Origin of the sequence: Bacillus capparidis, assembly GCF_017832095.1 — a bacterium.
Classification (GTDB): domain Bacteria; phylum Bacillota; class Bacilli; order Bacillales; family Bacillaceae; genus Bacillus; species Bacillus gobiensis.
Genome location: NZ_JAFDST010000007.1, coordinates 1 through 115,343 on the forward strand (window position 1 = coordinate 1; position 115,343 = coordinate 115,343).

The 115,343-nt window shown below is 40.8% G+C and carries 114 protein-coding genes and 3 pseudogenes (1 of these 117 running past the window's edge); 41 read left to right on the forward strand and 76 right to left on the reverse strand.

Annotated elements, in window-relative coordinates:
* Positions 1-292 precede the first annotated feature (292 nt).
* The gene (locus JOC74_RS20530; protein ID WP_053602146.1) at positions 293-1,174 is read right to left on the reverse strand and encodes a nucleotidyltransferase-like protein; all 882 of its coding nucleotides are present in this window, start codon (positions 1,172-1,174) and stop codon (positions 293-295) included.
* Positions 1,175-1,338: 164 nt separating this feature from the next.
* Between JOC74_RS20530 and JOC74_RS20535 the strand changes: the two genes are divergently transcribed.
* Positions 1,339-1,686 carry a YgzB family protein gene (locus JOC74_RS20535; protein WP_053602145.1) on the forward strand — a complete coding sequence of 116 codons (348 nt, stop codon included), beginning with the start codon at positions 1,339-1,341 and terminating at the stop codon, positions 1,684-1,686.
* Positions 1,687-1,759: 73 nt separating this feature from the next.
* On the opposite strand, the gene perR is transcribed toward JOC74_RS20535, so the two are convergent.
* Both perR and bcp read right to left on the reverse strand, forming a co-directional pair.
* Complete coding sequence (perR, locus tag JOC74_RS20540) at positions 1,760-2,197, reverse strand: peroxide-responsive transcriptional repressor PerR (RefSeq protein WP_053602144.1); 438 nt, start codon at positions 2,195-2,197, stop codon at positions 1,760-1,762.
* Positions 2,198-2,339: 142 nt separating this feature from the next.
* Positions 2,340-2,813: a thioredoxin-dependent thiol peroxidase gene (gene bcp, locus JOC74_RS20545; protein ID WP_053602143.1), complete on the reverse strand. Its 474-nt coding sequence runs from the start codon at positions 2,811-2,813 to the stop codon at positions 2,340-2,342.
* A gap of 120 nt (positions 2,814-2,933) precedes the next feature.
* Between bcp and JOC74_RS20550 the strand changes: the two genes are divergently transcribed.
* Positions 2,934-4,220 carry a glutamate-1-semialdehyde 2,1-aminomutase gene (locus tag JOC74_RS20550; RefSeq protein WP_053602142.1) on the forward strand — a complete coding sequence of 429 codons (1,287 nt, stop codon included), beginning with the start codon at positions 2,934-2,936 and terminating at the stop codon, positions 4,218-4,220.
* Between the two features lie 173 nt (positions 4,221-4,393).
* On the forward strand, positions 4,394-5,455 hold the full coding sequence (locus JOC74_RS20555; protein ID WP_053602141.1) for an FUSC family protein: 1,062 nt from the start codon (positions 4,394-4,396) through the stop codon (positions 5,453-5,455).
* Between the two features lie 38 nt (positions 5,456-5,493).
* Here the strand turns inward: JOC74_RS20555 and JOC74_RS20560 are convergent, their stop codons facing one another.
* From JOC74_RS20560 to fabL, 10 genes and pseudogenes are all read right to left on the reverse strand, one after another.
* Positions 5,494-6,390 (reverse strand): ABC transporter permease, encoded by an 897-nt coding sequence (locus JOC74_RS20560; RefSeq protein ID WP_053602140.1) that lies wholly within the window; start codon positions 6,388-6,390, stop codon positions 5,494-5,496.
* A 9-nt stretch (positions 6,391-6,399) separates the two neighbouring features.
* The gene (locus JOC74_RS20565; protein WP_053602139.1) at positions 6,400-7,401 is read right to left on the reverse strand and encodes an ABC transporter permease; all 1,002 of its coding nucleotides are present in this window, start codon (positions 7,399-7,401) and stop codon (positions 6,400-6,402) included.
* A 77-nt stretch (positions 7,402-7,478) separates the two neighbouring features.
* Complete coding sequence (locus JOC74_RS20570) at positions 7,479-9,077, reverse strand: ABC transporter substrate-binding protein (protein WP_053602138.1); 1,599 nt, start codon at positions 9,075-9,077, stop codon at positions 7,479-7,481.
* A gap of 53 nt (positions 9,078-9,130) precedes the next feature.
* Positions 9,131-9,913 (reverse strand): annotated as a pseudogene (locus JOC74_RS20575) (ABC transporter ATP-binding protein); the annotation flags it as partial.
* Entirely contained in the window at positions 9,879-10,889 is a 1,011-nt protein-coding gene (locus tag JOC74_RS20580) for an ABC transporter ATP-binding protein (protein ID WP_053602136.1), read from the reverse strand. The gene JOC74_RS20580 and the pseudogene JOC74_RS20575, both read right to left, overlap by 35 nt.
* Before the next feature lie 467 nt (positions 10,890-11,356).
* Positions 11,357-13,099 carry an ABC transporter ATP-binding protein gene (locus JOC74_RS20585; RefSeq protein WP_211086307.1) on the reverse strand — a complete coding sequence of 581 codons (1,743 nt, stop codon included), beginning with the start codon at positions 13,097-13,099 and terminating at the stop codon, positions 11,357-11,359.
* 91 nt (positions 13,100-13,190) lie between these two features.
* The gene (ntdP, locus tag JOC74_RS20590; RefSeq protein ID WP_053602134.1) at positions 13,191-13,721 is read right to left on the reverse strand and encodes a nucleoside tri-diphosphate phosphatase; all 531 of its coding nucleotides are present in this window, start codon (positions 13,719-13,721) and stop codon (positions 13,191-13,193) included.
* A 142-nt stretch (positions 13,722-13,863) separates the two neighbouring features.
* Positions 13,864-14,121 (reverse strand): YgaB family protein, encoded by a 258-nt coding sequence (locus JOC74_RS20595; RefSeq protein WP_053602133.1) that lies wholly within the window; start codon positions 14,119-14,121, stop codon positions 13,864-13,866.
* Positions 14,122-14,294: 173 nt separating this feature from the next.
* Positions 14,295-14,438, reverse strand: a pseudogene (locus tag JOC74_RS20600) (gamma-type small acid-soluble spore protein); the annotation flags it as partial.
* A gap of 90 nt (positions 14,439-14,528) precedes the next feature.
* Positions 14,529-15,281, reverse strand: a complete 753-nt coding sequence (gene fabL / locus JOC74_RS20605; RefSeq protein ID WP_053602131.1) for an enoyl-[acyl-carrier-protein] reductase FabL — start codon at positions 15,279-15,281, stop codon at positions 14,529-14,531.
* Between the two features lie 89 nt (positions 15,282-15,370).
* Here fabL and yfhS point away from each other — a divergent pair, with 89 nt between their 5' ends.
* Positions 15,371-15,595: a mother cell protein YfhS gene (yfhS, locus tag JOC74_RS20610; protein ID WP_053602130.1), complete on the forward strand. Its 225-nt coding sequence runs from the start codon at positions 15,371-15,373 to the stop codon at positions 15,593-15,595.
* A 10-nt stretch (positions 15,596-15,605) separates the two neighbouring features.
* On the opposite strand, the gene mutY is transcribed toward yfhS, so the two are convergent.
* Positions 15,606-16,700, reverse strand: coding sequence for an A/G-specific adenine glycosylase (gene mutY / locus JOC74_RS20615; protein WP_053602129.1), 1,095 nt, complete (start codon positions 16,698-16,700; stop codon positions 15,606-15,608).
* 171 nt (positions 16,701-16,871) lie between these two features.
* On the opposite strand from mutY, the gene JOC74_RS20620 reads away from it, so the two are divergent.
* Positions 16,872-17,852, forward strand: a complete 981-nt coding sequence (locus JOC74_RS20620; RefSeq protein WP_053602128.1) for a metal-dependent hydrolase — start codon at positions 16,872-16,874, stop codon at positions 17,850-17,852.
* Here the strand turns inward: JOC74_RS20620 and JOC74_RS20625 are convergent.
* From JOC74_RS20625 to JOC74_RS20640, 4 genes are all read right to left on the reverse strand, one after another.
* A complete protein-coding gene (locus JOC74_RS20625) occupies positions 17,849-20,443 on the reverse strand; it encodes a YfhO family protein (protein WP_053602127.1) in 2,595 nt (864 codons plus the stop codon). The two genes, JOC74_RS20620 and JOC74_RS20625, sit on opposite strands and share 4 nt — an antisense overlap.
* The gene (locus JOC74_RS20630) at positions 20,440-20,835 is read right to left on the reverse strand and encodes a GtrA family protein (protein ID WP_053602126.1); all 396 of its coding nucleotides are present in this window, start codon (positions 20,833-20,835) and stop codon (positions 20,440-20,442) included. The genes JOC74_RS20625 and JOC74_RS20630 overlap by 4 nt, the downstream gene beginning before the upstream one ends.
* Entirely contained in the window at positions 20,816-21,775 is a 960-nt protein-coding gene (locus tag JOC74_RS20635) for a glycosyltransferase family 2 protein (RefSeq protein WP_053605943.1), read from the reverse strand. The genes JOC74_RS20630 and JOC74_RS20635 overlap by 20 nt, the downstream gene beginning before the upstream one ends.
* A 228-nt stretch (positions 21,776-22,003) precedes the next feature.
* Positions 22,004-22,273, reverse strand: coding sequence for a YfhJ family protein (locus JOC74_RS20640; RefSeq protein WP_053602125.1), 270 nt, complete (start codon positions 22,271-22,273; stop codon positions 22,004-22,006).
* A gap of 119 nt (positions 22,274-22,392) precedes the next feature.
* Between JOC74_RS20640 and sspK the strand changes: the two genes are divergently transcribed.
* The gene (gene sspK / locus JOC74_RS20645; protein ID WP_053602124.1) at positions 22,393-22,542 is read left to right on the forward strand and encodes a small, acid-soluble spore protein K; all 150 of its coding nucleotides are present in this window, start codon (positions 22,393-22,395) and stop codon (positions 22,540-22,542) included.
* A gap of 45 nt (positions 22,543-22,587) precedes the next feature.
* Here the strand turns inward: sspK and JOC74_RS20650 are convergent, their stop codons facing one another.
* Together JOC74_RS20650 and recX are read right to left on the reverse strand one after the other, a co-directional pair.
* Entirely contained in the window at positions 22,588-22,896 is a 309-nt protein-coding gene (locus JOC74_RS20650) for a YfhH family protein (RefSeq protein WP_053602123.1), read from the reverse strand.
* The gene (gene recX, locus JOC74_RS20655; RefSeq protein WP_053602122.1) at positions 22,880-23,689 is read right to left on the reverse strand and encodes a recombination regulator RecX; all 810 of its coding nucleotides are present in this window, start codon (positions 23,687-23,689) and stop codon (positions 22,880-22,882) included. The genes JOC74_RS20650 and recX overlap by 17 nt, the downstream gene beginning before the upstream one ends.
* Before the next feature lie 89 nt (positions 23,690-23,778).
* Between recX and JOC74_RS20660 the strand changes: the two genes are divergently transcribed.
* The 3 genes from JOC74_RS20660 (at position 23,779) to JOC74_RS20670 (ending at position 26,696) form a co-directional block, all read left to right on the forward strand.
* On the forward strand, positions 23,779-24,678 hold the full coding sequence (locus JOC74_RS20660) for a TIGR01777 family oxidoreductase (protein ID WP_053602121.1): 900 nt from the start codon (positions 23,779-23,781) through the stop codon (positions 24,676-24,678).
* Between the two features lie 29 nt (positions 24,679-24,707).
* Positions 24,708-25,847: an amidohydrolase gene (locus JOC74_RS20665; RefSeq protein WP_053602120.1), complete on the forward strand. Its 1,140-nt coding sequence runs from the start codon at positions 24,708-24,710 to the stop codon at positions 25,845-25,847.
* A gap of 291 nt (positions 25,848-26,138) precedes the next feature.
* Positions 26,139-26,696, forward strand: a complete 558-nt coding sequence (locus JOC74_RS20670) for a GNAT family N-acetyltransferase (protein ID WP_053602118.1) — start codon at positions 26,139-26,141, stop codon at positions 26,694-26,696.
* A gap of 53 nt (positions 26,697-26,749) precedes the next feature.
* Here JOC74_RS20670 and JOC74_RS23730 read toward each other — a convergent pair whose 3' ends face one another.
* Together JOC74_RS23730 and JOC74_RS23735 are read right to left on the reverse strand one after the other, a co-directional pair.
* Entirely contained in the window at positions 26,750-27,007 is a 258-nt protein-coding gene (locus JOC74_RS23730) for a hypothetical protein (RefSeq protein WP_225970316.1), read from the reverse strand.
* A 380-nt stretch (positions 27,008-27,387) separates the two neighbouring features.
* Positions 27,388-27,660: a nuclease-related domain-containing protein gene (locus JOC74_RS23735; protein WP_225970315.1), complete on the reverse strand. Its 273-nt coding sequence runs from the start codon at positions 27,658-27,660 to the stop codon at positions 27,388-27,390.
* Between the two features lie 315 nt (positions 27,661-27,975).
* Here JOC74_RS23735 and JOC74_RS20680 point away from each other — a divergent pair, with 315 nt between their 5' ends.
* The gene (locus tag JOC74_RS20680) at positions 27,976-28,086 is read left to right on the forward strand and encodes a YfhE family protein (protein ID WP_225970314.1); all 111 of its coding nucleotides are present in this window, start codon (positions 27,976-27,978) and stop codon (positions 28,084-28,086) included.
* A 23-nt stretch (positions 28,087-28,109) separates the two neighbouring features.
* Positions 28,110-28,268 carry a YfhD family protein gene (locus JOC74_RS20685; protein WP_082363639.1) on the forward strand — a complete coding sequence of 53 codons (159 nt, stop codon included), beginning with the start codon at positions 28,110-28,112 and terminating at the stop codon, positions 28,266-28,268.
* 34 nt (positions 28,269-28,302) lie between these two features.
* Here JOC74_RS20685 and JOC74_RS20690 read toward each other — a convergent pair whose 3' ends face one another.
* Together JOC74_RS20690 and JOC74_RS20695 are read right to left on the reverse strand one after the other, a co-directional pair.
* Positions 28,303-28,872 carry a thioredoxin family protein gene (locus JOC74_RS20690; protein ID WP_053602117.1) on the reverse strand — a complete coding sequence of 190 codons (570 nt, stop codon included), beginning with the start codon at positions 28,870-28,872 and terminating at the stop codon, positions 28,303-28,305.
* 24 nt (positions 28,873-28,896) lie between these two features.
* The gene (locus tag JOC74_RS20695; RefSeq protein WP_376773424.1) at positions 28,897-29,430 is read right to left on the reverse strand and encodes a YfiT family bacillithiol transferase; all 534 of its coding nucleotides are present in this window, start codon (positions 29,428-29,430) and stop codon (positions 28,897-28,899) included.
* Between the two features lie 160 nt (positions 29,431-29,590).
* Here JOC74_RS20695 and JOC74_RS20700 point away from each other — a divergent pair, with 160 nt between their 5' ends.
* From JOC74_RS20700 to JOC74_RS20720, 5 genes are all read left to right on the forward strand, one after another.
* A complete protein-coding gene (locus tag JOC74_RS20700) occupies positions 29,591-30,310 on the forward strand; it encodes an ABC transporter ATP-binding protein (protein ID WP_053605942.1) in 720 nt (239 codons plus the stop codon).
* Positions 30,307-31,320 carry an ABC transporter permease gene (locus JOC74_RS20705; protein ID WP_053602115.1) on the forward strand — a complete coding sequence of 338 codons (1,014 nt, stop codon included), beginning with the start codon at positions 30,307-30,309 and terminating at the stop codon, positions 31,318-31,320. The genes JOC74_RS20700 and JOC74_RS20705 overlap by 4 nt, the downstream gene beginning before the upstream one ends.
* A 68-nt stretch (positions 31,321-31,388) precedes the next feature.
* Positions 31,389-32,033 (forward strand): TetR/AcrR family transcriptional regulator, encoded by a 645-nt coding sequence (locus JOC74_RS20710; protein WP_053602114.1) that lies wholly within the window; start codon positions 31,389-31,391, stop codon positions 32,031-32,033.
* Positions 32,034-32,376: 343 nt separating this feature from the next.
* The gene (locus JOC74_RS20715; RefSeq protein WP_053602113.1) at positions 32,377-32,799 is read left to right on the forward strand and encodes a helical membrane plugin domain-containing protein; all 423 of its coding nucleotides are present in this window, start codon (positions 32,377-32,379) and stop codon (positions 32,797-32,799) included.
* A gap of 39 nt (positions 32,800-32,838) precedes the next feature.
* Positions 32,839-34,017, forward strand: coding sequence for an NAD(P)/FAD-dependent oxidoreductase (locus JOC74_RS20720; RefSeq protein WP_053602112.1), 1,179 nt, complete (start codon positions 32,839-32,841; stop codon positions 34,015-34,017).
* Between the two features lie 261 nt (positions 34,018-34,278).
* On the opposite strand, the gene JOC74_RS20725 is transcribed toward JOC74_RS20720, so the two are convergent.
* From JOC74_RS20725 to dhaK, 5 genes are all read right to left on the reverse strand, one after another.
* A complete protein-coding gene (locus JOC74_RS20725) occupies positions 34,279-36,105 on the reverse strand; it encodes an ABC transporter ATP-binding protein (protein ID WP_053602111.1) in 1,827 nt (608 codons plus the stop codon).
* On the reverse strand, positions 36,086-37,819 hold the full coding sequence (locus JOC74_RS20730) for an ABC transporter ATP-binding protein (protein WP_053602110.1): 1,734 nt from the start codon (positions 37,817-37,819) through the stop codon (positions 36,086-36,088). Before JOC74_RS20730 ends, JOC74_RS20725 begins: the two co-directional genes overlap by 20 nt.
* Positions 37,820-37,953: 134 nt before the next feature.
* A complete protein-coding gene (gene dhaM / locus JOC74_RS20735) occupies positions 37,954-38,346 on the reverse strand; it encodes a dihydroxyacetone kinase phosphoryl donor subunit DhaM (RefSeq protein WP_053602109.1) in 393 nt (130 codons plus the stop codon).
* Positions 38,347-38,967 (reverse strand): dihydroxyacetone kinase subunit DhaL, encoded by a 621-nt coding sequence (gene dhaL, locus JOC74_RS20740; RefSeq protein WP_211086308.1) that lies wholly within the window; start codon positions 38,965-38,967, stop codon positions 38,347-38,349.
* Between the two features lie 5 nt (positions 38,968-38,972).
* Positions 38,973-39,983 (reverse strand): dihydroxyacetone kinase subunit DhaK, encoded by a 1,011-nt coding sequence (gene dhaK, locus JOC74_RS20745; protein WP_053602107.1) that lies wholly within the window; start codon positions 39,981-39,983, stop codon positions 38,973-38,975.
* Positions 39,984-40,145: 162 nt separating this feature from the next.
* Here dhaK and JOC74_RS20750 point away from each other — a divergent pair, with 162 nt between their 5' ends.
* Both JOC74_RS20750 and JOC74_RS20755 read left to right on the forward strand, forming a co-directional pair.
* Positions 40,146-40,742 carry a TetR/AcrR family transcriptional regulator gene (locus tag JOC74_RS20750; RefSeq protein ID WP_053602106.1) on the forward strand — a complete coding sequence of 199 codons (597 nt, stop codon included), beginning with the start codon at positions 40,146-40,148 and terminating at the stop codon, positions 40,740-40,742.
* 63 nt (positions 40,743-40,805) lie between these two features.
* Positions 40,806-41,570, forward strand: coding sequence for a GNAT family N-acetyltransferase (locus JOC74_RS20755; RefSeq protein WP_053605941.1), 765 nt, complete (start codon positions 40,806-40,808; stop codon positions 41,568-41,570).
* A 60-nt stretch (positions 41,571-41,630) separates the two neighbouring features.
* On the opposite strand, the gene JOC74_RS24040 is transcribed toward JOC74_RS20755, so the two are convergent.
* Positions 41,631-42,467 (reverse strand): thermonuclease family protein, encoded by an 837-nt coding sequence (locus tag JOC74_RS24040; RefSeq protein WP_053602105.1) that lies wholly within the window; start codon positions 42,465-42,467, stop codon positions 41,631-41,633.
* Between the two features lie 322 nt (positions 42,468-42,789).
* Between JOC74_RS24040 and JOC74_RS20765 the strand changes: the two genes are divergently transcribed.
* Together JOC74_RS20765 and JOC74_RS20770 are read left to right on the forward strand one after the other, a co-directional pair.
* Positions 42,790-43,395, forward strand: a complete 606-nt coding sequence (locus JOC74_RS20765; RefSeq protein WP_053602104.1) for an MFS transporter — start codon at positions 42,790-42,792, stop codon at positions 43,393-43,395.
* A gap of 206 nt (positions 43,396-43,601) precedes the next feature.
* Positions 43,602-43,964, forward strand: coding sequence for an MFS transporter (locus tag JOC74_RS20770; protein WP_148564296.1), 363 nt, complete (start codon positions 43,602-43,604; stop codon positions 43,962-43,964).
* Positions 43,965-44,026: 62 nt separating this feature from the next.
* Here the strand turns inward: JOC74_RS20770 and allB are convergent, their stop codons facing one another.
* The 8 genes from allB to JOC74_RS20810 all read right to left on the reverse strand — a co-directional run bounded on the left by allB (position 44,027) and on the right by JOC74_RS20810 (position 53,393).
* The gene (gene allB, locus JOC74_RS20775; protein WP_053602102.1) at positions 44,027-45,418 is read right to left on the reverse strand and encodes an allantoinase AllB; all 1,392 of its coding nucleotides are present in this window, start codon (positions 45,416-45,418) and stop codon (positions 44,027-44,029) included.
* Positions 45,419-45,432: 14 nt separating this feature from the next.
* Positions 45,433-46,338, reverse strand: a complete 906-nt coding sequence (locus JOC74_RS20780) for a dihydroorotate dehydrogenase (protein ID WP_192841129.1) — start codon at positions 46,336-46,338, stop codon at positions 45,433-45,435.
* Positions 46,338-47,126, reverse strand: a complete 789-nt coding sequence (locus JOC74_RS20785) for a dihydroorotate dehydrogenase electron transfer subunit (protein ID WP_053602100.1) — start codon at positions 47,124-47,126, stop codon at positions 46,338-46,340. Before JOC74_RS20785 ends, JOC74_RS20780 begins: the two co-directional genes overlap by 1 nt.
* Positions 47,113-48,375 carry a Zn-dependent hydrolase gene (locus tag JOC74_RS20790; protein ID WP_053602099.1) on the reverse strand — a complete coding sequence of 421 codons (1,263 nt, stop codon included), beginning with the start codon at positions 48,373-48,375 and terminating at the stop codon, positions 47,113-47,115. Before JOC74_RS20790 ends, JOC74_RS20785 begins: the two co-directional genes overlap by 14 nt.
* Positions 48,376-48,422: 47 nt before the next feature.
* A complete protein-coding gene (locus JOC74_RS20795) occupies positions 48,423-49,721 on the reverse strand; it encodes a CapA family protein (RefSeq protein ID WP_211086309.1) in 1,299 nt (432 codons plus the stop codon).
* Between the two features lie 14 nt (positions 49,722-49,735).
* A complete protein-coding gene (locus tag JOC74_RS20800; protein WP_053602097.1) occupies positions 49,736-50,509 on the reverse strand; it encodes an IclR family transcriptional regulator in 774 nt (257 codons plus the stop codon).
* Between the two features lie 81 nt (positions 50,510-50,590).
* The gene (locus JOC74_RS20805) at positions 50,591-51,832 is read right to left on the reverse strand and encodes an MFS transporter (protein ID WP_211086310.1); all 1,242 of its coding nucleotides are present in this window, start codon (positions 51,830-51,832) and stop codon (positions 50,591-50,593) included.
* A gap of 511 nt (positions 51,833-52,343) precedes the next feature.
* Positions 52,344-53,393 carry a lactonase family protein gene (locus JOC74_RS20810; protein ID WP_053602095.1) on the reverse strand — a complete coding sequence of 350 codons (1,050 nt, stop codon included), beginning with the start codon at positions 53,391-53,393 and terminating at the stop codon, positions 52,344-52,346.
* 127 nt (positions 53,394-53,520) lie between these two features.
* Between JOC74_RS20810 and JOC74_RS20815 the strand changes: the two genes are divergently transcribed.
* On the forward strand, positions 53,521-53,943 hold the full coding sequence (locus JOC74_RS20815) for a FixH family protein (RefSeq protein ID WP_053602094.1): 423 nt from the start codon (positions 53,521-53,523) through the stop codon (positions 53,941-53,943).
* Positions 53,944-54,004: 61 nt separating this feature from the next.
* On the opposite strand, the gene JOC74_RS20820 is transcribed toward JOC74_RS20815, so the two are convergent.
* The 7 genes from JOC74_RS20820 to JOC74_RS20850 all read right to left on the reverse strand — a co-directional run bounded on the left by JOC74_RS20820 (position 54,005) and on the right by JOC74_RS20850 (position 63,617).
* Positions 54,005-54,865, reverse strand: coding sequence for a MurR/RpiR family transcriptional regulator (locus JOC74_RS20820; protein WP_053602093.1), 861 nt, complete (start codon positions 54,863-54,865; stop codon positions 54,005-54,007).
* 71 nt (positions 54,866-54,936) lie between these two features.
* Positions 54,937-55,620 (reverse strand): hypothetical protein, encoded by a 684-nt coding sequence (locus tag JOC74_RS20825; RefSeq protein ID WP_053602092.1) that lies wholly within the window; start codon positions 55,618-55,620, stop codon positions 54,937-54,939.
* A 13-nt stretch (positions 55,621-55,633) separates the two neighbouring features.
* Positions 55,634-57,772: a hydantoinase/oxoprolinase family protein gene (locus JOC74_RS20830; protein ID WP_053602091.1), complete on the reverse strand. Its 2,139-nt coding sequence runs from the start codon at positions 57,770-57,772 to the stop codon at positions 55,634-55,636.
* Positions 57,773-57,992: 220 nt separating this feature from the next.
* Positions 57,993-59,294 (reverse strand): citrate transporter, encoded by a 1,302-nt coding sequence (locus JOC74_RS20835; RefSeq protein WP_192841128.1) that lies wholly within the window; start codon positions 59,292-59,294, stop codon positions 57,993-57,995.
* A 30-nt stretch (positions 59,295-59,324) separates the two neighbouring features.
* Positions 59,325-60,695, reverse strand: a complete 1,371-nt coding sequence (locus JOC74_RS20840; RefSeq protein ID WP_053602090.1) for an FAD-dependent oxidoreductase — start codon at positions 60,693-60,695, stop codon at positions 59,325-59,327.
* Between the two features lie 153 nt (positions 60,696-60,848).
* The gene (locus tag JOC74_RS20845; RefSeq protein ID WP_053602089.1) at positions 60,849-63,209 is read right to left on the reverse strand and encodes a polysaccharide lyase 8 family protein; all 2,361 of its coding nucleotides are present in this window, start codon (positions 63,207-63,209) and stop codon (positions 60,849-60,851) included.
* 189 nt (positions 63,210-63,398) lie between these two features.
* A complete protein-coding gene (locus JOC74_RS20850) occupies positions 63,399-63,617 on the reverse strand; it encodes a hypothetical protein (protein ID WP_053602088.1) in 219 nt (72 codons plus the stop codon).
* 288 nt (positions 63,618-63,905) lie between these two features.
* Between JOC74_RS20850 and JOC74_RS20855 the strand changes: the two genes are divergently transcribed.
* Both JOC74_RS20855 and JOC74_RS20860 read left to right on the forward strand, forming a co-directional pair.
* A complete protein-coding gene (locus tag JOC74_RS20855; RefSeq protein ID WP_053602087.1) occupies positions 63,906-64,169 on the forward strand; it encodes an AbrB/MazE/SpoVT family DNA-binding domain-containing protein in 264 nt (87 codons plus the stop codon).
* A gap of 1 nt (position 64,170) precedes the next feature.
* Positions 64,171-64,566: a type II toxin-antitoxin system death-on-curing family toxin gene (locus JOC74_RS20860; protein ID WP_053602086.1), complete on the forward strand. Its 396-nt coding sequence runs from the start codon at positions 64,171-64,173 to the stop codon at positions 64,564-64,566.
* Between the two features lie 251 nt (positions 64,567-64,817).
* Here JOC74_RS20860 and JOC74_RS20865 read toward each other — a convergent pair whose 3' ends face one another.
* The 4 genes from JOC74_RS20865 to JOC74_RS20880 form a co-directional block, all read right to left on the reverse strand.
* Positions 64,818-65,138 (reverse strand): GNAT family N-acetyltransferase, encoded by a 321-nt coding sequence (locus tag JOC74_RS20865; RefSeq protein ID WP_225970313.1) that lies wholly within the window; start codon positions 65,136-65,138, stop codon positions 64,818-64,820.
* A gap of 392 nt (positions 65,139-65,530) precedes the next feature.
* Positions 65,531-66,556 (reverse strand): ABC transporter substrate-binding protein, encoded by a 1,026-nt coding sequence (locus tag JOC74_RS20870; protein ID WP_098945174.1) that lies wholly within the window; start codon positions 66,554-66,556, stop codon positions 65,531-65,533.
* Between the two features lie 24 nt (positions 66,557-66,580).
* A complete protein-coding gene (locus tag JOC74_RS20875; RefSeq protein WP_053605939.1) occupies positions 66,581-67,408 on the reverse strand; it encodes an ABC transporter permease in 828 nt (275 codons plus the stop codon).
* A gap of 54 nt (positions 67,409-67,462) precedes the next feature.
* Complete coding sequence (locus tag JOC74_RS20880) at positions 67,463-68,239, reverse strand: ABC transporter ATP-binding protein (RefSeq protein WP_053602084.1); 777 nt, start codon at positions 68,237-68,239, stop codon at positions 67,463-67,465.
* Between the two features lie 796 nt (positions 68,240-69,035).
* On the opposite strand from JOC74_RS20880, the gene JOC74_RS20885 reads away from it, so the two are divergent.
* On the forward strand, positions 69,036-69,893 hold the full coding sequence (locus tag JOC74_RS20885) for a GRP family sugar transporter (protein WP_053602082.1): 858 nt from the start codon (positions 69,036-69,038) through the stop codon (positions 69,891-69,893).
* An 89-nt stretch (positions 69,894-69,982) separates the two neighbouring features.
* Here the strand turns inward: JOC74_RS20885 and opp4A are convergent, their stop codons facing one another.
* The 6 genes from opp4A to JOC74_RS20915 form a co-directional block, all read right to left on the reverse strand.
* Complete coding sequence (gene opp4A / locus JOC74_RS20890) at positions 69,983-71,776, reverse strand: oligopeptide ABC transporter substrate-binding protein (protein WP_053602081.1); 1,794 nt, start codon at positions 71,774-71,776, stop codon at positions 69,983-69,985.
* 14 nt (positions 71,777-71,790) lie between these two features.
* Entirely contained in the window at positions 71,791-72,657 is an 867-nt protein-coding gene (locus tag JOC74_RS20895; RefSeq protein WP_225970363.1) for an ABC transporter permease, read from the reverse strand.
* A gap of 86 nt (positions 72,658-72,743) precedes the next feature.
* Entirely contained in the window at positions 72,744-73,709 is a 966-nt protein-coding gene (opp4B, locus tag JOC74_RS20900) for an oligopeptide ABC transporter permease (protein WP_053602080.1), read from the reverse strand.
* 5 nt (positions 73,710-73,714) lie between these two features.
* The gene (locus tag JOC74_RS20905) at positions 73,715-74,647 is read right to left on the reverse strand and encodes an ABC transporter ATP-binding protein (RefSeq protein WP_053602079.1); all 933 of its coding nucleotides are present in this window, start codon (positions 74,645-74,647) and stop codon (positions 73,715-73,717) included.
* A complete protein-coding gene (locus JOC74_RS20910; protein WP_053602078.1) occupies positions 74,634-75,653 on the reverse strand; it encodes an ABC transporter ATP-binding protein in 1,020 nt (339 codons plus the stop codon). Before JOC74_RS20910 ends, JOC74_RS20905 begins: the two co-directional genes overlap by 14 nt.
* A gap of 390 nt (positions 75,654-76,043) precedes the next feature.
* Positions 76,044-77,018: a helix-turn-helix transcriptional regulator gene (locus tag JOC74_RS20915; protein ID WP_053602077.1), complete on the reverse strand. Its 975-nt coding sequence runs from the start codon at positions 77,016-77,018 to the stop codon at positions 76,044-76,046.
* Between the two features lie 108 nt (positions 77,019-77,126).
* Between JOC74_RS20915 and JOC74_RS20920 the strand changes: the two genes are divergently transcribed.
* The gene (locus JOC74_RS20920; protein ID WP_053602076.1) at positions 77,127-77,960 is read left to right on the forward strand and encodes an SDR family NAD(P)-dependent oxidoreductase; all 834 of its coding nucleotides are present in this window, start codon (positions 77,127-77,129) and stop codon (positions 77,958-77,960) included.
* Between the two features lie 48 nt (positions 77,961-78,008).
* The gene (locus JOC74_RS20925) at positions 78,009-78,314 is read left to right on the forward strand and encodes a type 2 periplasmic-binding domain-containing protein (protein WP_053602075.1); all 306 of its coding nucleotides are present in this window, start codon (positions 78,009-78,011) and stop codon (positions 78,312-78,314) included.
* A 152-nt stretch (positions 78,315-78,466) separates the two neighbouring features.
* On the opposite strand, the gene rpsN is transcribed toward JOC74_RS20925, so the two are convergent.
* The 3 genes from rpsN to rpmG are packed head-to-tail and all read right to left on the reverse strand — an operon-like array spanning position 78,467 to position 80,145.
* Entirely contained in the window at positions 78,467-78,736 is a 270-nt protein-coding gene (gene rpsN, locus JOC74_RS20930) for a 30S ribosomal protein S14 (protein ID WP_053602074.1), read from the reverse strand.
* A gap of 47 nt (positions 78,737-78,783) precedes the next feature.
* Positions 78,784-79,983, reverse strand: a complete 1,200-nt coding sequence (locus JOC74_RS20935; protein ID WP_053602073.1) for a GTP-binding protein — start codon at positions 79,981-79,983, stop codon at positions 78,784-78,786.
* A 12-nt stretch (positions 79,984-79,995) separates the two neighbouring features.
* Complete coding sequence (rpmG, locus tag JOC74_RS20940) at positions 79,996-80,145, reverse strand: 50S ribosomal protein L33 (RefSeq protein ID WP_082363634.1); 150 nt, start codon at positions 80,143-80,145, stop codon at positions 79,996-79,998.
* Between the two features lie 176 nt (positions 80,146-80,321).
* Here rpmG and JOC74_RS20945 point away from each other — a divergent pair, with 176 nt between their 5' ends.
* From JOC74_RS20945 to JOC74_RS20960, 4 genes are all read left to right on the forward strand, one after another.
* The gene (locus JOC74_RS20945) at positions 80,322-81,305 is read left to right on the forward strand and encodes a permease (RefSeq protein WP_053602072.1); all 984 of its coding nucleotides are present in this window, start codon (positions 80,322-80,324) and stop codon (positions 81,303-81,305) included.
* Between the two features lie 14 nt (positions 81,306-81,319).
* Complete coding sequence (locus JOC74_RS20950) at positions 81,320-82,120, forward strand: TIGR03943 family putative permease subunit (RefSeq protein ID WP_053602071.1); 801 nt, start codon at positions 81,320-81,322, stop codon at positions 82,118-82,120.
* Between the two features lie 129 nt (positions 82,121-82,249).
* Positions 82,250-83,359 (forward strand): NAD(P)/FAD-dependent oxidoreductase, encoded by a 1,110-nt coding sequence (locus JOC74_RS20955; RefSeq protein ID WP_053602070.1) that lies wholly within the window; start codon positions 82,250-82,252, stop codon positions 83,357-83,359.
* Positions 83,353-85,011: a nucleoside recognition domain-containing protein gene (locus JOC74_RS20960; RefSeq protein ID WP_082363632.1), complete on the forward strand. Its 1,659-nt coding sequence runs from the start codon at positions 83,353-83,355 to the stop codon at positions 85,009-85,011. Before JOC74_RS20955 ends, JOC74_RS20960 begins: the two co-directional genes overlap by 7 nt.
* Positions 85,012-85,052: 41 nt before the next feature.
* Here JOC74_RS20960 and JOC74_RS20965 read toward each other — a convergent pair whose 3' ends face one another.
* The 3 genes from JOC74_RS20965 to JOC74_RS20975 all read right to left on the reverse strand — a co-directional run bounded on the left by JOC74_RS20965 (position 85,053) and on the right by JOC74_RS20975 (position 89,053).
* The gene (locus JOC74_RS20965) at positions 85,053-86,630 is read right to left on the reverse strand and encodes a Vga family ABC-F type ribosomal protection protein (RefSeq protein WP_053602069.1); all 1,578 of its coding nucleotides are present in this window, start codon (positions 86,628-86,630) and stop codon (positions 85,053-85,055) included.
* Between the two features lie 897 nt (positions 86,631-87,527).
* A complete protein-coding gene (locus tag JOC74_RS20970; RefSeq protein ID WP_053602068.1) occupies positions 87,528-88,304 on the reverse strand; it encodes a nucleotidyltransferase domain-containing protein in 777 nt (258 codons plus the stop codon).
* 146 nt (positions 88,305-88,450) lie between these two features.
* Positions 88,451-89,053 carry a TetR/AcrR family transcriptional regulator gene (locus tag JOC74_RS20975; RefSeq protein ID WP_053602067.1) on the reverse strand — a complete coding sequence of 201 codons (603 nt, stop codon included), beginning with the start codon at positions 89,051-89,053 and terminating at the stop codon, positions 88,451-88,453.
* 257 nt (positions 89,054-89,310) lie between these two features.
* Here JOC74_RS20975 and JOC74_RS20980 point away from each other — a divergent pair, with 257 nt between their 5' ends.
* The 6 genes from JOC74_RS20980 to ptsG all read left to right on the forward strand — a co-directional run bounded on the left by JOC74_RS20980 (position 89,311) and on the right by ptsG (position 95,185).
* Complete coding sequence (locus JOC74_RS20980) at positions 89,311-89,745, forward strand: DUF6526 family protein (RefSeq protein WP_053602066.1); 435 nt, start codon at positions 89,311-89,313, stop codon at positions 89,743-89,745.
* A gap of 21 nt (positions 89,746-89,766) precedes the next feature.
* Positions 89,767-90,267, forward strand: coding sequence for a DUF6022 family protein (locus JOC74_RS20985; RefSeq protein ID WP_053602065.1), 501 nt, complete (start codon positions 89,767-89,769; stop codon positions 90,265-90,267).
* Between the two features lie 41 nt (positions 90,268-90,308).
* The gene (locus tag JOC74_RS24385; protein ID WP_225970361.1) at positions 90,309-90,488 is read left to right on the forward strand and encodes a DUF6220 domain-containing protein; all 180 of its coding nucleotides are present in this window, start codon (positions 90,309-90,311) and stop codon (positions 90,486-90,488) included.
* A 513-nt stretch (positions 90,489-91,001) separates the two neighbouring features.
* Entirely contained in the window at positions 91,002-91,973 is a 972-nt protein-coding gene (locus tag JOC74_RS20990; protein ID WP_053602064.1) for a LacI family DNA-binding transcriptional regulator, read from the forward strand.
* 63 nt (positions 91,974-92,036) lie between these two features.
* Positions 92,037-92,882 (forward strand): glucose PTS transporter transcription antiterminator GlcT, encoded by an 846-nt coding sequence (gene glcT, locus JOC74_RS20995; protein ID WP_512699299.1) that lies wholly within the window; start codon positions 92,037-92,039, stop codon positions 92,880-92,882.
* 209 nt (positions 92,883-93,091) lie between these two features.
* Positions 93,092-95,185, forward strand: a complete 2,094-nt coding sequence (gene ptsG, locus JOC74_RS21000) for a glucose-specific PTS transporter subunit IIBC (RefSeq protein WP_053602062.1) — start codon at positions 93,092-93,094, stop codon at positions 95,183-95,185.
* Between the two features lie 46 nt (positions 95,186-95,231).
* Here the strand turns inward: ptsG and hmpA are convergent, their stop codons facing one another.
* Positions 95,232-96,437 (reverse strand): NO-inducible flavohemoprotein, encoded by a 1,206-nt coding sequence (gene hmpA, locus JOC74_RS21005; protein ID WP_053602061.1) that lies wholly within the window; start codon positions 96,435-96,437, stop codon positions 95,232-95,234.
* Positions 96,438-96,613: 176 nt separating this feature from the next.
* On the opposite strand from hmpA, the gene JOC74_RS21010 reads away from it, so the two are divergent.
* Positions 96,614-97,048: an RrF2 family transcriptional regulator gene (locus JOC74_RS21010; protein ID WP_053602060.1), complete on the forward strand. Its 435-nt coding sequence runs from the start codon at positions 96,614-96,616 to the stop codon at positions 97,046-97,048.
* Between the two features lie 105 nt (positions 97,049-97,153).
* Here the strand turns inward: JOC74_RS21010 and JOC74_RS21015 are convergent, their stop codons facing one another.
* The 12 genes from JOC74_RS21015 to JOC74_RS21070 all read right to left on the reverse strand — a co-directional run bounded on the left by JOC74_RS21015 (position 97,154) and on the right by JOC74_RS21070 (position 109,376).
* Positions 97,154-98,314 (reverse strand): NAD(P)/FAD-dependent oxidoreductase, encoded by a 1,161-nt coding sequence (locus JOC74_RS21015; protein WP_053602059.1) that lies wholly within the window; start codon positions 98,312-98,314, stop codon positions 97,154-97,156.
* A gap of 30 nt (positions 98,315-98,344) precedes the next feature.
* Complete coding sequence (locus JOC74_RS21020) at positions 98,345-99,745, reverse strand: sodium/glutamate symporter (RefSeq protein ID WP_053602058.1); 1,401 nt, start codon at positions 99,743-99,745, stop codon at positions 98,345-98,347.
* Positions 99,746-99,767: 22 nt separating this feature from the next.
* On the reverse strand, positions 99,768-100,616 hold the full coding sequence (locus JOC74_RS21025; protein ID WP_158320280.1) for a MurR/RpiR family transcriptional regulator: 849 nt from the start codon (positions 100,614-100,616) through the stop codon (positions 99,768-99,770).
* A gap of 213 nt (positions 100,617-100,829) precedes the next feature.
* Entirely contained in the window at positions 100,830-101,240 is a 411-nt protein-coding gene (locus JOC74_RS21030; protein ID WP_053602056.1) for a DoxX family protein, read from the reverse strand.
* A 243-nt stretch (positions 101,241-101,483) separates the two neighbouring features.
* Positions 101,484-102,305 carry an ectoine/hydroxyectoine ABC transporter ATP-binding protein EhuA gene (ehuA, locus tag JOC74_RS21035; RefSeq protein ID WP_245213138.1) on the reverse strand — a complete coding sequence of 274 codons (822 nt, stop codon included), beginning with the start codon at positions 102,303-102,305 and terminating at the stop codon, positions 101,484-101,486.
* Between the two features lie 29 nt (positions 102,306-102,334).
* Entirely contained in the window at positions 102,335-103,000 is a 666-nt protein-coding gene (gene ehuD, locus JOC74_RS21040) for an ectoine/hydroxyectoine ABC transporter permease subunit EhuD (RefSeq protein WP_053602054.1), read from the reverse strand.
* Entirely contained in the window at positions 103,000-103,650 is a 651-nt protein-coding gene (ehuC, locus tag JOC74_RS21045; RefSeq protein ID WP_053602053.1) for an ectoine/hydroxyectoine ABC transporter permease subunit EhuC, read from the reverse strand. Before ehuC ends, ehuD begins: the two co-directional genes overlap by 1 nt.
* 32 nt (positions 103,651-103,682) lie before the next feature.
* A complete protein-coding gene (ehuB, locus tag JOC74_RS21050) occupies positions 103,683-104,573 on the reverse strand; it encodes an ectoine/hydroxyectoine ABC transporter substrate-binding protein EhuB (RefSeq protein WP_053602052.1) in 891 nt (296 codons plus the stop codon).
* Positions 104,574-104,699: 126 nt separating this feature from the next.
* Entirely contained in the window at positions 104,700-105,935 is a 1,236-nt protein-coding gene (locus JOC74_RS21055) for a M20 metallopeptidase family protein (protein WP_312883854.1), read from the reverse strand.
* A 14-nt stretch (positions 105,936-105,949) separates the two neighbouring features.
* Positions 105,950-107,161, reverse strand: coding sequence for a cystathionine gamma-synthase family protein (locus JOC74_RS21060; RefSeq protein WP_053602051.1), 1,212 nt, complete (start codon positions 107,159-107,161; stop codon positions 105,950-105,952).
* A 13-nt stretch (positions 107,162-107,174) separates the two neighbouring features.
* On the reverse strand, positions 107,175-108,179 hold the full coding sequence (locus JOC74_RS21065) for a cyclodeaminase (protein ID WP_053602050.1): 1,005 nt from the start codon (positions 108,177-108,179) through the stop codon (positions 107,175-107,177).
* Positions 108,180-108,185: 6 nt separating this feature from the next.
* Positions 108,186-109,376 carry a M24 family metallopeptidase gene (locus JOC74_RS21070; protein ID WP_053605935.1) on the reverse strand — a complete coding sequence of 397 codons (1,191 nt, stop codon included), beginning with the start codon at positions 109,374-109,376 and terminating at the stop codon, positions 108,186-108,188.
* Between the two features lie 251 nt (positions 109,377-109,627).
* On the opposite strand from JOC74_RS21070, the gene eutB reads away from it, so the two are divergent.
* From eutB to JOC74_RS21090, 4 genes are all read left to right on the forward strand, one after another.
* Complete coding sequence (eutB, locus tag JOC74_RS21075; RefSeq protein ID WP_211086312.1) at positions 109,628-110,620, forward strand: hydroxyectoine utilization dehydratase EutB; 993 nt, start codon at positions 109,628-109,630, stop codon at positions 110,618-110,620.
* A gap of 19 nt (positions 110,621-110,639) precedes the next feature.
* A complete protein-coding gene (locus tag JOC74_RS21080; RefSeq protein WP_053602048.1) occupies positions 110,640-112,226 on the forward strand; it encodes a PucR family transcriptional regulator in 1,587 nt (528 codons plus the stop codon).
* Between the two features lie 105 nt (positions 112,227-112,331).
* Complete coding sequence (locus JOC74_RS21085; RefSeq protein ID WP_053602047.1) at positions 112,332-113,174, forward strand: GRP family sugar transporter; 843 nt, start codon at positions 112,332-112,334, stop codon at positions 113,172-113,174.
* Between the two features lie 13 nt (positions 113,175-113,187).
* Entirely contained in the window at positions 113,188-113,973 is a 786-nt protein-coding gene (locus tag JOC74_RS21090) for a glucose 1-dehydrogenase (RefSeq protein ID WP_053602046.1), read from the forward strand.
* Between the two features lie 3 nt (positions 113,974-113,976).
* Here the strand turns inward: JOC74_RS21090 and JOC74_RS21095 are convergent, their stop codons facing one another.
* A complete protein-coding gene (locus JOC74_RS21095; protein WP_053602045.1) occupies positions 113,977-114,159 on the reverse strand; it encodes a YolD-like family protein in 183 nt (60 codons plus the stop codon).
* 228 nt (positions 114,160-114,387) lie between these two features.
* A pseudogene (locus tag JOC74_RS21100) lies at positions 114,388-115,343 on the reverse strand (ABC transporter ATP-binding protein); it runs 783 nt beyond the window's last position.

Genomic DNA, 115,343 nt, shown 5'->3' on the forward strand with positions numbered 1-115,343 from the left:
TGTATTAGGCACGCCGCCAGCGTTCGTCCTGAGCCAGGATCAAACTCTCCAATAAAAGTTTGACTGACTACGCATAGTCGCCTATGCGATTTTTTAAAACAAAATCTAGAATTAACAGGTACGTTTGTCTTGTTTAGTTTTCAAAGATCATTATTCGTTCGCTTCAGAAGCGACTTTATTAATGTAACATTTCAAAAGATCTTAGTCAATACTTTTTTCAATGTTTTTTTGCCGCCTCAACTTAAGCAATCAACTTTGTTTTTCAGCGACGCATATTAATATACCATCGCATTTAAAAAGAGTCAACACCTTTTTTTACAGAATATCCTCTATGATATATATGCTGTCCCTTTGTTTCTATTCTTTTTACTTCTACGAAGCCTTTAGAGACAAGAAATTCAATCAACACACCCAAATCTGTTATGAATAATTTTAATTCCGGATGCTCCAAAAGCTCTCCAAAAAGCCATACCGGCTTTTCTTCCATGATCGTTAGAATATAGGAAGAGCCGACCTCCGCTTTACTGTGAATCAGAAAATCACTTGCTAAAAATAATAATTCAAGTCTTTTTTCGAGGCTTTCATTGCTTTCAATTAATTCTAGATAGAGCTTATACACTTGCGGCTCCATGTGGCGAACTTGATTCCAAACTGTTACCTCAGGATGAAACCCCTTATCAATGACTTCAATTCTTGCCAAATGGTGCAGCGCATGGACAATCGAATTATAGGCGTCCAAAAATTGTTTCGATTCAAAGAAAGCTTTTCCTTCTATATATCTTCTTATCAGTTTTCCATACTCCAACCCAATTTTCATTTTGCGGTCAGAAAAAGGAAATGTATAGAGCCAATCCACTAAATTCGCAACGTATTCGTTTCGGTCAAAAAGAACTTTGCCATTCATGATCCAATCAATAGTCCTTCTATTTGTGCCTAACAAAATCCATTCCTGAATTTGAGATTCTGACACTACATGTAATGAAGCTGTTTTCCCTTCAAATTCATAATGCTTAACAAATATCGGCGCTTCGGACTTTTTTGAAATGACCAGCAATGCCACATCAAAGTTGTCTGTAGCAGGTGAAGTCTGATTTTTTCTTTCAATTAAAATAACTGCTAACGTGTCCGAATGACTAGCTCTTTCTTGATAAATAGGACGGAGTATATTTTCCATAATCAATTCCTCCAATATATGTATGGTGTTCAGGGGCTCTTTGTGTATTTCTACAACTAAAAACAAACTCCTTTATTTTCGCAAATACTTCAGCAATTCCGCAAGACTTTTTTTGTAATCTTTTGTATTTTGGATATGTTATATTTAAATCAGGGGGATGAGAGATGGCAAAGTATACGAGTAAAATTAATAAAATTCGTACGTTTGCTTTAAGCTTAATATTCGTGGGTTTTATCATTATGTACGTGGGACTCTTTTTCATGAATAACATTTGGCTCGTCACCATTCTTATGATGCTCGGGCTGTTATCCATTTGTTTGAGCACGGCCGTTTACTTTTGGATCGGCATGCTTTCAACAAGGGCTGTCAAAGTTATATGCCCGTCCTGCAATAAGGAAACGAAAATTCTCGGCCGGGTGGATATGTGCATGCATTGCAGAGAGCCGCTCACATTGGATAAGAACCTGGAAGGAAAAGAGTTTGATGAAAATTATAACCGAAAAATGAAATAAGCAGCCTTGTTTTGGCTGCGCTTTCTTTTCGACAGCAAAAAAGCTGGCTCGCAGATAGTTAGCGACCAGCTTTTTAATGGGTTTCTTTTTTCTCGCACTCTTGACATACTCCGTATATCTCAAGACGGTGATGGGTTACTTTAAAGCCTGTCACGTGGGATGCGAGCTGCTCTACCTCATCAAGGCCGGGGTAATGAAAATCAACGATTTTACCGCAATTTTCACAGATCGCATGGTAATGATTCGATGTGACAAAGTCAAACCGGCTAGAAGAATCGCCATAAGTTAACTCCTTAACTAAACCCGTTTCACGAAATACCCTTAAATTATTGTAAACGGTTGCCACGCTCATATTTGGAAATTTGCCTTCTAAGGCTTTATATATATCATCAGCAGTAGGGTGAGACATTGAATTTATGAGAAATTCCAAAATCGCATGACGTTGAGGAGTAATACGAACTCCAGTATCCTTCAACGTATCCAAGGCTTCTTTCAAATGATGTTCAGCCATTCCGTCATGCACCTCTTTTCTAAAAGAAATTCTTACATTATAACGTTTATAATTAGTGTAACTCCTAGGAATAATTATTGTCAATTATTTTTATTGCGAACCTTATGGTAAAAAAGAAACTAACTGGAAAAGTTAGCTTCCTTCACACTTGAACGGTTTCTCTTAATTCCTGGAGCGCTTCAGCTACATGATCTTTTACCTTTACTTTTCGCCATTCCTTAATTAGCTTTCCTTCCTTATCAAGCAGGAATGTAGATCGCTCGATGCCCATGTATTCTTTGCCGAAGTTTTTTTTCAGCTTCCAAACCCCAAAGGCCTCGGCCAGCTTATGCTCATCATCAACAAGCAGTGTAAAAGGCAAATCGTGCTTTTCTATAAATTTTTGATGCTTTCCCTGATCATCTGGACTTACCCCGACGATAACTGCATCAAGCTCTGAAAAGCTCTCAACCCTGTCACGAAAATCACAAGCTTGAGTCGTACACCCAGGGGTCATATCTTTCGGATAAAAGTAAAGCACAACATATTTCCCTTTTAAATCTGAAATCTTTACGTTTTCTCCTTTTTCATTTACCAGCTCGATGTCAGGCACATTTTCACCTATTTGAATACTCATGTCATCTTTGCCTCCCTTTTATATTAGCGTACCCAAAATCGTCTGATCTGACAACTGTAGACACTTTTACTGAACAGCATGTTAAAATAGAGGCTAGATTTAAACAGGAGGTCCTATTCAATGAATCATACGCAATCCGAATTGCTTCACGAAGAAGCGCTTAAACACATCGTAGGAGGAGTAAACAGCCCGTCGAGATCCTTTAAAGCGGTCGGAGGCGGAGCACCTGTCACAATGGAAAAAGCGAATGGAGCTTATTTTTGGGACGCGGACGGCAATAAGTACATAGATTACCTTGCAGCTTACGGACCGATTATTACAGGACATGCACATCCTCATGTTACAGAAGCAATTCAAAAAGCAGCGGCAAACGGGGTTCTTTACGGAGCACCGACAAAGCATGAGATTAAGTTTGCAAAGATGCTGAAAGAAGCCATTCCTTCAATGGATAAAGTACGTTTTGTAAATTCCGGTACGGAGGCTGTTATGACCACCATCCGAGTAGCAAGAGCTTATACAGGACGAGACAAAATAATCAAATTTGCCGGGTGCTATCACGGGCACTCTGACCTTGTGCTCGTCGCTGCAGGTTCAGGTCCGGCAACATTAGGTTCTCCAGATTCGGCGGGTGTGACAAAAAATATCGCTAAGGAAGTCATTACCGTCCCTTTCAATGATATAGAAAGCTACAAAGCGGCGCTTGATAAATGGGGCGATGAAGTTGCTGCAGTGCTTGTCGAGCCGATTGTCGGGAATTTTGGAATCGTCGAGCCTAAAGAAGGCTTTCTGGAAGCAGTCAATGAACTCACTCATAAAGCCGGTGCACTCGTTATTTACGATGAGGTCATTACAGCCTTCAGGTTTATGTACGGCGGTGCTCAGGATTTATTGGGAGTCAAACCGGATTTAACTGCGCTTGGAAAAATTATCGGCGGCGGACTGCCAATCGGAGCTTATGGCGGCAGCAAGGAAATTATGGAGAAGGTTGCTCCTCTTGGCCCTGCCTATCAAGCAGGAACAATGGCTGGAAATCCGGCTTCTATTCTTTCCGGAATCGCGTGCTTGGAAGTATTAAAGGAAGAAGGCGTTTATGAAAATCTTGATCGTCTCGGCGCTAAGCTTGAAAGCGGAATATTAGAACATGCGCGTAATACTGGAACAGAAATCACGATAAACCGGCTAAAAGGTGCTTTAACTGTTTACTTTACAAACGAGAAGGTTGAAAATTACGAGCATGCAGAAAACACTGATGGTGAGAAATTCGGAAGGTTTTTCAAACTCATGATTGAGCAAGGCATTAACCTTGCGCCTTCGAAATACGAGGCTTGGTTCCTTACGATCGCACATACAGAAGAAGACATTGATCATACACTCGCTGCTGTGAAAAATGCCTTTAAGGAGCTTTAAGGGAAAAAATTTGGTTTCGTTGATCAAGCGGGGAGCCGATCCCCGCTATTTTTTTAATATCTTGTATATTTTCTCCTTGCACACTATATATTACATTATTGTTTAGTACCGCTTTGCTAAGGGAAAATTAAGATTTCAAAGAAATATCTTAGAGAAAGGACGGTAACGAGTTAATGAAGCTTGGTGCCCGTATTTTTAAAACAGGAATTGCTATTACGCTCGCACTCTGGATAGCACAATTAATCGGAATACCCAATCCACTGTTGGCGGGAATAGTGGCCATTTTTGCAATTCAGCCTACAATTTATCGTTCTTTTTTAACGATCATTGACCAGCTGCAAGGAAATGTAATCGGGGCAGTTCTGGCCACAACTTTTGGGTTGCTATTTGGGCCAAGTCCACTCGTTATTGGTTTCACAGCTCTTATCGTCATTACTTTGAATTTAAAATTGAAGATTGAGCACACCATTCCAATTACTCTTGTGACAGTTATTGCGATTTTGGAAAGTCCCGGAGATAATTTTTTGTATTATGCCGCTCTTAGAACGAGTGCTGTAGCAATTGGAGTTTTATCATCATTTGTTGTAAATTTTTTATTCTTCCCTCCGAAATACGAAACGAAGCTTATTCGAACAACAGTTGAAACAACAGAGGAGATTATTAAGTGGACGAGACATATAACAAACCATTCAACGATGCATTCTGTACTAAAGGAAGACATTGAAAAGCTGAAAGAACAAATGGTGGATCTGGAGCAGCTCTTTATGCGATACAAAGAAGAAAGAAGCTATTCCAAACGGGCAGCTTTTGTTAAGTCAAGGAAGCTGGTTTTGTTCAGACACTCCATTTCTACCTCGAATCGGGCATTGGATCTGTTACAAAAAGTACACCGGCTCGAGAATGAAATCCATGATTTGCCAGAGGAAATGAATAGAACGTTTGTTAAAGAGATTGAGGATCTCCTTCTCATTCACGAGCGGATTCTCCTCTCACTCACAGGAAAAATAAAATCTACGAAACCGAGAGAAATTATTGAAAGAAGCATCCTGCTGAAAAAAGATAATATCGTTACCTTTTTAAATCATCGCAAAAACCACGGTGATGACACAATAAATGAAAGCCTAATGCTAGTGATTGCAAGTGTTGTCGACTATCGTGAGCATCTCGAACATATGGAAATACTGCTTTCGAGTTATCAAAATTACCATACAAAGAACAGCGAGCTTAAAGTATGAGAAAAAGGAGCGGAAGGTTAACCTATCGCTCCTTTTCTTTATCGTGTATCCTTCATCTTCGGATCAAGTGTGTCTCTTAATCCGTCTCCCATCAAATTAAAACCTAATACCGTAAGCATAATGGCTATCCCCGGGAAAATGAGCGTCCAAGGGGCTTGAACAAGGAAAGATCTAGCGTCTGCAAGCATCTTTCCCCATTCAGGGGCAGGGGCTTTTGCGCCAAGTCCGAGAAAGCCAAGTGCAGCTGCTTCGATGATAGCTGTTCCGATGGCTAGCGTCGCTTGAACGATAATTGGCGACAGGCTGTTCGGAAATATATGAAGCAATAAAATACGGGAATGCTTCATACCCACTGATCTTGCTGCAAGTACATACTCTTCTTCTTTCACACTAAGCACTTTTGATCGAACGAGCCGGCCAAACGTAGGAATATTTATGATCGCGATGGCGAGCAGAGCATTTTCCAAAGAAGGCCTCAAGATTGCAACAACTGCGATCGCAAGCAAAATGCTTGGAAATGCAAGCATAATATCAAATATCCTCGAAATGATTATATCAATCCATTTGCCGAAATAGCCGGCAATGACGCCAAGCAAAGTACCTACTATCATTGAACCCAATACGGATAAGAATCCAACCCATAGCGAGATTCTTGCCCCATAAACGACTCGTGAAAAAATGTCTCTCCCAAAATCATCCGTTCCAAACCAATGCTCTCCAGAAGGCGGCTGCAAACGATTGGCCATTATCTGCTCATTAAGTCCATAAGGTGCAATAAAAGGAGCAAAAATCGCGAGCAGGACAAAAAATGCCACAAGAATCGTACCGGCTAAAGCTAATTTGTTAGAAAAAAATTGTTTCATATGCCCAATGATCAGACGTTCATCTTTTTCAATCGAAACAGGGATCTTCTGATTCTCAACAGTAGGCTGCATAATTACCCCCTAATATGTAATTCGTTTGTCAATCAAAGCATATAAAAGATCGACAATGAAGTTAATCAAGACAAAAATCGTCGCTATGACCAAAATACCGGATTGAATGACAGGGTAATCGCGGGCACCGATCGCCTCATAAATGTATCTGCCAATTCCCGGCCAGCCAAATATCGTCTCTGTCAATATCGCGCCTCCAAGTAATAACCCTGTTTGCAACCCAATGATGGTCAATATGGGTATAACTGCGTTTTTCAACCCATGCTTGTAAATCACTACGACCATTTTTACTCCCTTGGCTCGCGCTGTTCTCATATAGTCGGATTGAATAACTTCAATCATGCTTGCCCTTGTGATTCTGGCGATAATCGCAGTAGGTATCGTGGCCAACGCTGCACTTGGAAGCACTAAGTGCCTGAGTACTTCAACAAATTGATCAAATCTTCCTTGAACCAGTGTATCGATCAAATACAGGCCGGTAATCGATTGGACTGGATCCCTGACATTCTCTCTCCCGGTAATCGGAAACCAATCAAGCTGCAAGGAAAAGTACCATTGCATCATTAGTCCCAGCCAGAAAATCGGTATGGAAACGCCAATTAATGCGATAACCATTGATGTGTAATCAAAAAATGAATTTCGAAACCAGGCACTGATAATGCCGGCATTTACTCCTATAATAACGGCTAAAATCATTGCTGCAGCAGTTAACTCAATGGTAGCAAGCAAATAAGGCATCATTTCCTCTGATATGCTTGCTTTTGTTTTTATACTGGTGCCAAGATCACCTCTTAAAAGATCCATAATATAATTTCCGTATTGTACATACCATGGATTATTTAACCCTAACTGAATGCTCAGTTCTTCAATAGCTTCCTTAGTTGCCCTCTGGCCTAATATGACCTGGGCCGGATTTCCCGGAATCAGCCGGGTGATCGAAAATACAACAAGCGTCATTCCGAATAATACGGGCAGGAGCAGACCTATTCGTTTTAAACTGTATGAAAGCAAATCTATCACCGCGCTTTTTAAGTTTTAAGCATGAGAAAAACGAAAAAAGGGAGAAGCTTTCCTCCCTTCTCATGTATTTATTCTTTAAATTGTACTTTTGTCAATGGTTCGGATCCTGTTGGATGCGGCATATATCCTTCAACGTTGGACCTTGCCACCAGGATTGGCGTTGAATGAACAAGAGGCGCCCAAGGAGATTCATCATGGATAATTTCCTGGGCTTGCATATACAATTCATTACGTTTCTGTTGATCAGGGTCAGATTGTGCTTTAATTAAAATATCATGCAGTTTATCATTGCTGTAATAGGAATAGTTATTGCCGCCTATGCTGTCTTTATCTAAAAGAGTGTAAATGAAGTTGTCCGGATCTCCATTATCACCGGTCCAGCCAAGAAGATAGGCTTCGCCTTCCCCTTTAGTAAGCTTATCAAGATAAGTAGCCCATTCGTATGTGACAATCTCAGCTTTCACACCAATTTTCTCAAAATCAGCTTGTATTTTTTCAGCAATTTTCATTCCGTCAGGCATATAAGGTCTTGGTACAGGCATCGCCCACAAATCCATCTCAAAGCCGTCAGGATATCCTGCTTCTGCTAGCAATTGCTTTGCTTTTTCAGGATCGTAAGGGTATTCCTCAATATCGTTGTTGTACCCTTCCAAGGACGGAGGAAGCGGGTTTTTTGCCGGTTCAGCAAGGCCTCCATAGAAAGAATCGATGATTTCCTGTTTGTTCACCGCATAATTCAACGCCTGGCGTACAAGCTTGTTATTAAACGGTTCTTTGTTAACAGTAAATCCAAGATAACCTATGTTCATTGACGGACGTTCAAGCTTCTTAAGGTCCGGATTTGACTCGATGGTTTTTAGGTCTGAAGGATTGACGCCGTCCATAATGTCAATTTCTCCCCCTTGCAATGCATTTAAGCGGGCAGAGTTTTCAGGAATTGACCTGAAAATAATTTCATCTAACTTTGCGCCTTCTCCCCAGTAGTCTTCATTTTTTTCAATTGTAATCCTGTCATTTGGCTTCCAATCCACAAATTTAAACGGACCGGTGCCGACTGGTTGCTCGCGGAACTTATCACCGGATTTCTCGATTGCAGCAGGGCTGGCAATTCCAAACGGAGACATAGCCAGGTTTTTCAAGAAAGGAGCCTGAGGCCGTTTTAAAATAAATTGAATTTTGTAGTCATCGAGTACTTTAATTTCTTTAATGACGTGTCCTTCGTCTTTTTTATAGCCGCCGAACATCGTATAATAAGGAAACTTCTCTTCATCCCCGTTCATCCAGCGGTCAAAGTTAAACTTTACTGCTTCTGCGTTGAAATCTGTTCCATCATGGAATTTTATGCCTTCCTCCAAATCAAACGTATACGTTAATCCGTCATCTGACACTTCCCATTTTTTTGCTAGGCCAGGCTGGATCGTAGTGTCTTGTTCACCATATTCTAATAGTGTTTCAAAAATATTTTGAGTAACTTTAAATGCTTCGCCTTCAGTCGTTGTAATCGGGTCAAGAGAAGTTGAATCTCCGCCCCTTCCGTAAATTAATGTTTTCTTTTCATTATTCTGGCCGCTGCTCTCGTTACCGCCAGTGCCGCTTGAGCAGCCGAGCAAAGCAATGCTAAGTATGAATACGAGTATTACCGAGCTGATTGCAAGCTTTTTTCCCATTCGTTTTTCCCCTTTCCTATTTGTATAATGAACTGCTACTCTGCTATTTCCAGGACAGGTACAGCAGCCAATAACGTTTTTGTGTATGGATGCTCTGGAGATTCATAAAGCTCCTCGCAATCCTTTAATTCAACAATTTTCCCTTTATTCATGACCGCCACTCGATCGCTAATATATTTGACGACACTTAAATCATGAGAAATAAACAAATATGTAAGTGAGAATTTCTTTTGCAGGTCAGCGAGCAAATTCAAAATTTGCGCCTGAACAGACACATCCAGCGCCGAAACTGGTTCATCTAGTACAATCAGCTTCGGCCTAATAATTAGCGCTCTCGCAATCCCGATGCGCTGCCTCTGCCCGCCGCTGAACTGATGGGCATAGCGATTTCCAAAGCCAGAACCTAGGCCGACAACATCAAGCATCTCTGCCACCTGTTGTTTTCGATCTTCCTTTGTACCGATTTTGTGGACAATGAGCGGTTCTTCCAATATGTCCTTGATTCTCATCCGTGGATTTAAAGAAGCATAAGGATCCTGGAAGATCATTTGAAAATGCCTCCTCATCGTTCGGAGTTCATTCTGTTTCAGATCGAGCAGTTTTTTGTCTGAAAATACGATTTCACCCGCTGTCGCTTCGGTTAAACGCAAGATGGTTTTTCCAAGTGTCGACTTTCCTGAACCGGATTCTCCCACAATTCCGAGAGTCTCGCCTTCATAAACGGAAAATGATACATCATCCAGTGCTTTGATGTCTTGATTTGCCTTGCTGAAAATGGGTTTTTTCGCCGAATAATATTTTTTAAGATGTTGTACCTTCAGCAATTCTTTTTTCAAGCTGCTCGCCTCCTTCTTCAACAAGAAAACAGCGTGCCAATTGTCCTGTATCCGCTTTATATAGAGGTGGTTCCGCTTGGAAGCAGCGATCAAAGCTTAACGGGCACCTCGGCGCAAATGTGCAGCCTTTTTTTATCGATCCTGGCTTCGGGACGTTTCCTTCTATGGAATAGAGCTTTTTCTTCTTGCTCTCTAACGTCGGTATAGATTGAAAAAGCCCTTGCGTATATGGATGCTTCGGATGCTTAAAAATCGTTTTTACATCGCCTTCCTCTACAATCCGTCCTGCATACATAATCGCTACCCTTTGACACACATTCAGGACAACGCCCAGATCATGCGTGATGAGCATAATTGCTGTCCCGAGCTGTTCATTCATTTGCTTCAGCAATTTTAATATTTGCGCTTGAATCGTCACATCGAGTGCTGTTGTCGGCTCATCGGCAATCAGCATCTTAGGATCACACATTAGGGCCATAGCGATCATAATCCTTTGTCTCATTCCGCCGGATAATTCATGGGGGTATTGTTTTAATAGCTGCGCGGGTCTTGGCAAACCAACGATTTCCATCATTTCTACCGCTTTTTGCTGAGCAGCCTTTTTAGAGATCTTCTTATGTATGGTGACTGATTCTGTTAACTGATCTCCAATTGTAAAAAGGGGATTTAATGAAGTCATAGGTTCTTGAAATATCATTGAGAATTCATTGCCGCGGATTTTTCTCCATTGTTTCTCTTTTAAAGAAAGCAGGTTTTGTTTCCCAAAAAGAACTTGTCCCGTCACAGTCATCTGCTGATTTAACCCCATCATTGATAATGAGGTTACGCTCTTCCCGCATCCTGATTCTCCGACAATTCCCAGAATCTCACCTTTGTTTACACTAAACGATACATCTTTAACTACCTGAGTCAGCTTATTCTTTTTTCCAAATGCTGCAGATAGGCTTTTCACTTCAATGACTTTTTCCGCGGTCAAATTTACCACCTCTTTGTATGCCAATCTGACTATGTATTAGCTTTCGCCTCTCTTTCAATCAACCCTGTATTAAAATAATATACAAAAACAATGAAATCAGTGTAGAGTTCTGGAAGGTATTCTGACGACCAATTTCAAATTTTAAGAATTTTCGCTATTTTTTTCATATTCTATTATAAGCAATTTATCTTGTCAATAACTATATTTATATAACACCAAATAAAGTAAACTTCAATCAGTGGGGTTTCGACGCTTAGGATATGCTAGTGAAGGCGCCCGCACAGGACGCCTAAGTAATTAGCCTTCGTACATTCATCCCCCACTGATTGTTAGTTGAAGCCAACCCTAGCTTTTACGGGAAGTTATCCCTCACCTAGGAAGGATTACTTGTTTACACTCATAACCCTTTAGGTGATGGTCTTACTGCCCGTTAATGCGGGATAAAAAAAACCTGATTACTCAGGTTTTTAATTTAATGTTTGGATTGTAAATAAGTGCTGATACGCTCCCGGTTTTCTCATTAATTCTTCATGAGAACCGGATTCGACAATTTTCCCGTCTTCAATGACGACAATTTTGTCTGCATGAGTAATCGTTGATAATCTGTGGGCAACGATAAAAGTCGTGCGATCCATCGCCAGCTTTTCCATCGCTTCCTGAATATAATGCTCGCTTTCCAAGTCGAGTGCCGACGTTGCTTCATCCAAAACCAAGATCGTTGGATTTTTTAAAAATACTCTTGCAATGGAGATACGCTGCTTTTGTCCGCCTGAAAGCTTCACTCCCCGTTCGCCAACCTTCGTATCATAGCCTAAGGGGAATTTACTGATGAATTCATGGGCGTTTGCAGCTTTAGCAGCAGCAATGATTTCTTCCTCTGTAGCATCCGGCTTTCCGATTGTAATATTCGACCGAATAGAATCGCTAAATAAAAAGGTGTCCTGAAGTACCATTCCAACTTGGTTTCTTAAGCTTTTTGCCTCGTAATCTCTGACGTCAACCCCATCGACCGTAATGCTGCCTGATGTGACATCATAAAACCTCGGAATAAGACTGACCAATGTCGATTTTCCGCCGCCGCTCATTCCGACAAGCGCCACTGTCTCTCCTCTTTTTACGTGTAATGACAGACCGTCCAGCACAGGAGCTTCGTTTTTGTCATACTGAAACGAGACTTCCTTAAATTCGACCTCTCCAGAAATATGATCTGCCTTCAATGCATTAGGCTTGTCTGTCAAATCATAGGGCTCATCAATAAATTCAAATACTCGATCCATTGAAGCAATCGACTGTGTGAGAGTTGTAGATGAATTGATCAGCCTTCTAAGCGGATTGTACATTCGTTCAATATAACCGACAAAAGCGACCATTGTTCCTACTGACAGATTTCCATTTATGACAATGTATCCTGAAACGGCAATAACAATTAGAGGGGCCAAATCTGTAATCGTATTAACAACTGCAAACGTCTTTGCATTCCAGCTCGTATGATCCGTTGCCCGATCTAGAAAATTTCTGTTTTCCTCGTCGAACTGTTTCTGCTCATAATCTTCAATGGCAAAGCTTCTGATCACGGGCATTCCTTGAACTCTCTCATGCAGATGGCCCTGTACCTCTGCTAAAGCCTGGGACCGGTCTCTCGTCAATATTCGCAGCCTTCCGTAAAAATATTTAACTGACAACACGTAAAGCGGAAAAAGAATAATTGAAATCAAAGTGAGTTTCACATCAAGAGTGAGCATAATCACGATAGCAATGAGGATCGTCACCATATCCAGCCAGACGTTCATTAATCCGATAATGACGAAATTTTTCGTTTGCTCTACGTCGTTAATGACCCGGGAAATAATTTCTCCTGCCCGTGTATTGGCATAGTAGCGAAGACTCAGCTTTTGTATATGATCAAACAATAAATTTCTTAGATCATATAAAATTTTATTGCCGGTCCATTGAGCATAGTATTGCCGATAATATTCGACAGGCGGGCGCAAGATAAGAAAAACAGCGAACATAATCCCCATCACTGTCAGCAGTGATGCCGTTTTTCCAGAACTTGAACCGTCTCCTCCAATGATATCGTCCACTACATATTTCAGCAGCAACGGCATGGCAAGCGGGATTGAAAATTTAACAATGCCAATTAATATTGTGAAGGCAATCTGCCATTTGTATGGTTTCACAAATTCCAAATAACGCCGAATGACTCTCACATGGTAACCTCCTCTATCTGTATGGTATGTGAGTAACTAATTTTACACTGATAAAAACCTGTTGTTCTAAGGACAACAGGTTTCCCTGAGACTATTTTGCATAATGCAAATAACGTTCGTACCACATGTCGACAAATTCTGGTGCAAATGGGCCTTTTCTTTGATGGATCCAGTGCAGCAGAGTATTTAAATTGTTTTTCAAGATCGCATCAATTTCCTTTGGATAGTTCATTGCAGTTTTATGGTCACTGTATTCATCTTCATCTAAAATATGGTAAGTCATATCAGGATATACCTTTACATCTAAATCATAGTCGATATATTTTAAGGCATTTTCTTCATACACGAACGGTGAACTTATATTGCAATAATAATAAACACCATCTTCTCTAAGCATGCCTATTACATTGAACCACTGATGGGCATGGAAATAACAGATTGCCGGCTCCCTTGTTATCCAGGTTCTCCCGTTAGCTTCAGTCACAGTTGTTCTGTCATTTCCACCGATGACACAGTTTTCCGACCCTTTTAATATTGTTGTTTCACTCCATATTCTATGAATGCGTCCATTGTGTTTAAAGCTATGAATTTGTATGGTTTCTCCTTCCTTGGGAAAAGCCATTTTTTCCTCCCCTTCTTTCTCTATGAAACCAGTTGCTTCGATTCTTTTTTGGCACCTTCTTTTTCCTATTATAACTTTAGAAAATAAAAATTGAAAATAAAAGAGCTATTCCTTGTTTAGGAACAGCATATCTGTTTATTTCTTATAAAGAAGATGGTTCCTCCAACTTTTGAAAGGTCATGATCACTTGCTTAGTCTGTTTCTGAAATAATTCTTGAATTTCGTCAAGTTCCCTCTTTTTACAAGCAATTTCCTTCTGCAAAGCTTCCAATTCTTCCATTTCTCCTAATGCCGTTAATGTTTTTTCAAACTCCTGACACCTTTCAATATCACTTTGCAATGCTAACAGCTTATCCATAATCTTCATTTGCCTGCCCACTAATTCTTCAAAAACAGCCATGTATTACCTCCTCCTATACCGCTCCTATTTCTTTCCTATTATTCAGTTCGTTATACATGACACGATTCCTTTGACGCTTTATGTAGGACTTTTAGAAGTTTTGTCAGATGTTTTCTGGTCATATAAAAAAAGCACTTCAGCCGAATGACGAAGTGCTTTTTCTTAATTGCTCTTTATTTTTTGTTTTGTTCAGCTTTTTGGTTTTGTTGCTTTACTTGTTGAGCATTTGTTTCACTTGCAAATTCAGTACCAAACTGTCCTTGTCCTTGTGCAGCAGCTTGGTTTTGTTTTTTAACTTGTTGAGCGTTAGTTTTGCTTGGTTGTTGTTGTTTAGCCATCGTTATATCACCTCCACAAAGATTAATTTGCGCAGGAGACAATCAGGCTATACATGATTTCTAAAAAAATCAGACAAGCATCGATCTGCCGCCGTCAACAATAATTGTTTGCCCGCGAATCATTTCAGCCTGAGGGGAAATCAAAAATTCAACGGCATTAACCATATCTTCGATTTCAACCATTCGTCCTGCCGGCGTATTGTTGCGCGCATCCTCCAAAAGCTCTTCCCTGTTCGGAAAAGATTTCAGGGCATCTGTATCGATTGCACCGCCGGATACGGCATTGACGACGATATTTTTTTCAGATAGCTCTACTGCCAAGTATCTCGTTAAAGCTTCTAGAGCCGCCTTGGAGACGCCGACAGTCGTATAGTTTTTCAAATAACGGATCGATCCGAGTGAGCTGATGCTGACAATAGCACCGCCGCTCGTTTTTTCCATTAGCTTTGCCGCTTCTTGTCCGCAGAAAAGAAGCGCCTTGGCATTAATGTTCATCGTCCAGTCCCAGTGGCTTTCTTCAAGTTCCATCACGGGGCGCAAAACGCCTGAAGCGGCATTGTTGACAAAAACATCAAGCCTGCCGAATTCATTTTCAATCTCTTCGAACAAGGCTTTTATTTTTTCGGGCTGACCGACATTTGCTCTTACAACTAATGCTTTTACACCCAGCTTTTCAATTTCCTCAGCTGTTTCAAGTGCAGCTTTCTTACTTCTCGCGTAGTTGATAACGATATTATATCCTTTTGCAGCCAAACGCAATGCAACGGCTTTTCCAACTCCTCTGCTGCTGCCAGTTACAAGAGCACATTTTCTTTCTTCCATAAAAACACATCTCCTAAAAAGTATATTTACATTCGTGTCCGTTTAAAATAAGCCTGAAAAAATGTATTAATTCAGGGAGGCTATTCACCGTGTATGTAGGACGTGACTTCAGCGAGTTAACAATGGTATCTAAAAAGGATTGGAAGGACACGGAGCTCGCTTACTTTCATCATGCCTTCCAACAAATTATGCCTTATCTGAACCAAGAAGGGCAAATGATCTACAAGGAAGTTATAAATGAAATCGAGGAAAGAGGCGGGCTTCACAGAAATGAAGCAGATTATACCCACGGTACGTCGATAACATTTGATTAGGCAGGATGACTTATCTTCTGTCTAATTCATACATATTCCGAATTTTTTGATGGGAAACTGGAAATGCATATCTTTCCATCTCTTCCCTAGTTACTTTTCTTAACGACGTGTCTTCCCTGCAATGCTTTATTGTGCCAAAATACACAGAAATATTCCATACAAGGTGGGTAAAAATATGTTCAACAACACCTTGTATTTCACCGATATCAGCTTCTACCCCGAATCCATCCTTTAGAAAATCAGTTAATTGCTCTCGTTCTGTCTTATTCCCCTTTTCCGTTTCCAAATTAGCAAATTCCCACAAATTGGCCAACAGGCCGGAAGAAGGGCGTTTATGAATATAATAATTGCCATCTTCATCTTTCAGTACTGCTGCAGCAAGACTTTTTACCGCGGGCTTTTTCTTTTTGCTTTTGACAGGGAGCTCCCGTTCATAACCGCCTGCAAATGCGTTGCAATGAGCTTGAACAGGGCATAGCATGCACGAAGGGGATTTCGGGGTACAGATTATCGCCCCAAGCTCCATTAAGCCTTGGTTAAATTCGGATGGTTTTTCTTTTGAAATCATTTGTTCAGTTGCATAATCAAATATTTTTCTCGTTTTCGCCTTCGCAATATCATCCCATATCCCAAGTATTCTCGAGACGACTCTCATCACATTTCCGTCAACTGCGGGGATAGGAAGCTGATAAGCAATACTAAGAACAGCACCTTTCGTATATGGGCCAACACCCTTCAAACTGCCGAATTCCTCTGTGGAACGGGGAATTGTTCCTCCGTATTTTTCAGCCACTTCTTTTACTGCACTTTGTAAATTACGGACACGTGAGTAGTATCCCAATCCTTCCCAAGCCTTTAAAACCTTTTCTTCATCTGCCTCGGCCAAAGCTTGGACTGTAGGAAATTGCTTCGTGAAATTTTCGAAATACGGGATAACTGTTTCTACCCTCGTTTGCTGAAGCATGACTTCAGATACCCAAATTTTATAAGGATCTTGATCCAGTCTCCATGGCAGACTTCTTTTTTCCCTTTCGTACCAGTTGATTAAATCAGTTTGAAAATTCTCGATATTTATTGCAATTAGTTTATCTACAATGTTCTCCATTCTAAAACTCCTTGTTAACAATCTTAACTATAATGAAACTTTTTTATGTGCACGATTTGTTGTAAACTAAACACATATACGATAATATGTTACATTAAAAGCATTTGAAGAAAAAGCGAAAATGAACAATACCAAGAAATTCCCCCGATCGATTCATACAGGAGGTTTTCAATGGATACTGGCACTCACGTAGTCATGGGTATAGGGCTTGGAGGAATGGCAACATTGGATCCCGCAATCGGATCAAATCCTTCATTGGCACACGCTGTGATGCTTGCAACCTTAATAGGTTCACAGGCTCCTGATGTGGATACCATCTTAAAGTTAAAAAACAATGCTGTTTATATACGAAACCACAGAGGGTTTACCCATTCCATACCGGCAGTGGCGGCCTGGTCATTGCTCATTCCGGGTATCCTTTATTTATTTTTTCCGGAAGCGAGTTTCTTCCATTTATGGCTTTGGTCATTTATTGCTGTTGTATTACATGTATTTGTTGATATTTTTAATGCATATGGTACACAAGCAGTCCGCCCGTTTTCAAAAAAGTGGGTAGCCTTAGGCATAATTAATACATTTGACCCGTTTATTTTTTTGAGCCATATCGTCGCGATTTTAATTTGGTACGCCGGCGGGCATCCAGGCTTCACCTTTTTGGGTCTCTACATTATATTAGCCGGATATTACGGGCTCAGGATTTTCATGCAGCACCAAATTAAACAAAAGCTTCATGAAAAGTATGGCGATATCGAAGAAATTATCATTTCTCCAACAATGAAATTTAAACAATGGAGAATTGCAGTAAAAACAAAATCATCCTTTCACGTCGGCCGCTGCATGGACGGAAAGCTTGTCATGCTCGATACGTTTAACCGTGTCCCTGTACCTGACTCAGCTATTATGAAGGCTGCTAAAAAAGATGATAATTTATCTGCCTTCCTCTCTTTTTCTCCCGTATACAAATGGGAAGTCGATACGTATAAGGACCATTATGAAGTTAAATTTATTGACTTAAGATACAGAAGCAAAGGGCATTATCCATTTGTCGCAATCGTACGGATGGATAAGGAATTAGAAATTCTGTCCTCCTATACGGGATGGATTTTCAGTGAAGAAAAACTGCAAAAAAAATTAAAACTTGGCTCAGTTTAAGAGCCAAGTTTTTTTATTCTTCTGCAGTAGAATAAAGCTAAAAGCAGAAAAACTGCTGATACAGCTAAAGTAAGCTTGAGGAATGGCGGATAATAGGTAAGTTCTATGTTATTCTCACCACTTGCAATCGGTATGCCAATAAAGGAATAATTAGCTTTTTCTAACTCCCCTTTCTTTCCGTTAACTGTAACCTCCCATCCTTTTTCATAAGGCACAGGGATGACCATAAAACGGTCATTTTTTTCATTTTTCAAGTTGATATTGAGCTTATTCTTGTTCCAGTTGATCCTCGCTTCAGGGGGACTCTCCTCTTTCTTCTCTTCAAGAAGTTCATAGGATTCTGCATAAAGCTTCAGATCCTCTAGCTTATACTCCCCTTTTGGCAAACGGATCGATATCTTCTCTTGAGCAGGCACCCGAATCGTTAGTTGATTTACGCCTGTTTTATATATCGATTTATTCGATTTCCTGGACGTTTCGTATTGATTGACTCTCAATTCATAGAGCTCATCTGCCGCTTTATTTTCTAAATGGAAGCTGATATAGTAATCCTCTGCCTTGTTGGCATCTTGATCAGGAACGATAACATCAATTCCTCCTCGATCTCCGGTGACGGAAAGATCTCCGTTCTCATAGGTTGCATCGACCGTTTTCAGCTCAGAGTCTCCGATGATGTTATTTACTTGAGGTGGCTTTGCTTCATCATCGGCATTCTCCAGTACAATCCCTTCAAGCATAGCATGCTCCCTCGCAAGCGGAGGAGCATTTTTTAAAGAGTCCTCGGAATATGCTGTATTTTCCGTTCGGACAAACGGCAGCAGATTTGTGTTTTCATATGCTTCATAGTGTTTGTTTTCAAGCACCTTTGAAAAGCCGTAAGGGACATCTCCTGTTTTCCCGTTTTTCCCCTTTATAAAATACTTTCCGTAAAAGATGCTGTGCAAATTAGTGCGGTCTCCAAGACCAGCATATCTGCTTACGCTTTCTCTCTTCATATCTATATTCAGATCATACCAATACAGCTCAAGCAAGTCTCTGTTTAAAATACTTGAATATACGCTAAAGCCATTAAAATTCTGGATGATCGGCGTATTGTTTCTAGTATCTGTCATCCAGTCAATCCTTGCAAACGGGTCAGGATCACGGTCTTTTATTTCATTAATAAGCTGGCGTTGCTCATCTCCATCATACTCTTCACTATTTATGTAGGATTTTGATACTTTATATAAGTCTCCTACATTCCATAAAGTATGTTCTTGATAAGTGTTCACTGTAAAAATGCTTATTAAGATAACCGCCATTTGCAAAATGACAGGAAAGCGCCGGATTTTATTAAAGGCATATAAGATAAAGACAGCGATTATTGCAATAGCATAGATAACCATGTCAGTTTTTAGATCTTGTTCGCTCGCATCAAACAAAATATAGATCCAACGGGCAATAAGATAAATAAACAATCCAATAGACGCCGCAACAAGAACGCTTTTTTTCCCGACTTTAGAAAGCATTGTCATTCCTGCTGCCACTGCTCCGCCGATTGTAAATGACAATAGATATTCAAAGCGGTATTGAGGCGCTGATAAGCCATTAAATGCACTGGCAGCCATTGGGCTAAAATGAAGAAATATCAGCAAACCGCTTATCGATACAAATAATAGATACGTTCTGTTTTTGTAAAAGGAAAAAATAAATAGAAACAGAACAAATACAGCTGGCAAAACGATCGTACGGCTAGAAAAAAGAATATCATCTGATAATGCGAACCAATTAATCTTCTGATCATAGGCAGGCCGGAGATTATGTAAAAAACCGTATACAGATGTTACAAAAGAAAAAGCGCTGATGCCAAATGACAAAATAACGGAAACTGTATATAGCTTCAGCTGCTCCCACAGCGTGGCTTCATTTTCATCAATTTTTATAACATATCGGAAAACAGCGTATATGAATAGAAAAATTAGGTTTATGTATGCAAAATAAAAATTATTAATTAAGGTAAGCGAGCATGCAACGATTAATAATGCAGGCTTTCTTTCACGGATCACCCGTTCTGCACCTAGTACAAGCAATGGAACCCACAAAAAAGCGTCAGTGAAAAATTCCCAAAAACCCGTATGACGGAAATATATGACGGACAGTCCGTAAATACACGCCCCGGTAAAGGCAGCCAGTTTATTTTTTACCAGCTGGTAAAAGGCAAACCAGGCAGTCATTATAATAAATGCGAGCTTTCCTATGCTGATAAACACAGCAGATTGTGCCCAAAACAACGCATCAGGCTGGCCAATGATCGACAATGATTGCAAAAGAAATACAACTGCTACTGTCAGAATAAAAAACATCGAGGTTGTAAAATAATACCCCAGCTGGCTGAATATCCCTCCGCCCATTCCGAAAGAGTAGGAATAGAAGAAGTTTCCTTGCGTAAATTCTTCATATAAAAGCTTTTTAAATGTCACAATCTGCGATAACCCATCATTCGGGCCAACCATATATCTGCCGTTCCGCCACTCCGTCAGAAAAAAAGAATGGGCCAGTATGGAAATGAAGATGCTGCAAATCGCAACGATCCATCCTGTTTTTTTATTCATGCGGCCTCCTCGTTTTTTTCTTTTTTTAATATTTTCCCTGTTACAATATAAGTTACTGGGACTGTAATAAATAAAGCAGCTATTGGCGCAATCACACTCGACAGAGAAAAAACGTCGACAAATACATAGATCAATATAGAAGACATAATGACGTTAAACAATTGAGTGAGCGGAAATTGCAAAAATTTTGCTAAAGTTGGTTTCGTTTTAAACGTAAAAAAACAGTTCAGAAAAAAAGATATGACAAGGCTGATGACGAAACCCGTTAGATGGGCTGCCATATAATCGAAATGCGCCAGCTTAAGCAAAGAAAGATAAATCAAATAATAGGTGCCTGTATTTATTCCTCCGACAATGACAAATCGAAAAAATTCAAAGTTTATTTTTTTCATTTTTTTCCTCGTAGACAGTATTTGCTTCGTTTATTAGATAATGCGGGCGTTTCTTGGTCTCATAGTAAATTCTTCCGATATATTCGCCAATAACTCCAAGGCTTAATAACTGGATTCCGCCCAGGAAAAGTACAGCCGAAATAATTGTAAAATATCCGGGTACCGAGATTCCATCCTGCAATATTTTAACAAATGCGAACATGATATAAAATATTGACAGAAGAAGTATAAAAATACCAGCATAAAAACATACTCGTAATGGACGATTGTTAAATGATACGACTCCGTCAATGCCGTAATTAAATAAATTTCGTATCGACCATTTCGTTGTCCCGTTCTTCCGTTCGACATTTTCATAATAAATCGTTTTTTGCTCAAAACCAATCCAGCAAAACAGCCCCTTCGAAAAGCGGTTGCCTTCATTTAATTTGAGCAAAGCTTCAACCGCTTTTCTGCTTAGCAGGCGAAAATCGCCGACCCCGTCACGCAAGTCGACTTCAACCGCTTTGTTAATAAAGCGGTAATACATTGATGAAAGGTATGACCGGAATGGGCTGTCCCCTTTTCTGTTCCTCTGGGCTACGACCTGATCGAATCCCTCTTCATATCCATAAATAAAGTCCTTTAGCAAATAGGTTGGATGTTGAAGATCAGCATCCATCACAATGACAGCCTCTCCGGAAGCATGCTGCAGACCGGCAAGAATCGCTGGCTCTTTCCCGAAATTTCTTGAGAAGGATATATATTTTACTCTTCTGTCGATCCTCGATAATTCTTTCATTTCGTACAACGTATTGTCGGAGCTTCCATCATTTACATACAGAATTTCGCAATTATATTGAAAAGCATCAAATTCCTCGATTAATGCATCGTAAATTAACCTGACATTCTCCGCTTCATTATAGGATGGAATAACAATGGATATGATTCCGTTTTTCATAAATCCACCTTCTTTTGACTCACTTACAGATTGAAAAATCTTCGAGCCATTTTTTGACCGTTTCTTCAATTCAATTCATTCCTTATTGTAAAGCATAATAAGCGTACATAGTTGTAAAGAATTTGTGAATGCCTTTTTAGTATTTGCCTTTACATTATTTTTACGCGAGATATTTCGGCAACACAATAGCCCCCCTCACCAAGTGACGGGAGACTGACACTTTTAAGCTTAATGAAGCAGATAGTCATCAGAATTAAAAATATCTTTATATTTGGGATGATTGGATGGAAACAAATGCAGCTGGCTTCCATAGCTTTCTATCCACTCCAAAACCACGCGCTCAGTAGCGTCTTTTCCTTTATATTTCTGTCCGGCTTTTGCATAGGTCGATTCAAAATCCTCCCACAGAAGCTCTACCCATGTACGTGCCTGAGCATAGCTCAGCATGTCATTTTTCTCTAAAAGAGCTGCCGTCAGCTTTTCAAAGTAGGTGTTCATGTCCCTTACCTCCTTTTTGCAGGAAAAAACTTTCACTGTATTAAACCATTGTACTCCATATAATAACCTTACGTCTTCTTATATGAAGACGCAACAATTAACTAGGGTGGGATGGACCAATGAGAAACAAAGCAAAGGATTTCCCCAATTTAAATACAAGCAACTTTGAAGGGGCACCCCGCCCACTAGATAATTATGCCTCAAAACGTCCTGATGGTTCAACGAATACCCGACCGCAAGAACGAATGCGGGCTTCCGGGAAGGATTGACAAGAAAAGGAGAAGTTCCGAGTAACATAGGAATTCTCCTTGTTCTTATTTCACCAAAAGAGAAATTGGCACTGCCTCCTCCTTTTCAGGGGTTTCACGGCGAAACCCCCAAGCGAACACGCCATTAAGATACTTCACAAAAAATTCCTCATTTGAACCTTCAATCTTATAGTTCGTTTGTGTCTTAATGTTTTCAGGATTCAATAAATACGATTTTGCCATTGCTATTTTTCTTTCGAGTACAGAAAATTCGTTAATAATCCCCAGCTGCTCTGCTTTCCTCGCTTTCTCAGCAAGCGCCGCAATTTCTGTCTTCAATTCATATTCCGACATTTCACTATATCTTTTCTCCATGATCTTCCCTCTTTTCTAAAAAGCTTTCGATCATGTCAGCGTCGAAGCCTTTGCGAAATAAAAATTGCTTGACCTTCATTTTTTTTTCAAATGTCCCATCGTACTTATATTTCTTCATTGCTTTTTCAGCATGAAGAGTTAGTACCTCTTGTTCTTCCTCTTCATTATTTTCAAACTCAATCTCATCGAGAACCGCATTGATCACATCAAACGGGAAACCCTTTCTGGCAAGCTGCTGTTGAATCAGCTGGCTCGTTTCCTTCGTGGACACCTTTTTTCCTTTTTTTAAAAATTTTTGGGTGAGAACCTTTGCCTCTTCCATCTGGTCTTCAAAAGAAAACGTCTGTAAAGCATCCGTGATCGCTTCCTCGGAAACCCCTTTTTCTTTAAGCTCTCTTTTTAGAACTGCCGGACCTTTACGATTAGTTTTCCGATGGGTGCTTACGTACGCTTCGGCAAAAGACGCATCATTTAAATAATTTAACTCCTTGAGCCTGTAGATGATTTCAGTTGAAGCCGAGAAAGAAACTTCTTTTTTAGCAAGAAAATCTCTTACTTCTTTTTCCGACCTCATTCGAAAGGATAAATAGCCAATCGCTTTGTGGAATCCCTTTTTTACGTCATCCGCAAACCGAATTTCTTCAATTTGCAAATCATCAAGTTCCTTGCCTTTTCGCAAATTAAATTGTGCCACAACATCCAATTCAACACTGAAGGCGTACTTATTATCGAGAAAAACATTAACACGATCTTTGTTTTTTTCCTGTGCTGATATTTTTGTAATATAGGCCACTTTTACACCCCCAATCAAATGCGTTTTATTCTGATTAAGAACTGTCATAATAGGGTAAGGTCATATAGTTAGGATGGGAGCGGTCTTTTATGAATATTGCAATTACGGGCGGTACAGGTTTTATAGGAGAACATCTGACAAAAACTTTGACCACTCGCGGGCATCATGTTTATATTTTAACAAGAAATCCAAAGAAAGCCGAAGAAAATGTTACATACGTCAAGTGGGTAACAGATGATTCGGCTCCTGAAAGCAGCCTTCCAGACATCGATGCTTGGATTAATCTGGCAGGAAAATCAATCTTTACACGTTGGACGAGAAAAAATAAAGACGCAATTCTCACCAGCAGGATTCAAGCAACTAGAGAAGTCAAACGCTTAATTGAGGCCAATGAGAAAAATCCGGCTGTCCTTATCCAAGCGAGTGCAGTGGGGATTTACGGCACCTCAATTGAAAACACCTTTACAGAGGATTCTGTTACCTCAAATGAAGATTTCTTAAGCCATGTTTCTCACAAATGGGAAGAGGAAGCAAGACAAATTGAAAGCCTTGGAATCCGGACAGTCTATACAAGATTCGGCATTGTCCTGGGAGCAAACGGCGGATCGCTGCTAATGATGAAGCTGCCCTATATATTTTTTGGTGGCGGGCCTATCGGATCCGGCAAGCAGTGGTTATCCTGGATACATGTAGACGATGCTTGTGACCTGATCATGAATGCCATCAGCAGGCAGGATATCTCTGGCCCACTAAACATTACGTCCCCGAATCCCATAGAGATGAATGAATTGGGTCGATCGATTGGTTCTGCTATGGGCCGCCCTCATTGGTTAAAGGCGCCTGCTCCTTTGCTCCAGCTTGCACTTGGCGAAATGAGCATGATGATTTTGAAGGGCCAGCGTGTCCTTCCAAAAAAAGCTTTATTGCAGGACTACAATTATAATTTCCCTCATATAAATGAAGCCCTCGATAATCTCATACAATCATAGTAACGTCACGAATTGATTGGAGATGCCAAATGAGCGAAAAGCTTTTATTCAAAAGGGGAAATTTGTATCCAATAACGGGGAAGCCTCTTTATGAGACCGATTTACTCGTGCAAAATGGCAAAATTGCTGAGATCAGCCGATCCATAACAATAGAATCAGCAGACCGGATTATAGATTGTAAAGATAAATATATTTTCCCAGGCCTGATTGACGTCCACACCCATATTGGCTTATATGACGAAGGAACGGGATGGGCTGGCAATGACGCCAACGAATCGATTGAACCAATTACGCCGCATATCAGGGCGTTGGACAGCTGCCACCAATTCGATCCGGCATTTAAAGATGCAATAAAGCACGGGATTACCGCTGTTCATATCATGCCCGGAAGCTCAAATGTCATCGGCGGTACAACTTCTGTCATTAAAACAGCCGGTACAACACTTGAAGAAATGATGGTAAAAGAAACTGCGGGACTTAAAATTGCATTTGGCGAAAATCCTAAACGAATACACAGCCATGGGGCAAAGGAATCCATTACTAGAATGGGCATTATGGGGATGCTGAGAGAAGCGTTTTACTCTGCTCAAAAAAATGCGGAATGTGATTTCAGACAGCTGCCAATTTTACAAGCATTGGAGCGAAAAATTCCGGTGCGAATCCACGCTCATCGCGCCGATGATATTATGTCGGCGATTCGATTCAGTGAAGAATTTAACCTCGATTACCGGATTGAGCATTGTACGGAAGGACATCTCATTACAGCTGTTCTCGCCGAAAAAAAAGCGAAGGTCAGCATCGGACCAACTTTGACAAGGCGGTCAAAAGTCGAGCTGAAAAATAAGAGCTGGTCCACCTATCGTATCCTGGCTGAAGCAGGCGTAGACATCTCAATTACAACCGACCATCCTTATACTCCGATTCAATACTTAAATATTGCGGCTTCTATTGCAGTCAGAGAAGGTATGGATGAACAAAGTGCGTTGGAAGGCATTACGATCAACCCAGCCAGAAATTTAGGAATTGACGATCGGTTAGGCAGCCTTGAGCCCGGAAAAGATGCGGATTTATCTGTTTGGAACGGGCACCTTTTTCACTATCTTGCCAAGCCTGTCTTAACTTTGATTAATGGAAAAATCGTGTTTCAATCCGCAAGTCAAACTTTGTAATATTACGTCGTAAAATATTTACAAAAAAGGTGTATCATTTTTTCTTTTATTCGAGTACTATAATTTTGAACTGATTTATTTTCTAATGTCAATTGAATCAGGGAAGGCAAATGGTGAGCCACCGCACGACGGTTCTAGTGGGTTCGATTCCCACCCCGAAATTTTTTTATTTTTATTTTAGAAAAGCATTCCTTAAAGGGATATACCTTTTCTTTGATTTGAAAAAATTTCGAGGGTGGAAAGAGTCACTTATACCGGCTGTGACTACCCTCGGTGTTATGGAGGGAGCCCATGCTAAAAAAACGTGAAATCACTGACAGCCACGCGCTTTATGAATTAATGATTGACCCGCAAATTTTCCCATATGTCCGCTATAAAGCGGAATCAATGGAAGAATATATGTTTCAAATTAAAAATTTAATCGAGGCCGAAGAGCAAGGCAAACTCATCTCCCGTACGATTATTGACGAATGGGGAACGCCGATTGGTTCGATCAGCCTTTTTGACATAGTTGATAAAGCAGGTTTTTTAGCAACCTGGCTCGGAAAGCCGTATCACGGAAAAGGCTATAATCAGCCTGCAAAGGAACAATTTTTTAATGAGCTTTTTTACGAGAAAGACATTGAAACAATTTTTATGAAAATCCGCAAGACAAATGTCCGCTCGCTTAAAGCTGCTGAAAAGCTTCCGTATGTCTTAAAAGCAGATGAGTCGAGAAAAGCCTTGCTTGATCAAATTAACCAAGGACTGGACGTTTACCATCTGTTTGAGATTCCAAAGGATTTATATACATTGCATCTACTCAGAATTCAACAGGAACAAGAGGAAGAGCAATTAAAAGAAGCGTAAACCGAAATCGCCCGATAGCAGCGGGTGGTTTTTTTTATTCAGTTCAAGATTTATCAAATGACAGGTGATACACCCTTCCCTTGTTCAATCCACTGTATGTGAGATTCATGGATTGCATGATTCTCTTTGCGACCGCGGATGATTGCAAGTCCAAATAGTCTCTTAGCTCGTGATTCGTTATTGTCGAATTTATCAGCAGCGAATAATCTTTTAGCGGTTGAATATGGGCATCCTGGGTTTTGCTGAGACACTTTTCGCAAATCCAAGTTCCATGCGTCCTTAATAAGGGCCTGTGATTGCAATGGAGACATACTGCTCCTTTTAAAATTTCTGCTTTTTTTATTTGGTATTTTTCTAAAATGGGGTAGTCTTCTGGAATGTGCAGCCTTTTGATAGCGCGAACAGCTTTTTTAAGTTCTTTTTCTGAAAAAGCCTGCTCTTTGATTGTATTTTCTAATTGGATTATTTTCGAAGGAAGTGCATCGCGGTGAATGACTTTGCGGCCTAAATCACGGTTTTCTGGTGAGGTTCTGATAATAGTTTCTGGGTTGCTTATGACGACGAATGAGAATACCGGAACATTTCGTAAACGATTGGTTGAGAGCCAATTTCTCAGTTGTATTTCTTGACGTTCGATTTGCAGGATCGGATCTGGAAAAGCTCTCTCCGTACCATCCTTTGTTCGGATAAGCTAATTGAACGTAGGATCGAAATATAACGAACCAGCAATATTTTTGACTTCTAAAATCAGCGCAAATTTTTGCGACAGCACAAGCGTATCCATTTGAAAATAACGGGATGAATCCTGTAGTCTCAGATCATGAAAAATGAAGTAGTCTTTCTCAGCTATAAAACTTAGCGGAAAATCTAGAGCAGTCTCCCCTCTATAGCCTGCTGTTCTTTTTTTGAGCTCCTCGGTTATTAGTGGAATTTTCGGATGATTCGAAGGAAGATTTCGAAGCAAAGCTTGTAATTTTTAAATCGAACGAGGAATTTCACGCTTTTTTATAATCATTCAACCACTCCTGTTGTTTTTTCTCTTTCTGCTAGTTCAACAATGGGTCACAAATACCTGCTGGATCTCTAATTTCAAATTTTATCGGCGATTTTTTTATTTTATCGTCGGAATTTCGAATATATCGACGAAAACCACTCATTTATCGGCGATATTTTCAATATATCGATTACTCGACAAGATCCAACATCCTAAGCAGTGTATCAAAAAAATGAATAAAGGATATCCTTTAGATGAAATCCTAATATGCAGGGAGTGAATCATTTGGCAAGTAAAAAGAAAACTGAGCAGGAACAGTCTCGTCTAAGAAAAATGCAAGAGGTTACATATGCAAGGGAATTTAGAAGAGCAGACAGAGCCTCAGGCAGAAAATAATTTGCAGGTTAGGAGCTAAAAAAATGAACAAAAAACAGGATGATATTACAGAAAAAGCATTAAATGAAACCGATGGGGTTTACGAGGAATATTCAACTGAACTGGCGGACGCCGACGATGTGGAAGCGCAAAAACGGGCGGATGCTGCGGACAGACGCGCAAGAAGCAGTGAGAATAAATAAGAAAAAGCAGGTCCAATTGGATCTGCTTTTATTTCTATTGTTTTGGGACCGCCTGTGTTAAACCTTGTATAAGATCGCCCTTTACATCTGCCCAAATCGCTCGATCCGTTGTAAACAGGATAGAAATTTCTTTAACAAATTCTTTAAATGCTTGTTCGTAATCAGCCGATTCTTTAACTGGTAGCTTTTCTTTTAACGTATCGACTTTCTCCTGAACTTGAGGAGCCCTTGGACCCCATTTCCCTATTTCATTTCCGTCTTTATCCAGAAAAATAATAATTGGAATCGATCTTGCATTCCCATTTGTTAAGTATTGGTCCATGAGCTCCAGATTTTCATCCCGGATCAGGTAACGTGCTTCGAGCAGAGCTTCATCCGCAATTCTCATAAAAATCGGCAGGTTCACCATTGCATCGCCGCACCAATCAGCCGTCAGAATAACTGCTTTCAACTGCTCCTTCTGTAATCCTTGCAGCAGTGTTTTTTCATCCTCATCCAAATTAACCTCGTTGTAGACTTTCAGCAAGTTTTCTTTATGGGTTTCCATACTGAAAATATACTCATGCTGCTTCAATCCTTTTTCAAACCATGCTTGAAGGTTCATACTTCCTCATCTCCTTACACATTTTTACCAGCCCATTCTTTCACGAAGCGAAGTAATATGGGCGATATGATGCCGTGAATGCCATGAATACGTGCCGATTGCCTGATAAACGGCAAACTTTTCTTTATCTTCAGGATGGTAATAGGTCTTGTAATAATCTTTTTCCTCAAGCCCTTTTAAAAGGATCACCCATCTTTCATGAAGAGCGGAAAGAAGTTGAATGGAGACCTCGGGCTGAGTATCGTGCGAATCAGGAAGTTCTGCCCAGAGATGCTCAGCATATGGTCTAATCACTGGATTCTCTTCTGTTAACGCCAATTTAAAGCGAACATAGGCGTTCATATGGCTGTCTGGAAGATGGTTTACTACTTGCCAAACGGTCCATCCCCCTTCTCGATAAGGAGTAAGTAGCTGCTCCTTTTTTAGCCCCTGGATGGCTTCCTTCAGCAACACAGGTGCTTTTTGAAGAGTTTCAATTGATTCGTCAATGCTTGCCTGATCAAATGTCTGTAAAACCTCGTGTTTTCCTATTGGATATTTCAAATGATCCATCTGCAGCTCTCCCTTTTACATACTCTGAATGATTTCATTTTATTGATTGGAAAGTCAGAGTTCAATTAAAAGATCGTGAGTGATTACTCACTTTACAATAAGAAAAGCATATGGTACTTTAAATGAGTGATTACTCACTTTTTATTCTAGGGAGGAGAATGAAATGATGACAGCCGTAACAATTTCTAATTTGAGTAAAAGCTATCAATCCAGGTCCGTTTTAGCCGATATCAATTTTTCGATAAAAAAAGGGGAGATTTTTGGCCTTTTAGGACCATCTGGATCTGGAAAAACAACGTTAATTAAGATGATTATCGGTATGGAGAAGCCGAACGAGGGCGAAGTTCATGTTCTTGATACGGTTATGCCAAATTTACCCGTATTAAATCAAATCGGATACATGGGCCAGGCGGATGCCTTGTATGAGGATCTTACTGCCAAAGAAAATCTTTCTTTTTTTGCTACACTGTATGGTTTAAAAAAGCACGAACGGAAATTCAAGATTGACCAAGTGCTGAACCTAGTCGATTTGCAAGATCATAAGGATAAAAAAACCGGCCAGTTTTCAGGCGGGATGAAACGACGCTTGTCTCTCGCGATCGCCCTGTTGCACAACCCGGTTTTGCTCGCACTTGATGAACCAACTGTCGGTATCGACCCTCTGCTTAGGAAATCTATTTGGAATGAGCTCGAGCAGCTAAAGAATAATGGAGTTTCCATTCTTGTCACCACCCATGTCATGGATGAAGCTGAAAAGTGTGACAGATTAGCGTTGATTCGTGATGGCAGACTGATCGGGGTAAACACACCGAAAGGCTTTAAAGAACAATACGGCATATCGTCAATTGAAGAAATTTTTCTTATGAATAGAGGAGACGAAGCATGAGAATAAAAGCGCTTGTTACCAAAATCATTCAACAGTTTTTCTGGGACAAACGGACGTTGTTATTAATGCTTTTTGCCCCGCTTCTCGTACTGACTCTAGCCAATCTTGTTTTAAACAATGAAAATGCTGTTTTTCACACAGGAGGTTACCAGCTTCCAGACGGTCTTGTAAGCAAATTGGAAAAAGAAAATATTGAAGTGGAGGACTACAGCTCGAACCAGCCGAAAAGTGCGATTGAAAATGATCAGCTTGATGCGTTTTTCAGCTTTGGATCGGACGGTCTTTCCGTTACACTCGACAACAGCAGCCAAAATACAAAAGAAATTCTCGGCACATTGCAAAGAATTCAGCAGCCTAAAGGACAATCAGATACCGTGTCTGTGGACTATGCCTATAGCGATGATGAGCTTTCAAGCTTTGACTATACAGGACCTGTGCTTGTCGGATTATTTATTTTCTTTTTCGTCTTTTTAGTGGCGGGGATCTCCTTTTTACGAGAACGAACAAAAGGAACGCTGGAACGAATTCTGGCCACTCCATTAAAACGATATGAAATCGTTGCAGGCTACAGTATCGGATTTGGGCTATTTACGGTTTTGCAATCGATCGTAATTACTTGGTTCGCGATCCAAATCTTGAATTTATACAACTCCGGATCGATTGGCCTTATTCTTATCATTACCATTCTTCTATCTTTAACAGCTTTAACTCTAGGAACCTTTTTATCTACATTTGCAAACAATGAGCTGCAGCTGATTCAGTTTATTCCGCTTGTCATTGTTCCGCAAGTATTTTTTTCAGGCTTGTTTCCGTTAGATGGACTGCCGTCTTGGCTGGAATCCGTAAGCTTTGTGATGCCGCTGTATTATGGAGCAGATGCGCTAAAAGCAGTCATGCTAAAAGGACAGGGATTTCCACAGATCCAAACCGATCTGTTCGTTCTCATTGGTTTTATCACAGCATTTGCCCTGCTGAATATCTTCACTTTAAAAAAATACAGACGGTTGTAATTCGATCAGCTTGTGATCCTCCTTTTCGTTAACTATAATGAAATTATGATTCAAGAAGGAGTAGAAAAATGGCTCGTTTTTCGTTGGAAGAGTTTTTGAATAACAGTGATGAAGAAATAAAAATGAGTGACAAGCAGAAAAAAATCCTGATTGCAGCAATTGAAACATTTTCCGAAAAAGGGTTTGCAGCCACTTCAACAAGTGAAATAGCTAAAAAAGCAGGAGTCGCCGAGGGGACAATTTTCAGGCACTATAAAACGAAAAAGGATTTATTGATGTCGATAGTCATGCCGATTGCTAAAATGATTACACCTACATTTGCGAAAAGCTTCAAGAAAGAAGTTTTTGAGCAAAGCTATCAATCCTTTGAAGAATTTGTCCGCGAGATCATTTCGAACAGATTTGATTTTGTCAAAGCTAATTTCCCTGTCATTAAGATCTTTATACAGGAGGTTTTCTTCCATGAAGAGCTGCAATCTCATTTTAAAAAATTATTTTCTGAACATGTCTACCACCCTTTTAAGCAAAAAGTTGAGGCTGCAGTAGAAAAAGGCGAACTCGTAGAACTACCTGCAGACACCATCATCAGGCTCATAGTGTCATCAATCATGGGATTGGTTGCCGCACGTTTTATAGCTGGAATTGAAATGGATGAAAAAGAAGAAATTGAACGAACAGTTCAGTTTGTGATGAGGGGAATTAGAAAAGAGTGATGATTTCGCTCTCTGACCAATAATTCTTGTTAGATTTTGATAGATTTATGAAATTAGTGGGTAGAAAATCCTCCATGAAAAAATAAATGTACTATTTTTGTTAACGAAACTAAACAATTCGTTCAAAAAGTGTTAACATATAAAAGTAAAATAAAAAATTCTTGAGTTTGCATTTTTAGAGGGGAAGACTGTTTATCTCATTACTTAATTAAATTTAAGTCTGAATGTTTATTTCTGCATATGTTTGTGCATAAATTCACAATCTTATTTCATGAGTGAGATAGACAAGGTGAAAAATCCCCTTCAAAAATAGCCTATTTCTTAATGTAAAGGAGAATTGGATATGCCAGAAACAACCGATCAAACAACCGTATCTGTTAGTCAAGGCCAACGTGATTTACTTGATCAGCTGCTTAAACCTGAAGTTCAAGAGTCATTGACTATATTGGTTGACCAGCTTCCAAAGCTTACAGAGTTAGTAAATATTTTGACAAAGTCTTATGATTTTGCACAATCCGTCGCTTCGGATGATGTTTTGAAGAATGATACTGTTAGTGCAATTACTGAAATGCTCGACCCTGTTAAAGAAACTGCGAAAGAAGTTGCTGCAACTGCAATTGAAGCAAAAGACCGTGCAGACGAAAGCAAAGAAATAATCGGGATTTTCGGGTTGCTGCGTATGATGAAAGATCCGCAAGCACAGAAGCTTTTCCGTTTTGCCCAAAGCTATATGCAAATTATGTCAGAGCGTGAAAACCAAAAATAATATAGAAATTATATTAGAAATAAGGACGGAGGATGCACGATGTCAAAACATATTGTAATTTTAGGCGCTGGTTACGGCGGAGTCCTATCTGCTTTATCAGTTCGCGATCATTACAGCAAAGAAGAAGCGAAAGTAACAGTAGTTAATAAGTATCCGACTCATCAAATTATTACTGAGCTGCACCGCCTTGCAGCTGGCAACGTATCTGAACAAGCAGTGGCTATGCCTTTAACGAAGCTTTTCAAAGGTAAAGACATTGACTTAAAAATTGCTGAGGTCAAATCCTTCTCTGTTGATAATAAAGAGGTTGCTCTTTCAGACGGTTCAACTTTGTCTTACGATGCCCTTGTTGTTGGTCTTGGAAGTGTAACAGCTTACTTTGGCATTCCAGGGCTTGAAGAAAACAGCCTCGTATTAAAATCTGCAGCTGATGCGAATAAAGTTTATCAGCATGTGGAAGATCGCATTCGCGAATATTCAAAAACAAAAAATGAAGCAGATGCTACAATTCTAATCGGGGGCGGCGGATTAACAGGCGTCGAATTAGTCGGCGAGCTTGCCGATATTATGCCGAAGCTTGCAAAAAGCTACGGTGTAAATCCTAAGGAAATCAAACTAAAATTAGTTGAGGCTGGTCCGAAGATCCTTCCAGTATTGCCAGATGATCTAATTGTACGTGCTACAGAAAGCTTGGAAAAACGCGGCGTCGAATTCTTAACAGGCCTTCCTGTAACAAATGTTGAAGGAAACGTTGTTGACCTAAAAGACGGACAAAAAATTAAAACAAATACGTTTGTTTGGACCGGTGGAGTTCAAGGGAATCCGCTAGTCGGCGAGTCTGGCCTAGAAGTTAACCGCGGCCGTGCCACTGTTAACGATTTTCTACAGTCCACTTCTCACGAAGATGTATTCGTTGCTGGCGACAGCGCAGTGTACTTTGGCGCTGACGGACGTCCATTCCCGCCAACTGCGCAAATTGCATGGCAAATGGGCGAGCTGATCGGCTACAACCTTTACGCATACCTAGAAAACAAAACACTTGAAACGTTCAGCCCGGTAAATTCCGGTACACTTGCAAGCCTTGGCCGCAAAGATGCGGTAGCCATTATTGGCGCAAACTCTACACCTTTAAAAGGTCTTCCTGCGTCCCTAATGAAAGAAGCAAGCAACGTACGTTATCTATCACATATTAAAGGGCTTTTCAGCTTAGCTTACTAAGCTCCCGCATGCAAAATAAAAAGGCATTGTTCAATTTAAATTTGACAATGCCTTTAATTATTTTGACGTTGGTGAAACAGTAACTATAGGTAATGTGATTCCTTGCTCAGGATTTGTGCCTTTCCCCTGACTTATGTGCCGCTTTCCTGGTTTATGTTCTACCTCCGTGATTTATGTGCCAGCTTACCCAATTTATATGCTCCTTCCGACCGCAAGCTTATGCTTTTCTCTCCCGAAAATGCCGGCCGCTTCTGGCTTCCATCACCCAATATTCTTATTGAACTGGCTTTGGTACAGTCCGAAATAAAAGCCTTTTTGCTTGATCAATTCGTTGTGTGTCCCTTTTTCGGTAATCCTGCCGTCTTCAAGAACGATGATTTGGTCGGCGTTTTGAATGGTGTTCAGCCGGTGTGCGATAACTACACTCGTCCTTCCTTTCATCAAATACCCGAGCGCTTCTTGAATCTTTAATTCAGTTACAGTATCAATGCTGCTGGTGGCTTCGTCTAAAATGAGCAGTACGGGATCTGCCAAAAGGGCTCTTGCGATAGAGATTAACTGCTTTTGGCCCTGGCTGATTCCGCCGCCATTTTGATTAAGTTTTGTCTGATACTTATTTGGCAGCTTTTCAATAAAAGCGTGAGCATTGGCATGTTTTGCAGCCTCAATCACTTCCTCTTTACTTGCATCGAGCCAGCCGTACCTGATGTTTTCCAATATCGTCCCTTGAAAAAGAAAGGAATCCTGCAGGACAAAGCCCATATGCTTTCGAAGGCTTTCTCTCGTAATCTGCCTGCTGTCATGCCCATCAATATAAATGTGTCCGCTGTCCGGTTCATAAAATCTCGCAAGTAAATTGGTCACCGTCGTTTTTCCAGCTCCGGTTGGACCGACAAAGGCGATGGTTTCACCCGGCTGAATGGTGAACGTTAAGCCGCTGACTGTTTTTTCGCCTTTTTCGTAGGAAAAGGCGACATCCTTAAACTCAACTTTTCCTTTATTGATTGTATGATGGCCGGCGCTTTCTTCGTCCTCTGTTTCTTCCCTTTCATCTATGATATCAAATACACGTTCAGCCCCTGCGATTGCAGAAAGCAAAGTATTAAACTGATTGGCTAAATCATTCAGGGGACGCGTAAACTGTCTGGAATACTCTGCGAATATCACGATCTCTCCAATTGAAATGGCGCCATTCAAGGCAAAAATGCCGCCGATCCCTGCAATAATCGTAAAACTGAGGTTGTTTAGCATATTCATAACCTTTGGAATAAAACCGGAAATCGTTTGCGCCCAAAAGCCCGATGTTTTCAACCGTTCACTTTTTTCTAAAAAGGAGGTGACGACTCTTTCCTCTTGCGAAAAGGTTTTAACAATCCTCTGTCCATTAATCGTTTCTTCGATATACCCATTCAATTCTCCTAAATTTTTTTGTTGTTCTTTAAACAGTTCTCCCGTTCGGTTTGTAATCCACTTCATCCCAATCGCCATCAACGGAATAATCGTCATTGTCAAAAGTGTTAGCAATGGGCTTAAATAAAGCATGACTGCGATTGTTCCGATCAGTGTCAAAACACTGGAAAGCACCTGTATGGCCGAGCTATTTAGTGTCGAACTTACGTTTTCCATATCATTTGTTACTCTGCTCATCAGCTCGCCGTGCTGGCGCTTGTCAAAGAAAGATATCGGCAGCTGATGCAGACGGGAAAAAAGCTCATTTCTAACCGTATAAACCGTCTTTTGAGAGATATTAATCATCCAGTAATTTTGGAGCCAGAGGGAAGCGGAATAAATGATATATATGACAAAAAGGGCAGCAAGAATCAGCAGCAAACCGTTCGTTTTGTTTTTTACGATGTACTCATCTATCGTAACACCGATTAAAAACGGGCCTAAAAGGCTTAAAGCAGAGCTTAGGATAACCATCGAAAACACAAGAAACAGCTTTGTTCTCTCTTTTGCAAGATAACTCCATATCCGCTTTAATGTACCTTGCCAATCTTTTGCTTTCGAAGCTCTTTTTACCGATTGATCTTTTTTGTTTCTGTCTAGCTTTTTATATCGAAAAGGATCAGTAATTTGCCTGGACATAGTTCAATGACTCCTTTCCGAACTGAGATTTATATATGCGTTGATAAAGCTTTGATGTGCGCACCAGCTCTTCGTGTTTCCCTTTCTCTAAAAGCTTTCCGTCCTCTAAAAGTAAAATCTGGTCTGCCTTCATCGCCGTACTTATCTTTTGCGTGATAATAAATAAAGTACAATCATAATCATTAATGGCTTTTAATAGAAGCGCTTCTGTTTTTAAATCAAGCGCGCTTGTGCTGTCATCGAGAAAAAGCAGCTTAGGCCTGCGAACCAATGCTCTTGCAATCGACAATCGCTGTTTTTGTCCGCCAGATAGATTGACTCCTTTTTGCCCTAGCACGGTTTCATATTTATTTGGGAGCCTGTCAATCGTATCGTGTATTTGAGCGCTTTTCGCAGCAGCAATCACTTCATTCATTGTGGCATCTTCTTTTCCCCATCTGATATTCTCCTTGATCGTGCCTGAAAAAAGCAGAGCTTCCTGCGGAACGAAACCTATTTGCTTACGAAGCTGGTGAATTTTATAGCCTTCTATCGGCTGATTATCAATCATAATTGAGCCTTTATCTGACTCATACAACCGTGGAATTAATTGAAAAAGTGTTGATTTCCCCGATCCTGTCGCCCCCATAATTGCAATTTTCTCACCGGGATAAGCTGTAAAAGATAGATCATGAAGGACTTCCGTATTTGTTCCCGGATAGCGAAAGGAAACATTACGGAATTCAACTTTCCCTCGAATAGCTGCCTCGTTGTTTCCTTCTTGCCGATCGGCTTCTTCCGTGTCAAGGACCTCTGAAATTCGTTCAGCTGAAGCCTTTGCACGAGAAAACCCCATGATAATAAAAGCAACCATGGAAAGTGCCCCTGTAATACGTGTCGCGTAATTGACAATTGCAACCACTTCCCCGACCTGTACCTGTCCATTGCGAACATCAATACTACTGATCCATAGGACCCCAAGCAGCCCAAGATTCATCAGGAGGAGCAGAACAGGCATTGACGATTCCATTAAACGAAGCGCATAAATCGTCTTGTCCTTCAACTTATCATTAGAGGCAATAAATCGTTTCACCTCATGCTTTCCGCGAATAAGCGCCTTAATCAGCTTCATTGCTGCTAAGTTTTCCTGCATAATAGCGTTCACGTGATCCAGATTACGTTGAACAGCTCCAAATATGTTGGCGCCTTTTTTTAGAAGCCAAAGTAAAAAAAAGAACAACAACGGTGTCGTAATCAGAAGAAATAAACCTAGCTTTACGTTGACAGTAAGAGCCATAATCATGCTTCCTGCGATTAACAGCGGAGCTCTTAACATGATCCGTAATCCCATGAAGATAATATTTTGCAGCTGGGTGATATCATTGGTTAAGCGAGTAATATAAGAAGAAGACGGAAATTGGGCGAAAACAGAAAAAGAAAAGTCTTGAATTTTTTCAAATAACGCCTTTCGGAGATTAAAACTGAGGCTTTGGCTTACATGCCCGGCGTAAAACGAATTAATAATGCCAGAAGCAAAAGAAAAAATTGTTGCTCCCACCATAATTGCTCCCCACAATAGGACAGCTTGATAATCGTTTGCCATGATTCCTTCATCAATAATTTTCGCCATCAAGAGTGGCTGCACCAGCTCTACAGCTAGCTCAGTGAACATGAAAAACAGAGCAATCCCTATCGCCAGACGATAAGGCTTAAAAAAAGAGAAAACTTTTGCCATAAGTAAGCCCCCAGAGATTTCTTTCATTTTCTTTTGACACTCGAAATATTTGCTTTATGTATATTATTAGATTATACTCTATCATCGCCTAATTTAAAGAAAAAATTAAAAAAAGCCTCCTGATATGAGGCTTTTTAGCGGACAATTTTTTCTGCTTGTCTAGCTTTCACGGCTTCATCAACTACTTCCTTTAACGATTTTCCGAAACCCGCTTGCATGACAGCAGCGTATGCACCTTCTACCAGCGGCGCATCTGCCAGCTCAACTTCAATATCCTCCTCCAGCAGCTCGATTGCCATTTCCGCATTCATTACGGCGCTGCCAAAATCAAAAAAAACGGCCACTCCATCACCTGAGTTTACGGATTCAATCGCTTCTTTTATTTTTATCGCGCTTGTTCCGATTTCTCCGTTATCTGTTCCGCCAGCGTCTGCGACGTTTATAGTAGGCATCGCCTGCTTAACTAAATCAAAAACTCCTTTTGAGAGATGAGGGCTATGGGATATGACGACCAGACCTACTGCCATTTATAATTCCTCCTCTTTAATTGCTTGAACAAGTGCTTCAATGATATAAAAGGTTGACTGGGCTCCGGGGTCAATATGGCCAACAGAACGTTCTTTATAATAAGATGCACGACCTTTTTTTGCTTCTAGATCTTTTGATTTTTCTAAGGCCTCTTTGGCAGCGTCTCTTATTTCATCAACTGCAGCTGCTTCTTTCTTTTCTTGTAACAGCTGAGCTACGGGTGCCCATATATCAATCAGCGTTTTATCGCCTATATCAGCCTTACCGCGCTGCATCATGCCTTTTGCAGCTTCATGAAATGCTTCTCCCAGCTGTTCCATTCCAGCCTCTTCCAGCTCTTTTAGCGGTCTGCTCATCTTCAAAAATGCAGTGCCGTAAAGAGGACCTGATGCACCGCCCACTTTTGAAATAAGAGATTGACTGACAGCCCGCAGCACAGCGCCGATCGACTCAAGGTTATCAACCCCATTAGCAGCCTCCCTGAATCCTCTTGCCATATTTAAGCCATGATCTCCATCGCCTAATGCTTGATCTAGTTGATTCAGTGACTCTTTTTCTTGTTCGAGAATATCTGCTGAGTTTTTTATCCATTTTTTTGCGGTTTCCGTTGTGAATGTCATCTTTTTCAACTCCCTGATTCAGATTGGATGAACGCCGCTGTTTGTGCTGGTGCCAGGAGGAGTTCCTTTAAGCCGGAATCAAGCTTAGCCAAAGTTATCGAAGCTCCGGCCATTTCTATCGCCGTCATAAATTCTCCGACATATGTGCTCCCAATTTGAATTCCTTTTTCCTCAAGCACGTCTGCCGCTCGATTATTTAACACGTAGAGCTCCATCAAAGGAGTCGAACCAAGACCATTTACCATGACCGCCACTTCATCTCCTTTTAGGAGATCCAATTCAGCTGTTAATTTGTTTAATAGCAAATCAGCAATCTCATTTGCTGTTTTCAGCTTTTCTCGTGATAAACCGGGCTCCCCGTGGATTCCGATGCCAATTTCCATTTCCTCATCACCGATTTCGAATCCAGGATTTCCGGATCCCGGCACATATGCAGGTGATAGTGCCACGCCGAGGGTTTTTGTTTGACTGATTAACTTTTCGGCAGCAGCTTTTACCTCATCCAAAGACCCGCCTTTTTCAGCCAGGGCTCCGGCAGCTTTGTGTACCAAAACCGTTCCGGCTACCCCTCTTCTCCCCGTCGTATGTGTACTGTCTTCTACTGCGATATCATCATTTACAATCACCTGCTTAACTTCGATCCCTTCGTCTTCGGCCAGCTCAGCAGCCATTTCAAAATTCATTACGTCACCATTATAATTCTTAATGACAAGCAAGACTCCCTTTCCCTGGTCGACTGCTTTAATCGCTTCAAAAACCTGGTCAGGTGTTGGAGATGTAAATACCTCTCCCGCAACAGCTGCATCCAGCATCCCTTTTCCGACATAACCCGCATGAGATGGCTCATGCCCGCTCCCGCCACCGCTAACAATCCCTACCTTTGGAGTTTCAGAAAGCTGCTTTCTAACTATGACAGTGGTGTTAGGCATTCTTTTCACAACATCAGAATGCGCTTTCACCATTCCATCCAGCATTTCGTCTACTATCGTTTCAGCATCGTTTATTATTTTTTTCATCACCTTTTCCCCCTTAAACTGACATATCCATCCGTCAGATATTTTTTGTTTTCCTTTTCAGGAGTATTAGTAAACGTAATTTGCAGTTTTCTTGAAATCGAATTTATTATAGAATTGGTATACTCATATACGACACCTTAACAAAGAAGGAGTATTTGCATAGTGGCACCTTTAAACGAAGAGCAGTTGCAACAAATACGTGGTGAACGGAAAGAACAAATTATGGAAGCGGCTCTTAAAGTCTTTGCTCGCAGAGGCATTATTGGTACTAAAATGAGCCTGATAGCAACTGAAGCGGGAATCAGTCCCGGACTTCTTTACCGCTACTTCAAATCAAAAGATGAGCTTTTTAATACCCTTGTTCAGAATGCCATGAAGGAATCAGTTTCAGAAATAGGGAACATCTACCATCTTCCAGGTTCACCGATGGATAAAATAAAGATTTTGACAGAACACATACTTGATGAAAGCGGGCAGCTTTATTTCTTGCTCGTTCATCAAGCCCGCACGTCTGAGGAAGTGCCGGAAGAGACGAAGCAGCTTATCGAACAGCATTCATTAGATACTTTTGTTGATCTATTGGAGTCATTATTCATAGAAGGACAAAAAAACGGTGAAATTGCGGCGGGTGATCCGAGAAAGCTGATTGCAAGCTATTATACCGTTCTATCCGGTCTTATGACATTGAATATTCACGGAGAGGACAGCTACCATATGCCGGAAGTTGACAGACTGTTAAGGATAATATCAGCTGATTAAATCAAGGTTCCAGGCGGACAGGCTATGTCCAGTGGAATATATTTTTTGAAAAGAGGGCAACCGATGATTGAAACTACAGATATTATAACAACTTTAGAAGAGCTTCAGCTAAATAACTGGCAGCCGCTGCAGACGATGGTTTACGATGGGTGGATTCTACGATTTGCCGATGGCTATTCAAAACGGGCAAATTCAATACAGCCGCTCTATCCATCTACATCTGATCTTGATAAAAAGATTGCTGAATGTGAACAGATGTATGCAAGCAAACAGCTGCGGACAGCATTTAAAATGACCCCTTCCGTTTTCCCAAGAAATTTGGACAAGGTACTGGATCAAAAGGGATACGTGATTGAAGACAGGGCAAGTGTACAAATTCTTGATTTAACGGATATAAAAAATCCTTCTTTTCCAAATATAACGATTGATGAAACACTTCTTGACAGCTTTGATGATTATTGCAAACTATCAGGCATTCCTGATAGCCAAAAAGCTACGGTGAAAAGGATGTTTTCAAATATTAGGACAAAAAAAGCCTTACTTTCTCTAACCATTAATAATACTGCAGTTGCATACGGACTTGGAGTGATAGATCGGGAATATCTCGGAATATGGGGAATTGTAACGGATCGAAAGCACCGAAAACAGGGACTTGGCGAACAGTTACTTTTGAACCTATTGCAATGGGGCAAAAAGAACGGAGCAAAATCGAGTTTTCTTGTGGTCGTTGCTAACAATCAACCAGCTTTAAATCTATATTCTAAAATTGGATTTAAAGAGAAATACCAACAGTGGTATCGAGTAAAAGAACAACAGACTTACAAATAGGCAGTAACTCCCTAAAGTGCGGGTTTTACTGCCAGTTTATTCGGGAGAAGGATTTTTAATTCATTCACAGCCGGTGCCGTCACCATCACGATCGAGGTGGTTTCCATAGCCAAGGTCACCCTTGTGGATCGGTGCAGCTCCAGCATTTTTGACTTCAGTACAATTTTTGTAATGTATGTCATCCTTCTCATCGCTGGAAATATTCGAGTTGACACTGCGGGTATTATCTTTTTCACTAACGAATCCTTTGTCTGTCGAGTAATCTTCAATGGACCAAATCCCCAGCTGCTTCTTTTTTGCATAAGCTTGTGCATTTTCATAAGCGTCTAAATGCCTCGTATTGGGAGGATAAACATACGCAACACGTGCCGAACCTTCTTTTACCAACTGCTCCTGTACAGACTTACCATCTACATAAACGTAGGCCAACAATCGTCCGTATTTATCAGTTCGATCGCCGACGTCAAACTCGATCGTGATCTCTCCGCCATTAATCAGCTGTTTATTGCGGTTATATGCCTCTTTTCCAAATGGTTGCGCACCTAATCGCGGGTGCTTCGTCTCGGGCGTATCAATTAAAAGGTAGCGGACGGTTTTTTCTTCACCATTATAAAGAACTTTTATTGTGTCACCATCAATTGTTTGAACCAATTGAACAGGTATTTGATCGGTTGTTCCTGCTGTTTTTACAGGGTTTTCTTGTTTCGGTTTGTTTTCTTCCGCCTTAGGCTCATTATCCGAGGAATAATCCTCAACTGTGGCGTAAGGGCTCATCTCTTCATAATTTTCGCCACCGCATCCAGACAAAAACAAAAGCATTCCAAGTCCTAATACAGACATTCGCTTTCCTGGCTTTATTCGTTTTCGACGAAACAATATATGTAAAAATAACTTCACTTTATAAACTCCTTAATTTGTCATTCGTAGAGGTCGTAATTATCAATATGACATAAATACTTTCCTATTGTAACATGAAAATCTATTGCTTTATTACAAAAATTAATTTTCGTTGATATTTTTGTTACATTTTTGCGACAAAAAGAAAACCTTTCATTTGGAAAAGGCTTCTTTAAATGCGGACTAAGAATCCTGGCTCTGTAGTCAAATTCCATTTTTCAATAGAAGATAATTGCTTTAGAGCATGCTCTAAGGTGTAAAATAAAGCATAAAACAAGAGATAACCAATCAAATAATGCCATAAAAAGAGAGGGGAATAAGGATGAATCGTAACATCATATATTTGCTAGCTGCCGGAAGTTTTTTAACAGGTACAGTCGCTTTAGTGATTTCAGGTATTATTGATGTTATTGCTTCAGATATGCATATTTCTGTGGCTATGGCTGGACAAATGATGACTATATATTCATTTTCCTCTGCGATTGGCGCTCCAATCATCGTTATGTACACAGCAAAATGGGAACGAAAAAAAGTTTTGTTATCTGTTTTGATTTTATTTGTTATTGGAAATGCTTTAACTGCGGCAAGTTCTTATTTACTTTTGCTTCTGTTGGCACGTATTATCCTGGGCATTAGCGGCGGGGCGTACATAATCGTAGCTATATCGATGGCATCAAAATTAGCAGTACCGGAAAAAAAGGGCAACGTGATCAGCATTATTATGACAGGCTACAGCAGTTCTTTGGTCTTAGGTGTACCATTAGGTGTTTTGATGACAAATTGGATGAATTGGCGGTGGATTTTTCTGCTGCTGGCTCTTGTCACTTTATTGACTATTGCTGGTATTGCTCGCCTTGTACCAAAGATCGAAGGGCATGCATCTGCATCCTTCAAGAAGTCATTGTCGCTTTTTACAACGGTACAGTGATTAGTGCATTGTTTTTGAGCTTGTTTTGGATCATGGGCTATTATGCTGTTTATACTTATTTGACACCATTTCTAAAAAATAATGTACATATGGATACTACGATGATAAGTGTCGTTTTATTAATTCTGGGTATTTTTTTCAATGATTGGATCGCGGTTTGGCGGTTATAGTTCGGATCGCTTCTGAACCACTCGCACATTGGTTTTATGCCTATTGATTCATGCTTTATCATTGATATGTATACCTCTTTTAATAGGAAGCTTGATGAGTACAGTATTGGTCTTGTGATTTGGATGTGTGCGTCATGGATGACAGGACCTTCCACGCAGACTTATTTTGTACAAGAAGTTCCAGAATCATCTGAACTGCTCATTAGTCTTAATATTTCCGTTTTGCAGCTGGGATCCGCTTTAGGAGCAGGGTTTGGCGGAGTAGTTGTAAATTCCACTGCCTCTACTGCCCACAATCCTCTTATTGGTGGATGTGTTGTCATTTTAGGGTTGATAGCAGCTCTTATTTCCTTTTCGCTTCGAAGGAAAGCTGCTGTAAAAATAGATAAAGCAGGATGATTGATTAGATTATATAAATAAAAGCCTGCAAATTGTGGCAGGCTTCTTTATTATTTACTGTTTCATTCTGGAACAACGAGCTGTCCATACGGGCTTGATACAATTTCATGATTTTCCATTACTGTTGTTCCACGGACAATCGTTCCAACAGGGACACCTTTTACTTTAAAGCCGTCAAACGCTGTTACCTTGCTTTTGCTATGAAGGTTTTCTCTTTTTATTACCATTTCTTTGTTCATATCAACAATCGTAAGATCAGCGTCACTGCCAATAGCAAGGGATCCTTTTTTCGGGTAGATTCCGTACTGCTTTGCTGGATTCTCAGCTAACACTGCGACTGCTTCGTTTAATGTAATTTTCCCTTCACTAACAGCATTCAACATGAGCGGAGCAAGCGTCTCTACTCCGCATATGCCAGCCGGGATCGACCACAGCTCGCCGTCCTTTTCCGCTTCCGTATGAGGAGCATGGTCAGAGCAAGCAATGGAAACTGTTCCATCCTTTATCCCCTTCCAAAGCTCATTTTGATCCTTCCTATACTTTACAGGAGGATACACTTTCATCTGAGGACCGATTTTCTCGTAATCTTCATTGCTTAAAAAGAGATAATGCGGACAGGTTTCAGATGTAATAGGATAGCCCTCTGCCTGGGCCCGTCGGACATGCTTGACTCCTTCTGCTGTACTCACGTGCAAAATATGCAGCCTTGCTCCGGTATTTTTAGCCATGGCGATACCTGTTTGTATCGTAACCTCTTCTGCAAGATTTGGCCTGCCATCCAGCAATGCCTCATAATCATTTCTCCCTTCAGCTTCCACTTTATCTGTCAGCCGCTGGATGATTTGATTGTTTTCGGCATGAATCGCCAAAATTTGTCCTGTCTTTTCCACCTCTTTAAAGATATCGTATACCTCTCCATCCGTTAGCGGCGGAATCACTCCAGGGTCTCCATCTTTATAATTGTACATCAGCTGATACGTTTCACTGTTTATCGCATAACCCCAGAAAAATTTAAATCCGATTACACCTGCTTTATGAAGCGGCAGGATATCCTTGCGATTTATATCGCCGAGGCAAATGCCCCAGATGCCAAAATCAACATGGGCTTTCGGAGTAAGGTTATCCTTTTGCTTGTTGAAATTTTCAACCGTATTTATCGGCGGATTAGTATTTGGCATTTCAAAAACAGTCGTTATTCCTCCGGCTGCAGCAGCCCTTGTGCTGTAATAAAAATCTTCTTTATACGTTGGGCCTGGATCCCTTGAATGAATATGCGTGTCGATAAATCCCGGCAGAACGTATAAGCCTTCTGCATTCGTTTCCTTTACTGCTTCTCCCGATAATTCGTTTGATGCAATGGCCGCGATTTTTCCGTCTTTGATATAAAGATTACCTTTGATGAATTCGCAGTCTGAATAAATGATGCCGTTTTTTATGACATGGTCCCACTTCACGATGCTCAGCTCCTTTATGTGTATTGAATTTTGCCAGTTAGCTCTTTTAGATCGTTTATGTGATAAAGCTTCATATAGTCTGCGATCTCTTCAATAATCGACAGCATCGCGGTCGGCTGAACAAACGTTGCTGTTCCTACTTGCACTGCACTTGCACCTGCAAGAAAAAACTCTATCGCATCCGCTCCGTTCATAATTCCACCGCAGCCGATGATTGGAAGGCTTGTTGCTTGATAAACCTGGTGAATCAGGCGGACAATGAGAGGTTTGATAGCTGGACCTGAAACACCGCCGATTTTATTTGCGATCTTCGGCTTTCTCGTATGAATATCAATCGCCATTCCAACAAAGGTGTTTGCCACGTTCAATGCATCTGCCCCGCCTTCTTCTGCAGCCAAAGCAATTGTTTCGATGCTGGTCACATTCGGAGAAAGCTTGGGAATAATCGTCTTATCCGTCACCTGTCTTACGATTTGAACCAAACGATAGGTCGCTTCTTCGTCCATTCCAAATGCCAAGCCGTTGTTTTTTAAATTTGGGCAAGAAATATTCAATTCAAGCCCCGATACGGCGTCCATGAGCGCCAGTTCTTCACAAACCTCGGCAAATTCCTCGATGCTGTCTGCCGAAACACTTGCAATTAATGGGGGACGGAATTGAGAATAAAAGGGGACGGTATGCTCTTTATAATAGGAAAGTCCTTTGCTTTGAATCCCGATTGAATTGATCATTCCAGATGTTATTTCACAAACGCGGGGAGTCGGATTTCCTTTACGCTTGTTTTTCGTAATGCTTTTTGGGACCAAAGCGCCCAGCCGATTAAAATCAATCAGCTCCGCCAATTCCTCGCTAAATGTTCCAGATGCCGGCATTATTGGATTTTCAAGAAGAAGCTTCCCGATTTTCACGCTCATTTCCATTATGATAAAACCACCTTTTCAAGAGGAAAAACGGGTCCTTCCCGGCAAATTCTAACGGATCGGATTTCATTCTGTTCGCGTATATCACATACACAGGCAAAGCATGCTCCCATGCCGCAGCCCATATTTTCCTCTAGTGCAGCCTGTGCAAACAGCCTATGTCTTATTGCAAGCGTTTGAAGCATCGTCGTTAGTCTCTTTGACCCGCAAGTATAAACGGAATCCAGCTTCTTCTCCTTCATTAAATTTAAAACGAGCTTTTCTACCCTGCTTATTTCACTTGTGCCGTCTTCGTCTGTTACCGCCAGGACGGATACTCCTGCAGCTTCGAGCTCCTTTTTCACCAATACATCTTTCTCTGATCTCGCACTCAGAATTGCGGTGCATGGAATATTCATTTTGACAGAATGATAGGCCAATGCCGAAAGTGTAGCGATCCCAACACCTCTCCCGGCAAGTAAAATACCACTTGAAGATTGATTGATAGAAAATGAATTTCCGAGTGGCCCTAATATACTTAGAGACTCGCCTGGCTGCTTCTCAGAAAGTTTTTTCGTTCCTGTCCCTTTGACAAGATAAAGAAATTCCAGCGTATTTTCGCGTTCATTGATTTTGTAGATGCTGAATGGCCTTCTAAGGATTGGAGCGTGCTCGTTGCTGCATTGAATATGAAAGAATTGTCCCGGTTTTACACTCGAAGTCATGAAATTGGAGATATTCAAAATCATTTTCCAATAACGCGCATTCACTTGAAAGTTAGACAGAACGGTAGCTTCAGACAGGTTCATTTACGCTCTTCCCCTCTTTATGGACGATCGCTTGTTTTAGTACAGCGGCTTCCAATACATCAATTCCTGCTAAAATATCATCCAACGCTGTGTATTCGTCAGGGTGATGGCTCACTCCATCCTTCGACGGAATAAAAATAAGGCCAACCGAACCGAGTTTTGTCATATGCATTGCATCATGGCCCGCACCGCTTTGCAGCAGTTCATACGACAATCGTTTTGCTTCACATTCAGCTTTTAGTTCATTCAAAATATCGGTAGATAGCATGACCGGCCGTTCTCTGCTAATGATTTTGCTTTCTACGTTTAAGTCCCGCTTCTTTTTGATGCCGGAAATTTTCTCCTCAATCCGCTTTAAGACGCGATCTCTTGACTTGACATCAATTCCTCTAATGTCTATTTTCATTTCGACTTTTCCGGGCACCACATTCATTGCACCGGGATGCACGATTAAATCTCCTACCGTAGCTACGGTGCCTTCCTTCTGCTCCATTTTTGCGCTCGCTTCTGTTTCAAGCGCAAGCTCAGAAGCGGCAAGAAGAGCATCCTTCCGCATGTGCATCGGCGTTGTTCCGGAATGTGAGGCTTTGCCGTTAATAGTGACGAGTAATCGTATGGGCGCTGCGATTCCAGTGACGATCCCGATTTTCTTGTTTTTATTTTCTAACACCGGCCCCTGTTCGATATGAAGCTCAAGAAATACCTTGAATCGTTCTTTCGTCCGGTTAGCTTGATCGATGCTTTCAAAATCCAACGCGCAATCAGAAAAGGCTTTATCGATTGACGTTCCGTTGCGATCTTTTAAATGACGGATTTTATCCTTTTCAATTAATCCTGCCATTGCTTTGCTTCCAATTGTTGAAACACCGAATCGCGAAGATTCCTCGCAAGCGAATGAAATAATTTCAATCGGATGATCCGTTTCAATCCTTTTTTCATTTAATCTTGTGATGACTTCTAGAGCAGCAGTCACACCTACTGCCCCGTCATACTTTCCGCCTTGGTAAACAGTATCCAAGTGAGATCCCATCACAACAGGGGGAAGACTTGGATTTTTCCCGGGCCGCCTTGCGATTAAATTTCCGCTGGCGTCCAACCGAACCTCCAGATGCTGATCCTTGCACATTCTGATAAAACCGTGCGTGCAAGCTTGTTCCTCATTGCTGAAGGCTATCCGGGTGATTCCTATTTCCCCTGAATTATATTGATTGACTTTTTCTAATAAGTTTTGATATCGCTCTTTAGTCATACGGAGCATCTCCTATAAATTTGCGTATAAACATAGTGAGGAAAGAGTTACAATTCGATGTAGCCTTTCCCATTTTGAATCAAAAGCTCTGTTCCAAATTCACTGGAGAGCTGCCTTAGCTCAGATAAGATTTGTTCACCGTGAGCCTTGGAGACAAATTCCGGCTTGCCTCTCCCCGCTCTTGACGATTCAAATCCCAGTGAAATCGGCACTAGCTCAACGCCGCGAATTTCACCATCACAGTAGATAATCGAAGCAATAACAGATTCAAACACTTTCGGATTAGCTGCTAACCCTCTTGTACCATTGTCGCTTCTCGCGTCAAAACCGTCTGCAGTCTGATGGGTTGGCCCCAGCTGATAGAGCTCGTAAAAATCGGCAGGCTGTCTCTCTACCGTATCGTTCTGAAAAATAAAGTCTCCTAAACTATAAAAAATCGGTCTGTTATTATAAATTTCAATCCCTCTTAAAATATGGGGCCCGTGTCCAATAACCGCATGTGCTCCTTTTTCAATGTAGGCTCTGCAAAATTCTTTCACAAAATCGGCCGGCCTGTCTTTGTAATCCCCTTTCATCTCGTGGGAATGAATGCTTACCAAGACGAGATCAGCCTGACGACTTGCTTCCTCTATCGATCGATAGATACGTTCAGTGTCTTTTTCGTCCATCCTTGTGATCGTTCCTGGCTGTCCTTCTTCAAAGGAAAGATTAGAAAACGAGTATGAAGAAGAGTGATCAGTGGAAAATCCCTCTTTTACGTTTAAATTCCGAGTAGCATTAATTTCAGTTTTCGATTCTATTTCTTTCAGCTTTTCTAAATTCTCTTTCGTAAGCCGATGGATTTGTTTATGGCCCAAAGGGTTGATTCCTGGCCTTCCGGGAACATCAGGTCTTTGTTCTCCTGCCCGATGCCAATTTTCAAAGGTGGTTGTTATCGATATCAAAGCCACTCTTCCTTTTTTTGTTTCAAAGTACTTAGGCTGTGCAGCTTCTGCTAAGTTTCTGCCAATCCCTGCATATACCCAGTTCTCTTTCTCCAAATGTTCAATCGTACAAAGCAAGCCTCCATGCAGCCAATCAAGGCTGTGATTATTAGCACAGGCCATCATATTCATACCGATCCAATCTAAATCTTGAAGGACAAAAGGCCTGGCAGCCGCCCACGTCCCACCGCTCGTAGCAGATGGATATTGATCAAAATGATGAACAGTTACTTCAAAATTAGTAAACCTCACATCAAAATCGTGTAAATAATCCCTGATGTGTTTCAGTTTTTCTTGATTGTAAGGAATTCTTTGTGTGATAAAGGAGTCCCCAGTCAAAGCAATTCGAATAGACTCTTCCATGATCGTGTCCTTTCTCATAGCTGTATCGAGCTTAGCTGATGCATTGATCGCAGATGTTCACTCGCTTCGTCGGATACTTGAAGGAGCTGTGAGATGATTTTATCCTTCTCTTGATCAATCTGGCTCGTTTCGCCAACCAAACTCAAACTGATTCTCGTATGGTGATCATTATGAAAAATAGGTGCTGACAAAGCCGATACTCCGATTTCAAGCTCCTGAAGGCAGCATCCGATCTTCGTTTTTCGGATTTCCAGCAATTCATCCTTAAGTACGTCGGGCTTTTTTATCGTATAAGGCGTGTATTCTGTAAAAGACACGTTTTGGAGAATTTCTTCTATAAGCACATCCAGCTGGAAGGCCAAAATCACCTTTGAAGCAGCAGAACAATGGAAAGGCATTCTTTGGCCAACGTGAACAAAGTATTTATTTCTCAGGTGAGATGGCTGGTGGGTATAGGTACAGTACACCTGCTCATCTTCATACCTGCATAAATAAGAATACAGCCCCGTTTGATTCGATATTTTTTCGCAATACTGCCCTAAGAGGCCAATAGGATCCTGCCCCCGAAGAAATTGACTCCCCCATAGCATCGCTTTTGGTCCTAGCGTATATTGCTTATTCTGTGGCAGCTGTTCGACAAGCCTGTGGGATTGCATGCTCTTCAGCATTCTGTGAACAGTCCCTTTACTTAGCCCTGTTATTCTGGAAAGCTCACTTATTCCAATACCTTCAGCTGGACTTTCACTGATAAGATCCATAACTGCAGTTAAGCGGTCTAGCCATTCCAATATCTATACACCCTTTGTTTAGTAGTTTCAATCTTAATAAAAGCAGCTTCCTTAAATATGAAACTTAAGGAAGACTTCTTTTTAATCCAGCTCTTTTCCTTTCGTTTCCGGGATTAAGAAAATAAAAGAAAGAGCGGATAATACATATATTCCTGAAAGCAGGCTAAGCGCATAGCTTAAAGAATGATTTAGAGAAATGTAGCCGATAATTAAAGGAGCAAAACCGGCAACTGCACGTCCTACATTAAAGATGACATTTTCTGCTGTTGATCTTGCCCCCGTAGAATAATGCTCAGCAAGCAATGCTCCGTAACCACCCATCATGCCGTTAACAAAGAAGCCCAATACTCCTCCAAGCACCAATAAAACGATTGGAGTGCTTTGCTGGAAGTAAATCCAAATGATAACTGCTGCAGATAAAAGAAAAATAAGATATGATGGCTTTCTGCCTATTTTGTCTGCAAGAATTCCAAATACAATGATTCCAATAATCATTCCGACAATCGTTACAACAGTCCAAACGGTGGTTTTATTAAATGTATATCCCAATTCATTCGCCAGCATTGTCGGCATCCATGTCATAATTCCGTAAAAGCCGAAATTTTGAACGCTGGTAGCGATAATCAATCCAATTGTAGTTGCTGTCGTTCTAAGCGATGAAAACAAATGGCCGATTGCAATTTTATTTTTCTTATCATGTTTAAGTTGAAGCCACTGTTCTGGCTCTTCAAGATTTTTGCGGGACCAAAAAGCGAGTAGTGCAGGCACAATACCGGCTACAAACACACCTTGCCAGCCAAAAGCAGGAGAAATAAATAATACGGATAAAGTTGCTAATACAATTCCAAGCTGGAAGCCTACGGCTACGATCGACGTTGCCCTGGAGCGGTATTTTTTCGGCCAAGCCTCACTGACAAGCGTCATTCCAATTCCGAATTCTCCGCCAAGCCCGAGACCTGCAAGAAAACGAAAGACCATTAATGTTTCCATGTTCGGAGAAAGTGCACAAAGGCCGGTGAATACCGAAAAAATTAAAATCGTCCAAGTAAATACCCGGACACGCCCGTATTTGTCTGCTAAAATACCAAAAACGATTCCTCCGATTACTGCCCCCAATAGCGTGATCGTAGAAATACTTCCTGCTTCAGCTGGATTTATGCTGAAATAGGCCATGATCAACGGCATAGTAAAGGAAAGGATCATCATGTCCAATCCGTCCATTGCGTACCCTACTGTGGAAGCCCATAGCGTTTTCCACTGATAGCTGCCAATTTTAGAATTTTGTTTGTAACCTGATGAATTCTCAACAACTTCTTGACTCATTTTTCCAGCTCCTTTATATTAAATTGACGGTTTTTCGTTCCATTTATCGGAACGGTGTTTCATTAATTTGAAAACATGTGCTTATCTTATCTATCATTTTTTTAGCACGCTACTTTTTTGTTAGAAGACCTTCCGATGTTTTGTTTTTTATAAAGGCTTTATAAAAATATTTTTTATATCTGAACAATTTTTATAAATTTGTAAAATAATGAGAGTGGATAGAATAGAAAACATAGCACAGCAGAATATGGTTTTATTACGAAATCTCTTGCGCGTGAAGGCATTTACGTTCTGAAGCTGAAAAAGAAAGAACTTAGCAGGAGACCCTGTATCGTTTTTTATGTTTCTTGTAATAGTAGTATTATCAATATTAAACCCAATATTATTTTCAATGAAGAGAACAAAGATTTCTAATTTTGACACTTAATATGTCTTTATCAACATGATCGTTTAACAGAGCCAAATTAAAAAAGAACCGGAAGTATTTTTCCGGTTCTTTTCAATCAAATTCTTAGTAGTTTAAAAACTTCACGCAAACCGCATAAGGGGCAGGAACATCTTTCTGTACAAGCTCAAGCTTTCCAGTTTCGATATCACGTGTAAACAAAGCCAATGTTCCAGTTTCCTGATTTGAGGCTATTAAAAATTTCTCCGTCGGATCAAAAGCAAAGTCTCGCGGCCAATGCCCTTCCGTTGATACCCGCTCGACAAAGCTAAGCTTCCCTGAACTTGGATTTACCTGAAATACCGCAATGCTGTCGTGTCCGCGATTTGCTGCGTAAACAAAGTTTCCGTCCTTTGTTACGTGAATCGCGCTACCTTGACTATTTTCATTGAAGCCTTCAGGTAACGTTGATATAATTTGGATTTCTTGAAATTCTGCAGGCTCCGGATTGTATGCGAGAACCGCGACTTCATTGCTTAGCTCTGAAAAGACATACGCATATTTTTCATTCGGATGAAATTCAATATGCCTTGGCCCTGATCCAGGTGTGAAGGAATGGCTGGTAACCTCACTTAACAATCCGTTGATTAATTGGTACAGGACGAGCTTATCTATTCCAAGGTCGACACTTACTACATACTTTTCATCCGGAGTAAAGCCGGCAAAATGGGCATGAGCCCTTTCCTGCCTGTCTTCGTTTGGCCCTCTTCCTTCATGGGTAACAAAAGAGGTAGCTGGATTTAGACTGCCGTCTTCGTTTACCTGATAAGCCACGATCGTTCCGCTATGATAGTTGGCGGAAACCACATATTTTTTTTCTGAATCCACACTGACATGGCAAGGGGATCCTCCATCAGAAATTTGATTATTTACTAATGATAATTCTCCTGTTGCAGCATCAACCCTATAAGCAGCCACACCGCCCCTGTCCCCTTCTTTAATGACGGAATATAACATTTGATTATCTTTGCTAATATTCACGTAAGTTGGACCGTCCAATTTCGCAGCAAGTTTAGGCTCGCTTAGACGTGCTTTTTCCGTATCCAGCTCAAATGTATAAATCCCCTCGCTGTCCCCTTTTGTATACGTGCCGACATATCCTATGTATTTTGCCATTTTTGTGCCCCTTTCTCATCAATTGTTTCTCCTATTATAACTGAGGAATATTAATTTTTCGATCTTTACTCATTTCTTACATGCTATAATGAAAGCGATAACATTAGTAGGGGAGGGACTTGAGATCATGAAATTCATCATTAAAGGAATTTCAATTACTATTTTATTCATTCTTCTTACTTCATGCAAGGATAATCAAGCACACTCGGAAAAAGCAGTGCAGGAACCGATAAAGGTTGAAATTTTAGCGCCAAACGAACTATCGATAGACAAAACTGTTAAACTTCAAGTTAAGGTCACCCAGGCTAACGAGAGCGTCAATGATGCCGATGAAGTAGAATTTGAAATATGGAAAGGCGATGACCGTGACCATTCTGTAATGTTACCCGCCAGGAATGTAAGAGATGGAATTTATGAAGTCAGCAGGTCGTTTGATGATGAAGGGATCTACAATATCCAAACCCACGTAACTGCACGCAGCATGCACTCCATGCCGACAAAACAAGTGGTTGTTGGAGATGTTAATAAGGACGTTCAAGAGGAGCATTAATATCGAATTTTATAATAAAAATACAGGAGCATCTATCTCGGCTCCTGTTTTTATGTTTTACTTACAAATAATAGTTGTTCCAAAATTGCTCTCCTTCAAGCAGTGCCTCAGCATTAAGCTTCTTCTCTAAATAGGCTTTATGGTTCGTCAGCAAATTTCCGATAATTAAATCAATCGCAAATAAAAACGGAATATGATGGGAAATGTATGTGCTGTTTTTTACTGACAAAATATCTGAAGTAATGATCTTTATATCAGCCAATGCCGTTATTTTCGTTGAGTCGAAGCTTGTAATAATTACAATTTTCGCGTTGTTCTGACTTGCGATCGTGAGCGCTTCTATAATTTCCTTTACTGTTCCTGAGCGGGAAATTGCGATGATCAAATCATCCTTCCCTGCTAGCGATGCGGAAAGCTTCATATTATGCCGATCATTGTAGGCTGCGGCTGTAAAGCCCATCATATTCAATTTTTGCTTTAATTCCATGCCTACAAGCCACGAGCTTAAAATCCCGTAAATCATAATTTTTTTGCTCGAAATCAAGGCAGCTGCAATCGCAGCCAATTGATCATCAGTAATTAAAGAAGATGTATTCATTAACAGATCGTTGTAATCGAAAGCGATCGATTCAACAAAGCTGACTTGATCATGATTGATCGATTTTGATTTCATTTTTCGATAAAATACGTCCTGCACGAGGGCGATTTTAAAATCATTGAAACCTTTAAAGCCAATCTTTTTACAAAATCGGTTGATGCTTGTTTCTGAGACGCCAACCTTCTCAGCAAGGGCTGTTATCGTGTTTTTTGTTACAAAATCAGGATTTTCAATCACAAAATTGGCGATTTCATTTTCACTAAGCGTTAATTTTTTTTGGTTTGATACAACCTTTGCCAAAACTGCCGGTATCCGTTCACTCATAGTCTATCGTTTCACCTACTGACCTCTTCGTTTTAAACGTATTGTATCATACCGCCTGAAACTTCTCTTAACTAGGAAACATGTGCAAGATGAAGTACCTGCTCCCATTCCTTTTTCGTTTTCCTGAAATGATTTTCAAAATCTTGGACAGTCCACATGTTTTTATGGACTAAATAAATCGAATCAAATAAATTAGGCAAAAAATCGATTCCAATCAGTTCCTTGCAGAAGGAATGGGCAGCGATCTCAGAACAGCTTACGACTGTTGATTTTTTCTTATAAGGACCAATCTTCAGTGCGTCTACCTTATCAAGCAATTCGTTAGTAAATTGCTTCTCTCGATACTCAAGATAATGGTAAAATTCATGAGCCAAATGAATCGATAGGACGTCCTGATACGTAAGCTCCGTTTCGCTTATAAGATTATACGCTTCGATTAACTCTACTAAAGAAGGCTTGTAGATTTTTATTTTCGACTTCTTTTTCGTGAAAATGATCTCTGCCCGAAACTTCACTTGATGAAAAACACCGATCGAATCTGAAATTTCGATCTCCAGCTGATTTTGTTTGCAGAGACTCTTTATGTCTTTATGCAAAAACGATTGTGCTTTTTTTCTGCCAATTTCCAAAGAACGCGTCACATAATAATAAATTTTATCAGAAGGAATTCGATGAAAAAGCAAATCCTTTTTTAATTCCAGATAAGCCAATAACTGATCGTCGAGTGATTCCAACGAGCGAGTGAACGGTTCCATTGCTTTAAGCTCCTCATTGATAAGTGATCGCGATGATTTCGCTCTCACCATCCAAGTATTTTGTTTCGACATCGATCATTTTCATTAAATGCTCTTTTGTTTGCAAGCCTGATAAGTCAATCATTTTTTCTTTAAAGAATATGAATACTTTCGGAATCGTGGCATTGGCATCGGAATATATGGTTTGCTCATCCAAAAATTCATCAAACGATGTGGCTAACTCATTTTTCGGAAAAAACAAGTGATGCGCATTCGCCTGTTTAAAACGGACGACTCCTTCGCGATCCAAAATGCTGACAAAGCTTTTTTTCGATTTAAACAGCCCTAAGAAAACCTTCTTTTCTTCCTTGGCCTCAAACAAATTCCATCTTCCTGTTTTGTATCGCAATTGAACATTTTTTTGATTAATCGATTCAGCAGCTATTTTTTTCAATTCGTTCTCATCAACTTGATTTGCAGCTAAGTCCTTTGAGCGGAGTTCAGTTGAACCTGTTGCGATCGCCCGTAAAATGTTTTTCTGTGCATCGATTTCAATCGTCACATCGACTGTACTTTCCTCTGCACCCATTTTTACGATTCGTTCGATTATTTCGGTTCTCATTTTCATGACATCCTCTTCGGTAGGAGCAATAACCGTTTTTTCGATTTGTTCTCTTACCATCGCCATTCCGACACCAATCGTTGAAATATACGGAGCATTTTTAGCGATTTTCCAATTGTATCGTTCATACTCTGCCATCGCCGGAATTAATACTGCACCGCTTCCACCGCCGCCTACGAGCAAAATGAAATTTTCATCAAGCTCATAATCAAAAATCATTTCTTTTACTACTTTCATGACTTTTTCAACAGCAATTCTCATCACTTGCTCTGCCGCTTCTTCAATTGTAATCCCTAAGCTGTCAGCCAAAGGCTTCCAAGCTTTCTTTGCGCTTTCATAATTGCCTTTAGCATAGTCATCCTCAGGTATGAAGCCTAAAAGATTGGCAGCTCCGGCGAGAGTAAGCGAATAGGGCTTCCCGCCTGCACATTCGATGATGGCGTAATCCGGATCACCTTCTCTTGGGCTTATCAGCTTTAGATTCGGACTTTCAATTAAACTCGGATCCGCAAAGCATTCATATTCAATCCCGGCAATATGGGCGCTTCTCGGACCAACATCGGTAATGCGGCCGCCGTCGATCCGGATCATGCTTCCTCCGGCAACTCCCAAAGTGCGGACGTCCAAGGATTGCAAATACGTTTTATGGCCGCCAACCTGGGCATTTTTAATCATAACTTTCCCGTTTTTAATGACAGATATATCGACGGAAGTCCCCCCTACTTCAAAGAAGATTCCGTCCGACACTTTTTCGTACATGAGTGCCCCGGCAACTCCTGCGGCAAGACCGGACAGCATTGTTAGTATAGGGCGTTTTCTCACTTCATCAATACTCATGACACCACCGTCGCAGCGCATAATCATCAGCTGCGATTTAATCCCGGCATCCTTGACTGCTTTCTCAGTCATATTGGCGGTTTCCATCATTTTAGGGATTAAGCTGGCATTAACGACTGCTGTTCTTGTGCGGACCTTAAGGCCGTACAATTGTGAAATCTCGTGTCCGCCCGTTGCGTATAACCCTTTCTTTTTCGCCAGGTCGATCACTTTCAATTCATTTGACGGATCGTCAACACTGTAAGCCTCTGAAGCGACAATTACCTCGGCACCTTGTCCGGCGAGTAAATCGATCGCTTCTTCAATTTTACTCTCAGTTAGTTCTTTTGTATCAATAAAGGTGTGAAATGTTTTCAGGTATTTTCCAGGCGCAAGCTCCAAGTCTTCCACCAACGTTTCTGATTTGGCGCTTCTTGCATCCATGCCCGTTCCCATTCCAACGATGCCGACTCTGGCAACATCACCTTCTAAAAGCGCGTTAGTAGCCTGGGTCGTGCCGTGTGCGATAAAAATAACATCATCCGGATGAATTTGATTTTCTTCCAAAATCTGATTAATGATCGTCACAATTCCGCTTGCAACCCCAGTCTCATGATGATGGGTGGTAGGAATTTTCAGCTTTGAAATTAACTCAAATGTGTCGTTGTCAATAACCGTAGCATCAGTAAAAGTTCCGCCGACATCTATGCCTATTCGTACTTTTTTTGTGGACATTGTTTCTCCTCCTGGGATAAAAGTGAAACTTCTTTCAGTGGGGTTTTTTTCATCCCCACTGATAGTTAGTTGAACTAATCGGGCTTTTACGGGCAGTTGATCCCCTACTTAATCTATCGATTCTCTCTTAAACTTAGAATGGGGGGCTTACCGCCCGTTAATGCGGGATAAAGCACGAGAAACATCCTTCATTTCCGTGCTTTTTTCGTATTTATATTAGTTAAAAAGCAAATGGAATTGCGATCGCAAGTGAGATCAATACCGCTACGACTAACCACAGAATCGTTTTTCTCAGAATTCCGATAATATCTGTTTTTGTAAAATCAGCCAGCCACACGTTGTGCGAGTTGGTTGGATCACAGACTGCCTGAAGATTGCTGACAATACGCAAGGCAAGCATAACCGCAATTGCCGACATTCCTGACGTTACCATCAATGCTGCAATTCCGCTGCCCAGCCCCCATACATTTAACGGACCGCGGTAAATCGCTAACGGAGAAAGAAGCGTAAAGAATAAAATAAAACCAAATGGGCTAGTTGGCAAAATATTTCCGATAAGCGGCTGGATTAACGCTGAAACCTGTGGAGCAGTAACTGCGTTTAATAGCATTCCAATTCCCATCATCAGCCCGACCGCACCGGCAACCTCTTGAATCCCTTCAACGAGAGCACTCGATAAAATATGGATAGGTCGTTTCGGTGTAGCCAAAATCAATGTAGCAATTCCACCGACAAACACTGCCGGGACGATATCAACTTTGAATAGAAAAACTAATAGAACAGGAACAAGCGGGCTTACTAGCGCAATCGCCCGTACATTTTTTGGAGCGGCCTTAGGACCTTCCGGCTCTAAAGGCATCGACCAAGCTCTTCTGTAACCGCTTTCTTTTTTGATATTATAAACAATCATAATGAGAGCAATGACAATCAGCGGGATTGCCGGAATCAGTGTAAAGCTGGCAATGACATCCGTTGACAAATTCAGCACATCTTTGTAAACCGCCCAAGTAGCAACGTTGAAGGTAACCCCAACTCCATTGGCTAATAATACGACTAGTGCGCTGACAAATGGTGATATCCCTGCTGTAAGCATGATAGGAATGATAATCGTGCCTACTAAAATAACCATTCCCAATCCGCTCGCAGCAGAAAAGATGACAGACGCTGCTATGAAAAACACAATCGCCATCGCAAGCGGTTTGTCACCAGCAAGCTCAGCTGCTTTGCGAATAATTGTTTTTGTGACTCCGACTTTATTTAAGATCTGACCAAACCAGGCCCCGAAAATCAATCCTGCAATCGCAGTTGATAGCTTCATAGAACCTGCTGCTAAAATAGTAGAAGATATCGTATAAGCTTCTACATCACTGCTGATAAACGGCACTCCGGCAATGATGCCAAATAGCACAGCCATAATAGGCAGGGCAAGCAAGGTTGGAAGCTTTCTCGTCATCATCAAGCCGACAAACACAACAAATACCAATAATATTCCTACAGTTTGTGTAATTTGAAGAGCTGTCATTGTTCATTCTCCTCGTCTTCATATTAATTTTTAATTTGATTTTACTGGAGGTTCTACCTCTAAATAAGCTCCTTGCGTTATCAATGTTTGTTGGAGGTTTGGGATATCAATCTCCTGCACTCCGATGTTCCCTTTCGCCGCTAAAGCTGCCGCTACACCTCCTGCATGGCCGATCGCACCTGCTGTTGGTGTTGTCCTGACTCCGGCTTGTGCTTCAAACGTTGCTGAAAGACATCTTCCCACAACTAGTAAGTTGTCAATATCATTAGTGATCAGGCAGCGATACGGAATCCCGTACATTCCACCCCATTCTAATTTGCCATGGGAAGTCCCTTCTCCGTCAGGGCTATGGATATCGATCGGATAACCGGAATGGGCGATGACATCCTCAAACTTCTTTTGCTGAAGAAGATCCTCAGCAGTCAACGTGTAAGCGCCTACAATTTGTCGCGAGCTTCTTACGCCGATGCGTGGACCTGTCGTTACAACGACTGCATTCTCAAAGCCAACCATATACTTTTTCATAAAATGCTCCAGCTCGCGGCACTGCTTTCTTCCTTCAATTTCAGCTTTGCTTAAGCTCCATGGATCAGTACTGTCACATCCCAATATTCTTGTCGTGTTGAAGATGACTTCGCCGGGATTGTTCGTTTCAAAAAACAGGACGTCCTCACGTGGGATTGAAATTTCCCCTTTTTCTTTCGCCTCTTTAAACTCTTTTAAATAGCCAACGACTGAAAGCCGCTCTACTTTGTTTAACTGATCGAGGTTATCTGGAACTCTCGTAAAGTTTTCAGGATGCTCTCGAATATATTCTTTCACTCTATCAATATCTACATTTCTTACCTTCATTTTTAATGTCATCGGCTGTGATGCCCCGTCTGTCTCACGGCCTTTTGTAAAGGTAACGCCGGCCCATGCTGCCAGATCACCGTCTCCTGAAGCATCGATAAATACTTTTCCGCTGATTTCAGAGATTCCTGCTTTATTGCAAACTTTTAGCTTGGTGATTTTATTCCCTTCTTTAATCACTTCGGCAAGGGCGGTATGGTATAAAATTTCCCCGCCGCTTTCAATCAGCATAACCTCAAGCTCATGCTTCATCGCCTCGGCGTCAAATGGAGTTACTGAATACGTATAGTTCGTCAAATCTTCGATGTGGCCGACAGATTTTCCGATCGTTTTTAGCCTTTGAATCATTTCATCTGTTATCCCTTGAATTGCTTGTTTTTCACCGGCATGAAACGTCATCATCGGACCTACACCCGCGGCTGTCAGCATACCTCCAAGAAACCCGTTGGACTCAATAATTAATACCTTTTCCCCGAGTCGTGCAGCAGCGATTCCTGCAACTGCTCCCGAGATTCCCCCTCCTACAATGACTACATCATAATTTCTCATCACACACCCCAACTTTCTATATGATTTCAAAATAAAGGTATCATTTTTTTGCAAAAATGTAAAGGCTTTCAGTAAATTATTTTCAAAAATAGTCACTTATTATGAAAATAATTTTCTGAACAAGTCAGAGTGTGTTGAATCCGCATCGTGCCGCTATTTATTAAACACTGCTTTGAACGTCTTGCCTTTCGCTTGATTCACATTTACCGACAGCTTAATCGTTGGTCTCGCTTGATTCACATCAATTCCTTCATCTACTCTTAAAATTCCATTAACGCTTTTATCAATTTCAATATTAATAACGCCTGTGTTGATTTGCGTCGGATCAGATACAGATACTTCCAGCTGACTTTCTGTTTCCCTGACCATCACAGAGGCTTTCTTATCGCTTGTAATTCCTCCGACTGTTTTGACCTTGTCATTCCAAAAATTTATACCAATCAAATTCAGGGTCTTCTCTTTGACAGCATGGGCATCCGCAGAGTTTTCTACGATACTGATTTCAGGCTTGCAAGAATAATCGAGTACTGACGTTGACGTCATATTGGGTAGAAGCACGTACGAGTACTTTTGATTTGTAGGGTTTACCCCGTGATCAAACCATAAATTTAAATAGTTGCGAGTAATCGATTCCGTTGGGATTCCGCTGCGGCTGTCAATCTGGCTCCACGCCCCAGTTCTTGATTCCCGCAGTCCTTTAATAGTTGGCTGGTCAGGGAAATAATATCCAATGTTAGCGCTTTCAACATTTCCAGATAAATAAGCCCATCGAACCTTATCCATCTTCTCTGTCCACCCTGTAGCAGCAGGCTTCTTATATCCATTCACGATAAGCGTATTATCACCTGAATTTTTAAGCTTTCTGTTTTCGATTATCGTTTCGATCGTACGCTGATCCGTGCTTGTAATTCCCGATCCTACAGCTACGATTTCGTCATCGAACATAAACCATGATTTCTTGGCATCAAGCGTGCTATTGTAGGCATCTAAAGTCATCCCTGAAACACCGTAGGTTCCCTGCATTTCCGTTCCGCCAACCCATCGTTTTGAACTTGCATACGCATGTCCTGACGAATTCGTTCGCTGCCGAGTATCCACGGTTGTGCCCGGCAATCGGTAAGGATTTACAGTCGGCCAATACCCATCGCTGTATTGTGCGGTATCATTGTTATATAAATATGTCATGCCCTCGCCTGTATACCATCCCTTCAAATTCTCTCCATTAATGGATTCATAGTTTGCAATACGTGCAGAGGACATACTTATCCCAAAGGCAAATTTATCTCGAACTAGAACTGCCCGGTCCATACTGGAGAATTGCTGATATTTTATGATTTTTCTAGATCCAATCGCAGGATCGTTGACAATCGATTTTGCTAGCTGAATCATATTGATAGATGGTGTATTCTTCACAAAATCCAGATGAGTATCCTCTTTGATCCATGACTTGACCATTTCTTTATAAACAAGAGAATTGGATTCAGAAGCAGATTGAGCAAGCCTGATTATCGCTTGAATCGTTTCGTGCCCGACGACATGATCCTCTGCGTAGTGTCTTGACAACTCCCTTCCACGGACCATATCCATCATCGCCCCTTTGTAGATGAGAGGCTCAAATGAATCGTAAACCCACCTGTAGACATTCTGCTGATTGGAATCTGTGATTTGCCACGTCGAATCGCTTAATAAATACATCACGTTGGCGATGTCAGCTAACATTGATCTTCCATATCCGCCATTGTATGCGAAGTTATTATGCTGGATAAAGGAGCCGTCTTTGTAAAATCCGTCACCGGACGTTACATAGGTAAATACGTTACTTAAACCGTCCCGTGCCTTGGACAATTTACTGCTGTCTTCAACAATCATTCCCCTAACGGCTACGACGGTTACCTTCCATACTCTGTTAGCCCCAGTTCCAGTAGGAGTTGGTGAAAATTTTTCAACGGCTTTCATGTAATTGGTGATTTGTTGAGTGGATAGATGGCTATAAAGTAGGATGACTATGTTATTTAAACGGAGAGGCGTGCCGATTTCCCAATCCCACCAGTTATTATATGGCGGCTTGTTTTCATTGTAGCGGTACGTATACATCCAATCGAGCGCTTGAATGAGATCATTTTTTAGAGTCTCATTGTTTTCAAGCGAAGAGCCTTTGGTTGATAAGGCCAAGGCCATGGCAAGAAGCCGATCATAGCTTTTCGTAATATAACTGGAGTTGGATGTACCTGTCAGATCAGTCCAAAGTGCGCTTCGATCAGAAGATTTATCCATGCTGTTCCAATACTCATTAGCGGCTTCATCGATTTTCTTAATTCGATTTGCGATATCTGGGTCTGAAGGATCAAACGCTTCTCCTCCAGTCAGCATTTCTTTCCATTTTCCACGCAGCTGTTCAAACTCATTTTCACCTTGGGCAGCTGCTTGATTCAGAACCGCCGGGGAAAGAGTTGCCGAGGCTGTGATCAAGAAAACCAAGAAAGCGCTTACAAATAATCTGAACTTTTTTCCCATTCCATTCTCTCCTCCTTTATACTTCATTCTTAATATAGTGACTTTTGGCTCACTACATAACTCATATTAACATATTTATTTTGTTTTTGGTAAATTTTTTTCGGAATAATTCATTAGTTTTGAAAATTGATAACAATGCCTATAATATAAAAAAACTCTCACATTTCATTTCTTGTGAGAGGTTCCTTTTCAATTGTTTTGCTTGCCAAGCCGTTCATTCCCTCTTTTAAAATTTCCTGTCACTTCCGCCATGATAAGCTGTTCCTCATTCTGATTATTGGCGGCATTCATTTTTGCAAGAAATCTTTCGGCGTCTTTCCCCTTTAAAATTTTCACTTCTTTCCCGAACCAGTCGATAAAGACTGTATTATTTTTTGTTACTCGATACGTAAAAACCTCTTTATCCAATGACCTGCCTCCCTATTCCTTTACCTCAGTGTTCCAACTTATAGCATACTAACATTATAGTTTCCAATACAGTATTATATCTTCAGACCTTGAGATGTGAACAGAAAAAGAAGTCAAGAAAGGTAAATAAATCAAACATAATCATTAATTATAAAATTAATCAGCATGGAAAGAGGGTTTCCTCTTCCATGTTGATGTATAAAAAAAGAGACGAACTATCATTTTTGTTTTATAAGTATTATAATCATTATAATGGTAATAATCATAATATAAAGTAGAGAAGAATATATGTCTAAGGCGGTGAAAGATTTGGAAAGAAAAGTGACCAAAATCGGTAAGAGTTACGGGGTCACATTCCCTCTTGAATTGTTAAAAGGTGCAGGATTAGAACCAGGAGACACCGTTCAGATTGAGCAAAAAGATGGTGACATTATTTTGCGTAAGAGCCGGAAAATTGAATTGCCTAATGGCATTAGCCCAGACTTTTTCGATGTATTAGAAGAAACGATGAAAGAGCATGGTGAAGCACTAAAAGGATTGGTAGACCGATAAAATGAGGTTTTTAACCATACAGGAAGTCATTGCTTTAAATAAATATTTAATCCAAACATTAAGCCCAGGAGAATTAATTGGCGTAAAAGAACCCAGTTTGTTAGAATCAGCGGTTTATCGTCCGCAATCATCAGCATTCGGTGAGGATGCATACCCAACACTATTCGAGAAAGGAGCTGCATTGTTTGAATCGTTAGCGCAAAATCATGCTTTTCAAAATGCTAATAAACGCACAGCCCTTCTTTCTCTCACATTTTTTCTTCGGTACAATGGTTATCATTTTGAAATGACCACAGAAGATAAAATAGAGTTTACCGTTAGTATTGTAAAAAAAGAAATTTCGTTTGAACATCTTGTTTCGATTATTCGAGAACATTCAAAAGAAATAATGGAATAATGGCATTCCGGCATTGTCGGAATGCATTTTTATTAGCTGAGAAATTATTTTCTAAAGAGTTTTTAATATTAATATAAACATTAACAAACATAGTTTTAAATAAAATTGTCGACACTTCTTAACCTTTTTTCTTCACAAACTTTACAATAAATTCAAAAGAATTGAAGCTGCATGCACCATGTTTTTACCTCTTTAGTCAAAAAACCTCTCCTATCGACATTCATATTAAAGACTATTAGTAAAATATGTTTTTAATCATCTATTAATTGCCTTGTCATACATTTGTTTTCTTGAAACTTGAACTTTTTATAAAAATCGTGAGCATCTGAAGTAGCTAGAGCAAATGCAGTATGTTTTATTTCTGGATGTTCTAAAATACATTGTATTAACCATTGACCTAAACCATTTCCTCTATAAGATTCATCAACTACAACATCTAAAATCCAAGAAAAAACAGATTTATCAGTAACAACTCTAGCGAACGCGATTTGTTTTCCTTTGTGATATGTACCAAAGGTAATTGAATTGTTAATGCTTTGTGTAATCGTTTCTTTAGTTCTGTTTGTGCCCAATATGTTTTCGAAAGTAATTGTGAAACAACGTCTATATTTATGAGTGCAGTATCATCACTAACAATGAAATCATCTTTAGTCCAATTCAAGTGTATTCCTCCCTATGAATTCTATTTAAATTATTTTAAATCTTTTTGAAATTAATCTCTACAATCTCCACGTTTACGGTGTTCTATAAAATGTTTTTATGTCGGGATTAAAGCCTTTGAACCGTGAAGGGTGACCAAAACCGTAAAATTCGGCAGCATAACTTATTCCCAAAAAGAGCTAGTCCAGATATGGGCTAGTATGACACTGTTTAAAAAAGAACCGCGGACAAATTGACCACGGTTCAAAATGTAAAGTTTCATTGAAACCATTCTCGCTTATACCAGCCTTGTTGGGAACAGTTTTTAATTTCCTTCTACAAACTCCATGTTTACCAGCTCATCATAGGAGTAGCCTTTTGTGTATACCCCCGTCTTTTCAACCACATCCATCACCTTAGCAACTGATTCCACCGTTATAACTCCATCCTTGCTCCATAAACTGTCCGCATATGCCCGATCTAGGGAAGCCTGTAATGAATCTTCCTCAGTCGTCGGGAATTCTTTTTTCAATACTTCCATGGCAAGCCCATGGTCTTCATCTACTGCGGCTAACGCTTTCTTAATTGCTTTTACAAAGCTTGCGACAGTCTCAGGGTCTTTCTCAATCGTCGATTTTTTTACACTGATCACGGAATAAGGATAGTCCCCTAGACTCGTAAAGCTATAAAACGGCTCCTTCCACACACCTTTTTTAATCCCTTCATTAATCTGCGGTTCTCCACCGTTCGCAATGTCTGCCTGCCCGTTTTCCACCAGCGAAACAACAGCTGCGGCATCTGCCGGCTCTTCAAGCTTGACGTCTTTTTCAGGATCAAGCCCAAGATCCATAAGCAAGTATCTTGTTAATAAATTCGGGCTTCCCCCAAAACGTCCGGCTGCAATCGTTTTTCCTTTTAAATATTCGGCCATTGCTTCCTTGGAATCATCGGCAAGGTTTGCTTCCTCGGCAGACATGAGATACACATTGGCCCGGTTTACCACATTCACGACAGAAACAATTGGATCTTTATTGCCTACATTCGACATTTGATTCGAATCTGGACCGGCGATATTCCCCCATACTTCACCGCTTACTAATGAGGTTACATGACCGCCTCCCGTAGCCGTTACGACTTCAACATCCAGCCCTTCCTCTTTAAAAAAGCCTTCATGTATTGCTGTATAAAGCGGCAGATAACCAATTAAATGAACGGGTTCGGCGATTGTGATTTTTTTCAATTCACCATTTCCCGGTTCAGTTGTCCCTGGTTGATTATTCGAGCCGCACCCCGCAATTAGAAGAAAAGCAGCAACAAGCAAACAGCTTACCAACCATTTGATACGTTTCATCTCCATATCCCCCACTTTTTCTTTTTATTGTCGCATTCCTTTAAGCAGCCATCTTTCAAGCCAAACCGTCCCGAGATACATCAAAATGGAAAGGATGGACAGGGCAATTACTCCGACCCAGACGAGGTCAATATTCATAATCTGTCCGGCATAAAGAATCATTCTGCCGACTCCTTGACGGGAAGCAATAAATTCACCAACGATTGTACCGGCGAGCGCCAGCGCAATATTAATTTTTAAGCTGCTTACAATCCATGGCATTGAGCTTGGTACAACGATCATCGTAAATACGTGCCTTCGCTTGGCTCCAAGTGAATAAAGCATGTTTTCCAAATCTTTATCAACTGATTTAACGCCGCTGTATGCCGCAATCGCTGTGACAATAACGGTCATCAAAAATGCTAAAACAACCTTCGATGAAAAACCGATGCCGAATAAAATGACGAGGACCGGCGCAAGAGCCAGCTTTGGAATCGCATTAAAAGCAACTAAATACGGCTCCGTGATTTTTGAATATAGAATCGACCACCAAAAGGAAAGCCCCAGCAAAGCACCTGCAAACGTTCCTGCAGCAAAACCGAAAATGGTTGCGCCCGAGGTGTACAACAAATCCTGCACTAATGTCCCTTCAGTCCAAGCTATGGCTCCTGTTTGAAAAATCGTTAGCGGACTGCTCCAATAGTAAGGATCAAGCACGCCCATTCGGGTTAAAATTTCCCAGCCGGCAATGATGCAAATCCCAAGAAAAATTTGGCCGATCAATGTCAATTGATTTTCTCTTTTCCGCTGTTTTTGTTCATCTTCAACAAATAATGGTTCGTTTGATGCATTCAATAGTTCTTTCTTCTTCATATCATTCTGTGCAATAACAACCTGATTAGAATTTGCTGGTATGCACATCCCTCCTTACACGAGTTCTTCATACGGCGTCTCTTCTCTCAGCATAGATAGCAGTTTTTGTTTATATTGTAAAAATTCCGGAAGGAGCAAAGTTCGATCATTTCTCGGTCTTGGAATCGCAATCTCAATTTTGTCTTTTAAGCGGCCTGGCCTCGGGGAAAACACATAGATTTCATCCGATAGATAAATCGCTTCATCAATATCATGGGTCACGAATAGAATCGTTTTGTTGAAGTCTTTCCAAATTTCCATAAGCCACGATTGCATCATTAATCTCGTTTGGGCATCCAACGCTCCAAATGGTTCATCGAGCAATATCACGTCCTGATCGTAAAGCAGGGTTCGAAGCAGTGCAGCCCGCTGCCTCATACCTCCGGACAATTCTCTTGGGTAATGATGCTCGAACCCTTTTAATCCATAACGATTCAATAGCGGCAGTGCTTTTTCTTTCGCCTCTTTTTTTGGAACACCACGGATCTCCAGGCCAATCACAACATTGTTTAAGATGGTTCGCCATGGGAGCAGCAAATCCTTTTGCAGCATATAGCCGACATAGCCGCTTTTTCCTTGAATATCTATCCCATCAAGCAAAATCCTGCCTGATGAAGGCTTTAATAATCCGGCAATCATATTGAACAATGTTGACTTGCCGCAGCCGCTCGGTCCGATAATACTGACAAATTTTCCAGCAGGAATTTGCATCGTTGTATCCTGAAGAGCAATTAAGTTCTGCCCGTTTTTGCGAAAAACTTTGCTTAAATTTGCAATTTCCAACTTATGCATATGACCACTCCTTTTTTAAAATGTTATTTTTCTAAAAAAGTACTGAAAAAAACAACCGCCGGATTTAGATATGGAAGGGATACCCTTCTATATTCTATGATCCAACGGTTGTCCTGCTCTCATAAGGAATGAGATCATTTTACCAGATCGATATTCGTCCGACTTCTTTTCTAAATGAATGACCGTTCCTATAACATTCTTTAGCCGTCTTTGCTTGGCCAATATCACGATTTTGTTAACTTGAAAAATCAACTGATTTACTTTGTTATATTCCTTAATCATTGCCTACTTAAATTCACTTAACTTTAACGGCTGTTACAGAATGGTAATAATCTCTTCCACCTCCCCGAAATAAACGATAATTCTTCTGAATTTTCTGCTTAAAAATTATCACGTGCTGGCTGATCTGCCAAACAAACTGTTAGATCCCCTGTCATGCTTCCACAACAAATTATTAAAAATTTAGATAAAATTTTAATATCTCAAATATGTTTTAATTCTAATAGGAAATGGGTAGGAGTTAGTTATAACTATAAAGTTTGCGGACGAGATGCATATTCTCGTTCTTTTTATGACCACTTATTGTAGAAGGGAGTGTTTAGAATGTTAACGTGGAAATGCTTCACGTTTAGAATTGTTGAAGATTGCCATCAAATGCAAGAAAAAGATGGAAAAAACTTATCGCTATAACAGCGATTCACAATTGCTTTTTTAGGAAATAATTATCTTGAATGAAATGATAAAAGAATAACAATACTTAACTACAACACGCATAAAGGAAGGAAATAGATAGTATATGGATATCTTTTTGGCCATTCTGCCTGCCCTATTCTGGGGAACAATTGTAGTATTCAACGTTAAACTTGGCGGTGGACCCTATAGCCAAATTTTAGGGACAACGATCGGAGCATTGATTCTTTCCATCGTTATTTACATTTTTTCAATGCCGGATCTTACACCTTACATTTTTATAATTGGCTTAATTTCCGGTCTGTTTTGGGCTCTTGGACAAACGAACCAATTGAAGAGTATACAGATTATGGGCGTGTCGAAAGCTTATCCCATTTCAACGGGATTGCAATTAATTTCAACCTCCCTATTCGGGGTAATTGTTTTCGGTGAATGGGATACGACAAGATCAATTGTCCTAGGCGTAATTGCAATTTTACTTATAATAGCCGGAGCTGTTCTTACGTCGATTGAGAAAAAGAAAAATGGCGAAGATGACAGCAACGGAGACTTTAAAAAAGGTATGATATTTTTAATCATTTCCACAGTTGGTTATCTCGTGTACGTAATCATCATGCGGCTTGCTAACGTAAGCGGTTGGCAAGCATTAATGCCTCAAGGTGTAGGAATGGTAATCGGTGCGCTTATTCTTACCTTTAAGTACAAGCCGTATAATAAGTATACAATTAGAAATATTATTCCGGGCTTAATCTGGGCAGCAGGCAACTTGTTCTTATTTATTTCTCAACCTAGAGTCGGCGTAGCTACGAGCTTTTCACTTTCACAAATGGGCGTTGTTATCGCTACACTTGGAGGAATATTTATCCTGAAAGAAAAGAAAACAAAAATCCAGCTCATTTGCATTGCTATCGGAATTGTTCTAATTGTAACTGCAGGATTTTTACTTGGTATAGCAAAAACTTAAATACGTCTACATAGACTCTGGGATTTAGAAGTGATTTCGTACCTATGATCTATAAAAAACTCCTGTGCCAAATGCACAGGAGTTTTTCATTATTGACCTGCTACTTCAGGCTTTTCTGCTGTGACACCGAGCTGGCTTCTATCGTTAAAAAGCTTAGTGCCCGGCTTGACATCCCAGTTCGCAACACGCTTGTTTACCGCAGTTAATTCAGAACGGTACAGCGTTGGGAAGGCCGGAATTTCCTCCGTCATTAATTTCTGCCACTTTTCATAGACCTCTGACCGGTATTGTTCGTCAAAAGCTTTTTCAGATATACCCTCTGCTAATAATTGATCACTCTCTTCATTTGTCCAGCGCGTATAGTTAAATGCTGCTGCGCTTCCCCATAAGCCAGTCGGATCAACGTCACTGCCGACACCCCAAGCTCCTTGAAAAATGTCAATCGCTTTATCGTCAGCTTCCAACCGATCATAGAAGGAGTTAAATTCTAATAAGCGACCGTCAACCAACTTCACATTCAGGCCAACTTCTTTCCACTTTTGTATATAGTAATTTGCTAATGGTTCGGCGATGTCACCGCCGCTCATCGATGCGAAGTTAATGACAAGCTCATTTCCATTTTTGTCCTCCCGAAGCCCGTCACCGTTCGTATCTTTATATCCGTTCTCATCAAGGATTTTCTTTGACTGCTCTGGATCATATTCCAATCCTGGATTCGAATCATCATGAAAAGCGGGATGTGACGGCGGTATTACAGTTGTGCCGGCCCATCTCAATCCGTCATAGAATTGCTCGCCGACGTCTTGGTTATTAACTGCGTGAGCCATCGCTTTACGCAAGTTGACATCTGACATTTTCATATTTGGATCCATAACATTTTTGTTATCCTGCCACTTTCCTAACTTAAAGCCAATATACGTATAGGCTAAGTCAATCTTCCCAAGGAAATCCACATTTGATAATGCTTTGACGTTATCTTTATACTGATCTGTTGGATAAACAGCAATATCAACATCGCCATCCTGGAGAGATTTCGTAACAACGCTAGGATTGACAACCTTCAGAATTACTTCGTCAAGCTTAGGCTCACCGCGCCAGTAATCCTCGTTCTTTTTGTAAACAACTGACTCGCCTGGAACGATACTGTCTACTTTAAAAGGACCAAATCCGATTGGGTGTTCCCTTATTTCAGGAGATGATTCCATATCTGCAACCTTCATATCGCCAAAAATATGCTTAGGCAGTGGGTGCGTCCAAATTCCGCTAGCTAATAATGATGGGTTTGCCTCCACGAATGTTATTTGCAGCGTTTTGTCGTCAATGATTTTCAGCCCGGAAATGGAGTCTGCCTTCCCGCTGCGATAGTCTTCAAAACCTTGCACATTTGAAGCTTCAGCAAAACGGGTTCCAGGATAGTCTGGGTCTCCAAGGACTTCGAAGGCAAAAGCCCAATCCTCTGCGGTAACCGGTTTGCCGTCATGCCAATTGACGTTATCACGAATGGTAAACGTGAACGTTTTTTTGTCCTCAGATACTTCAAACGTTGCTGCTCCGTCTTGGGTATACATGTAATTTTCATCAGCATCCAATATTGATTCATCGAACCAGGAGATAACTTCATCATCATATGTTCCTTGATAGAAATTAAAGTTCAACGTCCCTTCAAACGGAGTATCTGACACAAGCCCGTACGTTAATGTACCGCCGTCTATGATTTCGCCATCCGCTTTTTTAGCACTTGCAAAATCGTCAATAGAGAGAAGATCATCCTTTTTCCCTTCTTTTTCAGCAGTGCTTCCTTCTTCATTATTACAAGCTGTTACCAAAAGCATGAATGCGGCAAGTAAGACGAGAAGCAGTTTAGACTGATAGAGCTTTTTCATTGTTTTCCTCCCTTTTATCCTCTTCTTTGTCTTGCGTCAGCTGCCCTTTTTAGAGCTTGTCCGACATTATTTATACACAGCATCAATACAAAAATAAGTATTGCTGCAGGTAACCATATCCACCATCTCATTTCCAATACTTGAGGGTTCCGTGCGTAACTGACCAGTGTACCGAGACTTGGCGTAGATTCTGGAAAACCAAATCCTAAAAAAGATAATCCAGATTCCAAGCCGATATTTCCTGCCAGGTTCAAGGTCATTGTCACAATGATCAGTGAACTCACATTAGGCATCACTTGTGAAAACATGATTTTTAGATGCGAGGTTCCAAGCGTCCGTGAAGCTTGAACATAATCAAGCTGTTTCTCCTGCAGAGCTTTTGAACGAATAATCCGAGCAATATTCATCCAAAGAAACGCCATCATGATCATAGAAAATGTGATAATATCGTAGCGTGGAACAATAGCTACGAAGACAATCACCAGCATCAAAAACGGCAGAATTTCAAAAAAATCAACAATTCTCATCAAAATATTATCTATCATACCGCCAAAGTACCCGGCAGATATTCCGACAATCACACCAATTACGCCGCTTAAAAGTGTGACAAGCAATCCTATTGATAAAGAATTTCTCGTTCCAATGATTAATTGGCCAAACACATCGCGGCCGCCATAATCTGTTCCCAGCCAGTATTCAGATGACGGAGCTTCATAGATTGCAAACAAATCAACAGTTACAATTTCATCCTGATCAAGAAACAAGGAAATCCCATATACCCCTAAAGAAATAAGCAGTAAAAAAATAAGGGAAATAAGAGCAATTTTGTCCTTCACGATTTCTCGCCAGAAGACTCTCCAGCTGGAATAGGACTTCTTCACCTTTTTACTTGCGTTTGTATGATGGGAAACTTCTCTATCAGGCAGTATTTTATTCTCCAATTTTTTAATCACCTCTGCTTTGTGGTCTATTTAATGCGGATTCGCGGGTCGACCACGCTCAGGATAATATCGGCTACTAAAGCTCCAATAATCGCTGTTACTCCGAATAGAAGAACAAGTGCAGTGACGGAGCTATAATCACGGGTTACTATCGATTGAAAAAACAGCTGGCCCATCCCCGGAAAACTAAATATGCTTTCAATAAATATCGTTCCACTCAATAATGTGGTAATTTCAAAACCGATGAGAGCGGCTAGCGGCAGCATGGAATTTCGGAAAATATGCTTGTTATAAATCCTTGATTCCGGAGCGCCCTTTGCACGAACCGTTCTTACAAAGTCTTTTTGTTTCGTATCAATGATCTCGCTTCTTAAATATTGCACAGTAGAAACTGTCCCGATTAAAGCAATGGATAATGCCGGCAAAAGCATATGATTGACCTTGCTTAAGAAATACTCAAATGATCCCGGTTCAAGCCCCGGTGTAACACTTCCCCCAGTAGGAAACCAGCCTAGCTGGAATCCAAAGACAAACAGCATGACCAGTCCGAATATAAAGAGCGGGGCAGCGTACCCTACATATGTATAACCGGTAATTAATCGATCCCCCCACGTATCACTCCATCGTCCGCTAATGATGCCGAGTGGAATGGCGATCACATAGATTAAGAAAATGGACAACACAGCTAGCCAAAATGTATTCCAAAATCTGCTTTCTATTAAATCAACGACCGGTACTTTTTGGGTAAACGATTTACCCAAATCCCCCTGCAAAGCATTGAAAATCCAATCTCTGTACTGAATGTACCAAGCGTTGTTCAAGCCGAGCTCTTCCCGTCTTTCTTCGATCACTTCTTGCGGGACATCTGGGTCGCCGATTAAGCCTGAAAGCGGATCCCCCGGCATGAATTGCGCCATGATAAACACGATAATACTTAACAGAAATATTTGTGGGATCATGATAATAAATCGCCGTACAATAAAATTCCACATATGAATCACCCCTTCTCAGGCAGCGCCGCTAAATGTGTATTTGATAGCGGTGATAAGTCATAAGCCAAGCCTTTTTCATTAAAGTATTTTGAATACGACTGCTCGTACTCTTCTTTAATTGCCTGGCGAAACATTTGCTGCTTTTCACGATTTCGCGGATCGATATCAGGAATTGCCGCGACGAGACGCTTCGTATAAATATGCTGCGGATTTTCAAATATATCTTTGCTCGTACCTTCTTCTACATAACGGCCTTTATACATAATTCCGATCCGGTCGCACATATGGCGGATAATCCCGAGATCATGGCTGATAAACAAATATGTAAGCTTTAATTCCTTCTGAATTTCCTGCATGAAATTCAAAACCTGCGCCTGGACAGAAACATCAAGGGCAGAAACTGGTTCATCTGCGATGATTAATTTAGGCTTCAAAGCGATTGCACGGGCAATTCCAATCCGCTGGCGCTGTCCTCCGGAAAATTCGTGAGGATACTTGTACATGTTTTCAGAGCTAAGTCCGACTTGCGCCAATAATTCCTGAACCTGGTATTCTTCCTCTTTTTTTGAGAGTTTTTCGAAATTACGCAGCGGCTCTGCCACTATATCTAACACTCGTTTTTTCGGGTTTAAGGAGGAGTAGGGATCTTGAAAAATCACTTGTATATCTCGACGTGCATCCAATCTTTTCTTCTTATCTGCAGTTAGGTTCGTGCCTTCAAACAAAATCTCGCCTGACGTAATCGTGTTTAATCCAATAATCGACCGTCCTGTAGTTGTTTTTCCAGACCCCGATTCACCTACAAGTCCGTATGTCTGACCTTGCTCAATGGAGAATGATACCCCATCAACCGCTTTCACATGGTCGACAATTCTCCTGAATAATCCGCCACGCATTGGGAAGTGAACCTTCAAATCTTCCACTTTAAGTAGTGCCATGGCCAATTCCCTCCTTTTCTTTATTTGGGAAGTAAAATCGCTCGTAGCATTTGCAGCGAACAAAATGACCTGGCTCAACTTCATGTAGCTCCGGACTTTCTTCATGTGCCCGTTCATCAATCCAAGGAATTCTCTCTTTAAAACGGCAGCCTTCCCGGGGAAGATTTTGTAAAGAGGGAACCACCCCTTGAATTACATGGAGTTTAGATTTTATTACATTGGCAGTAGGAACCGAATTCAGCAAGGATCTTGTATATGGATGTTTCGGGTTTTCAAAGATAGCGTGAACACCGGCTATTTCTACAATTTGCCCCGCATACATTACTGCGACACGATCGGCCATTTCTGCAACGACTCCTAAATCATGTGTAATGAGTATAATGCCTGCACCGATTTCTTTTTTCAGCTTTTTTAATAAATCAAGAATTTGCGACTGAATCGTCACGTCAAGAGCTGTCGTTGGCTCATCGGCGATCAATAATTCTGGATTGTTTGCAATCGCCATCGCAATAACTACTCTTTGCCGCATGCCGCCGGATAGCTCATAAGGGAATTGTTCATACACTCTCTGTGGTGAAGATATCCCTACTTGATTTAACAGCTCGATTACTTTTTCTTTTCTTGCTTTTTTAGATATTTGTTTATGAAGGAGAATTGTTTCCTCAATTTGGGCGCCAATCATCATAAGAGGGTTTAAGGCAGTTAACGGATCTTGAAAAATCATGCCAATCTCTGCGCCGCGAAGTTTATTTAATTTAGCGGGGGCCATATGGACAATATCCTGCCCTTTATAATTAATCTTCCCCTCAATTTTCGTTCGTTCTTTTCCATGCAGGCCCATGATCGAAAATGCGAGTGCGCTTTTTCCAGATCCGGATTCTCCGACAATCGCAAGAATTTCGTTCTTTTGAACATGCAATGAAACACCATCAACTGCTGCGTAATAATCATCTTCTATCCTGAAAGAGGTACTCAGATTTTGAATGTTTAATAGTGAATTTTCCATAAATACCCTCCTGTCAATTTAATAGGTTAGAAGATTAGTGAAACTCTAGATCAATAGATAGAAAGTAACGGAGATTTATTAGAATTCCTAGGTATGGTATATAACGAAGATATGTAAAGCGGCGTAAATTCTTTTAAATATTTTCAACTCATAAAATTTGATTATGGATCTCAATTTGCGCTTAAACAATTGAGCTTTAGAAGTTTAATCGTAATATGTGACCTTTTATTCCCATTAATCTTCAACTATTTCCAATAATTATATACAATAATAAAATATTTTGTATCTAATTTTCGGAAAAAAAGGAAAATTAGATAATTAGACATATGTATAGATAAGGGCTTGCCGATCACTTTAGGTCTTTTCTCCTCGGTGAAATGAGAACGTATTCTAATTATCTGTTTTGATTTCTTCATATAATTCCACAACAGCTTCTGCCATCTTCCGTATTTTTTCTTGCAGCTGTTTTGGTTTGTTTACTTTAATTTGGTCACCATAACCTAGTAAGTAGGCCGCCGCTTCCTCTTCTGTATCGAACGTAAAGGCTATCTTCTTCCACGCTGATATCGAAAGCTCTTCTACTTCGATAGATTGAATAAAACGGCCAGTAAATCTTAAACGTGGAATAATTGACGGTGCTGCTTCTGCTTCCACTTGATAGGAAGGCAATTTCTCAATAAATTCTTTTTTTGATTCTTCCCAGTAGTCAGCTAAATTAAATTCGATTGGGCGGATAAACGTTTCTTGCAGTGGAGTTGCGCTCATAATTCGGGATGCACGATAGGATCGTATGACACCTGATCTGGATGCGATAAGATACCAAACACTCCCCTTGGCAACGAGCCCAAGTGGATTAACATTCGATTCTTTTATTTCACCGTCTGGCTTGCGGTGTAAGATTTTCAATTGATTGTCATTCCAAATTGCTTCTTTCAATATTTCAAATGAATCAACTTTTTCTTTTTTATCCTTCCAGGTGCTGTTGTCAATGTAGATCCGCTCCCATACACTTTTGGCATACTCGCGATAGATAGAAGGAAGGGAAGCTATTAATTTATTTCTCGCTTCTTTTGAAGAATTAGCCAGCCCAAGATCATGAAGCAAATGAAGTGACGGACCAATAAATAAAGCGCCAATTTCAGTCTCCTTTAATCCTGTTAATTTCGTTTCATAATTGTCCAGTAATCGCCAGCCGCCTCGTTTCCCCCGGTCTGCGACTACTGGAATTCCTGATCTGCTAAGCGCTTCCATATCTCGGTGAATGGTTCGTTCTGAAACTTCTAGTTGCTCTGCTAATTCCTTTGTCGTTAAGCGACCTTTGTTCTGCAGATTTAAAATGATTGAAATCAACCGATCTCCTCTCATATCGCAGCTCCTTTATTCGTTGTTTTTATAAAGTTAATAAAATATGACAATAGATGTCAAGATTAACTCTTTATAATTGAACTAACTTTTGAGAAAGGATGAGAAGCCATGAATTCGTTAAAAGGTAAAATCGCCTTGGTCACCGGAGGAAGTCGCGGAGCAGGCAAAGCAATCGCGATAGAATTAGGAAAAGCCGGAGCAGTTGTTTATGTCACTGGCAGGAGCACAAAACGATCATCTCCGCATGATTTTCCTGGAACGATTGAGGATACTGCAGCCGAAATACAAGCTGCAGGCGGAAAGGGGATTGGAGTAGTTTGTGACCATACAAATGCGGCAAATGTTGAAGAATTGATAAAGCGGATTGATCAAGAACAAGGCAGGCTGGACATTCTTGTTAACAACGTGTGGGGCGGCAATGAGCTATCGATCGATGCTGCTCCTTTTTGGGAGCTGCCTTTAGAACATTGGGACAATATGTTTACGAGTGGAGTACGTGCTCAGCTCACTGCCAACTACTTTGCAATTCCTTTATTACGAAAAAATCGTAAGGGACTTATTGTTCACACCTCTTTTTGGGATCACGATAAGTATATTGGAAATTTCTATTATGATTTATCTAAAAACGCATTAAACCGGATGGCTTACGGATTATCAGTTGAATTAAAAAACGATAATATTGCGGTAGTTGCTGTATCTCCCGGATTTATGAGAACAGAGCTCGTATTGAAAAGTTTTCAAACCGATGAAGACCATTGGCAGAAAATAACGGAATTAGCGAGTTCTGAGACGCCACACTACGTCGGACGTGCAGTAGCGGCTCTTGCCGGAGACCCTCAGATCCTTTCAAAAACCGGGCAAATTCTGAGAGCCGGAGATTTAGCTAAGGAATATCAATTTACGGATATCGATGGCAGAGTGATACCTCCGTTTGAAATATAGGTGACATTGCTATTGAAGTTGAATAGCAGATGGATTGGAATTGGTTGAGTGCGGAGCCGGTGGACAAATGCTGCCTTATTCAGTGAATTAACCGGATATATTCCCGTCACAAAAGAAGCCGCTGAAACAGATCGCATTAAGAAGCTGTGGAATGACCAACCGGAGTATCGCGTGGCGTTTGACCAGCTGGAATATGCCTTCCCCCGACCGGGAATGAAAGGCTACGGAGAAATAAAAATAAAAATCGAGGATGAAATGAGAAAAGCTCTTGTTGACACAACTGTACCACCTGAACAGGCCGTCCAGTCAGCAGCGAAGGAAGTCCAAAAATTACTGGATGAAGGTCAGCAATAAAGAAATGAGGTTTATCAGAAATAGTTATTCTCTAGCCCTTAGATAATTAATATTTTATGTTCTATCGCCAATTCTCAAATAAGCAAGATGATGGTGTTGTATGTCTGCACCATCATCTTGCTTTCTCATATAGACAGCTTTGTGCGCTTCAATTACCAGCTTGATTTTTTCACGCCGGGGATTTGGCCTTTGTAGGCAAGCTCCCGGAAAGCGATCCTCGACATTTTGAATTTGCGGAGATATCCTCTTGGTCTGCCTGTTATTTCACAACGGTTCTTAAGCCTCGTTGGTGAAGAGTCTCTCGGCAATTTGCGGAGAGCTTCGTAATCGCCTTTTTCAATTAATTCTTTTCTAAGCTCTGCATATTTCGCAACCATTGCCTGTCTCTTTTTTTCTTTTACTATTTTTGATTTTTTCGCCAAAGTTATCCCTCCTTATAAAACAGAATTATTACGATTTAAGCTGTAAGCTATGACCTTTGCAGCTGCCACTTGAATGGATCTGTCATGGCTGACCAGTCTTGAGCCATTTCCATATCGGTCAATAAGCATTTATCAAGGTCTTCTATAATCTCTTCTTTCGGCAGGTCTACGCCGATAAATACAAGTTTCGTATGGCGATCTCCAAATTCAGCGTCCCAATCCTCTAAGATTTCCGGTTCTTCCTGGATAATCTGCTCTCTCTCCAGCTTCGGCAAAGAGGCAACCCAATAAGCAATCGGTTCAACCGTAACAGAAGTTCCTGCTTGTGACATCAATAAGCAAAGGTCGTTTCTGCTTGCGCACCAGGCAATTCCTTTTGCTCTGACCACATTATCAGGCATCGTCTGAATCCAATTGTAAAAGCGTTCTGTGTGAAACGGCAACCGGCTTTGATAAACAAAGGAGGAAATTCCGTACTCCTCTGTTTCAGGAGTATGCTGCTCAGGACCCATATTCAGTTCTTTCAGCCAGCCTGCTGAGCTGCTTGCTTTGTCAAAATCAAACAAGCGAGTATTTAATATTCTCTCCGGATCAACAACACCGTGTGATGTTCGGATGATTTCCGCTTCCGGCTGCAGCGTTCGCAATACCTTTTCCAGCTGGTTCAGCTTATCTTCTGAAACGAGATCACACTTGTTTAAAATCAGGATGTCACAGAACTCAATTTGGTCAATGAGAAGATCAGAAATTTCACGAAGATCGTTATCACCAACCGCCTCCTTGCGATCAAGCAGGCTATCGCCGGATTTATAATCAGCCCAAAAACGATTGGCATCGACCATTGTAACCATCGTGTCCAACCGGCAAAATTGAGTAAGGTCAATTCCCATTTCTTCATCGATATAAGAAAAGGTTTGAGCAACGGGAATCGGCTCGCTGATGCCGGTTGATTCAATCACGATGTAATCGAACCTTCCGTCTTTGGCGAGCTTTTCAACCTCAATCAGCAAATCCTCGCGAAGCGTACAGCAGATGCAGCCATTTGACATTTCAACGAGCTTTTCCTCCGTCCGCGACAGCTCTCCGCCCTGCTTGATGAGCTCTGCATCAATATTGATCTCACTCATATCGTTAACGATAACAGCTACTCTAAGCCCGTCACGGTTTTGCAGAACATGGTTTAACAACGTCGTTTTACCCGCACCGAGATATCCGCTTAACACGGTTACAGGAATCCTCTTGTTCATCGTCCCCACTCCTTATTTTGTTTCCCGGTGCAGTGTGTATCGTTTTAAACGTGGAGAATATTTTTTCAACTCCAAACGATCAGGGTTTGTTCGTTTATTTTTCGTCGTTATATAGTTACGGTCTCCGGTTTCTGTACAAGCTAATGTAATATTTACTCTCATGAATCATCTTCGCCCTTTCTTAATTCGTAATCATTACGATTTAAATGATATCGAGTTTGCTCTGCGAAGTCAAGTGCCTCCCCCATTTAATAATATTCCTTTTTTCAAATGCATACTTTGCACTGGACAACCATAGTCATTAAACAAGAATGATTCTGTTTTGCGGGAGGAAAAGAATGAAAAAATACTTTCGCGCATTTTTTCTTGAATTAACTGGAGTTAGCTTAGTGGTTCTTATCATTATCCTTCTTTTTACTGGGGACAGGTTTTTTACACCAGGAACAATTCCTCCTGTACTTCTAAATATAAATACGATCTTTTTAAGTATTCTGCTGGAGGCCATTCCTTTTATTTTGCTTGGCGCATTTGCTTCTTCTCTCATTCAGCTGTTTATTTCTGAAAAATTCTTACGAAAACTCCTACCGAAACATCCGATTGCGGCGCTTGTTCCTGCTGCTCTTGTTGGAGCTCTCATTCCTGTTTGCGAATGTGCCATTATACCTGTCGTCAGACGGTTAATTCAAAAAGGGATGCCCTTGCATTTGGGAGTCGTTATTTTGTCAACGGCACCTATTCTCAATCCAATTGTTGCAGCTTCAACCTATTTTGCTTTTCAATCTAATCACATCATTTTATATGGACGAATGGGAGTCGCGTTTGTTTGTGCAATTGTGATTGGCGCTGTTATCTATTTGATATTCCGATCAAGTGATCAATTAAAGCCGAGCAGCCACCATCACAGTCACGATCATTCTCATACTCATTCAGTAAGTTTCACAGGCGTACTCCGGCATGCGGGCGAAGAATTTTTTGATATGGGACGTTATTTAATTATCGGTTCGCTTATAGCCAGTTTATTTTCAACTCTTCTTGATCGAAGCGTATTAGAGTCAGTTGGAGGGCATTCATTTCTTGCACCAGCTGTCATGATGGCATTTGCTTACTTCCTTTCGCTCTGCTCGGAAGCCGATGCTTTTGTCGCTGCCACCTTTGGAACGACATTTACGTATGGTTCGATTATTGCTTTTTTAGTGTATGGTCCTATTCTTGATTTAAAAAATACAGTTATGATGTTCGCTTATTTTAAGACCCGGTTTGTCCTTGCGTTTCTTGTTGTCGTAACCGTCATTGTTTATGGAACCATTATTATTTTGCAGTGATTGGAGGGGTTTGGGTGACGCAATTTCATGAAAGTTTGCGCGGGATTATCCTTGTTGGTTTTGCCCTTTTGTTGATCAATCTGATTGTATCCGAAAAGCTCGCAAATTTTATTTCTCCTAAAATGCATATCTATGTTTATATTGCATTATTTATCTTTTTATTGCTTGGTTTTATTCTCATACTTAGCAGCAGTTCTGAAATGAATGCCCACCAATGCGGTTGCGCAGGCGATCACAGCGTTCCAAAAACAATTTTCGGCTCAATCTTTGTCTATAGTTTGTTTATTTTCCCACTGGTTACCGGCTTCCTGTTTTCCGATCATATATTAACAAATGATGCTGCCATCAAACGCGGACATAAATACGGGGAAGGGATATTCTCTAGCACCTCCAATGGAAATCCTCCATCAGATCCTAATCTTACAAGTCTTGAAGCCAAAAAAATAATTCTCTTGACGAATGAAAATTTCTTGCCTGTATTAGATCAGATTGAGAGAAACCTTCAGCATTTCGTCGGGAAAAAAGTTCAATTGGAAGGATTTGTATACCGGGAGCCTGATTTTACAAAGGATCAGATTGTTGTCGCTCGTTTTGGAGTCAGCTGCTGCACAGCAGACGCCGTCGTATTTGGGATGGCGGTAAATGGAGATTCTCTTTCATCACTTTCAAATGACACATGGATCAGAGTAAAAGGCACAATCGACGTATTACATTATAATGACAGTGAGCTTCCAGTGATCGTTGATCCGACGGTTGAAAAAATTGATACCCCGAGTCAACCTTATGTTTATGATACGTATGAACAAAATGAATAATTGTAAATAATAATTCCTTTGTATGCAGGGTTTTTTTGTCTAACGAAAATTCATACTTGCAACTTGATGTTCATATAGTATACAGTTTAAATCGTAATAATTACGTTTTGAAAGAAAGGAATGCCCGTAATGAAAAAGAAAATTGTAATCGTAGGCGCCGGTCCCGCTGGTATTGGGCTTGGTATCTTGCTAAAAAAATTAAAGATAAATGACTTTGTGATTTTAGAAAGAGATCAGGTTGGATCGACTTTTTTTAATTGGCCAAATGAAATGAAGCTGCTCACCCCCTCCTTCACAGGACACGGCTTCGGGGCTTTGGATTTGAACGCTATTACACCGGAAACCTCACCCGCATATACGTTTAAGAAGGAGCATTTGACCGGGCAGGAGTATGGAGAATACCTCTCCCTGCTTGCAGAGCATTTTGATTTGCCGGTTTATGAAAATGTGAATGTTGAACATGTAGAAAGAAAGAAATCATTTATTTTATACACTTCTGACGGAATGATAGAAGCAGACCAGCTTATATGGGCAGCAGGCGAATTCAACTTTCCAAATGCTCGGCCCTTTGAAGGAGCTGGATATGCAATTCACAGCAGTCAGGTTCAATCATGGGAAGCTTTTGAAAAGAATGAATATACCATTATTGGCGGCTATGAAAGCGGAATTGACGCGGCCTCGCATCTGATCAGCTCCGGAAACTCAGCCACCATTTTTTCACGTACAGAAGCATGGAAGCCGAATGAGGCAGATCCAAGTCTTTCCTTGTCTCCATATACGTATGAAAGGCTAAAAACCGCAATGGCTACAAAGAAGCTTCGGCTTATTGGCGGAAGTGAAGTTACAGGAATCACAAAAGAACAGTCAGGATATCAGCTTCTTTTAGCGGATGGAGCCACTTATTTCTCTAAAACAAAACCAATATTAGCAACCGGCTTTCTTTCCGGGGCAAAACAAATAGAATCTTTTTTCGAATGGAGAGAAGACGGGCTTCCGCATCTTACAGAAAATGACGAATCTACAATTGTATCTAATCTTTTTTTAATTGGACCGAGCGTACGCCAACAGGCAGTTATTTTTTGTTTTATTTATAAGTTCCGCCAGCGCTTTGCTGTTGTAGCAAAGGAAGTGATTACACGGTTAGGTCTCGACTGTGACGAAAAGGTTTTTGACACTTATCGCCGTAATCAAATGTTTTTAGATGATCTTTCTTGCTGCGGGGTGGAGTGTGAATGTTAGAAACTTCGGCGATAAGCGATGAACGTGTTGCTTTAATCGGCTTAGAATCCGCTGGGAAAACGACGCTTTTTTCACGTATGAGCATGAACAAGTCTGGTGATGAGACAAATGTGAAAGGATCCAGCTATTCGATCCGGATAAATCGTCTTGATCATATGTTAATCGTTGATACACCTGGTATAAGGATGTCTGAAAAAGATTCAAATGAAATCGCCTTAAAAGAAATCCGACAATCAGATAAAATCATTCTTGTAGCCAGAGGAACACATTTCCAAGACGAGATAAAGGCATTATTGCCATTAATTAAGGTGACAAATAAGCCGTTTATTGTCGTCGTCACCTATGCAGATAAAATGAGAGAAAACGATAAACAGCAGCTAAAGGAGCTGCTGTTAAAAGAAAAGCTGCCTTTATTTCTCTTAGATACAAGGTTGTTGAGAGAGGATCAGAGAAAGCTTTTGATGGAATTCGTAACAAGCCAAAAAGTATGGACAGAAAAACAATTAAACCATTTGGCTGAACTAAAGCTGGCAAATGTAGAGCCCCGTCAGCTGCTGTTTGACCGTCCTTTAACTGGTCCAATGCTTTCCATCTGTACATTGATCAGCATGTTTCTTTTTCCGGTGTGGATCGCTTATCAACTTTCTTCTGTACTGCAGCCCTTATTTGATCAGTATTTACTTTCTGAAGTATTGAAACTATTTGAGAATTCGCCGGCTTTGATCCAAACCATTATGATTGGTGATTATGGGCTGTTGACGCTCGGGATCTATTCGTTTATTTGGGCGTTCCCAGTCGTATTTTTAATGGGTGTAAGTACAGCGATTGCAGATGAGACTGGCATAAAAGATCGAATCATTGATTCGCTTGCGCCAATAACGAGAAGAATTGGCATTGACAGCCACGATCTTGTCCCGGTATTAAGCGGGTTTGGCTGTAATGTGGTCGCCGTTTATCAAAGCAGAAACTGCAGTGCTTGTACTCGGAAGCAATGTGTCTCAATGATCTCATTCGGCTCGGCCTGCAGCTATCAGATTGGCGCGACCCTGTCTATATTTAACTCTGCACACTCGACTTGGATGTTTTTTCCTTATATTTTGACGTTAACATTTGCCGGGATCATTCATAAACGAATTTGGTTTCACAATAAAGCTTTTGATACAGGGTCACGTCCAATACCTAGACGGACTTTTTTACAAAAGCCTACCTGGTTGGGAACGTTTTTCAGGCTAAAAAATGACGTAAAGCAATTTAGTTTACAAGCTATGCCTATTTTTATCTTCATCTGCTTCGTCGCTTCTTTCCTGCAAACCTTTCATGTGATCCAAGTATTTTCCATTATATTCCATCCGTTGCTTGCTCTTCTTCAGCTGCCCGCAGAAGCAGCTTCAGGCTTGGCATTTTCCATGATCCGAAAAGATGGGATCCTGCTCTTTAATCAGGGACAAGGTGACTTTTTAAGCCAGCTTTCCTGTTCACAGCTGTTTCTCTTGGTATTTCTATCTTCAACTTTGACAGCTTGTCTCGTTACGATGATGACCATAGCGAAGGAATTCGGACTAAAAAACGCAATTCAGTTTATTTATCGGCAAGTGATTACGTCTGTTTGCTTTGCAATGTGTTTTCTGCTAGTGTTTAAGTTATTTGAATGACGAAGAACGCAGCATACGGCTCCTATGCTGCGTTTTTTCTTCTACTCTTTTTTCAAATCTTGCAGCCTTTTCCGCTCCGCAACCAGTGCTTTAAACTCAAGATCTAATTCTTCCGTCGGACTTTCGCTAAGTCTGCTGATCACTTCGGAAAGCTTGGTTTCCACTTGAAGCAATTCATCTTTTACGAAATCCCTCGTTGACTCCCGGTTTCTTTCTAAAAAATCTCTGTAACCGCCGTCAAAAGCAGTAATAGACTGATTGGAAATTTCGATTATTCGGGTGGCAATGTTTTCAATAAATCTTCTGTCGTGGGATACAAATAAAATCGTTCCCTCATAGTCTGTAAGCAAGCTCTCTAATGCTTCCAAGGCTTCAATATCGAGAAAATTAGTCGGTTCGTCCATCACAAGAACGTTCATATCGCTTAAAAATACTTTAGCAAAAGCCACCTTCACTCTCTCGCCGCCGCTGAGCACACGAACCGGCTTAAATACATCTTCACGTAAAAAATGAAGTCTTGCCAATACAGTCCGAACCATGCTTTCCTCTTGAAATGAAGATTTCATTACGTTTTCTAAGATGGACTGCTCTTGCTCTAGGATATCAAGGTTCTGGCTGAAATAACCAAGCTTGACAGAAGGAGAAAGCGAAACCTCTTTTCGTTCATGCATCAGTTGCTTAAGCAGGGTTGTTTTTCCCGCCCCATTTTTGCCGATGATCGCTGCTTTTTCACCAGCTTTTATTTCGAAAGAAGCCGGTTTCCAAAGAATCCGTTTCCCAAATTGCATCGATAAATCAGTGGCACGCAGGATCGTTTTCCCTTTCATCTTCTCTTGATTCGGAATATCCATTTTGATCGCCGTTTGTTTTTTCGGCTTTTCTACCTCATCAAGCTTTTCTACACGCTTTTCCAGAGCCTTGATGTTCTGATGCATTTTTTTCTGCAGCTTAGCAAAATAAGGCTTTGCTTCCCGAGTTTCTGATGTACTCAGTTTTTTTGGGGAAGGATTTGTCACTTTTGCTGCTTTTCGTTCCTTTAGCTGTATCGCTTTCTCCAGCTGCTCTTTCTTTTCCATGTAGGCTTCGTATTTTTCTTGGTGCTGCTTCCTCAACAGCTCTTTCTGTTTAATGTAGCTTGAATAGTTTCCTTTGTATTCGTTAATGCTTCCTTCATCAATTTCCCAGATTTTCGTGCAGAGCTGATCTAAAAAATATCGATCGTGGGAAACGAGAACTATGGCTCCCCGGTATTTTTTCAGCCGGTTTTCAAGCTCTTCCATCCAGTTAGTATCAAGATGAGTCGTCGGTTCATCTGCAAATAGAATGTCAGCTTTTTGCATTAATGCTTTATCAATATATTCCTTCGTCACTTCGCCACCGCTTTTTTTCGATTTCGCTTCCTTTAACTGCGGCAAAAGATAACGGGTTGAATGTGTCATGATTGTGCCTTCATCTGCTTCTCCGTTTCCTGACAAAATCGTTAACAAAGTCGTTTTTCCGCTGCCGTTTTTGCCTACCAGTCCGATCCGGTCGCTTTCTTCAATTTTCAGCTGCTCCGCCTTAAACAGCATTCGGTCTCTCACGTATTTTTCAATATAATTTGCTTCTAATATCGTCAAACGGTCTCCTCCTCCAGTTTATTGATCTGGTCGGAGGCTTTTTATGCGCTAAAAAGCCCCCCATCCGTTCCGAATAGGAGGCTATGTAAGCTGCAGCAAATAAAGGTGCATGTGAATTCGCTGCAATAGTACATGGCTAATCCTATTCAGAAAAAGCCGTTACCAGCCTCTGGTTTTCTGAATAGGAAAAGACATACCGATTAAAGGATGTAAAAAGTACAGACTAATCCTATTCTGGGAAAACGATTCGAGAGCGATAACGAATGTTTTTCTTGGAAATAGGATTAAAACTTCATGTACTTAGCTCACCCTTTCATTTTTTCTTACTATTAGTTTATGATGGGGGATGCAGAAGTGTCAAGTTGAGTTTGTCAGAAATATACTCATTGGTTGTTGGTGAAGATTGAAATTCATGTGTGATCTTGGGCGATTTTTCTGATATTCGCGCGGTACTATTTCTAAACAACCTTTTAGCTGGGCTCAATTTTCAAAAGGTACAGATGGAATTGTGATAGTTGAATATAAAATGAAAGTCTTGAAAGATGCAGAGATGAAACTGGGAAATCAAAGGTATAAAGAAGATTTATTTATGATTTTGGGAGTATTTCATTCGTATTTTTATGTCCAGCGTTAATTTTTATTGCGGCGTAATTTTAACCCTGTACTAAAAACCACACTAAAAACTAGAGAATAGATAATACTTCTGAAAAAATCATCACCATTAAGGCTCCCATCTACAATATAACAGAATAGCATTGACATTATGAAAATACTTACTAGTAAAACTATTCCTATTTTTATATAACGATTCATCTGCATGTCCTTTCTAATTAAGGTGATGAGTTCCTGAAACCCGGAAGGCTTGTAAATACAGAGTTTTACTACCTCCCTATTGTTTCAATTCGCTTCTCTATTCAAACTCAATGCTTCCCTAAACAACCGATCTAACGGCGCGGCCGGAAGCCTTTCATTCTTTGGCCAATCCTTTAGAAAGGCTTCGACTTTAGGAAGTGTCTGCTCAATGAATTCGTGAATGATTTCTACTCTAGGCTCTGTTCCCAGCTCTTCTCCTCGTGTTTTCCGTTCCAATAATTTTTCAACCTGTTCGTTTAGTTCACCTGAAGGAAGCATCGCATGAGCCAGTTCTTGAAACCGCATCGGCGGCATCGACTGGTTTTGCTGAATCCAGAGGCAGGCAAGCAACGGCCGCAGCACATAAAAATATTTCTTAATACGGACCTTGTCTCCCTGAAGATAGCCGCGATTATTGTTTCTTGCCATATTTAAATAATGGTGTGCGCAAGAAAGAGGGGAGAAATAATCGTTCGTGAGCTCCTGCATGCTTTTCAAAAACCAATCATTTTGCTTGTAGACAATATCCGATTTCAGCCATTCCATTAACGGCGGATTAGATTTTCGAAACAAGTTCAATGCTTTCCGCAAGTCCCAACCATTGATATCAAGCAGTTCATCAATCGGCAGTTCGATGACGTCACGTTTATCCTCAATGGAGAGATACCAATCAGGCTTATGAATATAAATAAAACGTACATCATAATCGCTATCCTTCGAAGGGAACCCCCATGCCCGGCTGCCCGATTCACACGCATAAAGGATTTGTACTTGGTGTTTTTTTTCTATTGCTTGTAATTCTGCTGATATTTTTTTCTTCAAAGTGTGACCCCTCTATTCACTAATCGTTGATATAATTTAAAAATGCACCCATTGTACAAGCTGTGCAAATACTTTCCTCTACAACTCATGTAATTGTAAAAATAAATCTCATATTCATCTATCTAAACATCCAATACATCGTTCTATCAGTTGTCTCTGTCGGACGTTAATACTTGAAATAAAGTATCTAAAAGCTGTTTCGTAAATCTTGTTTTCGCTTCACTTGACAATTCTTCACCTAAGAACCTTCTTTGGAACGAATATTGAAAGCAGCTGCCTAACAACATATCAGCTGCCGCTCTTGGATCCACGTGTTCACTTAATCTTCCCAATTGTTGTTCTCCTCGCAGATAAGCTTCCACAGCTTCATTTGCTCTATGAGGTCCTTCATTTCGTTCAGTGAAGCCTTCCCTATGCCGGCTTAATAGACCAGGTTCAGAAAAGACTGCTGCCATTAGAGGGGTTGAATAGTAATAATCTTCAACTGCTGCGTTTGCTACTTCATCTAAATGACTCCTGACTGTTCCATTTCCAATTCGATCACGAAGCGATTTTAATATCCCCATAAAATTTCGCAATTGGCCTCTTAACACATGTAGAAATACATCCTCTTTACTTTCAAAATTATTATATAATGAGCCTTCAGAGCATCCAGCCGTCCTGGCAATCTCTTTTGTCGTAGTATAAGCAAGCCCTTTTTCTTGAATGACCTGTTCAGCTGCCTTAATAATTCTTTCACGCAGTTCCAATATAATCCCTCTCAATCCTTGACAAGAAAAAATTCATAATTTATAATCTCATTATGAGTGTGCGCTCACTCATTGTCAAGTCAACGATTGAAGAGAAAATTTTTTGTGGGCTTTTGAGTGTGCGCTCACTCAATAGAAAAGAGTTCTATTTACTATCGGTAGCTACTACTTTAGGAAAGGAGATTGAACTTTGTATTGCTGTGAGTGAATACACACTCATTTGTCAAACTTACTCATTTTTTAAAGGAGGATCGATTTTGAAACCTCAAGATTATGAAAATCACACGAGAATAGTACCTTCGTTCCACTATTTCCTTGTCCCCCTTTGCTTTAGTAGTTTACTAGCCGGAATTGTATTTACGATCCTCTCAGTCTTGAACGGAGGAGCCATCGGAACTGATATTTTGATCACTGCACTCGCTTTAATCGTGACAATAACCGTTTTTTTCCTAAGATCTTTTGTTTGCAAACTTCAAGATAGGATCATTCGAGCTGAAGAAAATTTACGATCATTCGTACTGACTGGAAAAATGCTCGATAATCGCTTAACAATGGAGCAAATTATCGCCTTGCGTTTTGCAGGTGATGAGGAGTTTCCTAAACTATGCGAGGAGACTGTGAAGGAAAACTTGGCACCTGATGTTATTAAACAGTTCATTAAAAATTGGAAAGCTGATCATTATCGAGTTTAACAACGATACGGAGGAATAATGATGAAAACTCTAATTGAGCAATTTTCAGAAAACGGAAGGACAATTGAAGCACTAAAGTGTCATATTCAGGAATTAATTGACTCTTCATGGCAGCAGGTTTGGGATCAAAACGAAAACGAACTTCAATCCCATTTTGAAAAAGGCGGTGATACAGCTTACGGATTGTATTTTTCAAAATTATTTCATCCAATAGCTAAGCAGCTTACAGAAGCAGGATTAGACTCCAATCCATTTCTGCCGGGAAGCTTTCCTCAATCTGTCGAGAGATGGGGAGCGTTAGAAGATCGCGAAAGACGATTCTGGAGTGTCATCTCGCAAATGAATGGCAACGCATTAGGAACCATAGTAACACGAATTTTTCATGATCATACCCGTTTACGTATTCCTAGACCTCCCCAATTATTAACTTTAAAAGAAACCAATACCGAAAGAATTAAAGAGCTCATCCTTTCAGAAAATTTGCAACATCAAGTTGCGAATTCTGAGAATCAAAAGCCATGAACAAACAGAAAATCGTGAAGTTTTCCCGAATTAGTTTCATTATGTTTACTTGGATTTTTTTGATTTGTATTACCCTCCAGGTTTTCTTTGCGGGTCTCGCATTTTTCATGAATCCGATAAATTGGAGTTATCATGAAAGCTTTGCTAGATATTTCTTTATTCTGCCGCTAGTAATGGCAGCATTGTGCTTTTCTGCTCAATTACCCAGAAGAATACTTTAGAGATGTGTTGGGTTGTTCGGAATAGTTATCGTGTTATTCTTTACAGCTGCGATCTCACCTCGGATCGAAATTATAGGTGCACTTCATCCAGTTATCGCTCTCTTCTTATTTTGGAGCTGCATGAAGATTTTTCAACTTTTTCATTCAACCAATATTTAAGACCTTGCCGCGAATTTAGGATAGTTAGGCATGGACTAATACTAACTATCCTATTAATTATTTGTAAGTTTAACTCCAGCAAGCTCGTTTTTTACCCCCACTACCTGCTATTTATCATCCTTCGTTATAAAAAAATCATCAAATGTGCGAAATGGTTTAATTTCATATTTTCCTTTTGACTGATTTAGAGCTAAAATACAAGCAAACAACTCAACAGCACATAATAGAATCAGAACAAAAAAACCCAATTGTTCCTTCTCCTTTCATAAAAAACGTGATGTGTACCGGTACGAAACCATCGTAATTGATGAAACGCGTTTCAGAGCAAGGAAAAATTGAAAGAGGGAAAATTTCATGGCTAATATTCGCAAAATCGCAGAGCTTGCCGGTGTTTCGATCAGCACGGTTTCAAGAGTCCTTAATGATCATCCATATGTAAAGGAAGAAAAGAGAAAAAAAGTGCTCAATGCAATGGAACAGCTGGAGTATACAAGAAATATTCATGCCGTACATTTGTCGAAAGGCTATTCGAATATGATCGGAGTCGTACTTCCGACGATTAATATCCCTTATTTCGCTGGACTGCTCGAAGGGATCGCAGAAGAAGCTGAAACGTCCGGCATACATCTTGCCCTTTATCAAACCAATTACCTTTTAGAAAAAGAAAGGTACAGCTTAGAACAATTAAAACAACGCCAGATCGACGGATTGATCATTTGCTCAAAAGCGATGCCTGATCACGAGCTTATGGAATGGAAGGAAACAGGACCAATCGTTTTGTGCCAGTCCTCTCAAGATCCGAATTTTTCTTCCATCAGCATTCCGCATCATACCGCATTTCGTCACGGCTTAGATTATTTAATAAGCAAGGGCCACAGAAAAATTGGGATTGCTCTTGCCAGGAAAAAAGGGATAAACAGTCACTACCGCATCAAGGCTTATCAAGATGCCTTAAAGGATATTGGCGAGCCCTATAAAGAGGAATGGGTGATGGACAACCTACTTACAATGTCAGATGGAGAAACATTGTTTCACAAATGGGTTATGTTGAAAGAAAAACCGACAGCCATGTTCGTAGCAAATGACCAAGTATCAGCAGGAATGCTTCTTGAAGCACAGAAGCACTCAGTAACCATTCCTGATGACTTGGCAATATTAAGCTGCGATAATCAAGAAATCAGCCGAATCCTTGGTATCTCAACGATTGAAATTCAGACGAAAGAAATGGGTAAACGTTCCTTTACCCTCATGAAAAAACAGCTAAAAGGAGACTCACCTGAACATTTCGTCCTTCCTTACCGCCTAATTGAAAGATTAACGGTTTAGTAAAAATGATCTATCCTTTTTATTCGAATTATGGTAGATTGAATGACAAAGGAGCTGAGGCTCATGAGTATACCCTTTACCGTTGAAAAGGTACTTAACAATAATGTTTTAATTGGGAACCATGAAGAACACGGTGAGGTTGTCCTGATCGGCAAAGGGATCGGCTTTGGGAAAAAACGCCTGGATCCGATCGATTACGGCACTTACGAAAAATTATTCGTGTTAAAAAATAATAATGAACAAAAGCAATTTAAGAAGCTGCTTACGTATGTCGATGAAAAAACAATTGATCTCGCAAACGACGTTATCTATCAGATTGCCAATAAAAGCGGCCATTCTTTAAATGAGCATATACACATAGCTTTAACCGATCATATTGCGTTTGCTATTAAGCGTTTTCAAGAGGGATTCGATATGAAAAACCCGTTTTTATTAGAAACGGAATCCTTGTATCCGAAAGAATATGTACTGGCAAAAGAAGCCGTTGAGATGATCAATGAGCGAGCAGGTATTGAGCTTCCTGAAGGCGAAATCGGCTTTATTGCTTTGCATATTCACAGCGCTCTTACCGATCGACCCTTAAGCGAGGTCAACCAGCACTCGCAGCTTATAGGAAAAATGGTCCAAGTGATTGAGGACTCGTTTCAAATGAAAGTCAACCGTGAAAGCGTCAATTATTTAAGGATGATCCGCCACATTCGGTTTACGATCGACCGGATCAAACGCGAAGAACCGATTGAAGAACCAGAAAAATTAATGTTGCTATTGAAAAATGAATATCCTTTATGCTACAATACTGCTTGGAAATTAATAAAAATCTTGCAGCAATCTTTGAAAAAACATGTCCATGAGGCTGAAGCCGTTTACTTAACATTGCATTTATACCGTTTAACAAATAAAATTTCATAATACGTTTCTTATAACACGTGTTACTGATTCGATCAGGCATGAGTGATTAGTATAGGAACATGGAAAAGCTTCTGCGCTTTTTGTGTGCCCTTTTTATCACCATGCCTTTTTGTCTTGATAAAATGTAAACGGTTTAAAAAAGAAACTTAGACTCTATGACATGTTATTTTTCTGCAAGGTTACACTATCGACTAGAGGAGGTCAATTACATGTTTAAAGCTCTTTTTGGAGTACTCCAAAAAATCGGGCGGGCACTAATGCTGCCTGTTGCCATTTTGCCTGCGGCAGGTATTCTGCTTGCTGTCGGTAACGCATTGCAAAATCCGCAAATGCTGGATGTTGCCCCATATCTGAATAACGATATCATACAGCTTATAGCCAGTGTAATGGAAAATGCGGGAGATATTGTTTTTGCGAATCTGCCATTATTATTTGCCGTCGGTGTTGCCATTGGTCTTGCCAACGGAGACGGTGTTGCAGGAATAGCCGCAATTATCGGCTATCTTGTGATGAATGCTTCCATGAGCGCCGTTCTCTTAGCAAATGGGTCCATTCCAAGTGATACAGTGGCACGTGCTGAATTTTTCAAAGAAAATCATCCTGAATTTACAACGATGCTCGGGATTCCTACTTTAGCTACGGGCGTATTCGGCGGGATTATCGTCGGGGTCCTGGCAGCAGCCATGTACAACAAATTCTTTAAAATCGAATTGCCGCAATATCTTGGGTTCTTTGCCGGAAAGCGTTTTGTGCCAATTGTAACGTCAATATCTGCTTTAATTCTCGGTTTGATTATGCTTGTGATTTGGCCGCCAATTCAACACGCTCTAAACTCGTTCTCAACAGGCTTGCTTGAAGCAAACCCAACTCTTACGGCGTTTGTTTTTGGAGTCATCGAGCGTTCCTTGATTCCATTCGGATTGCATCACATTTTCTATTCACCGTTCTGGTATGAGTTCTTTAGCTATACAAACCAGGCTGGCGAAATCGTTCGCGGTGACCAAAGAATATTCATGGCGCAAGTAAAAGACGGTGTCGAATTGACAGCCGGAACTTTTATGACCGGAAAATATCCATTCATGATGTTTGGGCTTCCTGCCGCTGCTCTTGCGATTTATCATGAAGCGAAAAAGGAAAACAAAAAGCTGGTTGCCGGAATTATGGGTTCTGCAGCTCTAACATCTTTCTTAACAGGAATTACAGAACCGCTTGAGTTCTCTTTCTTATTCGTTGCACCAATTCTATTTGCAATTCACTGTTTATTCGCAGGTGTATCCTTTATGATGATGGATATTTTAAATGTTAAAATCGGGATGACGTTTTCCGGAGGCCTGATTGACTACTTCCTATTCGGAATCCTGCCAAACCGTACGGCGTGGTGGCTTGTCATACCAGTTGGTTTAGCGATTGCTGTCATCTATTACTTCGGCTTCCGCTTTGCGATCCGCAAATTCAACTTGAAAACACCGGGTCGTGAAGATGTACAGGAAACTGAAGGAACAGAAGGTGGAGCAGCTACCGGAGATCTCCCTTATGAAATTCTTGAAGCGATGGGCTCACAGGAAAACATCAAGCACCTTGACGCTTGTATTACGAGACTTCGTGTTACCGTTAATGATCAGAAAAAAGTCGATAAAGATCGCTTGAAAAAGCTTGGCGCTTCTGGAGTACTAGAGGTTGGAAACAACATTCAAGCCATTTTCGGAACTCGCTCTGACGGAATCAAAACTCAAATGCAAGACATCATTGCAGGACGCACGCCAAGACCTGTAAAAGTTGATGAAGAAAAAGAAGTGGAACAGCAGGTAGAAGAAGTTGTCACAGGTCCTTTGCAAAATGAGCAAGAAGAAGACATATTTACGGCTCCAATCACCGGAGAAATCCACCCGATTACTGACGTTCCTGATCAAGTGTTCTCAGGAAAAATGATGGGCGACGGATTTGCCATTTTGCCTAGCGAAGGCGTTGTTGTCTCTCCTATAAAAGGGGAAGTGCTGAATGTCTTCCCGACAAAGCATGCGATCGGACTTCGTTCAGACGGGGGAAGAGAAATCCTTATTCACTTCGGAATTGATACCGTCAGCTTAAAAGGCGAAGGATTCACAGCGTTTGTTTCTGAAGGCGACAGTATCGAAACAGGGCAGAAGCTCCTCGAAGTAGATCTTGAAGCTGTGGGAGCAAAGGTTCCATCACTTATGACGCCAATCATTTTCACAAACTTAAATGAAGGCGAATCTGTAACACTTCTTGAAAGCGGAGAAGTGAAAATACAACAGGAAAATATAATTGAAATTAAATCATAACGCAGAAAACGGCCGCTCTAAGTTTGAAGAGCGGCCGTATTTTTAGTTAAAGCTTTTCATGCGGACCAAACAATTCATAATGAATCGCTTCCTCTTGTACCCCGATTTCTAGTAACATTTGATAAACGGCCTTCATAAAAGGGATCGGGCCGCACAAATAGTAATCTGCAGCTTTATCAGAAATTACATCGTTTAACCATTGAGATGTTATATAGCCTTCTTTATCAAAGCTTTGCGCTTCAATATCTTCTGCTGTCGGCGTTTCATAGCAAATCAAATGCTTCCGGGAAATTCCGTTTGTAATTTCTTGAATTTCTTTATCTAATGCAATATGACGGCCACTTCTAGCCGCTTGGATAAATGTAATATCACGATTTGGCTGCTCTTTTGCAGAGACCTTCATCATGCTCATTAATGGCGTAACACCGACTCCTCCGCTTATTAGCACAAGAGGCTTATCTGTCGTTTGATCTAAAACAAACTCTCCGGCAGGAGCACTGATTTCAATGCTGTCTCCTTCTTTCAGCTGATCATGCAAGTAATTCGAAACAGCTCCCAATGTTGCCTTTTCTTCTGATTCGCGTTTAATCGTAATTCGATAATATTCCCCATTGGGCGCATCCGATAAGCTGTATTGGCGAATGTGAGTATGCTCATCTCCTGGTATATTGACGCGAACACTAATGTATTGACCCGACAAAAAGGACGCGGTAGGCTTTCCGTCTTTAGGCTTTAGATATATGGAGGTAATCAAGTCACTTTCTTTTACTTTGCGGGAAATGGCAAATGGTTTATAATCTTTCCATCCGCCTTCTTTTTCAGCAGCTTCCACATACATTTCATGCTCTGTTTGGATAAAAATATCCGCAATAACTCCATATGCTTCTCCCCAAGCCTCAATCACTTCTTTGGGCACGTCTTTTACCACATCTTCGATAGCAAGCAGCAAGTACTTCCCTACAATTGGGTAATGCTCCGGTTTAATTCCGATGCTGCGATGCTTATGCGCGATCTGCTTAACAACAGGTATGATCGTTTCCAGCTTATCAATATAGGCTGCTGCGGCATAAACTGCATTAGCTAAAGCTGTTTGCTGGCGGCCTGTTTTTTGATTTGTCTGGTTAAAAATATTAAGCAGTTCAGGATGATCTTCAAAAAGCATTTGATAAAAACGGGTCGTTATTTCTTTCCCGTGTTTTTCTAATACTGGAACCGTACTTTTTATGATTTCAATCGTTTTTGGATTTAACATATTCAGCCACCCTTTAAAGATTCATTATATATATATCTTTAAAAATACAGGATACCTCGAAAAAAAGATATATTTTATATACATCTTAAAGAAATTGTCACAATTTCAGCTACATTTCTGTCATATTTCATCACAGGATGCTATGATGAATAATAAAACTCTCAGGGAGCAGCAAAATGAGATTAACAAATTATACCGATTATTCGTTAAGAGTGTTGATATATCTTTCCCTGCAAAACGGTGAAAAATTAAGTAATATTAAGGATATTGCAGATTCTTATCAAATATCGAAAAATCACTTAATGAAGGTTACTCATGAGCTTGGAAAACTCGGTTATATTGAAACGATTCGCGGCCGCAATGGCGGCGTGAGACTTGCCAAACATCCAAGAGAGATCAATATTGGCGAGGTCGTTTCAAAAACCGAAGAAGATTTTCATCTTGTCGAATGCTTTAACAAGGAGACCAGCCACTGTGCGTTAACCCCCTCATGTAAGCTGCGGCACGCTTTGGCTGAAGCTCTTCAAGCGTTCATAGATGTGTTGAAAAAATATACGTTGGAGGACTTAGTCCATAACAGGGATGATCTTCGTAAGTTGTTGGGTTCTTGAGATTTTAAACAATTTATCAGTTTTATAGTTAACATGTACAAAAAAGTTCATTTTTAAGCAATCTGATTTGCTTAAAAATGAACTTTTACTAAAGCCAAATTGCAATTATCCAGGATAAATTCTTCCCTCAAAAGCCTGAGCATGGGAAGCGTCTAAAAAGCGTTCGAAGCCAAGCCCGTTAATTGAAATAGATGAAGTTGAACCCGATATTAATTCCGACATCGCAACCCCGATGCCCGGTGCAAGCGTAAATCCATGTCCGCTAAAACCAGTAGCTAAAAAATATCCTCCAATATTCGGGAATGCTCCTAAAATAGGAACACCGTCCTCACATTCAGCCTCTATCCCATAGTAAGTATAATCTACTGGACTATCCAAAGCTTTTGGTAAAACTGAAAGAATTTGCTGTCTTTGACTGTCCAGGCTTTCTTTTGAAAAAGTTGCTGAAAATTCATCATTTCCAGGGTTGCTTGAATATCCGCCGCCTGCCCGGAGCCGCCCGTCAATCGTTTGTTTTAAGCTAAGTTTTCTCCCTAATATACTGATTACCGGGCCTAGAAATTGAGGAGCTGGAAGAGTTGCTGACATTTGAGGAGCTCTGGCGGCAATTGGCAATGGTGTACCTACCGTTTCATGAATTTTAGAAGCCCATGCTCCTGCAGCATTTACAACTACTTCTGCATAAAAATCTCCTTTATCCGTCAATACACCTGTGACACTCTTTTCTCCTGGAGTCAGCATGATTTTTTTCACAGTCGTTCCTCTTTGAATTTTTACTCCTAATCTTCTGGCAGCTTCGGCGAACGCAATAGTTGCTAATAACGGATTGGCATGGCCTCCATTCTTATAAAAAATTCCTCTTTGAAATTCTGTGGATAATGCCGGTACTTTTTGTAAAAGATTTTCTCTATCTAACTGATGATAATCTATGTGAAATTTCTTGTTTCTCTCAGCAATCTCCATAATTTGATTGTCAGTGATTGACTCGTCAAAAAGCATCAGCTGTCCTGAATTAACATACTCTAAATCGGCATCCAATTCACTTTCCAAGTCAGCCCACATGGTAAGGCTTGCTTGCGCGAGAGGCATTTCACGAGGATCACGGTCGTTTTCTCTAAGCCCTCCTGCCGAAGCTGCGGAAGCCCCGCCTGTATTGGCGATACTTCCTTTTTCAATGATAATTATCTTTTTTCCTTTTTTAGCTGCTTGATAGGCAATTGATGTCCCTATCACACCTCCGCCAATCACGATTACGTCATAAATCATTCGCTTCATTCCTTTTTGTTCGTCAAGTTGTTAGTTCGTACTGGAAACACCTTCAGAATAATCATTTTTCTTCGGGGATTTCTTTTTTCTATAAACGCCGGTCGATTTGGCAACAAAAAATAAAACAAGGAAAATCATCAAAGTGATTCCTCCAACCCAAAAGGGGCCATATGAAATCAGCATTATTGGAAAAATAGAAGTAATTAACCCTCCCCCTAAAAATGGGCTAAACAAAGGAGCTTTCAAGCCATAAGCAGCCATAGCACCCGTTTTCCCTTCCGGATCCACCGTGCGAAGAAGCATCAAACCTATAGCGGCAACTCCTGTTAATGTACCAAAAATGACAATCGAATTTTCAAACCAATCTTCTTTAAACATTCTCGGCCCCATGTAAAAGAAAAACCAAAGCATTGATAACAACATGAGCACAGACATAACGAATAACGGAAGGGCGTATTCTACAACAACAGGAATCTTAATGGAAGCCACTGCCCCCACAATCAAAAACTCCAAGCTAATCCCTTGTATCCTTTGAAACGTTCGCACATCAATTAATTTATAGTAACTAGTTTTGGATATTACTAGGTTTAATATTCCTCCCCCAATCATTGCCATTGGAAATAATGGAAGGCCAGGTATAAAAGTTTCTAAGATTTTCTGCATAAACCAGCCCAGCAATACAGCGATCAAGAGTAATGCAGCGTGAAACGCAAATCCATCAACGACATCCCCGCTGATTGTAGTGTAAGATCCGGGCTCTCTCTTCTCTTCTGAAATATCTTCTTCATTTTTTTGTTTCATCTGATTTCGGTTTTTTAAGACTGATGTATATCCCTTTTTTACTGAGTAATTAATTATTATGATTCCACCGATAAATGAAACGACAAGACCAATTGTGGCAGATGTTAACCCGAGAGTTCCTCCTTCTTCCCATTGAAAGCTGCTGTATACTTCACCCATCCCTGCTGCAGTGCCATGCCCCCCTGACCAGCCAACCTCTATTAACGTTGCAAATAATTCATTCACACCAAATAGAGGGACCAATATAGTGATCGTAATAAAAACAGGAAGAAAATATTGAATCATATTCCCCATGTAATGATAAAACAGCTGCGGGGCAAAATGTTTCTTTGCACCTTTTGAATCCTTCATTTTGATTCCAATCAGCATCGGTGCAAATACAAAAGTAATTAAGATACCAGCCAAACTCCCCCATGAGCTTACCATCTCACTTGTAAGAAGTTTTGCTCCATCAGGACCTAAGATTAAGCCAATAAAACCAGCTAAAAGTGAAGCGGGAATAAAAAACTTCTTTAATAATGAAATCTTCATTCTAAGAAAAACCCCAACTGCAAGCAGTGCCCCTAAAACTGCAAGATAAAACAGCATTGCACTAAGCGTAATTGAATCAATTGGTGTATTTGGAATCATGGGCTCTCTCCTTTATTAACATTTAATAAAAAATGTTTATTTTTCTTAAATAATCCTCTAAGCTATTTAAATTGTTCTCAATCCTATGTGTTTGTTTTTGACCGATAGAAGAAATAAAAGAATTGCATAATGCAATCGAAGCAACATGAGAGTTGATTGGAGTGAATGAACGAACTTCCACAATAAAAACTTCATCGCTGAAAGCAATAAGCGGTGAATGGATACCATCTGTAATCGTAATAACCTTACAGTTTTTCTCTTTTTTTAAATACTGAATGGCTTCCACCACAAATGCCGTATACCTTGAAAAACTAATTGCAATAATGACTGTTTCTTCATCAGAATTTCGAAGACAGTCTTCAAATTCCATTCCTGTTGAAGTAATTGTTGATACATTTCCCAACATCGCATGTAAAGAGAATCCCAGGTAATTGGCGTCGGTAGAAGATGAGCGAAATCCGATGACACACGTTTTGTTTGCCTGACAGATTAAATCAACAGCTTTTCCAAATGACTCTCGGTTTATTTGTTCATATGTTTTATTCAGGTTTTCACTATCTAAATGAAAACTGCTTGCGATTGTATCTTTTTCTCCCATTTCCTTATTTGCTTGTTGAAATCTTTTGACTGTTTGATCGGTAATAATTCTTTCTCTAAAATCCTCCTGCAAATCCGAGAAACTTTTATAACCTAAAGACAGAGCAAAGCGGATAACAGTAGTTTCGCTTACTCCTGCTTCTGTCCCAATTTGATTAGCAGTCATATAAGTAGATTTCTCAACATTTTTTATCATGAAATCCGCAACTAGCTTTTGAGATTTTGTAATAGGCTTATTCGATGATTGTATCTTTGAAATGATTAAGTTTTTCACACTCATTAACTTTCCTCCACACAATAATGAAGTATTTGCTTCATATTAAAAATAATTTGTTTTATATCCTTCTTTTTTTAAAGTTACTCCAACTCATCCATTATGTCAATTAATTTTTTGATTATTCTATTTTTTTAGATTGTTTAAAATAATAAAATACACTGATCTTTGCACTTACGTAAGTGCAGAGATCAGTGTATCAATTTCTAAAGTTTAAGCATTTATACTATGTTTTTTCTTCTTCAAAAACGGCAGCTTGGAATCTACAGAGTATAGAGCACTTCCGTTTAAAGCAAGGTGCAGGGAAACAACCAGTAAAACGATATCCAATTCATAGCCTCCTAAGAAACCATCTGGCAGCTTCACTAGCAGCGTAGCGACAATCAAGATCACTGCAAACAGCGCGGATACGATTCTTGTTCCAATGCCTGCAACCATAGCAATTCCGCCAATCAACTCGATTATTGCAACTACATACGCCATAAATCCCGGAATGCCTAAGCTTGCAAAGAATCCGGCTGTATTTTCAATCCCTCCCTGGAATTTACTCATGCCGTGTGCAAAAAATGTGATACCGAGCATAAGTCTCAATAAGAATGTTCCGATTTCATGATTTCTTTGCATTTGATTTGACTCCTTTCTTTATAAACACTACATTATGTAGTGTTTAAGTGTAAAAAAATTTTGAGAACCTAGTACACTACATTATGTAGTTTAAATATTAGATCATTCGTAAACTGTTTTCAAGAAAAGAGAGAAAAGCATTTCGAAAATAGTTCTACTGTCCTAGTGATTTCTCCGAGCACTAATTTAATCCAAACCAAAAACTTCCTCAGCCAGCAAAGGTACCAGCTAAGGAAGCTTCGATTAAAGAATATTTGCCGTAAACGAATTTTTATTCAGGAAACGGCTTAAAAAGTCTTTTGTCCGTTGATGGGTTGGATTAGAGAATAATTGTTTTGGCGGGGCTTGTTCAACGATTTGGCCGTCTGCCATAAATACTACGCGATCTGCTACCTCGTAAGCAAAGTCCATCTCGTGAGTTATGATCATCATTGACACGCTGCCGTCGTCCGCAATATTTTTGATGACCTGCAGCACTTCACCGACAAGCTCCGGGTCAAGTGCTGCCGTTACTTCGTCAAACAGCATGATTTTCGGCTTCATTACACATGCTCTGGCAATCGCCACACGCTGCTGCTGGCCCCCGGATAGCTGGGCCGGATACGCATCCAGTTTATTGGCGAGCCCTACTTTTGTTAACATCTCGATCGCCCGATTTTTCGCTTCCTCTTTTGGTATCTTTAATACATGGACAGGCGCTTCCATCACATTCCGTAAAATGGTCATGTGCGGAAATAGATTGTACTGCTGAAAAACCATACCGATTTTGCCGCGTACCTTTCGAAAATGTTTTTTATCAGCAGGAGCGATTGAGCCGTTCACTTCTTTGTGCCACAAGCTTTCTCCCTCTACTTCAATCGTTCCGCCAGAAGGTTCTTCAAGGGTCATTAGCATGCGTGCAAGCGTGGTTTTTCCTGAGCCGCTGGGTCCTATAACAGCGACTTTTTCTCCGGGATATAGGTCAAGGTCCACTCCGTTTAAAATTTGCACTTCGCCAAACGACTTTTTAATATTTCGATATTGAACAATTGGTTTATCGTTTTTACTTCGTCGTACATGAGCCAATCCGATCACCTTCCCTTTCAAATTGTTATTTATGCAGCCCTTCCCAATTTTGCGTTCGTTTTTCCTTCAACGTATCGAACAAGAAGAGAAGCAGGGTAGCTTAACAGCAAAAAGATAAGACCTACAAGCGTAAAAGCTTCTAAATATCGAAATGATCCAGAACCGATGATTTTTGCCGTTTGCATCATCTCTACCAATGTGATGGCGGATAAGAGCGGAGTTTCCTTGAACATTACGATGAAATAGTTGCCAAGTACCGGAATGATAGGAGCGATAGATTGCGGCAGAATGATTCGCAGCCACAGCTTCGGCTTTGAAAAATTTAACGCTTCACCAGCTTCCCATTGCCCTTTTGGAATCGATTCGATGCCTGAGCGGAATACCTCTGCCAAATAGGTGCTGTAATGCAATCCAAGCCCAATGACTCCTGCAGCAAACGGGCTCAGTGATACCCCGTATTCGGGAAACACATAAAATATAAAGAACAATTGCACCAAAAGCGGAGTGTTTCTCACAAAATCGACGATGCAAGTAACGAGAAAGACAAGAGGCTTAAAGGATGACCTTCTGCAGACGGCCCATAGCAGCCCAAGGATTGCGGCCGTAATAAAGCCCGCAACGGTGGCAGCAATCGTCATCCACATCGCATCGATCAGCTGGGGCACGATCGATATCGCATAACTCCAATCCCACATTACGACACCCTCCTTGCCGACAGCCTTTTCTCAAACCACCGAACTCCCAATGTGATTGGATACGCAATAATAAAGTAAAACAGTAATAGCAACGTGAAAATTTCTGTTGTTTGCATCGTTGTCGTTCGTAATGACATCGCTTGAAATGTCAAATCGGACAAGGTAACGAGTGAAACAAGCGCCGTTCCTTTAAGCAGTTCAATTAACAGGTTTCCAAACGAAGGGATCATAAGCATAATTGCTTGAGGCAAAATAACAAGTCTCATCCTTTGTGCGGGCTCCATATTTAAGGCAATCGTCGCTTCCGTTTGCCCCTTGGGCACGGCCAAAATCGAACCGCGAACAACTTCTGCACCATATGCACCGTAATTAAGACCGAGGGCTAAAACCCCCGCTGCCATAGCCGATAGCTGAACTCCAAACATTGGCAGCGCGAAGTAAAGCCAGAATAATTGAATCAATAATGAGGTTCCGCGGAATATTTCAATATAAATCCCGGAAATGATTTTCAAAAGCTTTACTTGTGATAGCTTCATAAATCCGAATAAAAATGCGAGAATCGCAGCAAGAACAGCAGAATAAATCATGACTTGCAATGTGACGGCAGCTCCACTTAAAAGCGGCTTAGCTAAATCCGGGATCGAATACATTTTTCTTCCCCGCTTTCATATTTGTTTTTTTGTTAACTTGATGGACTGCATAGTGCTTCAGCTGTTTTATCTCCAGGAAGCTCTTGCTCCGTAAAACCGAATTTTTTTAATATTTCCAGAAGCTCGCCTGATTCTTTCATTTTTTCGAGCTCTTGGTTAAATGCTTCACGGAAATCTGAGTCTGCTTTACGGAATACGCTCGCTCCATAACCGCGCACACTTTGCCCGTCAATCACAGGCTGTTCAAAATCCATGACACGTTCGATGCTGCCATCCTTTGCCGCATCTAATACGGATTGAAGAGAAGGCCCTGTCATTTCAATGACATCTGCCCTTCCTGATTGCAAGGCGGAAATGGCGCTCGGATTATCTGATACAAATTGAATTTGGCCTTTGTCAATTCCGTATTTTGTTAAGTAATCGCTTTGAATGGCTCCGCTCATGACGGCGACTTTTATATCTTTGTTGTTTTTAATATCGTCATAGTTTTTAATGTTAAGCGGATTTCCCTTTTTCACTGCGATCGCTTCGCCAATGCTGTACTCTGGATTTGCAAAGTCGACTTGCTTACATCGCTCGGGGGTTATATACATGCCGGCAGTAATGATATCGAACCGATTGGCATTCAATCCTGGAATTAATGAGCCGAATTCTGTCAATACGCCTTTCATTTCGTCAATCCCCAAGTTTTTGAGAACAGCCCGGGCGACTTCAACTGCTTCCCCGGTTAATTTTCCATCGGGAGTTTGGTACGCATATGGCGTTTCATTGGCAAATCCAACCGTCACCGATCCTGCTTTTTTTGCTTTTTCTAATGTTGATTCTCCGCCGCTTGCTGAACCATTCGATGAAGCTGAAGAAGAACATCCAAATAATCCAATGCATAAGAATCCAATGATAAGACCTGACAGCCATTTTTTCATTTTTTTCTCTCCTCACATATTTAGTTTGATAGTTTAATGTAGTCGACTTTCGATTATTTCCTGGAGGATGATTTCGGCAAAGCCATGTCCCGATGTATCATAACGGTGGCTCTTTTTTACATAGGTTCAGACGATTTTTAGTCCGGACGTATCGTTCTGTATTTCTGAATTCCGATTTAAAATGTTCATGGCTGTTTGCGTTAAGATAGAAGCTCCGATTGGCATACAGCTTTCATCAATATCAAAGACAGGGGTATGCAATTCCCGGTGTTTTCCGTCTTGCAGGGCACTGCCTAAGAAAAACATGGCTCCAGGAATCTTCAGAGCCATATGGGAAAAATCTTCTCCTCCGAGGCCAAACGGCAGATCCAGCTGCTTCATTGCTGGATAAAGATGATGAACAGTTTGGCGAATCACATGATTCACAGACGGATTGTTATAAAGAGCCGGTTCCCCTTTATTTACTGAAAGTGAATAAGTTCCGTCAAAGCTTTCCACGATTGAGAAGGCTTTTCTTAATTTTTCGATAAGGATTTTGCGCACATCTGGTGAATAACTGCGCATCGTGCCTTGCAGATATACTTCCGGAGGAATCACATTACTTGCCGTCCCCGCTCTTACTTCTCCGATACTAATAACCGCCGGATCTAACGGAGAAATATGTCGCGCAACAATTCCATGGATGGCTTGCAATACAGGACCCAACATCCAAATCGGATCAGATCCAAGATGAGGATACGCACCATGCCCGCCTGTTCCGTGTATCGTCGCTTCAAAAACATCAACATTGGCCATGCTGTATCCATCATGAATGAGAATGTCTCCAACCCGGTGCTCAGGACTCATATGCAAGGCAATCACACATTCCGCTTCGTCAAGAACTCCCGCTTCCACTAAATAAAGGGCGCCGGTTTTACCCAGATGATCTGCAGCTTCCTCTGCTGGCTGAAAAATAAGCTTTACCGTTCCATTCAACTCACCTTTCTCGCGAGCTTCTCCTAAAAGAGCAGCCACAGCCAGCAGGATTGCAGCATGGGCATCGTGGCCGCAGGCGTGCATCACTCCGGTTGAAAGAGAGGAATACGAATGGTTCGTTTCCTCGATGATAGGCAGTGCATCAATATCTGCCCGAACTGCAACGACCGGACCGCTTCCGGAAGAAATAGTGGCAACAACCGATGTCTCTGTCCCTACCCCTGTCTCGATTTCCATTCCGGGAATTTTTCTCAGCTCTTCAACAATAAAACGGGACGTTTCATATTCTTGAAAGCTCAATTCAGGGTATTGATGCAGGTGTCGCCGCCAGCCTATCATTTGATCAGCGAGTTGATGTGCTCGTAAACGTATCCAGCTGTCTTTCACGTTTTCACCTTCTTTTATAAGCTTATGGACGCATGTTTCTCCTTTAAGATTGCAAATGCTTGCTCAAGATCTTGAATGAGATCCTCTTCCTCTTCGATTCCGACAGAAATTCGGACAAGCCCTTCCGGAATCCCCATCGCCGCTCTTTCTTCAGGTGTACACTCGACGTGGCTGGTCGTCCGCGCAGGGCCGTACGTCGTTTCCACGGCACCTAAATTTGCGGCGCGGTTTGCGTATTTAAGATTCGGAAGCAGCAGCTTCACGGCATCCATTCCACCTTTTAACGAGAAGCTCATCATCGCGCCAAAATCGTTCATTTGCTCCTTGGCGATCTCATGGTTAGTGTGAGTCTCTAAACCAGGGTAGAAAACATCTTCAACCAGGTCTTGAGCTTGTAAAAATTTTGCGATCGCTTTCGCATTTTTTGTTTGCTCTTTCATGCGCAGCTTCAACGTTTTCATCCCGCGCAGAATTAGATAAGCTGCCCACGGATCCATTGTCGCGCCATTGATTTCCCGATAATGATAGATTGGCTCAATGAGTTCCTTCGAACCGCAAACGACGCCTCCCAGCGCATCCGCATGTCCGCCCAGAAATTTCGTCGCGCTGTGCAGGACGAGATTCGCTCCAAGCTTGAGGGGGTTCTGGTTGATCGGGGTAGCAAAGGTATTGTCTACGATAACGATTGCTCCAGTGTCTTTGCCGGTCTTTGCTACTCTCTTAATATCCGTAATTTTCACCGTTGGATTTGTCGGAGTTTCCAAGTATAGAAGCTTGCAGCCTTTTTCTACTTCTTTTTCAATCGCCTCATGATCTCCTGTATCGCAAAGAGCCACCTCAACCCCCATATTCGGCAAAAACTCCGTGAAAATTTTGTTCGTTCCTCCATACGTATCTTTAATGGATACAATCCGATCTCCCGGCTTCAAAAAAGTGTAGAGCGTATTGCTTACCGCAGCCATTCCGGTTGAAAAGCTTGTTGCAGCTTCTGCACCTTCCATGATCCGCACTTTATTTTCAAATGCTTGTACCGTTGGGTTTGTATTCCTTCCATAGATATGGCCCTTCTTTTTCCCAACGGCGACATCGTACCATTCATCCATATCGTCATAATTGTAGGCAACACTTACAACAACAGGCACTTGCGTAGCGCCGTGCACTAGTACTTCTTTTTCTCCTGCCCAAACAGCTTTTGTTCCCATGCTCGCTTCGTTTTGTTTTTCCATTGGTGATTTCCTCCTATTTTGTGTTTGCAGTATCTTTGCCTAGAACTAGTCCTCGTCCCCGGGTTATTAATTGTTCATAGGCAAATCTGGCAATCACTGTATCTTGAACGCCGGTGCCTGTTAGATCACACACAGTCACTTGGCTCTCGTTTTGGCGGCCTGTTTTTTTCATTGATGTAAGTTCTCCTAGTTCAAGGATCGATTCTGTTTCTTCAGAAAGAATCCCCTGATCTTTTGCATGGTGCAGCTCGCCTAAGCGAAAACACTGAGATTTCACATCACAAACGATGACGTCTGCCTTTGTAAAAACCTGTGCTTCCAGCTCCTGTTTATGCTCTGCATCTGAGCCCATTGCCGTGATGTGCAGACCCGGATGAATCCAATTCGCTTTGATCAGCGGCTGTTTAGACGGTGTTGTCGTCACAACAGCCTCACTTTCCTTGACAACCTGCTCAGGGCTGTCCGCAATTCGAACGGTAACTCCTAGAGCTTTTTCCATTTCACTCGCATAGACGCGTACTGCTTCTTCCGAACGACCGAAGACAGTGATTGCTTTAAACGGCCGTACAGCGTACAAGGCATGCATTTGTAATCTAGCTTGCAAGCCTGTCCCAATTACGCCGGCATACTGAAGCTTTTGTTTCACCAAATGATTTGCCGCAACAGCACCTGCTGCAGCCGTTCTAACATCTGTCAGATATCCATTGTCTAAAAGCACGGCTTCAGGGAGTCCTGTTTTCGATTGGAACAGCATCATCATGCCGCTTAAGCTTGGCAAACCAAGAGAAGGATTATTAAAAAAACCGGAAGAAATTTTTAAAGCAAACGAGTCCAATCCTTTGATATATGCAGATTTGACATCAACCTCTCCGTTATGCTCCGGCACATCAATTCTCATGATCGGAGGTAAAGTGACGTTTCCTGCCGCAAGCTGAGTAAAGCCTCCCTCAATTAACTGAATAGCTGTCTGATCCAATTTCACATGCTTACGTATATCATTCTCTTCAAATAAATACATCGTTTTTCACCTTCTGACACTTATAGACTCAGGCTTAACAAACAGCTCTCTAGGAAAATCGGCAAACACCTCGCATCCATTTTCTGTTACCCGAAACGACTCACTTATTTCTACTCCATAATGGTCAAGCCAGATTCCCGGGATTAAATGAAACGTCATGTTCGGCTGAAGAATGGTTGTATCCCCTTGACGAAGACTTGCGGTATGCTCGCCCCAGTCTGGAGGATAGTTCAACCCCATTGAATAACCAATACGGGAATCCTTGACAAACCCGCTTTTTGCAATGCTTTTTCTCCACACACCTTCGACTTCCTCGCAAGTCATACCAGGTTTGATCGCAGCGAGTGTTTCATTTAAACCTTCAATCACAACGTCAGCCAAGTATTTTACTTGGGAGCTTGGTTGGCCGATGATTGCTGTTCGAGCCATGGGAGCATGGTACCTTTTGTAGCAGCCTGCGAGCTCCAGTATGACCGGATCTCCGCTTTTGTATCTGTCATCCGTCCATGTCAAATGCGGAGTCGACGTTTTTTCTCCGGACGGGAGCAACGGAACAATCGCAGGATAATCCCCGCCAAAACTGTCTGTTCCGCTAATTTGTGCTTCATAGATCTTAGCAACCGCATCACATTCACGAACGCCTTCCTTAATCGAATCAATCCCTGTCTGCATCGCTTTTTCGACAATGCGGGCGGCTTTCTTCATAAAGTCAATTTCCCGATCTGATTTAATGATTCGTACGAAATTGACAAGGCTGGTCGCATCGGTAAATGTCGCATTCGGCAATCCTTTTTGCAGCTGCAAAAAGCTTTTCGCTGTAAAGTAATACGCATCCATTTCGATACCGATCGCACGGTTATGCTGTCCGATTTCTTTTAAAATGCTGCTCACAAAATCCATTGGATGCTTTACTGTCGATTGAACAAAATCATCAGTGTACGGAATGATATGATTTTCATCAAGCCAGGTCGTCACCTTAGCGGCGTTTGCATCCTGGCCTCGACCAATCCAAAACGGCTGCTCCTCATCAAGCAATACGACTAGCATCTGATGAACATAAAATGACCATCCGTCATATCCCGATAAATAATTGATATTTGCCGGATCCGTCAGCAGCAAAACGTCTATTCCCTTTTCTTCCATTCTCTGCTTTGTCTTCTTAATCCGTTGTTTATATTCAGCGACATCAAATGACAGCATAACCACAGATACCCACTCCTTCAAATCATGTGATATTTTATGACAAATATACGTTATGTTTCATGCATTTATTGTAATTCTCTTATTTGAATGAAAACTATTGCTCAATCTGTAAGAATTTCAAGTCTTTTTTTCATACATTTTTTACAATAGACTTTTTCTAATAAGTTCATATATACTGAATCAATTCAATTCCATAACAACAATGTTATATTTTCTAACATATAACTATAACTGGAGTGTCGAAAATGACTACGATTCAACAGAAAAAAGAAACTCTTATCTCTGTTCAAGATGTATGGAAAGCCAAACAAGCCATTGGATCAATTATTCAAAAAACTCCCCTTGTCCATTCGCCGGCTCTATCAAACGAGCATACAAATGTATATATTAAATATGAGCATCTTCACGACAGCGGAGCTTTTAAAATGAGGGGGGCAGTTAATGCGATGCTTCACTTATCGGAAAAACAACGATCGTTAGGTGTGACTACTTTTTCTACCGGTAACCACGGCGCAGCAGTTGCATTAGCCGCTAAAAAACTGGGCATTCGCTCTTGTATTTGCGTATCCAAACGCGTTCCCCAAGCAAAGCTTGAAGCGATAAAAAAACTAGGTGCTGAGCTGGAAATCAGCGGAGATGGACAAGATGACGCAGAAGCACGCTGTTACGAACTTGAAAGGAAAAAAGGATTAACAGTAATCCCTCCTTTTGATCACCCTCACGTGATCGCTGGCCAAGGTACGATTGCCCTTGAACTATTAGAAGACCTGCCGCAAGTTGATTGTGTGATCGGAGGATTGTCCGGCGGTGGCCTTCTTTCCGGAATTGGAATGGTGATGAAGCATACAAATCCTTCTATTGAAATCATCGGCCTTTCAATGGAAAAAGGAGCAGCGATGCACAAAAGCCTCAAATCCGGACAAGCGGTTACTGTGGCAGAGCATCCAACTCTTGCCGACAGTTTATTAGGCGGTATCGGAAAGAACAATCAGTACACCTTTAACATGGCGAAGCGCTATGTTGATCGATCGCTCTTAATCCCTGAGGACTCCATTGCAAAGGGTATGGCTTACTTATATAAGCATCACCACATCATCATAGAAGGTGCAGCGGCGATTGCTGCAGGAGCATTATTAGATCGACTAATTGAGCCATCGTGTTCTGAAATTGTCCTCATATCGAGCGGATGCAATGTTGATTTACAAACTCACGCAAAAGCAATTCAACCCTATCTTTAATAAACAGGAGTGATGAAGAGTGAATTATTCTGTGAAAGATGTGCTATCTCTTCCAATAATGAAAGAGGCAGCGTTGGTAACCGGAGAGAAAAGTATTACAGCTCGAGTAACAGAATCCATTGCGGTGATTGAAATTCCGGTTGAAGATTTTGTTAGGGAAAACGAGCTCATCCTGTCAACCGGAATCGGCTGCGGATCGAATCCATCACTCTTTCTATCATTTGTAGGTGAAGTTTATTCCGCCGGTGCAGCTGCTCTGGCTATTGCAGTAGGCAGACATGTTCAAGAAATACCTGAAGACGTTATCCAATTTGCGAATGAAAAGAATTTTCCTCTTATTGAGCTTCCTTGGGAAATACGCTTTTCAGATATCATAAAAACAGTACTTGAAGAAATTCATCAATGGCAAAAAGACGAATTACAGAAGACTGATCAAATCCAAAGGAAGCTGCTGCAATACTTTTTAGAAAACAAAACGATTTATGATGCATTGAATTTTTTAGGAAAGAAATTCTCAGCCCATGCTTTCATTATCAAACAGGATTCTGACTTTACTCTCACTTCCTCGCCCGAAAAATTAACCGGATCCCGCCATTTCTATTTTGAACATTCATCTCCTGCTGTTTTGTATAACGAGAACGGATCACTTGTTCAGCTTACTCCTATCCAATTGACAAATTGGGAAACAGGAATGTTCGTATTGGAGTCAGAAGCACCCGCTTCACTGCCTATTTCATGGACAATTCTTAACCAAGCTGTCTCGGCACTAAATCTTTGGCTTCAAAAAGAACAGTCAAAGCTTGATAATGCCCTTAAAGAAAAAGAAGAGCTCATACAACAGTTAATAAAAAATGAGCGCCATTCTAAATCGGAACTGGAAACAGCGGCCGCTTCATTGGAAATAGATATTGCCTTGCCTTATGTATGTATTATCGGACACCAGGAAACCGATGGATTTGATCGCGTGCCTAATCCACTATCAAGGAAAGTGGAGAATCTTTTATACTCTTGTGCTGACAAACTGAAAAAGAAAATAATCTGCGCATTTACCAGAGACAAGCTGATTATCTTTCTTGAAGCATCGAGAGAAGAAGCGAATCGGTCCGCCCACCAATTTCTTGATGAATTCGAACCAAAAATAAAAGCAATAGAAAACGCGGAATTCTCGTGGGGAATCGGTGAAAACCATGCAGGGACTTATTCTTTTCATACAAGCTATAAGGATGCTCTTATTGCATTAGAAATCGGCAGAAATCATAAAGGTTCTGGTACGAGAAGCACCTATGCCAATACCGGGGTCTTTCGAATGTTATCCGTATTAGCAAAAGACTCAAACGCTGCAGAAATGATGCACAAAACGATCGGTGCAATTGCAGCCTATGATAAAGAAAGAGGTCTTGATTTACTGCACACCCTCGCTTCCTATTTACAAAATCAAGGAAACGTCAGCCAAACCTCACGTATTCTTTCTCTCCATCGCCAGTCGCTGCTATATCGATTGAATAAAATTGAAGCATTATCAGGTAGATCGCTGGGAAATCCGGATGACCTCTTTTTGCTTCAATTGTGCTTAAAGCTCTGGACCATTCGGTTTGAAGCGATTTAAAAAAAGCTAACTTTTAAGTGATTATTTACGTCATTCCTTATGCATGTTTGTAGCAAATTTGTGGAAACCTAAGCAAAAGCTAACGTAGAAAGAAGGGATAGCAGCTTGGGAATTCTATTTGCTCTTTTGCCTGCGATTACATGGGGCAGTTTAGTCCTTGTTAGTGTAAAGCTTAAAGGAAGCCCATATCAGCAGGCACTGGGAACAACGATTGGAGCCTTAATCTTTTCTATCGTCATATTTCTTTTCAAAAGGCCGGAGTTAACCTCGGTTGTATGGGGAGTGTCCATTGTTTCCGGTATTTTATGGACGATCGGACAAATGAACCAATTTGCAAGCGTCAGGCATCTTGGCGTTTCCATGGCAGTACCTATGTCTACTGGAATGCAGCTATTTTGTACAACGCTTATTGGTGTGATTGTATTTAGAGAGTGGACAACGATATCCGTCATTCTCATTGGTTCTCTTGCGATTATATGTATTATTGCCGGAGTTGTGTTCACATCGATCGGACAACAATCCCAGAACGGTGAAGAAAAAAGCATAAAAAAGGGAATTGTGATCTTACTCATTTCAACTGTTGGCTATGTAGGGTACGTCGTCTTAATACGCTGGTTTAATATTGACGGCTGGTCAGCGGTGTTTCCCCAATCTGTAGGAATGGTTTTGGCTGCTATTGCCTTAACTGCCAAACATCAGCCCATCAGTAAATACACGTTGAGAAACTTGATTTCAGGCATATGGTGGGCAATTGGAAATTTAGGGTTGCTTTTGGCCATTCCGCTCATAGGTGTAGCCGTCAGCTTTTCAATGGCTCAAACAGGAATTGTTCTATCCACGCTTGGCGGAATTTATTTGCTGAAAGAAGAAGTCTCAAAAAAATCACTTGTCATCTTAGGCTGCCTGCTAATCATTGCCGGCGGCGTACTACTTGGCATTACGAAATAGGAGGAAGAAAAAAATGTATCCAGATTTACAAGGAAAGACAGTTGTTATTACCGGGGCAGGAACTGGTCTCGGGCAGGCAATGGCTCTTAGATTTGGCCAAGAAAAAGCAAACGTGGTTATCAATTATTTTAAAGAGGAAGAAAACCCAGATGATACAATAAAAGAAATTGAAAGAAGCGGCGGAAAAGCGATAAAAATCCAGGGAGATGTTTCAAAAGAAGAGGACATCAAACAAATGATTCAAAAAGCTGTTAGTGAATTTGGCTCTCTTGACATAATGGTGAACAATGCCGGAATTGAAAACGAAGTGCCTTCAGATGAGCTTACCTTAGAGGATTGGAATCGCGTCATCTCGACGAATTTAACCGGGATGTTTTTGGGATGTCGAGAAGCGATTGACTACATGCTTGACCACGGCATTAAAGGTTCTGTTATTAATATGTCATCTGTTCATCAGCAAATCCCTTGGCCGCATTTTGTACATTACGCAGCAAGTAAAGGGGGCGCGAAGCTTTTGACAGAAACATTAGCTCTTGAATATGCTCCGAAAGGAATCCGTGTAAATGCCATCGGACCGGGCGCGATTGATACGCCGATTAACGCTGAAAAATTTGCGGATGAAAAATTAAAGGAAGGCGTTGTCGAGCTTATTCCAATGGGGTATATAGGTAAACCCGAAGAGGTAGCCGCATGTGCAGTCTGGCTTTCTTCAAGCGAAGCAAGCTATGTGACTGGGCTCACCCTTTATGTGGACGGCGGCATGACGAAATATCCTGGATTCCAGGCAGGAAAAGGGTAAGCCTTACTGGATTTCTTTAATGGCGGATAACCGGATTGAATACGTCTTTTTATGCTCATCGATAAGTGTAAGATGCTGTTCATATACATTAAGGTGAGAAATTCGTCCTTTACTCGTTTTTAAGGAACCGTTTTCATAATAGTTAACCGTAATGAAGCTGTTCTTTCTTAATGCATTAAGTATCACGAAGATTCCCTCCTAATTAGTGTGTATCTTTAGTATAAACCATAATAAAGAAAACGCTTGCATAAAATTGTGAAGAAATTGTGATAAAATGAGCATTTAGTTCAAAACTTAGGCACCAATACAGCTAATCACCAGACAGTTTTAGCATGAAGGCGTGGTTTATCGGGAAAATATTAAATCGGCCCTCCCCTTTCGTTAAGGAGAGAGCCGATTTTGTTGTAAAAGAGCTTATACTTGTAATTTAAACTGCTTCGAATATAGGTATGCATATACTCCATTGCTTGCAAGTAACATATCATGCGTACCTTGTTCCACAATACCGTCCTCCGTTAATACGATAATCCGCCCGGCATTACGAATAGTGGAAAGGCGATGGGCAATGACGATGGTGGTACGCCCTTTTGCTAACGATTCTAGTGATTCCTTAACGATCCCTTCACTTTCGTTATCTAGTGCGCTTGTTGCCTCATCTAAAATGAGAACCGGTGGATTTTTTAAGAATAAGCGAGCGATACTTAGTCGCTTTTTTGACCGCCAGACAGTTTGACACCTCGTTGTCCGATCTCGGAGTAGTAGCCGTTTGGCAATCTCATAATAAAATCATGGGCGTTGGCATGCTTGGCTGCCTTGATAATTTCTTCATCGCTCGCTGCTGGATTTCCGTAGCGGATATTTTCAATCACCGTTCCTGCAAAAAGGAAAACATCTTGTTGTACAATACCAATGGATTTTCTTAATGACTGCAGGTCGATATCACGAACATTGATCCCGTCTATTGACACATCCCCTTCTATCACATCATAAAAGCGAGGAATGAGAGAGCATAATGTAGTTTTTCCTGCACCAGACGGACCTACTAACGCAACGTACTCTCCCGGTTGTACACGAAGCGACAAGTTTACGAAGACATTGTCCAAATCTTCGTAACGGAAGGAAACATTCTTGAACTCAATTTCACCATGTACCTCTGTCAGAATCATGGCATTCGATTTGTTTTCGATTTCTGGCTTCAGATTCATGATTTCCATAAATCGCTGAAAGCCAGTGATTCCTTCTTGAAATTGCGTGCTCATATGAGTTAGTCGTTGAATTGGCTCAATCATAAAGCTGATATATAGTAAAAAAGTGATTAAATCCGCTAAATCTAAAGTGTTGCCTGCGATACTAGCGCTGCCAAAGATAAT

What these genes read in the sequence shown, in the direction of transcription:
- JOC74_RS20530 (WP_053602146.1), bottom strand. Translation starts at nt 1,174, where the DNA reads ATGGAAAATATACTCCGTCCTATTTATCAAGAAAGAGCTAGTCATTCG.
- JOC74_RS20535 (WP_053602145.1), top strand. Translation starts at nt 1,339, where the DNA reads ATGGCAAAGTATACGAGTAAAATTAATAAAATTCGTACGTTTGCTTTA.
- perR (WP_053602144.1), bottom strand. Translation starts at nt 2,197, where the DNA reads ATGGCTGAACATCATTTGAAAGAAGCCTTGGATACGTTGAAGGATACT.
- bcp (WP_053602143.1), bottom strand. Translation starts at nt 2,813, where the DNA reads ATGAGTATTCAAATAGGTGAAAATGTGCCTGACATCGAGCTGGTAAAT.
- JOC74_RS20550 (WP_053602142.1), top strand. Translation starts at nt 2,934, where the DNA reads ATGAATCATACGCAATCCGAATTGCTTCACGAAGAAGCGCTTAAACAC.
- JOC74_RS20555 (WP_053602141.1), top strand. Translation starts at nt 4,394, where the DNA reads ATGAAGCTTGGTGCCCGTATTTTTAAAACAGGAATTGCTATTACGCTC.
- JOC74_RS20560 (WP_053602140.1), bottom strand. Translation starts at nt 6,390, where the DNA reads ATGCAGCCTACTGTTGAGAATCAGAAGATCCCTGTTTCGATTGAAAAA.
- JOC74_RS20570 (WP_053602138.1), bottom strand. Translation starts at nt 9,077, where the DNA reads ATGGGAAAAAAGCTTGCAATCAGCTCGGTAATACTCGTATTCATACTT.
- ntdP (WP_053602134.1), bottom strand. Translation starts at nt 13,721, where the DNA reads ATGGCTTTTCCCAAGGAAGGAGAAACCATACAAATTCATAGCTTTAAA.
- JOC74_RS20595 (WP_053602133.1), bottom strand. Translation starts at nt 14,121, where the DNA reads ATGGCTGTTTTTGAAGAATTAGTGGGCAGGCAAATGAAGATTATGGAT.
- fabL (WP_053602131.1), bottom strand. Translation starts at nt 15,281, where the DNA reads ATGGAAGAAAGAAAATGTGCTCTTGTAACTGGCAGCAGCAGAGGAGTT.
- mutY (WP_053602129.1), bottom strand. Translation starts at nt 16,700, where the DNA reads ATGGAGAACATTGTAGATAAACTAATTGCAATAAATATCGAGAATTTT.
- JOC74_RS20620 (WP_053602128.1), top strand. Translation starts at nt 16,872, where the DNA reads ATGGATACTGGCACTCACGTAGTCATGGGTATAGGGCTTGGAGGAATG.
- JOC74_RS20625 (WP_053602127.1), bottom strand. Translation starts at nt 20,443, where the DNA reads ATGAATAAAAAAACAGGATGGATCGTTGCGATTTGCAGCATCTTCATT.
- JOC74_RS20630 (WP_053602126.1), bottom strand. Translation starts at nt 20,835, where the DNA reads ATGAAAAAAATAAACTTTGAATTTTTTCGATTTGTCATTGTCGGAGGA.
- JOC74_RS20635 (WP_053605943.1), bottom strand. Translation starts at nt 21,775, where the DNA reads ATGAAAAACGGAATCATATCCATTGTTATTCCATCCTATAATGAAGCG.
- JOC74_RS20640 (WP_053602125.1), bottom strand. Translation starts at nt 22,273, where the DNA reads ATGAACACCTACTTTGAAAAGCTGACGGCAGCTCTTTTAGAGAAAAAT.
- sspK (WP_053602124.1), top strand. Translation starts at nt 22,393, where the DNA reads ATGAGAAACAAAGCAAAGGATTTCCCCAATTTAAATACAAGCAACTTT.
- JOC74_RS20650 (WP_053602123.1), bottom strand. Translation starts at nt 22,896, where the DNA reads ATGGAGAAAAGATATAGTGAAATGTCGGAATATGAATTGAAGACAGAA.
- JOC74_RS20660 (WP_053602121.1), top strand. Translation starts at nt 23,779, where the DNA reads ATGAATATTGCAATTACGGGCGGTACAGGTTTTATAGGAGAACATCTG.
- JOC74_RS20665 (WP_053602120.1), top strand. Translation starts at nt 24,708, where the DNA reads ATGAGCGAAAAGCTTTTATTCAAAAGGGGAAATTTGTATCCAATAACG.
- JOC74_RS20670 (WP_053602118.1), top strand. Translation starts at nt 26,139, where the DNA reads ATGCTAAAAAAACGTGAAATCACTGACAGCCACGCGCTTTATGAATTA.
- JOC74_RS23730 (WP_225970316.1), bottom strand. Translation starts at nt 27,007, where the DNA reads ATGTCTCCATTGCAATCACAGGCCCTTATTAAGGACGCATGGAACTTG.
- JOC74_RS20685 (WP_082363639.1), top strand. Translation starts at nt 28,110, where the DNA reads ATGAACAAAAAACAGGATGATATTACAGAAAAAGCATTAAATGAAACC.
- JOC74_RS20690 (WP_053602117.1), bottom strand. Translation starts at nt 28,872, where the DNA reads ATGAACCTTCAAGCATGGTTTGAAAAAGGATTGAAGCAGCATGAGTAT.
- JOC74_RS20700 (WP_053605942.1), top strand. Translation starts at nt 29,591, where the DNA reads ATGACAGCCGTAACAATTTCTAATTTGAGTAAAAGCTATCAATCCAGG.
- JOC74_RS20705 (WP_053602115.1), top strand. Translation starts at nt 30,307, where the DNA reads ATGAGAATAAAAGCGCTTGTTACCAAAATCATTCAACAGTTTTTCTGG.
- JOC74_RS20710 (WP_053602114.1), top strand. Translation starts at nt 31,389, where the DNA reads ATGGCTCGTTTTTCGTTGGAAGAGTTTTTGAATAACAGTGATGAAGAA.
- JOC74_RS20715 (WP_053602113.1), top strand. Translation starts at nt 32,377, where the DNA reads ATGCCAGAAACAACCGATCAAACAACCGTATCTGTTAGTCAAGGCCAA.
- JOC74_RS20720 (WP_053602112.1), top strand. Translation starts at nt 32,839, where the DNA reads ATGTCAAAACATATTGTAATTTTAGGCGCTGGTTACGGCGGAGTCCTA.
- JOC74_RS20725 (WP_053602111.1), bottom strand. Translation starts at nt 36,105, where the DNA reads ATGTCCAGGCAAATTACTGATCCTTTTCGATATAAAAAGCTAGACAGA.
- JOC74_RS20730 (WP_053602110.1), bottom strand. Translation starts at nt 37,819, where the DNA reads ATGGCAAAAGTTTTCTCTTTTTTTAAGCCTTATCGTCTGGCGATAGGG.
- dhaM (WP_053602109.1), bottom strand. Translation starts at nt 38,346, where the DNA reads ATGGCAGTAGGTCTGGTCGTCATATCCCATAGCCCTCATCTCTCAAAA.
- dhaL (WP_211086308.1), bottom strand. Translation starts at nt 38,967, where the DNA reads ATGACATTCACAACGGAAACCGCAAAAAAATGGATAAAAAACTCAGCA.
- dhaK (WP_053602107.1), bottom strand. Translation starts at nt 39,983, where the DNA reads ATGAAAAAAATAATAAACGATGCTGAAACGATAGTAGACGAAATGCTG.
- JOC74_RS20755 (WP_053605941.1), top strand. Translation starts at nt 40,806, where the DNA reads ATGATTGAAACTACAGATATTATAACAACTTTAGAAGAGCTTCAGCTA.
- JOC74_RS20765 (WP_053602104.1), top strand. Translation starts at nt 42,790, where the DNA reads ATGAATCGTAACATCATATATTTGCTAGCTGCCGGAAGTTTTTTAACA.
- JOC74_RS20770 (WP_148564296.1), top strand. Translation starts at nt 43,602, where the DNA reads ATGCCTATTGATTCATGCTTTATCATTGATATGTATACCTCTTTTAAT.
- JOC74_RS20780 (WP_192841129.1), bottom strand. Translation starts at nt 46,338, where the DNA reads ATGGAAATGAGCGTGAAAATCGGGAAGCTTCTTCTTGAAAATCCAATA.
- JOC74_RS20785 (WP_053602100.1), bottom strand. Translation starts at nt 47,126, where the DNA reads ATGAACCTGTCTGAAGCTACCGTTCTGTCTAACTTTCAAGTGAATGCG.
- JOC74_RS20790 (WP_053602099.1), bottom strand. Translation starts at nt 48,375, where the DNA reads ATGACTAAAGAGCGATATCAAAACTTATTAGAAAAAGTCAATCAATAT.
- JOC74_RS20795 (WP_211086309.1), bottom strand. Translation starts at nt 49,721, where the DNA reads ATGGAAGAGTCTATTCGAATTGCTTTGACTGGGGACTCCTTTATCACA.
- JOC74_RS20805 (WP_211086310.1), bottom strand. Translation starts at nt 51,832, where the DNA reads ATGAGTCAAGAAGTTGTTGAGAATTCATCAGGTTACAAACAAAATTCT.
- JOC74_RS20810 (WP_053602095.1), bottom strand. Translation starts at nt 53,393, where the DNA reads ATGGCAAAATACATAGGATATGTCGGCACGTATACAAAAGGGGACAGC.
- JOC74_RS20815 (WP_053602094.1), top strand. Translation starts at nt 53,521, where the DNA reads ATGAAATTCATCATTAAAGGAATTTCAATTACTATTTTATTCATTCTT.
- JOC74_RS20820 (WP_053602093.1), bottom strand. Translation starts at nt 54,865, where the DNA reads ATGAGTGAACGGATACCGGCAGTTTTGGCAAAGGTTGTATCAAACCAA.
- JOC74_RS20825 (WP_053602092.1), bottom strand. Translation starts at nt 55,620, where the DNA reads ATGGAACCGTTCACTCGCTCGTTGGAATCACTCGACGATCAGTTATTG.
- JOC74_RS20830 (WP_053602091.1), bottom strand. Translation starts at nt 57,772, where the DNA reads ATGTCCACAAAAAAAGTACGAATAGGCATAGATGTCGGCGGAACTTTT.
- JOC74_RS20835 (WP_192841128.1), bottom strand. Translation starts at nt 59,294, where the DNA reads ATGACAGCTCTTCAAATTACACAAACTGTAGGAATATTATTGGTATTT.
- JOC74_RS20840 (WP_053602090.1), bottom strand. Translation starts at nt 60,695, where the DNA reads ATGAGAAATTATGATGTAGTCATTGTAGGAGGGGGAATCTCGGGAGCA.
- JOC74_RS20845 (WP_053602089.1), bottom strand. Translation starts at nt 63,209, where the DNA reads ATGGGAAAAAAGTTCAGATTATTTGTAAGCGCTTTCTTGGTTTTCTTG.
- JOC74_RS20855 (WP_053602087.1), top strand. Translation starts at nt 63,906, where the DNA reads ATGTCTAAGGCGGTGAAAGATTTGGAAAGAAAAGTGACCAAAATCGGT.
- JOC74_RS20860 (WP_053602086.1), top strand. Translation starts at nt 64,171, where the DNA reads ATGAGGTTTTTAACCATACAGGAAGTCATTGCTTTAAATAAATATTTA.
- JOC74_RS20870 (WP_098945174.1), bottom strand. Translation starts at nt 66,556, where the DNA reads ATGAAACGTATCAAATGGTTGGTAAGCTGTTTGCTTGTTGCTGCTTTT.
- JOC74_RS20875 (WP_053605939.1), bottom strand. Translation starts at nt 67,408, where the DNA reads ATGAAGAAGAAAGAACTATTGAATGCATCAAACGAACCATTATTTGTT.
- JOC74_RS20880 (WP_053602084.1), bottom strand. Translation starts at nt 68,239, where the DNA reads ATGCATAAGTTGGAAATTGCAAATTTAAGCAAAGTTTTTCGCAAAAAC.
- JOC74_RS20885 (WP_053602082.1), top strand. Translation starts at nt 69,036, where the DNA reads ATGGATATCTTTTTGGCCATTCTGCCTGCCCTATTCTGGGGAACAATT.
- opp4A (WP_053602081.1), bottom strand. Translation starts at nt 71,776, where the DNA reads ATGAAAAAGCTCTATCAGTCTAAACTGCTTCTCGTCTTACTTGCCGCA.
- opp4B (WP_053602080.1), bottom strand. Translation starts at nt 73,709, where the DNA reads ATGTGGAATTTTATTGTACGGCGATTTATTATCATGATCCCACAAATA.
- JOC74_RS20905 (WP_053602079.1), bottom strand. Translation starts at nt 74,647, where the DNA reads ATGGCACTACTTAAAGTGGAAGATTTGAAGGTTCACTTCCCAATGCGT.
- JOC74_RS20910 (WP_053602078.1), bottom strand. Translation starts at nt 75,653, where the DNA reads ATGGAAAATTCACTATTAAACATTCAAAATCTGAGTACCTCTTTCAGG.
- JOC74_RS20915 (WP_053602077.1), bottom strand. Translation starts at nt 77,018, where the DNA reads ATGAGAGGAGATCGGTTGATTTCAATCATTTTAAATCTGCAGAACAAA.
- JOC74_RS20920 (WP_053602076.1), top strand. Translation starts at nt 77,127, where the DNA reads ATGAATTCGTTAAAAGGTAAAATCGCCTTGGTCACCGGAGGAAGTCGC.
- JOC74_RS20935 (WP_053602073.1), bottom strand. Translation starts at nt 79,983, where the DNA reads ATGAACAAGAGGATTCCTGTAACCGTGTTAAGCGGATATCTCGGTGCG.
- rpmG (WP_082363634.1), bottom strand. Translation starts at nt 80,145, where the DNA reads ATGAGAGTAAATATTACATTAGCTTGTACAGAAACCGGAGACCGTAAC.
- JOC74_RS20945 (WP_053602072.1), top strand. Translation starts at nt 80,322, where the DNA reads ATGAAAAAATACTTTCGCGCATTTTTTCTTGAATTAACTGGAGTTAGC.
- JOC74_RS20955 (WP_053602070.1), top strand. Translation starts at nt 82,250, where the DNA reads ATGAAAAAGAAAATTGTAATCGTAGGCGCCGGTCCCGCTGGTATTGGG.
- JOC74_RS20960 (WP_082363632.1), top strand. Translation starts at nt 83,353, where the DNA reads ATGTTAGAAACTTCGGCGATAAGCGATGAACGTGTTGCTTTAATCGGC.
- JOC74_RS20985 (WP_053602065.1), top strand. Translation starts at nt 89,767, where the DNA reads ATGAAAACTCTAATTGAGCAATTTTCAGAAAACGGAAGGACAATTGAA.
- JOC74_RS24385 (WP_225970361.1), top strand. Translation starts at nt 90,309, where the DNA reads ATGTTTACTTGGATTTTTTTGATTTGTATTACCCTCCAGGTTTTCTTT.
- JOC74_RS20990 (WP_053602064.1), top strand. Translation starts at nt 91,002, where the DNA reads ATGGCTAATATTCGCAAAATCGCAGAGCTTGCCGGTGTTTCGATCAGC.
- glcT (WP_512699299.1), top strand. Translation starts at nt 92,037, where the DNA reads ATGAGTATACCCTTTACCGTTGAAAAGGTACTTAACAATAATGTTTTA.
- ptsG (WP_053602062.1), top strand. Translation starts at nt 93,092, where the DNA reads ATGTTTAAAGCTCTTTTTGGAGTACTCCAAAAAATCGGGCGGGCACTA.
- hmpA (WP_053602061.1), bottom strand. Translation starts at nt 96,437, where the DNA reads ATGTTAAATCCAAAAACGATTGAAATCATAAAAAGTACGGTTCCAGTA.
- JOC74_RS21010 (WP_053602060.1), top strand. Translation starts at nt 96,614, where the DNA reads ATGAGATTAACAAATTATACCGATTATTCGTTAAGAGTGTTGATATAT.
- JOC74_RS21015 (WP_053602059.1), bottom strand. Translation starts at nt 98,314, where the DNA reads ATGATTTATGACGTAATCGTGATTGGCGGAGGTGTGATAGGGACATCA.
- JOC74_RS21020 (WP_053602058.1), bottom strand. Translation starts at nt 99,745, where the DNA reads ATGATTCCAAATACACCAATTGATTCAATTACGCTTAGTGCAATGCTG.
- JOC74_RS21030 (WP_053602056.1), bottom strand. Translation starts at nt 101,240, where the DNA reads ATGCAAAGAAATCATGAAATCGGAACATTCTTATTGAGACTTATGCTC.
- ehuD (WP_053602054.1), bottom strand. Translation starts at nt 103,000, where the DNA reads ATGTGGGATTGGAGTTATGCGATATCGATCGTGCCCCAGCTGATCGAT.
- ehuC (WP_053602053.1), bottom strand. Translation starts at nt 103,650, where the DNA reads ATGTATTCGATCCCGGATTTAGCTAAGCCGCTTTTAAGTGGAGCTGCC.
- ehuB (WP_053602052.1), bottom strand. Translation starts at nt 104,573, where the DNA reads ATGAAAAAATGGCTGTCAGGTCTTATCATTGGATTCTTATGCATTGGA.
- JOC74_RS21060 (WP_053602051.1), bottom strand. Translation starts at nt 107,161, where the DNA reads ATGGAAAAACAAAACGAAGCGAGCATGGGAACAAAAGCTGTTTGGGCA.
- JOC74_RS21065 (WP_053602050.1), bottom strand. Translation starts at nt 108,179, where the DNA reads ATGTATTTATTTGAAGAGAATGATATACGTAAGCATGTGAAATTGGAT.
- eutB (WP_211086312.1), top strand. Translation starts at nt 109,628, where the DNA reads ATGACTACGATTCAACAGAAAAAAGAAACTCTTATCTCTGTTCAAGAT.
- JOC74_RS21090 (WP_053602046.1), top strand. Translation starts at nt 113,188, where the DNA reads ATGTATCCAGATTTACAAGGAAAGACAGTTGTTATTACCGGGGCAGGA.